This window comes from Betaproteobacteria bacterium (assembly GCA_016720925.1).
GTDB lineage: Bacteria > Pseudomonadota > Gammaproteobacteria > Burkholderiales > Usitatibacteraceae > UKL13-2.
Genome location: JADKJR010000015.1, coordinates 1 through 105,993 on the forward strand (window position 1 = coordinate 1; position 105,993 = coordinate 105,993).

The 105,993-nt window shown below is 58.4% G+C and carries 101 protein-coding genes, 1 tRNA gene and 8 pseudogenes; 39 read left to right on the forward strand and 71 right to left on the reverse strand.

Annotation, left to right across the window (positions count from 1 at the left end; all coding sequences use genetic code 11):
* Positions 1-575 precede the first annotated feature (575 nt).
* From IPP88_17775 to IPP88_17790, 4 genes are all read left to right on the forward strand, one after another.
* A complete protein-coding gene (locus tag IPP88_17775; GenBank protein ID MBL0124493.1) occupies positions 576-779 on the forward strand; it encodes a hypothetical protein in 204 nt (67 codons plus the stop codon).
* A 411-nt stretch (positions 780-1,190) separates the two neighbouring features.
* Positions 1,191-1,349: a hypothetical protein gene (locus tag IPP88_17780; GenBank protein ID MBL0124494.1), complete on the forward strand. Its 159-nt coding sequence runs from the start codon at positions 1,191-1,193 to the stop codon at positions 1,347-1,349.
* 152 nt (positions 1,350-1,501) lie between these two features.
* Positions 1,502-1,966, forward strand: coding sequence for a hypothetical protein (locus IPP88_17785; GenBank protein ID MBL0124495.1), 465 nt, complete (start codon positions 1,502-1,504; stop codon positions 1,964-1,966).
* Positions 1,967-2,134: 168 nt separating this feature from the next.
* Positions 2,135-3,181 carry a hypothetical protein gene (locus tag IPP88_17790; protein MBL0124496.1) on the forward strand — a complete coding sequence of 349 codons (1,047 nt, stop codon included), beginning with the start codon at positions 2,135-2,137 and terminating at the stop codon, positions 3,179-3,181.
* A 46-nt stretch (positions 3,182-3,227) separates the two neighbouring features.
* Here IPP88_17790 and IPP88_17795 read toward each other — a convergent pair whose 3' ends face one another.
* From IPP88_17795 to IPP88_17835, 9 genes are all read right to left on the reverse strand, one after another.
* A complete protein-coding gene (locus IPP88_17795; protein MBL0124497.1) occupies positions 3,228-3,545 on the reverse strand; it encodes a segregation and condensation protein A in 318 nt (105 codons plus the stop codon).
* Between the two features lie 23 nt (positions 3,546-3,568).
* On the reverse strand, positions 3,569-4,141 hold the full coding sequence (locus IPP88_17800; GenBank protein MBL0124498.1) for an ankyrin repeat domain-containing protein: 573 nt from the start codon (positions 4,139-4,141) through the stop codon (positions 3,569-3,571).
* 303 nt (positions 4,142-4,444) lie between these two features.
* Positions 4,445-5,359 (reverse strand): YkgJ family cysteine cluster protein, encoded by a 915-nt coding sequence (locus IPP88_17805; GenBank protein MBL0124499.1) that lies wholly within the window; start codon positions 5,357-5,359, stop codon positions 4,445-4,447.
* Between the two features lie 95 nt (positions 5,360-5,454).
* Entirely contained in the window at positions 5,455-7,491 is a 2,037-nt protein-coding gene (locus tag IPP88_17810; protein ID MBL0124500.1) for an adenylyl-sulfate reductase subunit alpha, read from the reverse strand.
* A gap of 32 nt (positions 7,492-7,523) precedes the next feature.
* Complete coding sequence (gene aprB / locus IPP88_17815) at positions 7,524-8,000, reverse strand: adenylyl-sulfate reductase subunit beta (GenBank protein ID MBL0124501.1); 477 nt, start codon at positions 7,998-8,000, stop codon at positions 7,524-7,526.
* Between the two features lie 42 nt (positions 8,001-8,042).
* Positions 8,043-9,224, reverse strand: a complete 1,182-nt coding sequence (sat, locus tag IPP88_17820; protein MBL0124502.1) for a sulfate adenylyltransferase — start codon at positions 9,222-9,224, stop codon at positions 8,043-8,045.
* Between the two features lie 142 nt (positions 9,225-9,366).
* Positions 9,367-10,347, reverse strand: a complete 981-nt coding sequence (locus IPP88_17825; protein MBL0124503.1) for a dimethyl sulfoxide reductase anchor subunit — start codon at positions 10,345-10,347, stop codon at positions 9,367-9,369.
* Between the two features lie 11 nt (positions 10,348-10,358).
* On the reverse strand, positions 10,359-11,090 hold the full coding sequence (locus IPP88_17830) for a 4Fe-4S dicluster domain-containing protein (GenBank protein MBL0124504.1): 732 nt from the start codon (positions 11,088-11,090) through the stop codon (positions 10,359-10,361).
* Between the two features lie 48 nt (positions 11,091-11,138).
* Positions 11,139-14,042: a molybdopterin oxidoreductase family protein gene (locus IPP88_17835; GenBank protein MBL0124505.1), complete on the reverse strand. Its 2,904-nt coding sequence runs from the start codon at positions 14,040-14,042 to the stop codon at positions 11,139-11,141.
* A gap of 475 nt (positions 14,043-14,517) precedes the next feature.
* On the opposite strand from IPP88_17835, the gene IPP88_17840 reads away from it, so the two are divergent.
* Both IPP88_17840 and IPP88_17845 read left to right on the forward strand, forming a co-directional pair.
* Positions 14,518-15,606 (forward strand): histidine kinase, encoded by a 1,089-nt coding sequence (locus IPP88_17840; protein MBL0124506.1) that lies wholly within the window; start codon positions 14,518-14,520, stop codon positions 15,604-15,606.
* Entirely contained in the window at positions 15,603-16,265 is a 663-nt protein-coding gene (locus IPP88_17845) for a response regulator (protein MBL0124507.1), read from the forward strand. Before IPP88_17840 ends, IPP88_17845 begins: the two co-directional genes overlap by 4 nt.
* Positions 16,266-16,478: 213 nt before the next feature.
* Here IPP88_17845 and cobA read toward each other — a convergent pair whose 3' ends face one another.
* The 16 genes and pseudogenes from cobA to dsrA form a co-directional block, all read right to left on the reverse strand.
* Positions 16,479-17,246: a uroporphyrinogen-III C-methyltransferase gene (gene cobA, locus IPP88_17850; protein ID MBL0124508.1), complete on the reverse strand. Its 768-nt coding sequence runs from the start codon at positions 17,244-17,246 to the stop codon at positions 16,479-16,481.
* Between the two features lie 16 nt (positions 17,247-17,262).
* The gene (locus IPP88_17855) at positions 17,263-17,661 is read right to left on the reverse strand and encodes an iron-sulfur cluster assembly accessory protein (protein MBL0124509.1); all 399 of its coding nucleotides are present in this window, start codon (positions 17,659-17,661) and stop codon (positions 17,263-17,265) included.
* Between the two features lie 40 nt (positions 17,662-17,701).
* A complete protein-coding gene (locus IPP88_17860; GenBank protein ID MBL0124510.1) occupies positions 17,702-18,070 on the reverse strand; it encodes a TusE/DsrC/DsvC family sulfur relay protein in 369 nt (122 codons plus the stop codon).
* On the reverse strand, positions 18,057-19,508 hold the full coding sequence (locus IPP88_17865) for a cobyrinate a,c-diamide synthase (GenBank protein MBL0124511.1): 1,452 nt from the start codon (positions 19,506-19,508) through the stop codon (positions 18,057-18,059). The genes IPP88_17860 and IPP88_17865 overlap by 14 nt, the downstream gene beginning before the upstream one ends.
* A gap of 106 nt (positions 19,509-19,614) precedes the next feature.
* Positions 19,615-20,795 (reverse strand): annotated as a pseudogene (gene nrfD / locus IPP88_17870) (polysulfide reductase NrfD).
* 2 nt (positions 20,796-20,797) lie between these two features.
* A complete protein-coding gene (locus IPP88_17875; GenBank protein MBL0124512.1) occupies positions 20,798-21,517 on the reverse strand; it encodes a 4Fe-4S dicluster domain-containing protein in 720 nt (239 codons plus the stop codon).
* A gap of 80 nt (positions 21,518-21,597) precedes the next feature.
* On the reverse strand, positions 21,598-22,095 hold the full coding sequence (locus IPP88_17880; protein ID MBL0124513.1) for a hypothetical protein: 498 nt from the start codon (positions 22,093-22,095) through the stop codon (positions 21,598-21,600).
* A 10-nt stretch (positions 22,096-22,105) separates the two neighbouring features.
* On the reverse strand, positions 22,106-24,064 hold the full coding sequence (locus IPP88_17885) for an NAD(P)-binding protein (protein ID MBL0124514.1): 1,959 nt from the start codon (positions 24,062-24,064) through the stop codon (positions 22,106-22,108).
* 58 nt (positions 24,065-24,122) lie between these two features.
* The gene (locus IPP88_17890; protein ID MBL0124515.1) at positions 24,123-25,613 is read right to left on the reverse strand and encodes a (Fe-S)-binding protein; all 1,491 of its coding nucleotides are present in this window, start codon (positions 25,611-25,613) and stop codon (positions 24,123-24,125) included.
* A 3-nt stretch (positions 25,614-25,616) separates the two neighbouring features.
* A complete protein-coding gene (locus tag IPP88_17895) occupies positions 25,617-26,351 on the reverse strand; it encodes a respiratory nitrate reductase subunit gamma (protein ID MBL0124516.1) in 735 nt (244 codons plus the stop codon).
* A gap of 56 nt (positions 26,352-26,407) precedes the next feature.
* On the reverse strand, positions 26,408-26,740 hold the full coding sequence (locus IPP88_17900; protein MBL0124517.1) for a TusE/DsrC/DsvC family sulfur relay protein: 333 nt from the start codon (positions 26,738-26,740) through the stop codon (positions 26,408-26,410).
* Between the two features lie 48 nt (positions 26,741-26,788).
* A complete protein-coding gene (dsrH, locus tag IPP88_17905) occupies positions 26,789-27,088 on the reverse strand; it encodes a sulfurtransferase complex subunit TusB (GenBank protein MBL0124518.1) in 300 nt (99 codons plus the stop codon).
* A gap of 38 nt (positions 27,089-27,126) precedes the next feature.
* Positions 27,127-27,513: a sulfurtransferase complex subunit TusC gene (tusC, locus tag IPP88_17910; GenBank protein MBL0124519.1), complete on the reverse strand. Its 387-nt coding sequence runs from the start codon at positions 27,511-27,513 to the stop codon at positions 27,127-27,129.
* 126 nt (positions 27,514-27,639) lie between these two features.
* Complete coding sequence (gene tusD, locus IPP88_17915; protein ID MBL0124520.1) at positions 27,640-27,999, reverse strand: sulfurtransferase complex subunit TusD; 360 nt, start codon at positions 27,997-27,999, stop codon at positions 27,640-27,642.
* 34 nt (positions 28,000-28,033) lie between these two features.
* Positions 28,034-29,101 carry a dissimilatory-type sulfite reductase subunit beta gene (dsrB, locus tag IPP88_17920; protein MBL0124521.1) on the reverse strand — a complete coding sequence of 356 codons (1,068 nt, stop codon included), beginning with the start codon at positions 29,099-29,101 and terminating at the stop codon, positions 28,034-28,036.
* Positions 29,102-29,164: 63 nt separating this feature from the next.
* Positions 29,165-30,445, reverse strand: coding sequence for a dissimilatory-type sulfite reductase subunit alpha (dsrA, locus tag IPP88_17925; protein ID MBL0124522.1), 1,281 nt, complete (start codon positions 30,443-30,445; stop codon positions 29,165-29,167).
* A gap of 384 nt (positions 30,446-30,829) precedes the next feature.
* Between dsrA and IPP88_17930 the strand changes: the two genes are divergently transcribed.
* From IPP88_17930 to IPP88_17970, 9 genes are all read left to right on the forward strand, one after another.
* The gene (locus tag IPP88_17930) at positions 30,830-32,101 is read left to right on the forward strand and encodes an NAD(P)/FAD-dependent oxidoreductase (protein ID MBL0124523.1); all 1,272 of its coding nucleotides are present in this window, start codon (positions 30,830-30,832) and stop codon (positions 32,099-32,101) included.
* 70 nt (positions 32,102-32,171) lie between these two features.
* The gene (locus tag IPP88_17935) at positions 32,172-32,387 is read left to right on the forward strand and encodes a hypothetical protein (protein MBL0124524.1); all 216 of its coding nucleotides are present in this window, start codon (positions 32,172-32,174) and stop codon (positions 32,385-32,387) included.
* Positions 32,360-33,007 (forward strand): type I-MYXAN CRISPR-associated protein Cas6/Cmx6, encoded by a 648-nt coding sequence (gene cas6, locus IPP88_17940; GenBank protein ID MBL0124525.1) that lies wholly within the window; start codon positions 32,360-32,362, stop codon positions 33,005-33,007. Before IPP88_17935 ends, cas6 begins: the two co-directional genes overlap by 28 nt.
* 46 nt (positions 33,008-33,053) lie before the next feature.
* Positions 33,054-33,383 (forward strand): TusE/DsrC/DsvC family sulfur relay protein, encoded by a 330-nt coding sequence (locus tag IPP88_17945; protein MBL0124526.1) that lies wholly within the window; start codon positions 33,054-33,056, stop codon positions 33,381-33,383.
* Between the two features lie 97 nt (positions 33,384-33,480).
* Complete coding sequence (locus IPP88_17950; protein MBL0124527.1) at positions 33,481-34,080, forward strand: hypothetical protein; 600 nt, start codon at positions 33,481-33,483, stop codon at positions 34,078-34,080.
* Positions 34,081-34,096: 16 nt separating this feature from the next.
* Positions 34,097-35,035, forward strand: coding sequence for a TauD/TfdA family dioxygenase (locus tag IPP88_17955; protein MBL0124528.1), 939 nt, complete (start codon positions 34,097-34,099; stop codon positions 35,033-35,035).
* The gene (locus IPP88_17960; protein MBL0124529.1) at positions 35,020-36,507 is read left to right on the forward strand and encodes a 2Fe-2S iron-sulfur cluster binding domain-containing protein; all 1,488 of its coding nucleotides are present in this window, start codon (positions 35,020-35,022) and stop codon (positions 36,505-36,507) included. Before IPP88_17955 ends, IPP88_17960 begins: the two co-directional genes overlap by 16 nt.
* A 31-nt stretch (positions 36,508-36,538) precedes the next feature.
* Positions 36,539-36,877, forward strand: a complete 339-nt coding sequence (locus IPP88_17965; protein ID MBL0124530.1) for a S24 family peptidase — start codon at positions 36,539-36,541, stop codon at positions 36,875-36,877.
* 27 nt (positions 36,878-36,904) lie between these two features.
* A complete protein-coding gene (locus tag IPP88_17970; protein ID MBL0124531.1) occupies positions 36,905-37,132 on the forward strand; it encodes a hypothetical protein in 228 nt (75 codons plus the stop codon).
* Between the two features lie 231 nt (positions 37,133-37,363).
* Here the strand turns inward: IPP88_17970 and IPP88_17975 are convergent, their stop codons facing one another.
* From IPP88_17975 to IPP88_18025, 11 genes are all read right to left on the reverse strand, one after another.
* A complete protein-coding gene (locus IPP88_17975) occupies positions 37,364-37,600 on the reverse strand; it encodes a hypothetical protein (protein ID MBL0124532.1) in 237 nt (78 codons plus the stop codon).
* Between the two features lie 49 nt (positions 37,601-37,649).
* Positions 37,650-38,525: a hypothetical protein gene (locus IPP88_17980; protein ID MBL0124533.1), complete on the reverse strand. Its 876-nt coding sequence runs from the start codon at positions 38,523-38,525 to the stop codon at positions 37,650-37,652.
* A gap of 259 nt (positions 38,526-38,784) precedes the next feature.
* Positions 38,785-39,291: an SCP2 sterol-binding domain-containing protein gene (locus IPP88_17985; protein MBL0124534.1), complete on the reverse strand. Its 507-nt coding sequence runs from the start codon at positions 39,289-39,291 to the stop codon at positions 38,785-38,787.
* 131 nt (positions 39,292-39,422) lie between these two features.
* Entirely contained in the window at positions 39,423-41,444 is a 2,022-nt protein-coding gene (tkt, locus tag IPP88_17990) for a transketolase (GenBank protein MBL0124535.1), read from the reverse strand.
* Between the two features lie 227 nt (positions 41,445-41,671).
* A complete protein-coding gene (locus tag IPP88_17995; protein ID MBL0124536.1) occupies positions 41,672-42,553 on the reverse strand; it encodes a phosphoribulokinase in 882 nt (293 codons plus the stop codon).
* Positions 42,554-42,564: 11 nt separating this feature from the next.
* Positions 42,565-43,641, reverse strand: coding sequence for a class 1 fructose-bisphosphatase (locus IPP88_18000; GenBank protein MBL0124537.1), 1,077 nt, complete (start codon positions 43,639-43,641; stop codon positions 42,565-42,567).
* A gap of 103 nt (positions 43,642-43,744) precedes the next feature.
* Complete coding sequence (gene rpe, locus IPP88_18005) at positions 43,745-44,431, reverse strand: ribulose-phosphate 3-epimerase (GenBank protein ID MBL0124538.1); 687 nt, start codon at positions 44,429-44,431, stop codon at positions 43,745-43,747.
* A gap of 20 nt (positions 44,432-44,451) precedes the next feature.
* Positions 44,452-45,228, reverse strand: a complete 777-nt coding sequence (locus tag IPP88_18010; protein MBL0124539.1) for an HAD family hydrolase — start codon at positions 45,226-45,228, stop codon at positions 44,452-44,454.
* Positions 45,229-45,722: 494 nt separating this feature from the next.
* Complete coding sequence (locus tag IPP88_18015) at positions 45,723-48,080, reverse strand: nitric oxide reductase activation protein NorD (protein MBL0124540.1); 2,358 nt, start codon at positions 48,078-48,080, stop codon at positions 45,723-45,725.
* Positions 48,025-48,828 carry a CbbQ/NirQ/NorQ/GpvN family protein gene (locus tag IPP88_18020; GenBank protein ID MBL0124541.1) on the reverse strand — a complete coding sequence of 268 codons (804 nt, stop codon included), beginning with the start codon at positions 48,826-48,828 and terminating at the stop codon, positions 48,025-48,027. Before IPP88_18020 ends, IPP88_18015 begins: the two co-directional genes overlap by 56 nt.
* 81 nt (positions 48,829-48,909) lie before the next feature.
* Positions 48,910-50,289: a ribulose-bisphosphate carboxylase gene (locus IPP88_18025; GenBank protein MBL0124542.1), complete on the reverse strand. Its 1,380-nt coding sequence runs from the start codon at positions 50,287-50,289 to the stop codon at positions 48,910-48,912.
* 172 nt (positions 50,290-50,461) lie between these two features.
* On the opposite strand from IPP88_18025, the gene IPP88_18030 reads away from it, so the two are divergent.
* Positions 50,462-51,388, forward strand: coding sequence for a LysR family transcriptional regulator (locus tag IPP88_18030; GenBank protein MBL0124543.1), 927 nt, complete (start codon positions 50,462-50,464; stop codon positions 51,386-51,388).
* 158 nt (positions 51,389-51,546) lie between these two features.
* Here the strand turns inward: IPP88_18030 and ltaE are convergent, their stop codons facing one another.
* Positions 51,547-52,599 (reverse strand): low-specificity L-threonine aldolase, encoded by a 1,053-nt coding sequence (gene ltaE / locus IPP88_18035; protein MBL0124544.1) that lies wholly within the window; start codon positions 52,597-52,599, stop codon positions 51,547-51,549.
* Between the two features lie 408 nt (positions 52,600-53,007).
* Between ltaE and soxY the strand changes: the two genes are divergently transcribed.
* The 10 genes and pseudogenes from soxY to IPP88_18085 all read left to right on the forward strand — a co-directional run bounded on the left by soxY (position 53,008) and on the right by IPP88_18085 (position 60,133).
* A complete protein-coding gene (gene soxY / locus IPP88_18040) occupies positions 53,008-53,478 on the forward strand; it encodes a thiosulfate oxidation carrier protein SoxY (protein MBL0124545.1) in 471 nt (156 codons plus the stop codon).
* A gap of 206 nt (positions 53,479-53,684) precedes the next feature.
* Positions 53,685-53,996: a thiosulfate oxidation carrier complex protein SoxZ gene (gene soxZ / locus IPP88_18045; protein ID MBL0124546.1), complete on the forward strand. Its 312-nt coding sequence runs from the start codon at positions 53,685-53,687 to the stop codon at positions 53,994-53,996.
* A gap of 39 nt (positions 53,997-54,035) precedes the next feature.
* The gene (locus IPP88_18050) at positions 54,036-54,452 is read left to right on the forward strand and encodes a DsrE family protein (protein MBL0124547.1); all 417 of its coding nucleotides are present in this window, start codon (positions 54,036-54,038) and stop codon (positions 54,450-54,452) included.
* 84 nt (positions 54,453-54,536) lie between these two features.
* A pseudogene (gene soxA / locus IPP88_18055) lies at positions 54,537-55,377 on the forward strand (sulfur oxidation c-type cytochrome SoxA).
* Between the two features lie 9 nt (positions 55,378-55,386).
* Positions 55,387-56,004, forward strand: a complete 618-nt coding sequence (soxX, locus tag IPP88_18060; protein ID MBL0124548.1) for a sulfur oxidation c-type cytochrome SoxX — start codon at positions 55,387-55,389, stop codon at positions 56,002-56,004.
* Between the two features lie 61 nt (positions 56,005-56,065).
* The gene (locus IPP88_18065) at positions 56,066-56,581 is read left to right on the forward strand and encodes a heme-binding protein (GenBank protein MBL0124549.1); all 516 of its coding nucleotides are present in this window, start codon (positions 56,066-56,068) and stop codon (positions 56,579-56,581) included.
* 14 nt (positions 56,582-56,595) lie between these two features.
* Positions 56,596-58,317, forward strand: a complete 1,722-nt coding sequence (gene soxB / locus IPP88_18070) for a thiosulfohydrolase SoxB (protein MBL0124550.1) — start codon at positions 56,596-56,598, stop codon at positions 58,315-58,317.
* Complete coding sequence (locus IPP88_18075; protein ID MBL0124551.1) at positions 58,314-59,285, forward strand: MBL fold metallo-hydrolase; 972 nt, start codon at positions 58,314-58,316, stop codon at positions 59,283-59,285. Before soxB ends, IPP88_18075 begins: the two co-directional genes overlap by 4 nt.
* Complete coding sequence (locus IPP88_18080; GenBank protein ID MBL0124552.1) at positions 59,282-59,788, forward strand: hypothetical protein; 507 nt, start codon at positions 59,282-59,284, stop codon at positions 59,786-59,788. Before IPP88_18075 ends, IPP88_18080 begins: the two co-directional genes overlap by 4 nt.
* A gap of 269 nt (positions 59,789-60,057) precedes the next feature.
* Positions 60,058-60,133: transfer RNA gene (locus tag IPP88_18085), tRNA-Asn, on the forward strand.
* A gap of 87 nt (positions 60,134-60,220) precedes the next feature.
* Here the strand turns inward: IPP88_18085 and IPP88_18090 are convergent.
* On the reverse strand, positions 60,221-60,502 hold the full coding sequence (locus IPP88_18090) for a hypothetical protein (protein MBL0124553.1): 282 nt from the start codon (positions 60,500-60,502) through the stop codon (positions 60,221-60,223).
* Between IPP88_18090 and IPP88_18095 the strand changes: the two genes are divergently transcribed.
* Genes IPP88_18095 through IPP88_18105 form a run of 3 tightly spaced genes read left to right on the forward strand, consistent with a single transcriptional unit; the run spans position 60,501 to position 64,643 of the window.
* Positions 60,501-62,045: an acetolactate synthase large subunit gene (locus IPP88_18095; GenBank protein ID MBL0124554.1), complete on the forward strand. Its 1,545-nt coding sequence runs from the start codon at positions 60,501-60,503 to the stop codon at positions 62,043-62,045. The genes IPP88_18090 and IPP88_18095 overlap by 2 nt on opposite strands.
* 31 nt (positions 62,046-62,076) lie before the next feature.
* Positions 62,077-63,462 (forward strand): FAD-binding oxidoreductase, encoded by a 1,386-nt coding sequence (locus IPP88_18100; GenBank protein MBL0124555.1) that lies wholly within the window; start codon positions 62,077-62,079, stop codon positions 63,460-63,462.
* A 20-nt stretch (positions 63,463-63,482) separates the two neighbouring features.
* Complete coding sequence (locus IPP88_18105) at positions 63,483-64,643, forward strand: L-lactate dehydrogenase (GenBank protein ID MBL0124556.1); 1,161 nt, start codon at positions 63,483-63,485, stop codon at positions 64,641-64,643.
* 193 nt (positions 64,644-64,836) lie between these two features.
* Here IPP88_18105 and IPP88_18110 read toward each other — a convergent pair whose 3' ends face one another.
* A complete protein-coding gene (locus IPP88_18110) occupies positions 64,837-65,286 on the reverse strand; it encodes a hypothetical protein (protein ID MBL0124557.1) in 450 nt (149 codons plus the stop codon).
* A gap of 308 nt (positions 65,287-65,594) precedes the next feature.
* Between IPP88_18110 and IPP88_18115 the strand changes: the two genes are divergently transcribed.
* The 3 genes from IPP88_18115 to IPP88_18125 all read left to right on the forward strand — a co-directional run bounded on the left by IPP88_18115 (position 65,595) and on the right by IPP88_18125 (position 68,566).
* Positions 65,595-66,293, forward strand: a complete 699-nt coding sequence (locus tag IPP88_18115; protein MBL0124558.1) for a UPF0149 family protein — start codon at positions 65,595-65,597, stop codon at positions 66,291-66,293.
* 368 nt (positions 66,294-66,661) lie between these two features.
* On the forward strand, positions 66,662-67,873 hold the full coding sequence (locus IPP88_18120) for an adenosine deaminase family protein (protein MBL0124559.1): 1,212 nt from the start codon (positions 66,662-66,664) through the stop codon (positions 67,871-67,873).
* A gap of 393 nt (positions 67,874-68,266) precedes the next feature.
* Positions 68,267-68,566, forward strand: a complete 300-nt coding sequence (locus IPP88_18125) for a hypothetical protein (GenBank protein MBL0124560.1) — start codon at positions 68,267-68,269, stop codon at positions 68,564-68,566.
* 179 nt (positions 68,567-68,745) lie between these two features.
* On the opposite strand, the gene IPP88_18130 is transcribed toward IPP88_18125, so the two are convergent.
* The 3 genes from IPP88_18130 to IPP88_18140 all read right to left on the reverse strand — a co-directional run bounded on the left by IPP88_18130 (position 68,746) and on the right by IPP88_18140 (position 72,442).
* Positions 68,746-69,819, reverse strand: coding sequence for an alpha/beta hydrolase (locus IPP88_18130; GenBank protein MBL0124561.1), 1,074 nt, complete (start codon positions 69,817-69,819; stop codon positions 68,746-68,748).
* A gap of 135 nt (positions 69,820-69,954) precedes the next feature.
* Positions 69,955-70,467, reverse strand: a complete 513-nt coding sequence (locus IPP88_18135; protein ID MBL0124562.1) for a GHKL domain-containing protein — start codon at positions 70,465-70,467, stop codon at positions 69,955-69,957.
* 1,132 nt (positions 70,468-71,599) lie between these two features.
* Complete coding sequence (locus IPP88_18140) at positions 71,600-72,442, reverse strand: PAS domain S-box protein (protein MBL0124563.1); 843 nt, start codon at positions 72,440-72,442, stop codon at positions 71,600-71,602.
* A gap of 360 nt (positions 72,443-72,802) precedes the next feature.
* On the opposite strand from IPP88_18140, the gene IPP88_18145 reads away from it, so the two are divergent.
* Entirely contained in the window at positions 72,803-73,954 is a 1,152-nt protein-coding gene (locus tag IPP88_18145; GenBank protein ID MBL0124564.1) for a M50 family metallopeptidase, read from the forward strand.
* 172 nt (positions 73,955-74,126) lie between these two features.
* On the opposite strand, the gene IPP88_18150 is transcribed toward IPP88_18145, so the two are convergent.
* The 9 genes and pseudogenes from IPP88_18150 to IPP88_18190 form a co-directional block, all read right to left on the reverse strand.
* Positions 74,127-74,396 (reverse strand): hypothetical protein, encoded by a 270-nt coding sequence (locus IPP88_18150; GenBank protein MBL0124565.1) that lies wholly within the window; start codon positions 74,394-74,396, stop codon positions 74,127-74,129.
* Between the two features lie 680 nt (positions 74,397-75,076).
* Entirely contained in the window at positions 75,077-75,808 is a 732-nt protein-coding gene (locus IPP88_18155; protein ID MBL0124566.1) for a hypothetical protein, read from the reverse strand.
* A gap of 184 nt (positions 75,809-75,992) precedes the next feature.
* Positions 75,993-77,935, reverse strand: a pseudogene (locus IPP88_18160) (ATP-binding protein).
* Positions 77,928-79,010, reverse strand: a complete 1,083-nt coding sequence (locus IPP88_18165) for an SIR2 family protein (GenBank protein ID MBL0124567.1) — start codon at positions 79,008-79,010, stop codon at positions 77,928-77,930. The pseudogene IPP88_18160 and the gene IPP88_18165 overlap by 8 nt, the downstream one beginning before the upstream one ends.
* A 777-nt stretch (positions 79,011-79,787) precedes the next feature.
* Positions 79,788-80,219 (reverse strand): ester cyclase, encoded by a 432-nt coding sequence (locus IPP88_18170; GenBank protein ID MBL0124568.1) that lies wholly within the window; start codon positions 80,217-80,219, stop codon positions 79,788-79,790.
* Between the two features lie 397 nt (positions 80,220-80,616).
* A pseudogene (locus IPP88_18175) lies at positions 80,617-80,944 on the reverse strand (HigA family addiction module antidote protein).
* Between the two features lie 9 nt (positions 80,945-80,953).
* The gene (locus IPP88_18180; GenBank protein MBL0124569.1) at positions 80,954-81,166 is read right to left on the reverse strand and encodes a type II toxin-antitoxin system HicB family antitoxin; all 213 of its coding nucleotides are present in this window, start codon (positions 81,164-81,166) and stop codon (positions 80,954-80,956) included.
* 94 nt (positions 81,167-81,260) lie between these two features.
* Positions 81,261-81,669, reverse strand: a pseudogene (locus IPP88_18185) (type II toxin-antitoxin system VapC family toxin).
* Positions 81,670-81,681: 12 nt separating this feature from the next.
* On the reverse strand, positions 81,682-81,927 hold the full coding sequence (locus IPP88_18190) for a type II toxin-antitoxin system Phd/YefM family antitoxin (GenBank protein ID MBL0124570.1): 246 nt from the start codon (positions 81,925-81,927) through the stop codon (positions 81,682-81,684).
* 368 nt (positions 81,928-82,295) lie between these two features.
* Between IPP88_18190 and IPP88_18195 the strand changes: the two genes are divergently transcribed.
* Positions 82,296-83,105, forward strand: a complete 810-nt coding sequence (locus IPP88_18195) for an SDR family oxidoreductase (protein MBL0124571.1) — start codon at positions 82,296-82,298, stop codon at positions 83,103-83,105.
* A gap of 736 nt (positions 83,106-83,841) precedes the next feature.
* Positions 83,842-84,081, forward strand: a complete 240-nt coding sequence (locus IPP88_18200; protein MBL0124572.1) for a helix-turn-helix domain-containing protein — start codon at positions 83,842-83,844, stop codon at positions 84,079-84,081.
* Between the two features lie 137 nt (positions 84,082-84,218).
* On the opposite strand, the gene IPP88_18205 is transcribed toward IPP88_18200, so the two are convergent.
* The 18 genes and pseudogenes from IPP88_18205 to IPP88_18290 form a co-directional block, all read right to left on the reverse strand.
* On the reverse strand, positions 84,219-84,509 hold the full coding sequence (locus tag IPP88_18205; GenBank protein ID MBL0124573.1) for a hypothetical protein: 291 nt from the start codon (positions 84,507-84,509) through the stop codon (positions 84,219-84,221).
* Positions 84,502-84,933 carry a phage holin family protein gene (locus IPP88_18210; protein ID MBL0124574.1) on the reverse strand — a complete coding sequence of 144 codons (432 nt, stop codon included), beginning with the start codon at positions 84,931-84,933 and terminating at the stop codon, positions 84,502-84,504. The genes IPP88_18205 and IPP88_18210 overlap by 8 nt, the downstream gene beginning before the upstream one ends.
* Positions 84,934-84,974: 41 nt before the next feature.
* On the reverse strand, positions 84,975-85,289 hold the full coding sequence (locus IPP88_18215; GenBank protein ID MBL0124575.1) for a DUF883 domain-containing protein: 315 nt from the start codon (positions 85,287-85,289) through the stop codon (positions 84,975-84,977).
* Between the two features lie 393 nt (positions 85,290-85,682).
* Complete coding sequence (locus IPP88_18220; GenBank protein MBL0124576.1) at positions 85,683-86,510, reverse strand: universal stress protein; 828 nt, start codon at positions 86,508-86,510, stop codon at positions 85,683-85,685.
* 201 nt (positions 86,511-86,711) lie between these two features.
* Positions 86,712-87,098: a TraR/DksA C4-type zinc finger protein gene (locus IPP88_18225; GenBank protein MBL0124577.1), complete on the reverse strand. Its 387-nt coding sequence runs from the start codon at positions 87,096-87,098 to the stop codon at positions 86,712-86,714.
* Between the two features lie 255 nt (positions 87,099-87,353).
* A complete protein-coding gene (locus IPP88_18230; protein MBL0124578.1) occupies positions 87,354-87,785 on the reverse strand; it encodes an Hsp20/alpha crystallin family protein in 432 nt (143 codons plus the stop codon).
* A gap of 205 nt (positions 87,786-87,990) precedes the next feature.
* Positions 87,991-88,491: a CBS domain-containing protein gene (locus tag IPP88_18235; GenBank protein MBL0124579.1), complete on the reverse strand. Its 501-nt coding sequence runs from the start codon at positions 88,489-88,491 to the stop codon at positions 87,991-87,993.
* 205 nt (positions 88,492-88,696) lie between these two features.
* Complete coding sequence (locus IPP88_18240) at positions 88,697-89,368, reverse strand: protein-L-isoaspartate(D-aspartate) O-methyltransferase (protein ID MBL0124580.1); 672 nt, start codon at positions 89,366-89,368, stop codon at positions 88,697-88,699.
* A gap of 10 nt (positions 89,369-89,378) precedes the next feature.
* Positions 89,379-89,861 carry a universal stress protein gene (locus IPP88_18245; GenBank protein MBL0124581.1) on the reverse strand — a complete coding sequence of 161 codons (483 nt, stop codon included), beginning with the start codon at positions 89,859-89,861 and terminating at the stop codon, positions 89,379-89,381.
* A 334-nt stretch (positions 89,862-90,195) separates the two neighbouring features.
* Positions 90,196-90,450 (reverse strand): acyl carrier protein, encoded by a 255-nt coding sequence (locus IPP88_18250; GenBank protein MBL0124582.1) that lies wholly within the window; start codon positions 90,448-90,450, stop codon positions 90,196-90,198.
* Positions 90,447-91,612 (reverse strand): annotated as a pseudogene (locus IPP88_18255) (2-oxo acid dehydrogenase subunit E2). The gene IPP88_18250 and the pseudogene IPP88_18255 overlap by 4 nt, the downstream one beginning before the upstream one ends.
* A gap of 4 nt (positions 91,613-91,616) precedes the next feature.
* On the reverse strand, positions 91,617-92,591 hold the full coding sequence (locus tag IPP88_18260; GenBank protein MBL0124583.1) for an alpha-ketoacid dehydrogenase subunit beta: 975 nt from the start codon (positions 92,589-92,591) through the stop codon (positions 91,617-91,619).
* A complete protein-coding gene (gene pdhA, locus IPP88_18265; protein ID MBL0124584.1) occupies positions 92,588-93,520 on the reverse strand; it encodes a pyruvate dehydrogenase (acetyl-transferring) E1 component subunit alpha in 933 nt (310 codons plus the stop codon). Before pdhA ends, IPP88_18260 begins: the two co-directional genes overlap by 4 nt.
* A 65-nt stretch (positions 93,521-93,585) precedes the next feature.
* Positions 93,586-95,246: pseudogene (gene acsA, locus IPP88_18270) on the reverse strand (acetate--CoA ligase).
* A 76-nt stretch (positions 95,247-95,322) separates the two neighbouring features.
* Positions 95,323-95,472, reverse strand: a complete 150-nt coding sequence (locus tag IPP88_18275; GenBank protein ID MBL0124585.1) for a hypothetical protein — start codon at positions 95,470-95,472, stop codon at positions 95,323-95,325.
* Between the two features lie 23 nt (positions 95,473-95,495).
* On the reverse strand, positions 95,496-97,175 hold the full coding sequence (locus tag IPP88_18280; protein ID MBL0124586.1) for an iron ABC transporter permease: 1,680 nt from the start codon (positions 97,173-97,175) through the stop codon (positions 95,496-95,498).
* A complete protein-coding gene (locus tag IPP88_18285) occupies positions 97,172-98,260 on the reverse strand; it encodes an ABC transporter ATP-binding protein (protein ID MBL0124587.1) in 1,089 nt (362 codons plus the stop codon). Before IPP88_18285 ends, IPP88_18280 begins: the two co-directional genes overlap by 4 nt.
* A gap of 19 nt (positions 98,261-98,279) precedes the next feature.
* The gene (locus IPP88_18290) at positions 98,280-99,416 is read right to left on the reverse strand and encodes an extracellular solute-binding protein (GenBank protein ID MBL0124588.1); all 1,137 of its coding nucleotides are present in this window, start codon (positions 99,414-99,416) and stop codon (positions 98,280-98,282) included.
* Between the two features lie 109 nt (positions 99,417-99,525).
* On the opposite strand from IPP88_18290, the gene IPP88_18295 reads away from it, so the two are divergent.
* Both IPP88_18295 and uvrB read left to right on the forward strand, forming a co-directional pair.
* Positions 99,526-100,542 (forward strand): NAD(P)-dependent glycerol-3-phosphate dehydrogenase, encoded by a 1,017-nt coding sequence (locus IPP88_18295; protein ID MBL0124589.1) that lies wholly within the window; start codon positions 99,526-99,528, stop codon positions 100,540-100,542.
* Between the two features lie 311 nt (positions 100,543-100,853).
* Entirely contained in the window at positions 100,854-102,893 is a 2,040-nt protein-coding gene (gene uvrB, locus IPP88_18300; GenBank protein ID MBL0124590.1) for an excinuclease ABC subunit UvrB, read from the forward strand.
* Between the two features lie 306 nt (positions 102,894-103,199).
* Here uvrB and IPP88_18305 read toward each other — a convergent pair whose 3' ends face one another.
* The gene (locus IPP88_18305) at positions 103,200-103,496 is read right to left on the reverse strand and encodes a hypothetical protein (protein MBL0124591.1); all 297 of its coding nucleotides are present in this window, start codon (positions 103,494-103,496) and stop codon (positions 103,200-103,202) included.
* Positions 103,497-103,664: 168 nt separating this feature from the next.
* On the opposite strand from IPP88_18305, the gene IPP88_18310 reads away from it, so the two are divergent.
* On the forward strand, positions 103,665-103,814 hold the full coding sequence (locus IPP88_18310) for a hypothetical protein (protein MBL0124592.1): 150 nt from the start codon (positions 103,665-103,667) through the stop codon (positions 103,812-103,814).
* A gap of 611 nt (positions 103,815-104,425) precedes the next feature.
* Here the strand turns inward: IPP88_18310 and IPP88_18315 are convergent.
* Positions 104,426-104,605, reverse strand: a complete 180-nt coding sequence (locus tag IPP88_18315) for a hypothetical protein (GenBank protein ID MBL0124593.1) — start codon at positions 104,603-104,605, stop codon at positions 104,426-104,428.
* Positions 104,606-105,018: 413 nt separating this feature from the next.
* Between IPP88_18315 and IPP88_18320 the strand changes: the two are divergent.
* Positions 105,019-105,993: pseudogene (locus IPP88_18320) on the forward strand (hypothetical protein).

The following is a 105,993-nucleotide window of genomic DNA, read 5'->3' on the forward strand; positions in this document are numbered from 1 at the left end:
GATGGAACAGCGGTTGTCATTTTGGTCCCGGCGTGCAACATCGGATCTCGCCACCAGTTTATGGCTCGCCCTATTTTTTCAATGCATGGCGCGAATTCTGCCCTGATGGAAACGTGGACGACCTACGGTAATTTGGGGTCAGCAAGCCATCCTTTTGGGTTCACCACGCCCCCACTCCGCCGATATTGATGGAAATCAAATGGTCGTCGTGGGGCAATGCGGCTACACGGGCCTTTCTGTTTGCTCCGTTTTTTTGCCAAATGGCATTTTAGACGCCGCTTTCGGGCGACTTCGGGAATGGTCATTCATCACTGGGATGAGCCCAAGCACCAAGCTGACCCATGGCCGCATCTTTGTCACGGTTCGATGCGCCACTTCACCTGCCAGCATTGCCACTACGCGTACATGCAAAATGGACAGATTGATAGATCATTCGGCACGAACGGCATGCTGCAATGCGATCGGCATCGGAGCAACGACGCCAATGGCGAGTCTATTACTCGGCGAGAAACTGCTGACGGCAAGCTCTTGCACGCACCTGGCTCCCCCAATCCAACCAATTTATTTGTCATTCTTTGATCAACCTCGCCGCCGTCGCGCCGCCAGCCACCAGACCTTGCAAAAAGGCCACGCCGGGCGTGGGCATTGCGTTCTTCGATTTTACGCCCTCTATTGATGACGGCAATGAATGTTTCCAGCGTTACGCTCACGTGCAATCCAGGTCCCTGACCGTAGGCGGCGTGATCTCGCCAATTATTCTGTCGGGAATGACTATCTGACCAGATCTACATTGCACGATCCGTGCTGACGAATGCGGCGGGCACAAGTCTGCAATCAAATGCTCTCATGGTCACGCCTAGCATCAGCGCGATCGAACTTTGACGGTGGTTCCCTGGAAATCCGCTATCCCGGGGCAGGTGACGCTTCGTGTTGCCCGTCACTTGCGGTCGGCGGGGGGTCTTGCCGGTGACGATCGAGCCCCCGTGCGGGGATGGATATCCACGATATTCTCTTGTCATTCACGCAGCCTGTAGCGGCTATCGGCGCAATGACTGCGACCGACGCGCATTTAGTCAACTACGACGTGTCGACCTATTCATACGCAGGCACGACGATGGTCGTGCGAATCGCAGGAGTGCCCGACAAAAAACGTGTGACACTGAGGCTGATGGACATAAACGGGACACTCGATGTGGCGGCGCCGATTTGGATTCTTCATTGCCGACGTGAACGGTTCCGGAAAGATTACAGCAGCCGACATTGTCGCCATCAAGCGCAAAGTCGGCGCAAATATCAACGATCAGAATTTCCGTTTTGATATCAATCGGTCTGGGGCGATTAGCGGATGATTTTCGATTGCGAATCGCGTTCCGGACAGTTGCTGGGTCCCTAACAAGAAATATCCAACAACAGGAGGCAGCGGATTATTTTCAGAATGGCTCCTGCTGGTGGCGCCATGTAGAAGGCCATTGGGCAGTTCTTCCAATCAGAAGATGCGGCCATGGACATCAACGAATCCGCTTTCCGCGATGCACGCAAGTCAGTCAACCCACAGCCCTGCGCGTTTGAGAAAGCGTTGCTTGCGCGTTGCTGTCAGTGCGCTCTCGCGCAGCGCATGAACATCGGCGAGCGTGAAGCGGTGGGCTGCACCGATGCCGCGCAGCGGCAAACCTGCCTCGCGTTGCGCGGGCAGTTGCAGCAGAACGCGGCATTTGCGCTGAAATTGACGCATACCCAAGAGCCATTGCCGCACGCCAAGGAAATGAAAATACAATGTGGTGGTCTAAGGGGTTTGCAGAAAGTGTTGTCCGGCGGCGCGGATGGCGGGGAGGCGAGTGACGGGATGGGCGTGAGTGCGCTGGTGCGCCTCGCGCTGGAGCGATACGTTACGTTGGAACGGCTGCCTTATTCCGAGATCATGCAGGCGGTTGCCGCTTTTGAAATCCGTCGGCGTCGGGCGACTTGAGCGACACGGACCGAGGCGGCTGATTCCATGCGCTGCGAGCCCCGGACAGAGCCGCTTCGATCAAGGGCTTTCAGGGAGGGGGCCCCGGCCCCCCCGGGGGCGAACGGCGAATATTTTTGGGCTGGTGAGTTTGTGAGCTGACCGGTCCAGGAGTCCGACTAAATGACCATGCAGAATTTTTCACCGCTGGTGGAAGCAGTGCAGAAAAACTGCCACATTTCCGACGCTCGTCATGCGCGTGACAAGACGCTTTGCACGTACTTGCTCGAAATGCGGGAGTTTTTCCGCTGGGAGTTTGAATATCCGCTCGCCAAGACTCTCTCCAAAGATGAGCTGGGCGACTGGATGACACGCCGCGAAGCATTGTGGGACGAGTTGGAAGAGGCGCCGTTCGAATCGCTGCCGGTAGCCGGCAAGGATTTTGATCCGTTCGATATCGATGCCATTAATTCTGAATTGGTGCCGCAGGGCCTGGTGTATGGCGCCGGCTTCGGGCGTTTTCACAAGCCGCATTTCTTCCTGGGAAAATTGCTGCGCAAGGAACAGCGTGATGGCTTGACCATCGTCGTCAGCGAATGCGAATACGCGCGCGACATCACCGCGTTTCCGGCCGCGATGCAAAATGGGGTCATCTATCTGCGGCAGGAATCACTGCGGCGCTGGCTGCGCGAGAAAATCGAATTGTGGGGGATGAAAAAATCCGGTGGCGCGCTCAAGTCGGCGCTTGATTGCTACGGCCTGCTCGCCGACGAGGAAGCCGCGCTTGACCGAATGCTGGAACACGAAAGCGAGACGGTGATCCTGCACGAAATTGGCGAGGTGGCGGCGGATCGTATTCTGGGAGCGGACTGGCAGGACATGATGACGAGCTTTACCCACAAGCGTGCGGAGATTCTTGCGCGCGCCGTACGGGATAACCTGGCCGATTGCCTGTCCACCTTGCCTGCATTACTGGAGCAGGGGGCCGAGTGTTCGCGGCATTTTTATTTTGCCAATCTGGACGGGATGCGTCGTGCGCTATTTCCTCGCCTGACCGACGCGTATCAGCAATGGCGTGAGGGGGGTGACCTGTCGCTATTGCAGGCGGCGGTCGCCGGCGGGCGTGCACATTGGGCGGCGGTGGGCGGGAAACTGATTGAGGGTTATCGCGCGGCGGGCAGCGACGCGACCAGCATTGACACGATGGAAAGGCTTGAGATCGAGTCAACGCTTTGATTGGATGAGTCGTCGAAATATTCCGAATGAAATGCGGGAGCTGCGTTCATTTCGCCGAATCATCTTTCCCCTTCTTGCGCGTCACCGTACGTGAAATCTTGACCAGCTTGGCGGACGGCGGCTGGTCAGAATAGAAGGGCTTTTGCGGCGTTATGTTCTGGGCCTCGGCCAATTCCTTCTCCCGTATCGAAATCAGGTTGAAACACTCGCGGATATCCTCAATCGTGTCGTCCGAAAGGGGGCTGGCCGTTCCGGGGCGCGGCGCGACTTCGCGCACAATCTTGGCCAATACCTTGCGCATGACGCGCAGGATGCGTTGTTCCATGTTTTGTTGAAGGTCTGAATTTTGCGGGGTCGTGGGCATGATTTTGTCGGCCAATTGATGTATCAGTGGCGGGTGCCAGGCTTGTGAAACGTCACCACGTTCGCGCCCGTCGCGGTCTTTGACCCGCAACCTTGCCCCTCGCCGGCCTGCTGTTCGATCTCGTGCAACAGATTGATCACGTCGACGTAGTGTTTTTCTTTCACCATCATCAAGGCCGTGCGACCGCCGTCATTTTGGGCACGAAAGTCGGCGCCCGCATCCAGCAACACTTGCACCACTCCCGCTTCGCCGTAGCCTGCCGCCAGCATCAGCGGCCGCACGCCATAGGCAATCGGTGCCTCGATATTCGCACCGGCATCGATCAGCGCCTGCACCACATCGGGAAACCCCCGGTCAAGATCGGCGTTGTATACGGCCTTCATCAACGCGCCCCATCCACGCTCGTCAACCGCATTGACGTCCACCCCGGCGGCCAACAGCGCGTTTACCACGTCCAGATTGCCGCTGCCGGCGGCCGTCATCAGTGCGGTGGCGCCGGTGGCGTCACGTGCGTTTCCGTCGGTTCCGCCTTGCAGCAAGCTGGTTACCAGTGCTGCGTTGCCCGCCATGATGGCGTTCATTAGTTGGTCAGTCATATGGTTTCCGTTCAAAGTGATTGGTCTTTCGATCGAAAATATTGCGTGATGCTTATCTCTGGGTTGTTTCAAAAAGGACAAGCGTTTTTGGGCCAAGCCACTGCGGTAACTCGCCGATCACGTCCCGGCATATCGAATCGTAGAACGCCAGTTGGCGGGCTTCTCCGAGCAAAAATGACATGAAAGCCGCGCCAGTTCTAGGGTCTTGGCTGAAAACTCATAAAACTGTCGCCCCGGACTAAATCCGGGGCGACAGAATTGTGGGTTCAAGGTTTCGTGAAGTTCTCGCAAACAAGCGCCATCCTATTCCTCCGGCCCCTGATACATCTCATCCTGTTCCAGCGCACGCCTCGCCGCGGCCTCGGTTTCGATGCGCTGCATACGTTCCATATGCTGCAGGCGCCGCTGCTCCGCGGCTTCCTTTTTCAGCGGGATGGTTTCCTCGCCGAACAGTACTTGCCGCAGAAAGCGGAAACCGAACTGCATCAGTTCATTGTCATCGCACAGGATGTTTTTCATCTCCTCCGCGGGCAGGTCGTAGATCCCGCTGAAGCCCTCGCTCGCGACGAATTGGCTGAAGCGATCGATGTCGTAGCAGACCATGAAGAACAGTTCCAGGCTGCGTTTGGAAGGCTTGCCGATGCTCGGGCCGGATGATTTCTTTTTCAGGATTAACTGGCGCCAGCCGCGCGCAAGATCGTCGTATTCCTCCAGCCCTTGTTCCTTGCGGTAGGCCTCGACGCTGATCTGCCTCGGCTCCTTGTGACCGAGGCAGTGCGATTCTTCAACCAGCGCATAGGACGCGCGATCGGTGGTTTCATCCTGTCTCCGCAGCGACAGCAGCGCGACCGGATAGTAGCGGCAGGCCGTTGGTCGATCTTCGTAAACGCTGCAACCTTCGGGTCGCATGAATTGGCACGCCGTGCCATTTTCGACGGGACGCAGTTTGACGCCGGCGATGCTGCTTTGCTCCATCTCGTACGGCACGGTGTACTTTTTCAGGAATTCGCCGGAGCTGATTTCAAAGCGGCGCTTGAGCCGCAGGATGTCGTAGGGCGTCAAGGAAATGTCGATGTTGCTGCAGCACGCATTCCAGCAGGCAATGCCTTTGCGGCATTGAAACTGGATCACCTTGCTCGCGTCGAAGGTCTGCGGAAGGACCGGGCTGGTGGGGAAGGGCGATTTTTCGGCGAAGTCGCCGTTCGTGGGGGAAGCCATGTTGAATGTCCGTGGTTGGAACGCAGGTTGCCATAAAAAACAGGCCGGACACCTTGCAGTGCCCGGCCCTTGCTACTTTACGCTACCGCGCGTACTCAGTGCGGCGCTGCTGCCTTGAACAGCTTCGACTTGTCGACCAGGTCAACATGCTTGCGCTTGAAGCAGGTCCACTTCTTCGATTTCCGGTCGTAGATCGAGTTGACGAAGCAATGCCAGTTTTTCTCATCGACGAAGTTCTTGTCGGTGCGGTAGTAGAAACCCGGATAACGGGATTCTTCACGGAACTGGATGTGCTTCATGTGGGCTTCCGCCGTGATTATCCGGTGGTAGTTCTCCCACGCGCGCAGCAGTTCGTGCAGGTCCTTGGCACGCATCTTCAACGCGTCTTCCTTGAGCATTTCGAGCTTCTCTTCGGCCACCGCCAACATCTTGTCGTTGGTGTTGTAATACGTGGCGCAGCCCGCGACGTACTCGTCCATGATCTTCTGCAAACGCATTTGCAGCATCTTGGGAACGATGTAGTTCGGGTTCACATCGATTGCGGTGGTGTAGTCCTTGTGCTCCAGGAAGTTACGAACCGGCTTGTAGATTTCCGCGGCGATCTCTTCGACGGGCGTGTCGAATTCCGGCTTCCAGTCCTTGTTGTCGAGCACGTACTGCACCATGGCTTTCGATGCCAGTCGGCCTTCAGCGTGTGAGCCGGACGAGAACTTGTGGCCCGATGCGCCTACCCCGTCGCCGGCGGTGAACAAGCCCTTGACGGTGGTCATCGAGCGATAGCCCCAGTTCCAGCCGCGCGGCAGGTGCGCAGGTACGCCATCGTAATCGCCTTCTTCCGCCGTTGGTGCGCCGAGGTCGGTTGGGCCGGACACCCAGATGCCGCAACAGCCGGAATGCGAGCCGAGCAGATAAGGCTCGGTCGGCATGAGTTCGGACATCTTCTTTTCCGGCTCGATATTTTCACCGACCCAGATGCCGCACTGGCCGATACACATGTCGAGGAAGTCTTCCCACGCTTCGGCTTCGAGATGTTTGACTTCTTTCGGCGACAGCGTTTCGCGCAACTTGGCCAGCGCGGTGACGGTGTCCATGTAGATCGGACCGTGACCATCCTTCATCTCTTTGAGCATGAGGTGGTTGCGCAGGCAGGACGCGGGAACCGCGGCCTGGCCATATGGCGGATAGTCGTTGAGCATTTCCTTGTTCTTGACCATGTAGTCTTCGCCATACGCGTTGACTGCCTTGGCCTTGAACAGCAGGAACCACGCACCGACCGGACCGTAGCCGTCCTTGAAGCGCGCCGGCACGAAGCGGTTTTCCATCATCGTCATTTCCGCGCCGGCCTCGGCGGCCATCGCATAGGTCGAGCCTGCGTTCCATACCGGATACCACGCACGGCCTGCGCCTTCACCCACTGAACGCGGACGGAACAGGTTTACGCAACCACCCGCCGCGAGCATGATGGACTTGGCCTTATACACATGGATCGTGTTGTCGCGCACCGAGAAGCCAACCGCGCCGGCAATGCGTGACGGGTCATTCTTGTCGTTGAGCAGCTTGACGATGAAGATGCGTTCTTCGATGCGCGCAAGCCCCAATGCTTTCTTGGCGGCTTCTGCGACGATCCATTTGTAGGATTCGCCGTTGATCATGATCTGCCACTTGCCCGAACGCACCGGCTTGCCGCCGTCCTTCAGCAGGGGCAGGCCTTCCTTCATCGACTCGGCACCGTCATGACGTACGCCATCGGCATCGGTTTTCCAGATGGGCAGTCCCCACTCTTCGAACAGATGCACCGAATCGTCAACGTTGCGGCCCAGGTCATAGGCCAGGTCGTCGCGCGTGATGCCCATCAGGTCGTTGGAGACCATGCGCGCGTAGTCGGCGGGATCGAGATCCGGGCCGATATAGGTGTTGATGGCCGACAGTCCTTGCGCAACGGCGCCGGAACGGTCCATCGCCGCCTTGTCCACCAGCTTGATTTTAAGTTCCTGGCCGGTCTCGACCTTTACGGCGTCGGCCCAGCGCATGATTTCATACGCGGTGCCGCAGCAGGCCATGCCGCCGCCGATCATCAGAACGTCCAGTTCTTCCTGAACGATTTTGGGATTGCCAAAAGTACCTTCAGACATTTTCTTCTCCAAGTAAAATTTTTCGCGATCGGCTATTTGCGGCGGATCAGTTCTTCAGGCTTGCCGGCACGGTAGCCCCCCATCATCTCCTTGGTGAAGACCCCGGGCGTGCTGAGCTCGGCGACCTTCGGCATGGGCTTGCCGCCGTACGGATCGATCGATCCTTCGGCCGTAGTGCGAATCGGGAATTTGAAGCGCTTCAGCGTGCCGTTGCGGAACTTGATCGTCCACATGATCGAGTCCGAGCCGCGCAGCGGTTGCACCGAGCCGCCCAGCGGCACGATATCGGCGTAGTGGCGTACTTCAATCGCATTTTGCGGACAGATCTTCACGCAGGAATAGCATTCCCAGCATTGCTCGGGTTCCTGGTTCCACGCTTTCATGGGATGACCGGTTTGCGAGCCATCCTTGTCCAACGCCATCAGGTCGTGCGGGCAGATATACATGCAGGCGGTCTTGTCCTGACCCTTGCATCCATCACACTTGTCAGTTCTCACATAGGTGGGCATTTCTCATCTCCTCTTCAGGGGGTTGTCGTTCAGGGTTTCTTGCTAACTTCTTTTTGCATCAAGACCGGCGTAATACTCGCGCAGGATGGCAAGTACTTCTGGCCGGCTGAATTCGGGCGGGACTTCCAGGCCTTCTGAAAGCGATTTTCGCAACTGGGTACCGGAGACCTGCAACCGGTCCGCGTCGGTGTGCGGGCAGGTACGCCCCGAGGCCATTCCGCCACACTTGTAGCACCAGAAGGCGATGTCGATCTTGAGCGGCTGTGTCTGCAACGCGCCAGCAGGTAATTTGTCGAAGATGTAATGCGCATCGAACGGGCCGTAATAACTGCCGACGCCGGCGTGATCGCGTCCGACGATCTGGTGCGAGCAGCCGTAGTTCTGCCGGAACAGGGCATGCAGCAGCGCTTCGCGCGGACCGGCGTAGCGCATGTCGAGCGGGTAGCCGGCTTGCACAACGGTTTTCTTGACGAAGTAGTTTTCGGCCAGCACCGAGATCGCGTGCGTCCGAACTTCGGCGGGAATGTCGCCGGGCTTGAGTGCTCCGAGCAATGAGTGCACCAGCACGCCATCGCACACTTCAATGGCCACCTTGGCGAGGTACTCATGCGAGCGGTGCATGGGGTTCCGCGTCTGGAATGCCGCGATCTTCGACCAACCCAACGAGGTGAACAGGGCCCGGGTTTCCTTCGGTGTCATGAAGAGCGAGCCGTATTTTTCCGGGAAACCGCCGGTGGAAAGCACCTTGACCGGACCGGCGAGATTGACCTCACCTTGCTGCATCACCAGCTTGACGCCGGGATGGTCGAGGTCGGTCGTCAGAAATACCTTTGCGCACTCATGCGCTTTGTCGATGGCATATTTTTCAGTTACGCGCATCGTGGCGAGAATGGTGCCGTCGTCTGGGTCGGTGAGGGCAATCTCGCTACCAACCTTGATTGCCTCCGCGGCCGCTGTGGCCGCCGAGAGGGTGATGGGAATGGGCCAGAACAGACCGTTGGCCATCTTCATGTCATCGCACACGCTTTGCCAGTCGGCATGCGGCATGAATCCCTGTAGCGGCGTGAAACCACCGATACCCAGCATGATGAGATCGCCTTTTTCGCGTGAACTCACGCGTAGCGCGGGCAGCGTGGCGGCGCGTTTGCGTTCGAGCGCGAGTGCGTCACCTTCGAGCAGCAGCGGAAGTACCGCACCGCCACCATGTGGATCAACCAAAGCCATGGCCTTACCCTTTCTTTACTTGTTCGAACCCTTCGCCTGCAGCAATTTGCGGAGATTTCGTATGCGTCAGGAAAATAGCGGACAACTTTGACAAATGAATAAAATCACATCCGTGCGACCGGTTTATTGATGAAGCGCAAACTCATGCGATTGCCTGGTAATAAAGATTTTGCGGATGGTTTGCCTCGGCAAAAAAGAACCATCGTTCGGCAAGCAGCCCAAGGTATTGCACCGCGAACGCAAGCGGCAGCGCGCCAGGCGAATCGGCCCACAACCCGGCTGCCAGCAACAGCACGGGAAGCACAAACACGGTGACGAGAAAAACCCATTTGACCGAGCGCAATACCGCGCGCGACTTGCCGTGGAAAAACTCGCGGGTGTTGAACGATCCTCCCAGGAATCCCATTGATTTCTGGATGATTCGCGGATGCTTGATGCCAATTGCGGTTTGCAGCGTTGACTTGGGCTTGAGGCGATTGTTGCGAATCAGCGAGGCGACACGGCTCGCGAATGCAAGCAGCGTGATGATGAGCGCCCAGGCGGCAAAAAAACGCGTGAGTTCCGGTGCACGCGCTGTCGCGAACGCCGCGGCCAGCGTGAAACCGGAAGCGCCCCCCAGCAGGATGTAATTGGTCACCGTCAGCGGGCTGTGCCATTCGCGCAGGAATGGCAGGCAGGCGTAGATCATGGCGGTGCAGATGAACAACGCAAACGCAAATATCGTACCCGCGACACCCAACAGGACCGTCGCGTCAACCGCAATGTGATCCGGTAGCGTGACCGCGATAGGCTTCCAATCCGTGTAGTGGGCGAGGCCATAAAGGAACACCACGCCCAGGAACGCTGGCAGCACAATGACCTCGCGCGACAGCCATGACGTGCGCCACATCGCCGCTGATCGCCAGGCGCGCTCAGGACGGCCAAGGTGAAGAAATGAACTGCCGAGTCCCAGCACGCCGAGGATCAGCACAATCAGTGCGCCGACGGCGTAGAACGATTGACTGTTCTGCACCGGCAAAAGATTGAACAGCGCATAGGATTGGGCGGTGAACAGCGCCAGAAACAGTCCCTGTGCGGTACCGATCAAGGTGGTGAGAAAAATGACGGAGAAGGCGGGATTCATGGTTGTAGTGCCTACCAGGACGTAATGTCGTCCAGCGACGGTTCGTTCTTTGCCGGCTTCGGCAGCAGGCCGTCAATCTTCAGCGGATTGTCTGTGCGGGCAAGTTCGTCCTCGTGGATCCGCATCGGCGTCTTGCGGCGCGGCAGGTAGTGGTTCGAAGGATGGGTTCCCCATTCCGGCATCAATGCGTAACCGGCGTTCTCGCGGATCGCCAGTGACACGATCGATTCGGGATCGTGGATATCGCCAAACAGGCGCGCGCTGGTCGGGCAGGCCAGTACGCACGCCGGCTTGCGCTCTCGCTCGGGGAGGGCGGTATCGTGGATCCGGTCCACGCATAGCGTGCATTTGGTCATCACCTTGCGCTTTTCATCGACTTCGCGCACGCCATAGGGGCAGGCCCAGGAACAGTACTTGCAGCCGATGCATTTGTCCCCGTCCACCAGCACGATGCCATCTTCCGGTCGCTTGTAGCTCGCGCCCGTCGGGCATACCGGCACGCACGGGGGATCCTCACAGTGAAGGCAGGATTTAGGGAAATGCACTGTCTGTGTATTCGGATACTCACCCACTTCAAATGTCTGCACGCGATTGAAAAACGTGCCGGTCGGGTCGGCATCGTAGGGATTGAAGTCTGCGAGCGGCCCTGCGGTACCGGACGTGTTCCATTGCTTGCAGCTCGTCACGCAGGCGTGGCAGCCTACGCATACGTTCAGATCGATGACCAATGCGAGCTGGGTCATCGCGAGCACTCCAGATCGTCGAGTTGCGTCCCAATGTTTCAGGCTGCGTCATTTTCGTCCACCGCTTCCTGCGAAATAGGCTAGCCAGCTGGGCCGTGTTGCCGGTGTTCCAGGCGGGGCAGGCACGGGCGCAAACTGCGGCCAGGTAACCTTTGCTTCCTCGGCATCCGCTTTGTAGATCCGCACCCGCACGTCGTACCAGGCCGCTTGACCCGTGACCGGATCGGAATTGGACATGGTACCTTCACCGGGCTTGCCGGGAAGTTCTTCGCTGATCAGATGATTGAGCAGGAAGCCGCGTTGCGATTCATTGGCGCCGGGCGCGAGATGCCACGCACCGGCTGCCTTGCCGATAGCATTCCAGGTCCAGACCGTGCCGGGTTCGACCGCTTCGGAATAACTCGCCATGCAACGTACTTTGCCCCACTCTGATTCGATCCACATCCAGCCGCCGTCTTCAATTCCTGCCGAGCGCGCGACACGCGGGTTGACGAACAGATGGTTGTGCGCGTGAATCTGCCGCAACCAGGCATTTTGCGAATCCCACGAGTGGTACATCGCCATTGGGCGTTGGGTTACCGCGTTGAGTGGATATTTCGCGAGGTCGGACTGCTGGGCTTCCAGTGGTTCATAGTAAAACGGCAGCGGATCGAAATAGGTCTCGATGCGTTTCTTCAGATGTTCGGGCGGTTTGCGCGACATGCCCTTGCCTTGCGCGGCCAGGCGAAACTTTTGCAGCACTTCCGAGTAAAGGTGAATCAGAATGGGTTCCGCATAACGCTGGATGCGGTTGCGTTGCGACCATTCGAGATAGCCCTTGTTCCAGTTGCGCATGTACTGGTAGGAAGCAGGAAGCTTGTAGTGATAAACGCAGTTGTTCTGTGCGTACATTTCCCACTGGCGGGGATTGGGTTCGCCGCGCATGAATTTCTCGCCCCCTTTGCCGCGCCAGCCGGCGAGGAAGCCAATGCCCGAACCGGGTTCGGTTTCATAGTTGATGATGAAATCAGGGTAGTCGCGATATTTGCGTTCGCCATTGGGGCGCACGAATGCCGGAAATTTCAGGCGGCTGGCGAGTTCGATCAGCACGTCCTGGAACGGCTTGCACTCGCCGGTGGGTGGCACAACCGGGATGCGTACGGCATCGACCGGTCCGTCAAATTCCGAAATCGGCCGGTCCAGCATCGACATCACGTCGTGGCGTTCGAGATAGGTGGTGTCAGGCAACACCAGATCGGCAAACGCGGTGGTCTCGGACTGGAAGGCGTCGCAGACAACGAGGAACGGGATTTTGTATTCGCCATCCTCGCGCTTGTCGTTGAGCATATCGCGGACGTCGGACGTATTCATCGTCGAATTCCACGCCATGTTCGCCATGAAAAGCATCAGCGTGTCGATCGGGTACGGATCGCCGCGCCAGGCATTGGTGATGACGTTGTGCATCATGCCGTGAACCGAGAGCGGGTATTCCCACGAAAACGCCTTATCGATCCGCACCGGTTTGCCGTCGTCATCCACGAACAGGTCATCCGGCTCGGCCGGCCACCCCATGGCCATGCCATCAAGCGGCGTGTTGGGCTTGATTGCCAGTGGCGTGTTGGGCGTCTTTGCACAGGGTGGGATCGGCCGCGGAAACGGCGCCTTGTGGCGAAATCCGCCTGGGCGGTCGATGGTGCCTAGCAACGTCATCAGTATGGCCAGCGAACGGGTGGTGTGGAAACCGTTCGAATGCGCGGCCAGCCCGCGCATCGCGTGGAACGCGACCGGATTGCCGGTGACGGTGTCGTGCTCCTTGCCCCATGAGTCGGTCCAGGAAATGGGCAACTCGATCTTCTGGTCACGCGCGGTAATCCCCATTTCGTGCGCCAGCCGGCGGATCGCTTCGGCCGGAATGCCGGTGATGCCTGCCGCCCATTCGGGCGTGTAGTCTTCAACGCGTTCCTTGAGGAGTTGGAACGCGGGCTTGACTTCCGTGCCGTCTGATAGCTTGAACTCGCCGAGCAGAAACGGATCGCACCCCTCGGTGTGCGTCACGACCGCGCGGTTGCTCACACGATCCCACCAGAGTTTGTTCTGGGGGTCGAAGCAGCCTTCTTCTTCGGGCACTTCGGTGCGCACGAACATGCCGAATTCGTCGTTGGCGTCGTCCATGTTTACCAACTGCCCGGAGTTTGTGTAACGCACCAGGAATTCGCGGTCGTACAGGCCGAGGGCGATCAGTTCGTGGATCAGTGCAAGCAGCAGGGCGCCGTCGGTGCCGGGCTTGATCGGCAACCATTCATCAGCGATGGCCGAGTAGCCGGTGCGGATTGGATTGATTGAAATGAATCGCCCGCCGTCGCGCTTGAATTTCGAGATCGCGATTTTCATCGGATTGGAATGATGGTCTTCGGCCGTACCCATCATCACGAATAGTTTCGCGCGCTCCAGATCGGGGCCGCCGAACTCCCAGAATGATCCGCCAATGGTGTAGATCATCCCGGCCGCCATATTGACCGAGCAGAAGCCGCCATGCGCGGCGTAATTGGGCGTGCCGAACTGGCGTGCGAACAGCCCCGTCAGCGCCTGCATCTGGTCGCGTCCGGTGAAGAGGGCGAACTTTTTCGGGTCGGTCGCGCGAATTTTGCCTAGACGTTCTTCAAGTGTCTTGAAGGCTTCGTCCCAGCTTATTTCAACGAACTTCCCTTCGCCGCGCTCGCTCCCAGGCGCGCGCTTCAGCGGCTTGGTCAGCCGTGCCGGCGAATATTGCTTCATGATGCCCGACGAACCTTTGGCGCAGATCACTCCCTGGTTGAGGGGATGGTCGGGATTGCCCTCGATATAACGTACTTCGCCGTCGCGCAGGTGCACGCGAATGCCGCAACGGCAGGCACACATATAGCATGTCGTGTTGCGCGTCTGCAGGTCAGGCGCGGTGGCAGTTGTCGCGTCGGTGGAGGATGGCACTGCCATGGTCTTGAATTCCCGGAAGAAAGTGGCGCACGTCCCGGGATTGTCGCCGGAAAATGGCCTGCACTATTAGGCATAAATGCGTCGCCCCGCGTCTATAGCCGGGAGGGAGGATGCTCGAATACCCCATGTGGGTAAGTGGATGTGCGGCAAGGTGTGGCAGGTAATCGTGACCGAGGTAAATCGCGCCCTTTCAGCCATACACAGCCTTTCCACCCATCCGCCCGCCCCGGCACGACTCGCGCCAAACTTGTATCATTGGCGCATTACAATAATTATTGTGTTTGTGCTGCGGAGAAGGCTGAGTCGTGCCTGTTTGGCCTCAGTTTTCCCCCAGAACCGCTGCCCAGGAGGCTGATTGATAGAGGAGCGCGTTGCATCGGTTGGACTTGTCACGCCTGCGGTTGGTGCCGCCCGGGCCGGAATCAGTTCGGGCGCACAATGGGATCAACGGGTTCATTGGGACAATTGGGATAATTTGGATAAGGCGACTGCGGAGAGTGTCGACGAGCAGCTCGAACGCTTCCTGCATGCCATTGTCAAGCTCGCCCATGCGCGTGCCGGCGCGGTGCGCCTCCTGACGGAAGACGAGCAGGCGATGCGGTTGGTCGGTTCAGTCGGCCTTCCGCCTGAATTTGTGGAACGTGAACGCCTGGTACCGGTTGGCTGTGGCGTTTGCGGGTCGGCGCTGCAGCACGCACATGGCGTGGCGGGAGCCGACTCAAAGGAATGCCAGACGCACACCGCCAGTGTTTTCTTTGATGATGACTGTCGAAAGGTATTGGCGCTGCGCCTCGAATACAAAGGCTGGGTGTTCGGTGTGTACAACTTGTTCATGCCCGATGATCGTCCGCTGCCCGCCGATATTCCGGCGCTATTGCGTGTGTTGGGCGAGATGTTCGGCGCGGTCCTGCAAGACGCCCGCCGGCACAATCAGACGGTAGCAAAGAGCGTGATCAGTGAACGCAAGATTATTGCCGGCGAATTGCACGATTCCGTCGTGCAGTCGCTCATGTACATGAAAATGCGCCTGGCCTTGCTGGAAGATGAATTGCAAGCGGTGCCAGCCGGTCGCGCTGCGGGATACCTTGCCGACATTCGCGACGCGCTCGACAATGCCTACACCGATATTCGTGGTCTGCTCACGCATTTCCGCCGCAGCATGGACCCGCGGGGCCTGATGACCACACTGCGCGCGTTGGCGGAATCGCACCAGACCCGCACGGGCGTCGCACTCATTATCGACAATCGCGCTGGCGAACTGTTGCTTGGCGCGGAGCAGGAATTGCAGGTCTTCCTGATCGTGCAGGAGGCGCTCGCAAACGTTGTCCGGCACGCGCACGCCAAAACTGCTTCTATCCTCGTCGAGCGCCACGCGCAGGCGCTGCATATCGCGGTGGATGACGATGGCACGGGAGTCCACACCGACGGCGCGCCGGAACACTATGGCCTGAACATCATGCAGGAACGAGCCGCGCAAATTGGCGGGGAATTGACCCTCTCCGCGCGTGCGGGAGGCGGCACGCGTGTGCTCTTGCAGGTTCCGCTGAAGAGGGGTACGCCATGAGCGACGTCATTCGCGTTGTTCTGGTCGACGATCATGCGCTGTGCCGGTCGGCCCTTTCTGATTTGTTGGAGCGGCGCGGCGGTATGCAGGTGATCGGGCGTACCGGCAATCCCGAGGAAGCGATTCGGCTGGCACGCGATGAAAAACCCGACCTGATGGTGATGGATTTGCGCATGCCGGAATCGGACGGCCTGGTCATCCTTGCCCGCCTGCGCGACCTGGCAATACCAACGCCGGTGATCATTCTCACGGTCAGTGACGCCGAGGAGGATATCTGGGCGGCACTGCGCGCCGGTGCGCGGGGTTACCTGCTCAAGGACATGGAACTTGACGATGTCGTCGAGGCCATCCAGCGTGCCGCGCGCGGCGAACTGGTGGTCGCTCCGGCGATGACGCTCAAACTCGCGCACATGCTGCAGTCAGGGCAGCGGGACTCCGCGCGCGCGGATCCATTTGCTTCGCTGACCGAGCGTGAACGCGAAATCCTGGCCCACCTCTCGCGCGGTGAAACCAACAAGGCCATCGCGCGCGTACTCAATATCAGCCACGATACGGTCAAGCTTCACGTGCGCCATATTCTCTCCAAGCTGAATCTGACATCGCGAGTTGAAGCGGCGGTGTTCGCGATCGAGCATCGCACCACGACACCGGGACGCTAAGCGGGGAGGACGTTTTCCCTGAGGGTTACGCCATGACTGGCCGTTTCTTGCGCCCTTTGTCATTCGAGGCCATCGGGCGAAGGACAATTGCCGGGTAGCCTTCGGTAGTTGAAAACTCTAGCATCGGCGCGGCTTCCATGATATTTTCGGCCTGGAAGCCTCGCCAGTGCTAGACTTTTTCTGGCGCGTACCGGGTCCAGGCAGATATTCACGCTATCCCGCGCTCTCGGGGTGGTACCACGCAAGCCGGTCGTGCAATTGCACCACATCACCGACGATGGTCAGCGTTGGTGCAGTGATCGTCACGGCGGCAGCACGTGCCGGCATGGTGGCAAGTGTTGCGGTGAGCGCTTTCTGGCGTACCGTGGTGCCGCGTTCCACCAGCGCAATCGGTGTCTCCGGCGACATGCCGTGGGCGATCAGTTGCCGGCAAATTTCGTCAATCGCGCCGAGCCCCATGTAGATCACCACCGTTTGGCGGGTGCGCGCCAGCGCCTGCCAGTCGAGATCGGTGCTGCCATCCTTGAGGTGGCCGGTGACGAACATAACGGATTGCGCGTGGTCGCGGTGGGTGAGGGGGATGCCCGCGTAGCAGGAGATGCCGCACGCGGCCGTGATGCCTGGCACCACTTCAAAAGCAATCCCGCGCGCGGCCAGCGCTTCCATTTCCTCGCCGCCGCGGCCAAAGATGAAGGGATCACCGCCCTTGAGGCGCACCACCACGCGATATTCGCGCGCGAGGTCGACCAGCAGCGCGTTGATATCCTGTTGCGGCATGCTGTGATTGGCGCGCTGCTTCCCTGCATAAATGCGCCGGGCGCCGGGTGCCACGCGCGCCATCACTTCCGGCGAGACCAGCGCGTCGTAAACAACGACCTCTGCCTCATTCAACAGTCGCGCGGCGCGCAGCGTCAGTAATTCGGGATCGCCGGGTCCCGCGCCGACCAGATATACGGTTCCAGTTTTTTTCGTGTCCGTCATGGATTCGCCATCACCGTTACGCGTTTGATCGTCCCGAACATCCGCCACCACAGCCACCGCCGCCGCAACCGCCGGTTGATTTGGGTGCAGGCGCAGGTGCAGGTATAGATGTAGCTGAAGCTGCAGGCGCAGATGCGCTTGGCACGAAGATGAAATTGAACTCGCCCGGTGTCAGCTCCACATAATCGAGCTCAATATCGGCGAGCAGCGCCGCGCTGTGCCTGGAAATTACCACGCGCACACCTTCCACGGAAAGCGCGGTGTCGTTCTCGTGTTCATCATCGAATCCCATAACGTATTCGATCTCGCCATCCGATCCCTGTTTGGCGGCGACGCGCAACGCCATCTCTGCCGCGTTGGATGCGAGGGCAGCGCTGTGAATTTGTGTTGCGGCTTGCGGTGTCAGTCTGAACATGTCGGCCTCTTTGTGTCGTTTACGGTGTTGGTGTCGACGATCAATGTTCGCCCTTGGTTTTCATCAGTCCGGCGAGGCGGTTGCCTTGCTTCTGCGGTCCGCCAACGGGAAACATTTGATGCAGATGGTGATTGTTGCCGCGCTCCGGCCCCCAGCGCGCGTTGAACTCGCGAATCATTACACGGACCTGCGCTTGTGCGCCATGCTCGTGCCAGTATTGTCGCAAAAAGCGAATCACTTCCCAGTGCGCGGGGGTCAGCGTCAATCCTTCTTCGCGTGCGAGCGCATCAGCGAACGCCTCCGACCAGGTGTCGAGGTTACGCAAATAACCTTCCGCGTCGGTTTCAATCATTTGGTCGCCGACACGCACCGCGCGGCAAACCCATTCGGCATGACTATGCGCACGCATGCGCGACCTTGCCGCCAATCTCCACGCCTGGTGGCGCGTTCAAATTGGCGCGCATTGTGTCCCGGGAGAGTGTCTTTTGGCGTACAAAAGCAACGAATGGCTGTACCCAGTTATCCACGCCGCGCAAGTGCGCGTACGACGCGACGAGGTTGTCGATGACGATACCGTCGCGCTGGCCGTCAATGCCATGTCCGCGCATTACCTTCCACCCAAAGCATGTGCTGGCCGGGAGGTTTTCCAGGCTGGAATAGTGGAATTCGTGGCCGCGCACGGTTGCCGGCATGGCGGCGCTCCACGGCAGATTTCCGGTCGGCGCAAGTTGCACGTAGCCACGTCCCACCGGGCGATCGTGCATGACGGCATCGCCGGGTATGACGCCAGCCATTTCACAGGTGCGGCCTTTCCAGGTCAGCGTTTTTGCAAGGTACATCAGGCCGCCGCACTCCGCGTACGTCGGCAGACCCGCGTGGATGGCGTCGGCAATCGCCCGACGCAAGTCGATGTTGGCTTCCAGTTCGGCCATGAACACCTCGGGAAAGCCACCGCCAATGACAAGGCCATCGAGCGCCGGCAGCGAGCGTTGGCGCAGCGTGTCGATCGGTACCAGCGTTGCCCCGGCGTCCTCGAGCGCCGCAAGATCTTCCGCGTAGTAAAAGCCGAACGCCTTGTCATGCGCAACACCGATACGCAACGGCCGATCAGCATGGCTGCGCGGTTCTGCGGGCTTGATGTCCGGCAAGTCCAGCGGCGGTGCGGATGCCGCGATGGAGAGGATACGTTCAAGATCAACCTGTGCCGAGATGATCTCACCTATCTGATCAATTTTTCTTGTCGCGTCATCGAGTTCGCCGCTCGGCATCAGGCCCAGGTGACGCTCATCGACCGCAAGCAGCTCGTCGCGCTGTACCGCGCCGACAACAGGTAAGTCCGTGTAGTGCTCGATCACCGCACGCAGCTTGGACTCATGGCGTGCGCCGCCAAGGTTATTGAGAATCACACCGGCAATGTTGAGATTGCGGTCGAACGCCTGATAGCCGAGAAGCAGTGGCGCGATGCCACGCGTCATGCCACGCGCATCAATAACCAATATCACCGGCAATCCCAAGGCGTGCGCGACTGCGGCGTTACTGTTACTGCCGTCGAGGTCGAGTCCGTCGTAGAGCCCCTTGTTGCCCTCGACGATGCACACGTCCGCACCGATCGCGTGTCTCGCGAATGACGCAATCATGGTTGCTTCACCCGACAGGTACGGGTCGAGGTTATGACAGTCGCGTCGGCTCGCGGCTGTCAGCCACATGGGGTCGATGTAGTCCGGCCCCTTTTTGAACGGCTGCACGCGATGCCCGCGCGCGAATAGCGCGGCACATAGGCCTATCGTGACGGTGGTCTTGCCCGACGACTTGTGTGACGCCGAAACCAATATGCGCGGGGTGCTCATTGCGATCGTTGCCCATCAAGCGCGTTTTCGCGCTGCAAGCCCGGAATGCATTTGCATTCTGAAAATGGAATCTTCTGACTCATCAGTGCCAACGGTACAACTTGCGTTATTCAGCCGGCAAGCGGTACGGAGCAAACCTGAACAGGCGAAGGCCGACGGTGAGGATGCTGATAGCGAAGGCAACACCACCCAGGCCGAGCAGCAATTCAAACACGCTGGGTTGGTAGAAGTGAACAACACCATCGAAGAAACTGCTCGACTCGATGTGGCCGGGAAACAGCGGCTGCGGATATGCCTGACCGCCGATGATGGTGACGTACATCTGTGCGAGACCGCCGAGAACCACCAGGGCGGCGGCCACCAGCGTGGCGCGCGCCGATTCGCGCATACGCGGCAGCGTGAGCAGCGCAATCGGGAGCACGCCGCCGAGGATGACCTGGCCCAACCAGAACATTGCGGTTATCACGCCACCATCGAGCAGGATGAAGCGCACCACGCCGTGATGTTTCGTCATGTACAGGTTGGTCAAATGCAGAACCGCAACGAACCAGAGTCCGGCAACGATAAATGTGACCAGCAGGCCGCGCAGACGCGAGAGCATCGCCGGTGGCACCGTTTCCCCCGTGGCGCGCACGACGGCAGCGAGCACGATAAAAATATTGCCGTGCCATACGCCAGCGAAAGCGTGATGAACAGTGGCGCGTACAGCGCGGAATCGTAGGCTTCGCGCGCGACCAGAAAGCCGAAGATGGACCCGGTGCAGGTGGTGAGCATGATCCGCCAGCCGAATGCCAGAAAACCCGCCGGCCTGTTCCACGCCGCGCCCTCGCGCACCAGCGAAGTCCAAAGATAGGCGGCGATTATCGCCATGAATCCGGTATACAGGAACATGTTCCAGGCGAAGATCGACTTGAAATTGAAGTGAGTCATGGCAATGATCATGCGATCCGGCCGGCCCAGGTCGAGAAGCAGAATAATCAGGCCGCCCAGCAGCAGCGCCAACGCCAGCAGCGCGGAGAGCGGCGCGTACGGTTTGTATTCGCTCTTGCCGAATACCGAGCCAATCGATGCCACGTTGAGCGCACCCGAAGCGGCGACGATCAGAAACACCGCGAACACATGCGGAATGCCCCATACAAACTGGTTGTTCATGCCGGTGATAATGTGGCCGTGGTGCTCCATGTTGAAGAACGCCCACGCGCCACCGGCCAGCAGCACGCCGAGAACAGCGAGCAAACCGGTAAGCCGCGGGCCTGTCGACTCAACTTGTTGGAAGGACAGCTTCATGGTCAGAGGCCCTCGTAGCGCACGCCGGTATTGAGGTGCAGGTCAGCGCGCACCTGGTGCGTGGCGACGCTGGCGATTCGGCGGGAAATTTCGCTGTTCGGATCATTGAGGTTGCCGAACAGGATCGCCTCATGCCCCGCCGCCTTGCATGCCTCGACGCATGCCGGCTTCTGATCCCGGTCGATTCGATGCACGCACATGGTGCAGCCCTCAACGCAACCTTTGCCGCGCGGCACATCTGGCTTCTGGTTGGTCAAAGGCTCATGCACGAATGACCGCGCTTTGTACGGACACGCCAATACGCAATAACGGCAACCGATGCAGATGTGCCGATCGACCAGCACGATACCGTCAGCGCGTTTGAATGAGGCGCCGGTTGGACACACATCGACGCACGGCGGGTCGGCGCAGTGCTGGCACATCATCGGCATCGACGTCGTGTGACCGCTTTGCAAATTTTTGATATCGAACTTGCGAATCCACTGCGAATCGGTTTCGCTCTTTCCGCCGGAAAGTCCGTTCTCCGTATTGCACGCGGTCACGCAATCGGTGCAACCACTGGCGCATTTGCGAGTGTCGATCAGCATGCCCCAGCGCACGGACTTGCTAGCCGCCTGGTCAAGCGGTTTGGCGGAGGCGATTTCGATCAGGCGAATGCCAGGCGCGATCATGACGCCGGCGATCGCGCTCGCGGTGATGCCAATGAACCCGCGACGGCTCATGTTCTTTTCGCCGTTCGTGCTGACATCATTGGCGTCAGGCGTGATCAGAATGTTTGGTTCATTGCGCGATTCGGGAGCATTCATTGCTTGCCTCCGTTTGCGGCGGTTGCAGATGATGCAGGGGTGGAAGCTGGCTGCGAACCCCTGGATGCGGCCCCCGGCGTGGCGCTGTGACATTCAAAGCAGTCGAGGGTGACGCCCGCATAGGCGTGACAGCTTTGGCAGAAGTTATCTGCACCGGCGACGACACTGTTGGTCTTCTTGCTGGCGTGGCAATTGATGCAGCCGACAAGGCTAAACCTGGGCGTACGGATGCCGTGGTGCATGGTGTCGTCGCGCTGGTGCTTCAGGAGATCCATGTGGTTCTTGCGCATAAACGCCGGATCCGCCACACAAGCCGTGCCGTCTGCCTTTTCGATCACGGGGCGCGGGATGCGACCGGGCGTATTCGGCACTTCCGTGGCAATCGCCTGACCCGTAAACATTGCAGCGAGCAGCAACGCTGCCAGCGCGGCAACCGCAAAGCGCAAGTCGCGCACCCAGACGCCAGACCGCATCATCGCGCCGTTGTTTGTCACGGGCGTGACCTCACTCACCCAGTCCCATCTGGATGTACCCGGTCGGGCAAACGTCACTGCAGATGTGACAGCCGATACACCGCGAGTAATCGGTATCGACATATCTACCCGTGGTGGATTTCGCCTTGGGTACCTTGAACACGGCGATCTGTGGGCAGTAGACCACGCAGTTATCGCACTCAAAGCACTGCCCGCAGCTCATGCAGCGCTTGCCCTCGGCGACAACTTCCGCCTCCGACAAGGTGTGCAGGCGCTCCTCGAAATTGCCCAGCGCCTGCTCGGCGTTGAGCGTCACGGTGACGCGGCGGTGGCGCGGCGTCCGCGTGAAGTGTCCCAGGAACAGTTCATCGTGAGGAATCACGTATCTATCCGACCGATTGTCGAAATTGTGAATCGCCGCGGTACTTCCATCGGTGCCACGTATCGGCTCGTGGACTTCGCTGAAGGTGTAACCCTTTTCGAGCATCTTGCGCGTCAGGTCGAAAGTGTGGACATCGATCTTTGGACGTTTTTCGAGTGCCTCGCCGGCAAGATGGCGATCGATGCCGTCGGCGGCAATTGCGCCGTGTCCGATGGCGGTGGTGAGCAGGTGGGGCCGAATAATGTCGCCGCCGACAAATATGCCTTGCTTGCCCGTGACTTGATAGTTGCGGTCGGCGGCTACCGCGCCCTTGCCATTGTTGAATTCCTCAAGGCCGGTGAAGTCAACCGCCTGGCCGATGGCCGAAACGATCAGATCGGCGGGTATGTCTTCCTCGGTGCCTTCGATGTTTTTGATTTCAAGACGCGGTCCGACAAATTTCGCCTCGCAGCGGATCACACGCAGGCCAATTGCCCGCCCATCATCCGCACGAAGCACCTTGACCGGCGCCATGCCGCCGCGAATGGCGATGCCTTCGGCAACCGCCTGATCAATCTCATGACGGTTGGCCTGCATCTTGTCAATATTGAAAACCGATGTCAGCGTCACTTCCGCGCCGAACTTTGCCGAAACCTCGGCAACATCGTGCGCGACATGTCCCATGATGGCCAGTTCCGGACGATCGCTCGGGTTGGCCTTGTCGATGTGTCCAAGGCGGCGCGCCACGGTGGCAACGTCGATCGAGGTATCACCGCCGCCGACCACCACTACGCGCTTGCCCACGTGACGCATGCGGCCGTCATTGAACGCGCGCAGAAAGTCGGTCGCGGTCACGCAATTTGGCGCCTCGGTGCCTTCGCAAGGCAGCGCGCGTCCGGATTGCGCGCCCATGCCAAGGAATACGGCATCGAAATCGCGCCGGACCTCTTCCATCTTCACGTCGGTGCCGATTCGGCAGGAGAGCCGCGTGGACACCCCCATGTCGAGGATGCGCTTGATTTCCGCGTCGAGCACAGCGCGCGGCGTACGGAAGCCCGGGATGCCGTAACGCATCATTCCACCCAGTTCCGCGTGATCGTCGAAAACGGTGACGCTATGCCCCTTGCGCGCAAGCTGGTACGCACACGAGAGGCTTGCCGGGCCGCCACCGATCACGGCGACTCTCTTGCCAGTTTTCGTCGCGGGTGGCGTGAACTTGAGGTTGTTGGCTATCGCGTACTCGCCGAGAAAGTGCTCGACCGAATTGATACCGACGAAATCCTCCACCTCGTTGCGGTTGCAGCCGGACTCGCAAGGCGCCGGGCACACGCGGCCCATGACGGATGGAAACGGATTGGCTTCGGTGAGGCGGCGGAATGCGTACTCTTGCCAGGGCATGCCTGCCGGTGGTTTCTCGACACCGCGCACGATGTTGAGATAGCCGCGGATATCCTCGCCGGCGGGACAGCTTCCCTGGCAGGGAGGCGTGCTTTGGATATAGGTCGGGCACTTGTGCGAGTGATCGGCATCGAAGATCTCTTCCTGCCAGTTGACAGTTTGATGATCGCCGTCCTTGTAGCGCCGGAAGGTCAGTGCTTGTGTCTTGGTTTGGTCAACAACGTCTGTCATGACAGACTCTCCTCATGTTTGAACGGCCGCCGCTACCGGCGGATATAGGTCGAACCATTCATTTTTCGAGCCGGATCGCCTTGCTTACCAATTGGTGAACGCCGCCGATCATGCTCATATCGAAACCGTAATAGGGCAATACCTTGCTGAACTGTGCCTTGCAGATCGCGCAGATGGTCGCCATGAAATTTACGCCGTGGTCATCGACGACCGTCTTCAGCGCTTCCATGCGCGGTAGCGCGCCCTTGACGCGCAGTTCCATCAGATCATCGGAAAGCAGTCCGCCGCCCGCGCCGCAGCAGAAGGTGCTCTCGTGAATCGTCTCCCGGGCCATGTCGTGGAAATGGTTGGCGACCGAGGTGATGATCGCGCGCGGAATCACGAATTGTCCCCCGGGCATCGGGCCCATGCGCGACGCGCGCGCGACGTTGCAGGAGTCGTGAAAAGTGATGATGCGATCGTCGTTGGCGTCCTTGTCGAATCGGAGCGCGCCGCGCTGGATCAGATCCCACGTGAATTCACATATGTGCTGCGGCACAGGATAGCGCGAATCGAGAAAATCGAACGGGCCGATCAGTGTATTCCAGTAGCTGTAGGCGACGCGCCACGCGTGACCGCATTCGCCGACGACGATGCGTTTGGTGCCGAGTTCGAGCGCGGCTTCGCGCACCCGCATCGAGATATTCTGCATCTGCTGATAGTTGCCGATGAACAGTCCGAAATTGCCGGCCTCGGAGGCGTGCGAGCTCAGCGTCCAGCTGATGCCGGCGGCGTGAAACACCTTGGCATAGCCGATCAGGCTTTCGACATGCGGTTCGGAGAAAAAGTCCGCCGAAGGCACGATCACCAACACCTCGGCGCCCGCGACGTTAAGCGGGAATTTCACGTCCTGGCCGGTTTCTTCCTTGGTGTCCTCTTCGAGCCCGAGCAGCGTATCTTCCAGTGCGGGTTCCGGGATGCCAAGGTTGTTACCGATGCGGTGCACTTTGCCGATAATTTCGTTCGAGTACTTCTGGCCCATGCCGATCGAATCCATGATCTCCCTGGCGGCCATGGTGACTTCAGCGGTATCGATGCCATAGGGGCAGAACACGGAACAGCGCCGGCATTCGGAGCACTGGTTAAAGTAGCTATACCAATCGTCTAGAATCTCGCGGGTGAAGTCCTCGGCGCCGACCAGTTTGGGAAAGTACTTGCCGGCAAAGGTGAAATATCGCCGGTACACCTTGCGCATCAGGTCCTGGCGCGCCACCGGCATGTTCTTGGCGTCGCCTGTACCGAGGAAATAGTGGCATTTGTCCGAACAGGCCCCACAGTGTACGCAGGAATCCATGTACACCTTGAGCGAGCGATACTTGCCGAGCAACTCGCCCATCTTTCCAACGGCTTTCTCCTGCCAATTCTCGACCAGTTCGCCGGGAAAACCGAGCGCGGTCTGGATCGGCGGTTGCGCGACAAAGGGCTTGAGATGCGCCGTCGTTCCCTTCTGCACCAGCGGGATGACGGGGTAGCCCTTTAGCCGGGGTGTTTCAAATTCCGCGACGGCCATGGCTTATCCCTCCCGCTTCAGGGCCGTGGCCCACGACGTCACATGGCGATTTTCGCGCGGGTCGTCGGACTGGTTGCGAGTCGGGCTGAAAAACAGGCCGGGAGCGTGCAGCAATTTGCTGATGGGAAAAATAACCATCAGTACGACCACGAGGCCCAGATGCACCAGCAATACCGGCTCGGTTGGTAGTGGCTGCGGGTCAAGATAGAGCAGGCCGAGCATGAATACCTTGACCGCGACGATGTCGGTGTGTGCAACAAAGCGCATCGCCAGTCCGCTCGCGCCGATCGCGAGCAGCAGCGCCAGCATCAGGTGATCAGAAGGGGTCGAAATGTAACGCACGCGATCAACCAGAAAGCGTCGTGCCCACAGGCCAAGCAGTCCCGCAACCATCGCGAATCCGGCATACATGCCAAAGGGTTGCACCAGTTTCACCCACACCCATACCGGCTCGGTCACGTATCTCAAATGACGCAGGGTGACGAGCAGCAGCGCGGCATGGAACAGCCAGCCGAACAGCCAGGTCCATTTGTTCGATTTGAACAGGCTCTCGAACAACACCACTTCTCGCGCCATACGCAAGGCGACGCCGCCGTTGTCGAGCGGCGCCGGCGTGGTGGGAATCTTCAGCGGCGCGGGCGTGCGCGCATAGTCGGATATGCGCCAGGCAAGGCCGCCGAAGAAAACCAACGCGGCGAAGTAGAAGGCCGCGACGTAGAGTAGTGTGACAAATGACATGTCGCTCTCGCCCTCGTTCTTTCAGCCGCTTGTGAAGTTGCTAGGGAACTGCTCGATCAAACGCAGCCAGTTGGCTTCGGTAGCCCCGCGATCTTGCACGCCTGTTTGGCGGGGCCGTAGGGGAACAGCTCGTAAAGGTACTTGCTGGTGCCTTTGTCCGCGCCGAGTTGCTTCCCAATTGCCTTGGTCAGGACGCGTACGGCAGGCGCGATCTGAAAATCGTTGTAGTACTGGCGGAGAAAGTTCACCACTTCCCAATGTGCCTCGGTCATTTCCACGTTTTCCGTCGTGGCAATGTATTTGGCAGCTTCTTCGGTCCACTCGGACAGATTGAGGAGATATCCCTCTTCGTCGGTTTCGTAGGTCTTGCCGTTGATTTCAAAGGCCATAACAATCTCCTTAAGCGGTTGGTTTGAAGCGAATGTTGTTCGGCTGGTTCAGAGCCAGCTTTGGTTGGTCGGATGGCTCGTGACCAATTCCACGAAACCCGCGTAGTCCACGAGTGTCACGCCGTCGATCACGCGTTCCTTCATGCCGCGCGCCTCGATATCCGGGGCAAGCGCGTACAATTTGAGCGAGGCGGCCGCTTTTTGCAACTTCTCCGCGGCATTGCCGCCGCGCACGGCGGCATAGACGCCGTCTTCGATCAGCAGAACCGCATTGCCGGCTTGCGCCACGCGCAGGCAGCTATCCAGCGCGTTTTTTTCGTAAGGTGATTTGGTGACGATATGCAGCATTTAATTTCCCCGTGTCTCTTCGTTCAGTGTCGCCAAGCCTAAAAGCTCAAGACGACGTCCTGCTCCGCCATCAACTTTCCTACTTCCGCCGAGGAAAGGACCTCGACCGGCACCAGCAGATCCGCTTCGGTCAGGCCGCGCGCGTCCATTGACTCGCGCTCGACGTAGAGTTTTTCCACGTCATAACCTTCGAGCGCGCGATAGGTCGGCGAAAAATTCTTGGTCTCGATCCCTTTCGTGTTCTGTCCCTTGGCAAGCTGGTAAACGCCATCGTCCATGAACACCAGGCTCACGTCCTGATCGAATGTCGCGGAGATCAATACCACTTCAAGGCTTTCAAGCGCGTACACGGTTCCATACGGAGCCTTGCGATTGAGCATCATGAATTTCTTGACCTTGCCGGCGGATGTCTGTTCTTCTTCCATCGTCTTTGTGTCCGATCAAATCTGTCTGTCTGGATAACGGTAATGCACTACGCTGATACCTGAAACGCTAGCATTGGCGGGTGTTTCATGGCATTTTGTGCCTGCAAGCCGCACCAGTGCTTGACTTTAGTCGCCAAATACCACCAGCCGGTCTGCCTTGATGCCCGCGTCGACCAATTGCCCCAGCCCCGAAATACGAAATCCGGGCGCGAGGTTTTCATCCTTGATGCCGCGCCGCAACGCCGCCGCGACACACACCACCAAGTCGATCTTGTTATCCTGGCCAAGCTTGGTCCAGCGGTTGACGATGTGGCGGTCATCCTGCGGCGGCTCGGTGAGGCGAGACGCCACATTTACGCCGTCATGGTAGAAGAATACCCGCGATATCTGGTGCCCCGCAGCGATCGCCGCGCGCGCGAACAGCCACGCGGTGTCGGCGGCCTGATGCGTATAGGGCCCTTCGTTGATCATCAATGCGATTTTCATGTTGCTTCCCGTGCGTCTATTGAGCGGCGCAAAATCAGAAACGAATGTGCGTCGAGGCGTTCAGGTTGGCACGCGAACCGCGCCAGTCGTCGATCAGGTACTTGGTGAACGGCAGTTCACATTTTTCAAAGAAACGTGGCCAGCCGATGCGTTCGATCCAGTCAGACATGCGCTCCCAGGGGCGTGCATCAGCTTTGTAGGTGTAGAGAATCTTTTTCACCAGCGCGGACACTTCCGGCCAGCGCGGCGCGTTGTTGGGCAGCCCCGAGGCCACCATCTTCATGAACGTCGGCTTGCCGCGCGCATTCGAGTTCTTGCCGCCGACCCAGATGGCGAGTTTGGTGTGCTCGGGGTCGTTGATCTGCATGGGCGGGCAGGGCGGGTAGCAAGCGCCGCAGCACATGCATTTCTTCTCGTCGATTTCCAGCGAGGGTTTGCCATTGACCAGGGCCGGACGGATCGCGGCGACCGGGCAACGCGCCACCACGGTCGGACGCTCGCACGCATTGGCGACCAGGTCGTGATTGATCTTGGGCGGCTTGGTGTGTTGAACAATCACGGCGATGTCCGCCTGTCCGCCGCAATTGATCTCGCAGCATGAGGTTGAGAGGTGGACACGGTTGGGCATGTCTTCCTTGATGAACTCCTCATACAGGTCATCCATCAGTGCTTTGACCGCGCCCGATGCGTCCGTGCCGGGAATATCGCAGTGCAGCCAGCCCTGCGTATGGGCGATCGATGAAACCGAGTTTCCGGTTCCGCCCACAGGGAAACCGGCTGCCGTCAGCGCGGTGATCAGCGCGGCGACCCGGGTCTCGTCCTTGACCATGAATTCGATATTGCTGCGGATCGTGAAACGCACGTAGCCGTCCGCGAACTGGTCGGCGATGTCGCACAGTTTGCGGATGGTGAACAGATCCATCTGCCGTTGAGTGCCTGCGCGTACCGTCCAGATCTGGTCGCCGGAATGCGCGACGTGGTGCAGCACGCCGGGGCGCGGCCGATCATGATATTTCCAGTTGCCGTAATTTTTCAGCATCACCGGATGCAGCCACTGCTTGTTGTCCGGTACGCCGCTCTCAATGGGTTGACGCATCGCCATGTCTTTCTCCTCGCTGAATTCCGATTGCCGTGATTGCCGCTATTCCCGCGCGATTTTCTGCGCTCAGTCCGCGGCCTTTTTTGCATTGATGCGCGCCACTTCGTCATCCCAACCGTCGGTGCGTACATAAGGGTTGGTGCGCGGAGCCGATACCATGTTGGCGTCGATTTCCTGACCGATGCCCTCCAGGAAATTGACCAGGCCAATACGCTCGATCATTTCGCCAGTGCGTTCGTGCTCGAGCGCGTTTTCGGCGAAAAAATCGATCACTTTGCGGCCGAGTTCAACCAGCGCCTCATAGTCTTCATCGGACTTGAGCGGCATGAACGGCACGACCACGGTTCCCATCAGGTCGCCAATCTTCAGCGTACGTTTACCACCCATCAGGATGGTCGCGCCGGTGTCCTTGCCATGGGCGAGCGCGCCAGTCATGACGTTGATGCAGTGCATGCAGCGCACGCAATTGGGATTGTCGATTTCCAGCGACTGCGTATCGTTGATCGCGACCGAGGATATTTTTCCATCCTTTGAAACATCCTTGGTCTCCTTGAGCATGATTGCCTTGGTCGGGCAGCGGGCAATCACATCGTTGACCAGTTCGTTCATGCCGTGTTTGGCAAACCACTTGCGCGCGAGACCTTCGTCGGTGCGCATGTTGTCGCGCCATGTGCCGATCACGGCCATGTCGGCGCGCTGGATGGAATTCATGCAGTCGTTGGCGCAGCCCGAGAACTTGAATTTGAACTTGTAAGGCAGCGCCGGGCGATGGATGTCATCGGTAAACGTGTTCAGTACATCGCGATGCGCCTTGGCCTCGTCATAGCACGATTGCTCGCAACGCGCCGCGCCCACGCAGGACATCGAGGTGCGCACGGCGGGGCCTGCGCCGCCGAGATCGAACCCGAGTTCGTTGATGGCGTCAAAGGCATCCTGAACCTTGGCCGAGGATACGCCCTGGAACATGATGTCGCCGCTCTGACCGTGGAAAGCAATCAGGCCGGAGCCATGTTCCTCCCAGGCGTCGCAGAGCTTGCGCAGGATATTGGTGTCGTAGTGCATGCCTGGCGCGGGTTGGATGCGCAAGGTGTGGAATTCCGACGAGTCCGGGAACATGCTGGCCACTTCGGAGAAGCGAGGGATTACGCCGCCGCCGTAGCCAAACACGCCGACCGTTCCACCCTTCCAGTAGCCCTTGCGGGTTTTGTATGAATGTTCGAGCTGGCCCATGAGATCGACCATGTAGTCGCTCTTGTCAGCGAGGCGCTTGAGACCGGTAACGAAGCTGGGCCACGGGCCGCTTTCGAGTTGGTCGAGCATTGGCGTATCGTGCGGTTTCTTGGCCATTCTGGTCTCTCCTCTTGTTGCGTCTTGATCGGCTTGTCGCGTATTGCGGCTTCATGCGGCTGCATTCGGGTGAAATCAACATTGCGGCGCTGTTGCGAACTGAACGTAACCAGACGCGCACAATTTTCTACCCGATTTTGAGACATGGTATCCCGCGTTCCCGCGCACGGTCGATAGACCGCATAGGGTGGGCGGTACTACCCACATGGGGTATATGCGCCTGCCCGTCCCGGCTATAGACGACAGCCAGCTTGTTTGTGCCCAATAGACGCATCGCAAAAAAGGTCGAATTCCGCCAAACCGTACCGCATGGGTGCGCAGCTTGCGCGTATCACGCAACAGGCCGGAGCTTGCGTCCACAAGCCATTTCTCAGGAGAAGTAGCATGACCCACATCGTCATCATCGGTGCCGGCATTGGCGGCATGCCCATGGCGTATGAAATGCGGGAAAAGCTGCGCGCGGCGGACAAAGTCACGGTGATTTCGAACGCGCCCAAATTTCAGTTCGTGCCGAGCAATCCCTGGGTTGCCGTGAATTGGCGCAAACGCTCCGACATTGAGTTCGACATTGGACCTGCTCTCGCCAAGAAGGGCATCGACTTCATTCCGGTCGGCGCCAAGCGGGTCCATCCGGACAAGAACTCGGTCGAGCTCGACGACGGTCAAAACGTGTCCTACGACTACCTGATCGTCGCCACCGGTCCCAAGCTGGCGTTTGACGAGATCGAGGGTCTCGGTCCGAAAGGGCACACGCAATCGATCTGCCACGTTGACCACGCCATCCAGGCCGAGACCGAGTGGCAGCAATTCGTCAAGGACCCTGGACACATCGTCGTTGGCGCGGTGCAGGGTGCATCGTGCTATGGACCGGCGTATGAGTTCGCAATGATCATGGACACCGACCTTCGCCGCCGCAAAATTCGCGACCGCGTGCCGATGACTTTTGTCACGGCGGAACCCTACATCGGGCACTTGGGCCTTGGTGGCGTCGGTGATTCGAAGAGCCTGCTTGAATCGGCAATGCGCGATCGCCACATCAAGTGGATTTGCAACGCCAAGGTGACCAGGGTCGAGGCCGGCAAGATGTACGTCACCGAACACGACGAGTCCGGCCAGCCGAAAAAGGAACATACCCTCGACTTCAAGTATTCGATGATGCTGCCTGCATTCAAGGGCGTGGACGCGGTTTTTGGCATTGAGGGCGTGACCAACCCGCGTGGCTTCATTCTGATCGATGAATTCCAGCGCAACCCGAAGTACAAGAATCTGTATTCGGTCGGCGTTTGCGTTGCGATACCGCCGGTTGAAGCCACACCCGTTCCCACTGGCGCGCCAAAGACCGGCTATATGATCGAGTCGATGGTTACCGCGACGGCGCACAACATTCGTGACGTGATCGACGGCAAGGAACCGACCCATCGCGCCACCTGGAATGCCGTTTGCCTTGCGGATTTCGGTGATTCGGGGGTCGCTTTCGTCGCGCTACCGCAGATTCCGCCGCGCAATGTCAACTGGTTCTCCGAAGGCAAATGGGTGCATGTCGCCAAGGTCGCATACGAGAAGTACTTCATTGGCAAGATGAAAGTAGGCAATTCCGAGCCCGCCTTCGAACGATTGTTGATGAAAATGATGGGGGTCATGAAGCTCAAGAAATGAGGTGCCGGATCAGCGAGAATGGGCATGGTGCTAAGTGGAAACTGCCCGGCATCCAACATATGGAGGCTTCATGCCTGAAATTGTTTCCCTGAATAAATTCAAAGTTCCACTAGGCGGCCAGGAGATCGAATTGCAGCAGTTGGATCATGACGCGGGAGGTATGAGCCTGATGCGGATACGCATCCGCGAACGCTCGCGTTTCACAGTCTTCGAGATTGATCCCGTGACGGCGCGCGAGTGGGGCGAGGCAATGACACGATGGGCGACACAGCAATTACCGAAGTAGATCGCGGGCCGCGCGTGCAGGAATGCGCGGTGCTGGACCTCGTGTTTGAAGCGCGAGGGGCGACCCTGCCCGCCGACCATCGTCATGCATTGCGCGAAGCCATCGCGCTTGCGCTGCCCTGGTTCGAGGACGAAACCACGGCGGCAATTCATCCGCTCAAGTCGGCCCATTCCGCGACCGGCGCGGTGCTTCTGTCGGCGCGTTCGCGACTGGTGCTGCGTGTCCCCGTGGAACGTCAGGCAGCGGCCGCGCAACTCAGGGGACGCGAGCTGGTGCTGGACGGCGCGACGATCGATATCGGCGAGATGACCGCGCGTCCTTTGCTGGGGCATGGCACCGTGTATGCGCATCTGGTCACGGGTGACATTGACGACGAACTCACCTTTACCGCGGCGATGCGCGACGAACTTGAATCGCTTGGAATTCGCGGCGAGGTCATTTGCGGTCGCCGGCAGACGGTCGGCAGCGGTGACCGTCAACTCAGGGGATTCAGTGTCATGGTGCATGGTCTTCTGCCGGAGAGTTCGCTGCAATTGCAGGCGCGTGGCACTGGCTGCGACATGAAACTGGGCTGCGGCGTCTTCGTGCCGCACAAATCGGCCGCGGCCGTAGGTTCATAGCGGCCTCGGGTAAACGGCTACATTCAACTAACAGCAAGGAGCATAAATGGCATATACCGTCAATGGCGTGGAACTGGAAACCGACGATCAGGGTTATCTGCTCGAAGCCAACACTGGCGAGGGTGTGGCTGAGGCAATCGCGGCAGCGGAGGGCATCACCCTTACACCCGAGCATTGGGAGATAATTCGCTACATGCGCGACGAATACCAAAACAACGGCCACACGCCCAATTTTCGCAACATGCTAAAGGGTGTCAACGAGTTCCGGCCCGAGGCCGACAGCAAGAGCCTCTACAATCTGTTTCCGATTGGTCCGGCAAAGCAGGCGGCCAAGATTGCCGGCCTGCCGCAGCCCCTCGGCAAGGGCGGGTACTGAGGACGTCCACCCGGCCATCGACCTGAAAGCCCGCCAGCCGGTGCGCTCCAGTCAATGGCCGGACCTCCACCGGCCGCGATACCAGAAAGCCAAACTCATGCGCGTCAAAGCCCAATGGTTCAAGGAAGAACGCAGCCGCACACCGGAAGAGGCGGCAAGCGTGATGGCGTTCATTCTCTGGCGCGCGGGTATCAACGCGGTCAAGCAAATGCGGGACGCACACTTCGATATCGACGCAGGTCCGCCGTATTTCGCGTTCATGCGGGAGGTTCTGGTCTTCATGGCGATGGTTGCCGACCGCATTGCCTTTGAACAACTCGACGGCGAGGCGCGCAGCCGCTTCACCACGGAGGTTGCGATGCGCGTGGCGGACATTCTCGTGGAAAACGAGAGTCGCCTGCTCGGCCCGGAGAAAGAGCCTGGATATCGGAAAGAGTTCATCGACCTCTACAACATGCGGGCCTCGGACTACGCAACATTTGCCTTCACCAGCGACGGACCCGATTTTGCGTTCATGCGTTACCTCGGCGCATGCATCACCGCATTGGTACCAGCCAAGGACAAGACGTGGGCGATGGACCAGATCGTCGCAAGCGAGGCGCCGGATGCGGTCGAGTCGATCCGCAAGGGAATGGTTGGCCTGTTCGCCCCGCCGGGAGCGCGCGGCAGCCGTCGTCGCGCTGTCAGTGGCGATTGAGCCGCGAGCCCGGACCATGTCCCCTGATCCTTTCAATCTCGATGACCGCAATTGCCATGGCGCCTATGAGCGCTGGCGTGATGAAAAGCTTGCCAGTCTGCCGGCAAGGGCAAGCGAACTGATTGTCGAAGTTCGCGATCCGCGTGCGCTCTCGCCGACGGAACGCACCGCCATCGTCGCCAGGTTGAAGCGCGCCAACATGGCGATTTATGCCTCGCCTGTTTTCGGTGAGGACAAGTCCATCCCCATGATGCTCGGTCGCCAGTTCGGCCTCGATCGTTTTGACGGCAACTGGCTTGCCGACGAAGACAAGGTGACGCGCATCACTGTCAATGATGATGGCACGCGCAAGCACTACATTCCCTATACCACGCAGCCCATCAAATGGCATACCGACGGATACTACAATGACACGGCGCACGCGGTGCGAGCCATGATTCTGCATTGCGTGCGCCCGGCCGTGCATGGAGGTGAAAACACGCTCCTTGACCACGAGATCGCCTACCTTCGCATGCGCGATCACAACCCGGATTTCGTGCGCGCCATGATGGCACCACAGGCCATGACCATTCCCGCGCGCGAGGATGACGATGGCGTCGCGCGCGCGGCGGTTTCGGGGCCGGTATTTTCCTGTCATCCGGAATCCGGACGGCTGCACATGCGCTATACGGCGCGTACCCGCAGCATCGCCTGGGCCGGGGATGCGACCACACGCGCCGCCGTTGCGTGGCTGGAAGGCCTGCTTGCGTCGGAACTGCCCGGCAAGATACGCGCGCGCCTTGAGCCCGGCATGGGCCTGCTTTGCGCAAACGTATTGCATGACCGTACAGGATTTGAAGATGATGCGGCCGCTCCACGGCTTCTGTATCGCGCGCGCTACCACGATGAAATCAACGGAGAAATCAGCCGTATTTGCGTCGCCCAGGATAGGAAACACACATGTCCGGCTCAGTGACGGTCTGGCGTGCGGCGCAACTTGTGGGCGTCCCCCGCGGCGAATTGCAAGCGCAAGTGCGTGCCGGCGTGCTCGCGCTGTGCGACGGGCAGGTGGCCATCGGTGATTTGTTGCGCCTCTATCCCCAGGCCAATATCGAGGATAGCGGCATGCTCGAGCGGGTGATGCGTATCAAGGATGAGTCGTTCGGCAAGCGAATTCGCGAACGCGTGCTGCCCAGCCAGGAAGTGCTTGCGCAGCGCCTGTTCGGTCAGACCCAGGAACTGGCCGATGTGCGCAGCCATTTGCAGCAGTATCATCGCCTGGTCATCGACTTGCAAACGCGGATCCGCGCACTCGTCGCCGATTCGCCGGATAAGGCGGCTGGCGATCGCTTCCGGGAACTCGATCAACACCTGTCGCAGGGATTATCAGAGGTGCTTGCCATGGAATCTGTCGACCCGCTTTCCGTTATGGATGAAATGCTCAAGGTCGTTTCCGCCCGCGTGACTGTGCGGCCCAGCGGTCGTGAATTTCTCGTCGAGGGCCATGCCACGCTTCTGCAAGCCGGCCTGCTTGCGGGCATCAGCCTTAACTACGGATGTGGAAACGGTGGATGCGGCCTGTGCAAGGCGCGCGTGGTGGCGGGTGAGACCATCAAGGTGCGCAATCACGATTACACGCTCTCCGAAACGGAAAAACGCCAGGGACACGTGCTGCTCTGTGCGCATACTGCGGCCAGCAGTGAGGTGATGATTGAAACCCTTGAGGCGCGCGGGCCGCAGGACATGCCATCGCAGCAAATTGTCACCAAAGTCCGCGCGGTCACGCCTCTCGCGCCCAACACCATGCTCCTGCACCTGCAGACGCCGCGCTCCAACCGTTTGCGATTCCTTGCCGGCCAATCGATCACGCTGGGCCTTGCCGCCAGCGGAGAAGACATACACGCGACCTACCCGGTCGCAAGCTGCCCCTGCGATGACCGTAACCTGCATCTTTACGTCGCGCGCCGCGCTGACGATGCCTGCGCCAACGCGTTGTTCGCGGACGCGGTAAAGCCCGGCGATGATGTGACCGTTTGGGGGCCGAGCGGTAACTTTGTTCTCGACGAGAGCCGGCGGCCGCTGGTGTTTGCGGCTTGCGATACCGCCTTTGCGCCCGTCAAGAGCCTGATCGAACACGCACTTGCCGTGGACGCCGCGCCATCCATCTCGCTCTATTGGCTGGCGACGCGCACGGATGGCCACTTTTTTTCCAACCAGTGCCGCGCATGGTCCGCCGCGCTCGATCAGTTTGAGTATTCGCTGTATACGGACAAGGATGCGGCGGCGGGTGCGCGGCAGATTGCCGCCGCGATGCGCGTCGACCTTTTGGATATCCAGTGCGATTTCTACCTGGCCGGCCCTGACGATTTTGTCACCACCCTGCACGATGAGTTGCGTCTCGCCGGTGTACCCGACAACCAGATTTACTCCTATACGGCGGATGCCTGAAGCCATGAGCCTGCCGTCGCCGCGCCCGCCGATGTCCGCCATGGCGCCTGACCCGGCTGCCGGCGCATGCGGTGGTGGCGAATCCTTTGCGCTCATGGTGCACGGCGAGAGCATGACGCCCGAATTCCAGCATGGCGAAATCATCATCATCGAGCCGGAGGGGCTCGCATCCGATGGCTCGTATGTGCTCGCACAACCCAACGGCGAGTGGATATTTCGCCAGCTCGTCCGGGTGGGCGAACACTGGTGCCTGCACGCGCTCAATGCGGCGTTTCCGGATCAGCCGATTGCCGATCTGTCGATCGTCAAAGGTGTCATCATCCAGAAAGCAAAGCCGGGGCGGCGGCATGGCTCGCGCCGCTACGTCTGAGTTCGTCGCTGATTCGGAGATTCGCCAATGCCTTACTTTGTATATCGCGTCACGCGCGCACCGCTGCTTCAACTCGAAAAGCTTGCCGTCTTCGACAAGTATGCGGAGGCATCGCAGCGCGCGAAGACATTGCGCGCGGATGCCGATCCCGCCCGGGAGGCAATCAAGGTCATTCACGCCGAAACCGAGCTGCACGCCGAGGACCTGCTTTCGCAAGTACGCGAAGCAGCGCCGGGGAGCGGGTCGGAAGAGTAGTCTCCTCCGTCAGTTGCCAGGTGCGGGTTGAAATTGAAAATGAAAGGACGCAGAGATTGCCAGACTCGCGAGGGAGCCGGGCATTGATCACAATTGCGGGAATGGTGGGTGATCAGTCTTTTCATTGCGCAGAACGCCATTTGGCGCGGCTTCCAGAGCAAAAGCGCCCGAAAGTCCGCTCCGGTTAAGGAGTTTGCTTCAAGCCGTTGACAAGAAATGCTGGATAGTCTGTCAGCCAGCAGGCAAGGACACCTGCAGGAATTCAACGGGTCCCATCGCACATAGCGACAACTCATTGCCAGACGGAATAGTCACGCTGTCGCCGGCCCGCATTGTGTGATCGCCAAGCGAATTGCTGCGCAGTTGAAGTGTCCCGCCGAGGACAAACAGGAACAGGAGTTCGCCCTCGTGCGAGGCGACCGGCGTGGTCGAATCGATGTCCGCGCGCGCATTCGTGCGCACAATCATTGCGCCGGCAACGCAAGAGGTTGCGGCAGCGATACCGGTGTCGCGCGCTTCAAAACCGAGGGGGGCGGGCCCCGGCGGGGCCGGCGGGGGCGGGGGGGGCGCCCGCGGCGGGGGGGGGGGGGGGGGGGACGTGTCGCGCGAATCGCTGCCCGCCAAATTCACGTTGCGGCAATACCTGCATCGTTGGCAGTGAAATCTGATGATCCGCAAGCGTCTCGTGGATGGCAGGACAGCCAAGTTCAATCACCTCAAGCCCGGCGGAAGCTTCGAGCACGCGATGGCGAATTCCGGGTGGCTGCAACACGCAATCGCCGGCCCGCAGCAGAAACGGCTCACCCTGATCCTCATACACGACGCGTACCCAGCCGGCCTTGCAGAAAATCATCTGGAAGCGGACTTTGTGAAAGTGCACATAGTCGGGCACCGGCCCGCCGTCGGGGATGCGGATGTGCGAGCCAATAAATCTTCCACCGAACCGGCCCGGAATCAGGTCGCGATACTGCATCCCCGCGCGGCCGGTCACCCAGGCATCGGCATCGTTCATGCGCGTGAGGATATATTCCTGCTTTCCTTCCGGGAGCTCGACAGTGGTCGCGCCCTGTACCCATTCAATCGAAAGGCCGGGCACCGGCACGACCAGCGGAGACTGATCGGTGATCAAGCGCAGCAGTACTTGCGAATCACCCATTGCCCGCGCCGCGACCTCGAGGCGCAGTGTCACGCCGAATCCGGACACGACGGCGGTTGTCGGCGAATCAGCCGGAAAAATCATGTCGACACGAAAACCCAGTTGCGCGGTGAGCGCTTCAAAGGTCGCGTCAAAATCCGAGCAAGGGATCACGATTTGCGCGTGTTGGACTGGCATGATTTTGGAAAGGTATTGAGCGGGAAGTTTGGCCGGCACGACGTGCATGCGAATCGGCATGCCGAATTGCCGAGGGCATTCTGGCACGATTGTGCGATTCCGTTCGCGAATGCCGCCGCCATCCACCGTACGCACAGGCTGGATTTGCGGGACGACCGTTTCAAAGCGTTTACGACGAGGAAGGCGGCGCGAGGTCGCTGCTCACCGTTTTGTTGGCACGCAAATCAACGCCCCCGCATCCAGGCAAGGGGAAATAAAAGCGCTGCGCAGTTGCATGTCTCCGGGCGATCACCAGCGTGGCAATCGCCCGACTACACGTCTATTTTCCTGGACAGGCAGCTTCTCCGGGCACTTTCCCCGGCATCAGCAGGAATTGCTCGAATGGGCCCATGACGCTCATCGCTTCCATCTTTGGTCCCACGAATTTCAGGCGACCGAACATCATGGCGCGCATCGGGCCGTAGTCGCCGGCGCCCATCTCATTCCAGCGCTTGGTTTCCGCATGCATTACATAGTCCGAGCTTGATTTCAGGTCAGTGTGCTCGATCTTGCCTGCATAGGTGCAGAGCGCCTTGCTGTCTTTCGCGGAGATGATCATTTCGACCTTGGTCGCTTCACCGCAATCGGTGCGGTACATGTGAATGATCTTGTAGCCACGCCCCTGGTCATTCTTGATCCAGTCGCCGGCAAGTTCTTCGGTGAGCATCGGGTTGGTATTCCAGGCCTTGCAGGCCAGGTCGGCCCATTCGGCGGACATCAGCGGGGTGGCGTTGGCGCCGGGGGAAAGGCTCGCGAGTACCGCGAGGGAAATTAGCAATTTACGCATTGATGTTCTCCTTTGTATGCGTGGGTGGAAGTTGCAAGTGGCGGCATGTGCAATCGGGAATAGACGGTGGGCAAAGTGGACAAAGGGCAAAGGTCAAACGGTTTGCGGAAGCTGCCCACAGGCGCGGGCAATCATGGCCGTATCAGCTTGATCGTGGAATCGACAATTCGTTCGGTGGTAATGCCGAAGTGGCGATAGAGGTCCCCGGCCGGGGCGGATTCCCCAAATGTGTCGATACCGATCGCGGCGCCGTCCAGTCCCACATATTTTCGCCAGTAGTCGGTGACGCCTGCTTCCACGGAGATGCGCGGAATTCCGGCGGGCAAGACGCTTTCCCGGTAGGCGGCGTCTTGCCTGTCAAACGCTTGCGTGCACGGCATAGCAACCACTCGCGCGGCGATGCCACGCTTGCCAAGTTCGGTTTGCGCCTCAATGGCCATGGGTACTTCGGAGCCGGTGGCGATGATGACGGCCTTGAGTGCACCGCTTTCTGCGGACAGCATGTATCCACCACGCTGGATATTGGCCAAGGTTGCAGGTGTCCTTCTCTGGAACGCAACGTTCTGCCGGCTGAACAAGAGGCAACTCGGCCCGTTGCGGCGCTCGATCGCGTGCGCCCACGCCACGGCCGATTCGACCGTATCGCACGGACGCCAGACATCCATGTTGGGGATCAGGCGCAAGGTAGCGGTTTGCTCGACCGCCTGGTGCGTGGGCCCATCTTCGCCCAGGCCGATTGAATCGTGCGTATAGACGAAGATGTTGCGGATCTTCATCAACGCCGCCATGCGCACCGCATTTCGCGCGTATTCGGAGAACATCAGGAATGTCCCTGTGTACGGAATAAAACCGCCATGCAGCGCGATGCCGTTGGCAATGGCTGACATGCCGAATTCGCGCACGCCGAAATTGATGTAATTGCCGCCTTGTGTTGCGTTGATCTGTTTGGAGCCGGTCCAGTTGGTGAGGTTGGAGCCGGTCAGGTCGGCCGAGCCGCCCAGCAATTCCGGCAACACCGCCGCCAGTCCCTCGATGGTCTGCTGGGACGCTTTGCGCGTCGCGACGGTTTCCGCTTTTTCATTTGTTTTGGCGAGGAAGGCATCGGCCGCGGCTTTCCATTGCGCCGGCAAGTCTCCCGCCATGCGACGACGAAATTCACCGGCCAGTTCAGGATGCTTTTTTTGGTAGGCGTCAAATGCGGCCTGCCATTGCGTTTCGAGGCCGGCACCGGTCGCGCGGGCATTCCAGGCGTCGTACACTGCCTGTGGAATTTCGAACGGTGGGTGATGCCACCCGATGGCTTCGCGCGTCGCGGCGATTTCCTTGTCGCCCAAGGCCGCGCCATGCACGCCTTCTGTGCCCTGCTTGTTGGGTGAGCCTTTGCCGATGACGGTCTTGCAGCAAATGAGCGTTGGCTGGGCATGATTGCCTTTGGCGGCCGTCACGGCACGCTCGATCGCTGCAAAGTCGTGGCCATCGACATCGTCGATCACCTGCCAGCCATAGGCCGCGAATCGCTGCGGTGTGTTATCGGTGAACCAGCCTTCGACTTCACCGTCAATCGAGATGCCGTTATCGTCGTAGAAGGCGATCAGCTTGCCCAGTTTCTGCGTGCCCGCGAGCGAGCAGACCTCGTGTGAAATGCCTTCCATGAGACAGCCATCGCCGAGGAATACGTAGGTGTGGTGATTGACGATTTCGAAGCCGTCGCGATTGAAGCTACGCGCGAGTTCGCGTTCGGCGAGCGCCATGCCGACCGCGTTGGCAAGACCCTGTCCAAGCGGTCCCGTAGTGGTTTCCACTCCCGGCGCGAAGCCGTACTCGGGGTGGCCGGGCGTCTTGGAATGAAGCTGGCGAAATCGCTTGATCTCATCCATCGACAAGTCATAGCCCGTCAGATGCAGGAGCGAATAAAGCAACATGGACCCGTGACCGTTCGACACGATGAACCGGTCGCGATCGGGCCAATGCGGATTGGCGGGGTTGTGGCGAAGATGGTGGCGCCACAGCACTTCGGCGATTTCCGCCATGCCCATCGGCATGCCGGGATGTCCGGAGTTGGCTTTTTGAACGGCGTCCATGGCGAGCGCGCGAATGGCATTGCTGAGTTGTTGCCGGTCTGCCGTGTGCGCGGTTGCTGAATTGAGGGGCATCATGGAGAAGTCCTTGCGAGTAGTGAATTAACTTGCGACGGAAAATGTCATTGCGTCATTGTCTGGATGCGCCACGTCGAACGGACGCATTGGACCGTTCGCATGGGCGGGCGAGAAGTTGTTTGGTGCGGATAGTTAAACTCTATATCTGGTGCGACTTGCTGGGCGAAAGTGGCTGGAAAGGCGCGCGGAATGGCGATCTGCGTTTCGTTTGGCTACGACCGCATTTAGCCGGCGATCGCGCGCTTGCGCCGCTCCATCATTCTCCAGATGAAAGGTGTAAAGATGAGCTGCATGGCCAATTCCATCTTGCCGCCCGGCACCACGATGGTGTTGGCGCGCGACATGAAGGAATCATGAATCATGTTCTGCAGATACGGAAAATCGATGCCCTTGGGATTGGAAAAGCGGATGACCACGAAGCTTTCGTCGGCGGCCGGGATTTCACGCGAGATGAAAGGGTTTGATGTATCCACGCAGGGAACGCGCTGAAAATTCACGTGCGTCTTCGAAAATTGCGGGCAGATGTAATGCACGTAATCGGGCATGCGCCGCAGGATGGTATCGGTGACTGCCTCGGTCGAGTAGCCGCGTTTGGATTTGTCGCGCCACAGCTTCTGGATCCACTCCAGGTTGATCACCGGCACCACGCCAATCAGCAAATCCGGATAGCGGGCGATGTTGACCTCTTCGGAAATGACGCCGCCATGCAGGCCTTCGTAGAACAGCAGATCGGTGTTCGGCGGCAGGTCTTCCCAGGGTGTGAAGGTGCCCGGGTCCTGTTTGTAAGGCGCCGCTTCCTCGAGGTCGTGAAGATACTTGCGGCGTTTGCCGTTGCCGGTGTTGCTGTAATCGCGAAACAATGATTCCAGTTCGGCGAACATGTTGTTCTCGGGCCCGAAGTGGCTGAAGTTTTTGTTGCCGGCCGTCTCCGCTTCGGCCATCTTGACTTTCATTTCCTTCCGATCGAAGCGGTGGAAGCTGTCGCCCTCAATGATGGCAGCAGATACTTTCTCGCGGCGAAAAATATTCTCGAAGGTGCGCGTTACAGAGGTAGTGCCCGCTCCTGATGAACCGGTGATGGCGATGATGGGATGACGTTCAGACATGGTGTATGGCCTCAGGTTTGGAAGCGAAACAGACTGCGTTCATTGAATAGTGGTGGGTAGGTGTCGTCGCTGGCGGGTTCGGCGTGATAGCGCTCGATGCGTTCAACTTCGTTCTTCGAGCCGAATACCAGGCCGATCCGCTGATGAAGCGATGTAGGCTGCACGGTAAGCATCGGCACCGTGCCGGTGCTCGCGCGCCCGCCCGCCTGCTCCATGATGAAACCGATCGGATTGGCTTCGTATAACAATCGCAGGCGCCCGGGTTTGCTAGGGTCCTTGGTGTCGCGCGGGTACATGAACACGCCGCCACGAACCAAGATGCGGTGCGCCTCGGCGACCATGGAGGCGATCCAGCGCATGTTGAAATCGCGTCCGCGCGGTCCGGTCTTGCCGGCGAGGCATTCGTCGACGTAGCGCTTGACCGGCGCCTCCCAGAATCGGCTGTTCGATGCATTGATGGCGAACTCGTGCGTGTCCTCGGGGACTTTGAGTTGCGGGTGAGTCAGCATGAAGTCCCCGAGGCTGGGGTCGAGTGTGAATCCGTACACACCCGTGCCGACCGTGAGGATAAGCATGGTCGTGGGGCCGTAAAGCGCGTAACCCGCCGCGACCTGCTGCGAGCCCGGCTGCAAGAAATCGTCCAGCACCGCGTCGCGGCCCGCGACCGGCGCACGCAGCACGGAGAAAATGCTTCCGACCGAGACGTTTACGTCAATGTTCGACGAGCCATCAAGTGGGTCGAACACCAGCAGGTATTTGCCGCGCGGACAATCCGGCGGCATGCAATACGGGTCTTCCATTTCCTCCGACGCCATTCCCGCGAGGTGGCCGCCCCATTCGGTTTCCTTCAGGAACGTTTCATTGCCGACGACGTCGAGCAATTTTTGTGTTTCGCCCTGCACGTTTATCGCACCTCCCGCTTGCCCGGTGAATTCCGCCTTGTCTTTCGCATCGGTCAATTCACCGAAAGCAACCGCGCGCGCGATGCGCTTGCAGGCTGTCGCAATATCCAGGATCAGGCTGTTGAAATCCCCGCTGGCACCAGGAAAGCGGCGTCGCTCCTCGATCAGGAACTGCGTGAGGGTCATGCGACGTGTATCAACCGAAACGGGTGTCATTGCATTCTCCGGGAGATGGGTGCGCGGGTTGGTTTGATCGATGGCGCGCTTGATCGTGTGTTCGATTCTGCTTTCATCGGGCGGCGGCCGCGGTGCGCAGCGTCCGTATAATCCCGCGATAGCCGCCGTCGGCATCAGGTGCGGCGAATACCGCGCTGCCGGCAACAAACGTGTCTGCCCCGGCGGCGGCGATTGCCGCAATGTTGTCCGCTTTGACTCCGCCATCCACTTCGAGCCAGATCTCTTGTCCGCCGGAAGCCTTGTGCGCATCGATGAGCGCGCGTGCCGCAGTCAGTTTCGGTAGCGTCGAGGGGATAAACTTCTGGCCGCCAAAACCGGGATTCACGCTCATCAGCAAGACGATGTCGAGCTTGTCCATCACGTGCTTGAGATAGTCGAGCGGGGTGGCGGGGTTGAATACCAAGCCTGCCTTGCAACCGTTTTCCCGGATGAGTCCCAGCGTGCGATCGATGTGGTGGCTTGCTTCCGGGTGGAAGGTGATGATGTTCGCGCCCGCCTTGGCAAACATGGGCACAAGGGCGTCAACCGGCTCGACCATCAGGTGAACGTCAATGCCGATCTTTACGTGGGGCCTTATCGCCTCGCATACCAGCGGGCCAATGGTCAGGTTGGGGACAAAATGGTTGTCCATCACATCGAAGTGTACGAGGTCGGCGCCAGCGGCCTCGATGGCGCGCACTTCTTCACCGAGTCGCGAAAAGTCTGCAGACAGGATGCTGGGTGCAAGTCGAATATTCATGTTGCGGTTCCCATCGCGGTCTATGCGCGTGCGTGCGCCGATTGTGTATTCAAGAGCAACGTTTCAATTTGCTTCAGCCCGAGCGCGGTGCCGCCAATCGGCGTGACACTTGCCGTATCGTGTTGATGTGTCTTGTCGTCAAGGCTGGGCAGTACGAGGTCCGCGCCGGTGAAATCGTGATCATGGTTCCACTGCGAGGGGGTGACAATCGTAAACAGGCCCGCTGCCTTCGCGGCGTGCAATCCGTTGACCGAATCCTCGAACGCCACGCATTCCTCGCGCGGCACCCGCAATGTACTGAGTACCAGGTTGTAAATGTCCGGTGCGGGCTTTTTGTGTTCAACGAGGTCGCCCGCGCCGACAGCATCGAACCATTTGGCGCCGCGCGTGCCAAGCGCAGACTCGAGCAGCGCGTGGACATTGTCCAGTGTGGTGGTGGTGGCGATGCCAAGTTTCAGTCCGGCGTCACGTGCCTCCGTCAGCAATCGCTTCACTCCGGGGCGGAAAGAAAGGCCGCCGCTATCGACCAGCTCCTTGTAAATACGCGTCTTGGTGCGATGAACCATCGGAATGCATTCGCGAAGCGCACGCCGTTGCACCGGCGAGACTTGCAGTGACTCGATGTAATGTCCGATGCGCTCCTTGCCTCCCGAAACTTCCAGCAGTTTCTTGTACTGCTCGCGACCCCAATCCCAATCGAGCGCCATTTCCATGAAGGCGGCGTTGAAAGCCTGACGGTGCAGTTCCTCGGTGTCGGCAAGAGTGCCGTCGACGTCGAATATGAGCGCACGCAGCATGTCAGGCCTCGCTCTTTTCCGCGCGTGAAGAAATGTGGCGGGACTGCATGCCGCAAGACTGCTTCTTGAGAATCTGCGTAAGTCGGTGGTTCATGTTGGCCCCATTTGGATCACATTCAGCGTAGTGTAGAAATGTTTGACAATAAGTAATAGTCACAGTTTTTTATATGTACGATAAGCATTGTTTATGCTTTAGCGCTTTGCATCCAAGACGTAAACCAGTCAGTCCCGGCAACCTCAGGCCCACCGCGCAAGCAAGTCGGCACAAGCGCCGTTTCCCGTTGTTCGGCATGCATTTCGTCTGTTTCACAGTCCGGACACCTGTGACATTGCCATCTCGGTTGCTTGTTCTGGTCACGCTGTCAATCGCCTGTGCTATCAAACTCATGGTGAACAAGAAGCAAGCGCGCGAAACCATCTTTCATCCGTCGCCATACGAAATCCCAGTCTATCGAGGCCATTCCTCCAGCGATTTGCGCTGGCGCAACATTCCTTTATTTCGTCAGCGCCATGAATAGCTCTGGCAACTTCTCCGGCAGGCGCTGGATATTGTCGATCACGCTGAAATGGTGCCCAAAAATATCGGCCACATACTCGTCGGCCTTGGGGTCGAGGCTGATGCAATAGGCAAAAATGCCGTCCCGACCAAGTTCTCTGACCGCCTGGCGGGCGTCCTCGATCAAAAGTCGGCCGTCCGGCGCGTCCACGTCCGACGGCTCACCGTCGGTGAGAACCAGCATCAGTTTTTTGTCTGCCCGGCGCGCCCCGAGCGTGTGCGCGGCGTGTCGCATGGCGGCACCCATGCGGGTGGAGAAGCTGGCATTCATCGCCGCCAGGCGCGCCTTGACGTCGTCGCTCCAGCCTTCGGAAAAGCCCTTGATGTGGTAGTAGCGCACATCGTGCCGGGTGTTGGAGTGGAAGCCACCGATTGCGAAAGGGTCGCCCAGTCGGTCGATGGCCCAGGCAAGCAATGACACTGCTTCCTGGCTCAGTTCAAGAATCGTCTGATCCGATCCCGCCGCTTTGGCGCCCAGCGATTCCGAGAGGTCAAGCAGGAGCAGCACGGCCACGTCACGACCGGCCGTCTGGTGGCTCATGTTGATGCGCGGGTCCGGCGTGGCGCCGCTCCTGAAGTCGATGAGCGAACGCAGGGCCACGTCCAGGTCCAGCTCGCTGCCTTCTTCCTGGTAGCGAATGCGAACCTTGTCCTGCGGCTTGAGCAGGTCCAGCAACCGCTTCAGGCGCTTGGCCAATGCCTCGTGCTTCAGCAGCAGCCGGTCGATATCGGCAGCGTTGCCCTTGGGGTGCAGCGATTCGTAGACGCTGACCCAGTCAGGCCGGTAGGTCTGGCTGGTGTAATCCCATTCCGGATAATGGCGCGGCGGAAGACGATCGGCCTCCTGCGTTTTGTGCCTGCGCGCGTGGTCGAAGGATTCTTCTTCGTCTCCCTCCTCGATGAAGGACCACATCTGCCGGTTGTCGTCGCGATAATCGACAACGGAATCGTCGAAGTGGATGTTGGCGTACTGGTCGCTTTGGCGGCGGGTGCGCGCAACGTAATCGATCGCCAGATCGGCGAAGCAGCGGGTCGTCGCTTCGCGATTGGCGAGTGCGACGTGAAATCGATCGACAAACTCCCGTAGGTCCGGGTCGCGATAACCATGCTGCGGGTCCAGCAGCGCGCGCGACAGCATTGCCAGCCGATGGCGAAGACATGATTGCGTTTCCGGGTTGCAGGCATCTTCCTTGGGTTGCGGATGCAGCGCCAGCAAAATGCGCGTTAGCCCCGGATACTCAAGCCCGAGCAGGTTATCGACGCGGCAATCCTCAAAAGTCTCTATGGCCAACCGCTGGAAGGGGCTGTAGTTGTCGGCGATCACGGGTTTCGTCCAGCGCCGGTGACCCACCATGTGCGCGAGCGTCGCCCGGTAGCGGTCGAGGCCGCTCACTGTACCAAGTGGGCCGTGGGCATCGTCGTAGACGTCCGGCACCCGCAATCCCAGCTTGTCACAGTAAGGGACCGGCTTGCGGATATCGTCGAAGGCCGTGGAGTAGGGCACTAGTTGCTCGTGGTCGCGCCACAAGGCCCACATGTATAAATCCAGCCGGCGTTCCGCATCGACAAACAAGGTGCCGTGGCGCTCACGTTGCAGCACGGCACGGCTGTCCGCCAACTTGAGGCTGAAGTACTCTTGTTGCCGCTGGGGGTGGCGAAGGTAATTGCGGATGCCGTATTCGACCCAGTTCTTCAGGCCGGCGATGGCAAGCTGGCCCAGCAGAAACGGCGCTTGCGCGAAGAAGTCCGGCAGGCCGGGGCTCGGAAAGGTCTGGTGATGGCCGTGGATGGAGCCGGTGGTACGCACCATCAGGTCACGCGCAATGTCGAGGTAATGGTCGAATTGATCCGGTGAAGGCAGGCGACGGGCAACCGGCGCCAGCGTCTGCATGAATGGCGCGATGGCCTTGCCGTTGGGCGATTTCTGGATCGCTTGTACGAGGTGCATGGCGGCCGGCAACGCTTCCTCGCCGACCGCAACTGCCGCCGCAGGCCAGGCTTCCAGAAAGGCGAGGATCGGTTCGACGCCGCGGCCGAGCTTGCCAAGGGTGCGCGCGCTGTCCACATAGGCCTCGACTCCCTGGCGCGACAACGTGGCCAACGCCTCATAAAGGCACTCCTCGAACACGTTGGCCACCTGGGCAAAGCCGCAGTCCAGCTGCGACCAGTAGGCGCAGGTCTGAGGGTGCTGGAAACGGCTCGCTGCGTCGTTCCTGGCCGCAGTCACGAGGGCGTTCCTCTCAGGCGAAGACGGCGTCGATGGCGTGATCGAGGGTCTCGCGAATGTCGGCGTCATCCGTGATGGGTCGGATGATGGCCATGCGGCAGGCGCTGCGTGGCGCGACGCCCTGGTTGATCAGCATGGCGGCATGGATCAGCAGACGTGTCGAGGCACCTTCGTCGAGCCCGTGACCTTTCAGATTGCGGGCGGCGGCACCGATCTTGACAAGCTTGGCTGCGATGCCTTCGTCAAGCCCTGTCTCGGTGGCGATGATCCGCATTTCCAGATCGGCTTCCGGATAACCGAAATCGAAGGCGGCGAAGCGCTGTTTGGTGGATTGCTTGAGATCCTTCATCAGGCTCTGGTAGCCGGGATTGTATGAAATCACCAGCTGGAAGTCGGCGTGGGCCATTACCAGTTCGCCCTTCTTGTCAAGCGGTAGCATCCGGCGATGGTCCGCGAGTGGGTGAATGACCACCGTGGTGTCCTGACGTGCCTCGACCACCTCGTCCAGATAGCAGATCGCGCCGATGCGCGCGGCGGTAGTCAGCGGCCCATCGAGCCAGCGCGTGCCGCCGGCATCCAGCAGGTAGCGCCCGACCAGATCGGAAGCCGTCATATCCTCATTGCAGGCGACGGTGATCAGCGGCCGGCCGAGCTTCCACGCCATGTATTCAACGAAGCGCGACTTGCCGCAACCGGTGGGGCCCTTCAACATCACGGGCAGGCGCGCCGCATAGGCCGCCTCGTAGAGCACGACTTCATCGCCTTGGGGCTGGTAGAAAGGCGCGGCTTGGACGAGGTACTGTTCTCGGTCAGTCATGGCCATATCCGATCAGGAAAAATCTGGTAGCGGGGCGGAAAAAGCCCCACCCGCAGGCGGGGTTGTGTCCGTGCAGCCGGACTATTTATGCACGCCCAACTTGTCGCGCCAGCCGGGGTAGAGAGTGTCGGCGTCTTTGGGGAAGGAGACGAAGGCGCGGGCGAATTCCGGGTGCTCCTTGGCCCATTCGATCGGATCGGCCTTGGCCTTCCAGCACTCGTAGGCCTGGCGGAGGCTCTTGGCGCCGTCGGCGGGGGAATCGATGTGACCGTAGGAGCCGCCGCCCGCCGTGTTGATGACGTTGCCGTGACCCAGGTTTTCGAAGAAGCCTGGCAGTCGCAACGCATTCATGCCGCCGGAAATGATTGGCGTGGTGGGCTTCATGCCAAACCACTCCTGGTGATAGGCCGGACCCGTATAGCTGTCGCGCTCAATGATATAGGCGATGGCGCGGTCGTCCTTCTCGCCTTCCATCTTGCCGTAGCCCATGGTGCCGACGTGGATGCCGGACGCCCCTTGCAGCCGGCTCATCTTGGCCAGGACGTAGGCGGTATATCCACGTTTGGCGCTCGGCGAGGTGACGGCGCCGTGGCCCGCGCGGTGGTAATGCAGGTACTGGTTTGGAAAGCAACGCCGCGCAGTGGTGATCATGCCCGGGCCGCCCACATAACCATCCACCAGAAAGGCCACCTTGTCGGCATCCGGGCCGAAAGTTTGAAGGATGTATTCGCCACGGGCGAGCATTTCGTAATGATCGTCGGCGGTGATGTTGGCCGAGAAAATCTTGGCCTCGCCGGTCTCGTCCATGGCGCGCTTCATCGCGTCGTAGACCAGCGGGATGGTCTTCTTCATCGGCGCGAAGACCTGGTTTCCCTGTGGCTCGTCGTTCTTGATGAAATCACCTCCGAGCCAGAACTGGTAGGCGGCCTTGGCGAAGGGCTCCGGACGCAGACCAAGCTTCGGCTTGATGATGGTGCCGGCGATATAGCCGCCGTTGTGTACCGGCCGGCCCAGGACGCGCCACATGTCGCTGATGTCCTTGGCCGGGCCGTCAAACAATTGAATGGCGCGTGGCGGCATCCAGAAATCGTAGATTTTCGCATGTTCGATGTCTCCCATGCCCTGGTTGTTGCCGATCACCAGCGTCAGGAACGAGACGATCATCATTCGGCCGTCGGTGATGTTGCGGTCGAACAGATCGATGGGATAAGCGATGCGCATTTCTTCGGTCGCTTCGTCGATCAGGTACACCAGCGCATCGACACCCTTGGTGAACTCATCGGTGGTGCTCACCTCGACGTTCGTGCCGGTGGAAGACTCAGCGGCAAAGTGTGCCGCTGCTTCGAGGTAGCCGTGGCCGGCCTTCGGCTTCATCTTGTAGGCGACGAGGATATGCCCGCCTCCCTTGATCAAGTCTTCTTCCTTGAGGCTAAGGTCGGCGTAACGGTTCGATTGATCCATGATCTGCTCCTTTGATGAAAGTCTCTGCTGCCGTGCATGCCCGCGAATGCCAAACTGCTTTTTCGCGACACCAAGTTGATGTTGCGATGAAGTTTAGGGACACTTCACGATAAGAGACAGTCACATTTTATTATGTGTACAATAAGCAAATACTTATGCGCAAGGCAATGCCATGAAGAATGCGACATTCCGTCAGTTGAAGACATTCGAGTCGGTTGCCCGCCTGCTGAATTTCACGCGCGCCGCCGAAGAATTGCACCTTTCGCAACCCGCCATTTCGATGCAGATCAAACAACTTGAAGATCACGCCGGCATGGCGCTGTTTGAACAGATCGGCAAGAAAACTTTCCTGACCCAGGCGGGCGAGCAGGTGCGGCGGCTGGCGCTTGAGATGCTGAGCCAGGTCAAGGATTGCGAGGATTCGCTTGCGTCATTGCGTGGCGCGACCGGCGGCCACCTCGAACTGACCGTCGTGAGTACCGCCAAGTATTTTGCGCCACAAGTACTTTCCACGTTCTCCAAGTCGCACGCTGACGTCACGGTCAAATTGTTGGTAAACAACCGCGAACAGGTGATTCAGCAATTAATGGAAAATCGCGTCGATCTCGCCATTATGGGGCGGCCACCGCCTGGCCTTGATGCGGTCGCGTCGGTGTTCGCCAAGCATCCGCACGGCATCATCGCGCCGCCGGACCATCCGATGGCAAAGAAAAAGCGCATTAATCTGAAACTTCTTGCGGGTGAAAATTTCCTGATACGCGAGCCCGGGTCGGGAACGCGGACGTCGATGGAAAGGGTGTTCGCGGAGCGCGGCGTCAAACTCGCGAGCAGCATGGAACTGGCCAGCAACGAGACCATCAAGCAGGGCGTGATGGCCGGACTTGGTCTCAGCTATCTGTCGCTCCACACCGTTGGTCTCGAACTGGCTGCCGGAAAACTGGTGCGTCTTGATGTGATCGGCACACCGGTCGTCCGCGAATGGTATGTCATCCAGCGCAAAGGGAAAATACTCTCGCCACTGGCGGAGAGATTTCGTGAGTTTCTGATCGAGAAGGGTGCCAAACTGATTGAGCAGACCACGGGAGTTTCAACACGGTAACAAACGAACTTGCCTCATTGACAGCAAAAGGTTGCCGCGACGGCGCATGGTTCTGGTGAAGGATCCAAAGCGGATTGATTGCCCGTCGCAACGCAAAACACAAGCATTGGCGGGTATCACAAGCCCAAAGAAGCTGCGGAGGCGCGCCGGTGCTCGACTTAGCCCTGTTTCTTGAAGAAGTCGGCTACCACCGCGACGGTGCGCTCGATGTCTTCAGTTGAAATGTCCAGATGCGTCACCCAGCGTTGTTTACCGTAGGTGCCGGAAACGAGGATGTCATTTGCCCTCAAATGCGCCGCAAGGGCTTCGCCGATTTTGCCTGCGCACCCCGCCCACAGGATATTGGTTTGTGGCGTGTCGACGTTGAGCTGCCCTCGCGAGACCTCCATCAATCCGCTTGCGAGCAGCGCCGCGTTGGTGTGATCCTCCGCGAGCCGGGCGATATTGTGTTCCAGCGCAAACGCGCCCGCTGCTGCGATGATGCCCGCCTGGCGCATGCCGCCACCAATCATCTTGCGCAGCCGGTGCGCCTTGCCGATCAGTTGCTTGCTGCCCAGCAACAGCGAGCCGACTGGCGCACCCAAGCCCTTGGACAAACATACCGAGACCGAATCGAACGAGGCACAGATGCCGCGCGCCGCATCGATTGCACTCGCCGGATTGTGGCCGGAGGGTGCGGCGCTAAACACGGCCGCATTGAACAACCGGGCACCATCTAGATGGGTGTTCAGTCCGCGGCGATTCGCCAGCTGTTTTACCTTTGGCGCGTAGTCGGCTGGCAATACTTTGCCGCCCCAGGTGTTTTCCAGCGCAATCAGGCGGCTGATGGCGAAATGCGCGTCATCTGGCTTGATCGCCTCTTCAATGGCCGCGAGGTCCATCGTGCCATCGGCGCGCTGCGGCAACGGTTGTGGCTGTATCGAACCCAGCACCGCCATACCGCCAGCTTCCCAGCGATAGGTGTGCGCCATCTCGCCGACGATGACCTCGTCGCCACGTTGGCAATGGGACATCAGCGCGAGCAGATTGGTCTGCGTCCCGGATGCCCCGTATAGCGCCGCCTCGAAGCCCAGCATCGCCGCGGCCCGCTCCTGAAGCGCATTGACGGTGGGGTCCTCGCCATAAACGTCGTCGCCGACAGGCGCGGCGCGCATGGCCTCGCGCATCGCGGTAGACGGGCGGGTGACGGTATCGCTGCGGAAATCGAGTATTTTTCTCATATCTGGTGCCCATGAAAGTGTATTGCGATGCGGTGATGCGCAAACTTTTTCGAAACGTAACGCCAGTTTTCGGCTGATACGTCCGCCAGACGAAAGACTACTTCAACCGTCGCGACGTTGCGCAAATGTTGCCTGCGCAAAAATGCCGGCTTTCCAGAAAATCCGGTAAAGTGCGATTTGGAGCCAGTCTGTGTGTCACGCTCGGGGACTGCGTCTAAGCGGCGCAAAGCCGTTGCGAGCGGATGCATGCGTTTGTCGCAACCTTCACCAAGTAGCATAAGTACTTACCTATTGTATGTATAAAAAAAGCTGATTGTCTGTTATTGTCGATTGCCCCTAACCTTGTCGCGGTTGGCACATCAGGATGGTGCCGCATAAAATGAATTTGAGGAGAAAATGATGAATGAAACACGCAGAAACCTGCTCCGGGCATCCGGCAGCGCAACCGTCATGGCGCTGGCCGCGTCCGCGGGTGTTTTCAAATCCGGCCAATTGCATGCTGCCGATTGGAACAAGGCCGCGTTCGACACCAAAAACCTGCAGGACACGGTAAAAGCTCTTGGCGGATCAGGTGCGACAGAAAGCAAGGACATCGTCATCACGTCTCCCGATATCGCCGAAAACGGCGCGGTGGTGCCGGTATCGGTCTCCAGCAAACTGGGCAAGACTGAATCCATCTCCATCCTGGTCGAGAAGAATCCGAATTCCCTGTCGGCCGCCTTTGACATTCCTGGTGGTACCGAGCCTTTTGTTTCCACGCGCGTGAAAATGGGGCAAACCTCAAATGTGCATGCGCTGGTCAAGGCCGACGGAAAGTATTTTTACGCGACCAAGGAAATTAAGGTGACCCTGGGCGGCTGCGGTGGGTGAGCCGAGGGTTTCGCCGGATGCACCTGCGTGCATCCGGCGCTCGGCGAACGGCATTCGCCCTGAAGGGCGAATGGCTGGGTAAAGTCAGCAGGCTGAAGGCTGCAAGCTGAAGTCAGCAAGTTGAAGCGGCTTCACCCTTTGGGGCAAATGCCTGCATGAACATAGTAAGTTGCAACCGCACTCTCAAAAGGACTTAGGAGATTCAAATGGCAGATCCGATGAAAATTCGCGCCAGTGTTCAAGGCGACAAGGTAGTAGTCAAGATTCTGATGGCGCACGAAATGGAAACCGGGCAGCGGAAGGATGCCGCCGGCAAGGCCATTCCTGCCTGGTTTATCCAAAGTGTAACCGCAACGCATAACGGCAAGACGGTCCTGTCCGCACAGTGGGGTACGGCCGTTGCCAAAAATCCGTTCCTGGAATTCCGTTTCTCCGGTGGCAAGGCTGGGGAAAAAGTGATTGTCACCTGGACCGACAACAAGGGTGATAAGCGTACCGACGAAGCAACAATTTCCTGATTGGAGTCCGATATGAGCCTGTTCTCGACAATGACTCGCATGTTGCTGGCGTTCGTGGCCGCCGCATCGATTTCCTTTGCCTATGCAGCCGGCAAGGACGAACCCATCAAGATTGTTTATCACTTTGACGCAGGCTTTGAGCAGGCGACCAAGGGGCTTCGCAATGTCAAGAATCACCTCGATGTTGATCCCACGACAAAGATAGTTGTAGTCGCGCACGCCCAAGGTGTTCAGTTTCTGCTTGATGGTGCGGTGAATGCAACCGGTAATCCATTCAATATTCCGGTCGAGGATCTCGCCGCACGCGGGGTGGAATTCCGTGTGTGCGAAATTACCCTGAAATCAAACAAGATCGATCCCAAGAAACTGCTGCCGCAGACAAAATTGGTGCCATCCGGCGTCGTGGAAATCGGGCGCTTGCAGGCGAAGGAAGGCTTTGCGTACCTGAAGCCGTAGTGCATCGTAGTTTTTCCAGCCGCGCGACAAGAGATGCGGCTCTCAAAAATATAGCAAGCATCATCACATTCCAGGAGGAGTGCAATGCAACATATCAAGCGGGCAGCATTCGCAGTTGCGATGGTCATGGCGACGTTGACGGGCGCACTGGTCGCGTCCAACTCGTTGGCACAAGGCAGTGGTAGCGATGCCACGGTCAAGGAAATAGAGAAATATCGTCAGGCACTGGGCGATGGCAACCCTGCGGAACTTTGGGAAGCGCGTGGTGAAGATCTGTGGAAAAAGAAGCGCGGACCGAAAGACGCGTCGCTGGAACATTGCGATCTAGGTCTGGGCGCCGGCAAGGTCAAGGGGGCCTACGCGATACTGCCGAAGTATTTCTGGCGACACCGACAAAGTTGAGGATTTGGAATCACGCCTGGTCACGTGCATGGTGATGCTGCAAGGCTTCAAATACGCGGATGCAAAAAAAAATCCTTTCGGCAACCCGGAACGAAAATCCGACATGGAGGCGCTTGTGGCATATGTCACATCGGAGTCGCGGGGAATGAAGATGAACGTCGCGGTCCGCCACCCGAAGGAAAGGGAAGCCTATGAAATCGGCAAGACAATGTTCTTCCATCGTGGTGGCCCGCATGACTTTGGATGCGCGACCTGCCATGGCGCGGACAACCAGCGTATTCGTTTGCAAGACCTTCCCAATCTCACCAAAACAGAGCCGGCGCAGCGGGCTTATACGTCGTGGCCCGCCTATCGGGTCTCGCAGGGTGAGTTAAGGTCATTCCAGTGGCGCTTGAACGACTGCTTCCGGCAGCAGCGCTTTCCGGACATCGAATTTATCTCCCAGGGCTCCATTGCCCTGACAACTTACTTGGCCAAGAACGCCAATGGCGGTGTGCTTGCCGCGCCGGCGATCAAACGATAAGGGGTGGGCATGAAAAATATAAAATTCGCTTCTTTGTCGGTGCTGGTGTGCGCATTGTCCGCGCAGTATTGTGTTGCGGCTCCGCCGGAGAAGCTGTCGCATGCTGAAGCCGTCATGCTGGCTTCTTTCAAGGATCGCGGCCAAGCAAAAGTGGAACGCCTGAATCAGGATGAAACGCAGCGGCTGTGTTCTCAATATCCCGTCAAGCGGACCAAGGAAATGGCCGCAAAGATCGAAGCGCTCAACATGAAAACGCTGAAGTATCCCGCGGACGGCAAGTTGCTGGGGGACTGGAAGGAAGGCGAGAAAATCGCGCAATCGGGCGTGGGCAAGCAATTCAGTGACGATCCGGCGAAGCCTTCTGGCGCCAATTGCTACGCTTGCCACCAACTGACGAAGGCGGAAATATCCTTCGGCAATATGGGGCCGAGTCTCTACAATTTTGGCAAATTGCGCGGCTTCACCGAGGCGACGCAGAAGTATGCGTACGGAAAAATATACAACTCGGAAGCTTTTTCAGCTTGCACAAACATGCCGCGCTTTGGACACAACGGCATTCTCACCGAAGAGCAGATGAAGCACATCACCGCGCTGCTGATGGATCCGAGTTCACCCGTAAACAAGTAGTGTCGCATCAGGCCCGGCGTGTCCGGGCTTTTTTTGCATCGACAAACATCTGGAGGCGATCATGAATACTCATCCCGCTAAAGGTATTGCAGCCATTGTGTTCGGCTCACTCGTTTGCGTATCGACGTTTTCGAACGCCGCCGAAGAGCCGACCTTCACGGTCAAGCTGCTGTCGCCGGAAACGGCGCTGAAGGCTGCGCAGGCGGCGCTCGGCAAATGCCGCAAGGATGGTTTTCAGACGGCGGTGGCCGTCGTGGACCGCGCCGGCATCGTGCAGGTGGTGCTGCGCGATCGCTATGCCGGCGCGCATACGCCCGATGTGGCGGTCGCCAAGGCATGGACGGCGGCCAGTTTCAAGCAGTCGACGACCTCACTGGCCATCGAGACACAGCCCGGCAAACCGATGAGCGGCATCCGGCAATTGCCGCGCGCGATGGTGGCGGGCGGCGCGTTGCCGATCGAAGCGGGTGGTAATTTGCTTGGAGCTATTGCGGTATCGGGCGCGCCAGGTGGCGATGCCGACGATGCCTGCGCGAAAGCCGGTATCAAGGCGATTTCCGACGAGATCGAGTTCTAGAAGGATCGGAAAGCATGTCGAACCTGAGCCGTCGCGAATTCCTTCACTTGCTTGCGGTTGCCGGCGCTGGCGGCTTCGCGCTCGATCACGGGACAGCACTCGCGGCGACGGAAAAGGCAGTCTCGTTATACGATTTGCCGCGTTTCGGTAATGTGCATTTGCTGCACATGACTGACTGTCACGCGCAGTTGAAGCCGATCTACTTTCGCGAACCCAACGTGAATCTCGGTATTGCCGGATCAGTCGGTCAGCCGCCACATCTGGTTGGTGAGCATTTGTTGAAGCACTTCAACATCAAAGCCGGTGGCGCCGAGGCCCATGCGTTCACGTACCTGGATTTCGACAAGGCCGCACGCACGTACGGCAAAGTTGGCGGCTTTGCGCATCTCTCGACGCTGGTGAAGCAAATGAAGGCCTCGCGTCCTGGCGCCTTGCTGCTTGACGGTGGCGATACCTGGCAGGGTTCCGCCACGGCACTATGGACCAAGGGGCAAGACATGGTGGATGCGTGTCTTGAACTCGGCGTCAACGTGATGACGGGGCACTGGGAATTCACGCTAGGTGACAAACGCGTCAAGGAAATCATCGAAAAAGATTTCAAAGGCAAGGTCGATTTCATTGCGCAGAATGTGCAGACCACCGATTTCGGCGACCCGGTATTTCCGCCGTACGTCATCAAGGAAATGAATGGCGTGCCGGTGGCGATCATCGGCCAGGCCTTTCCCTACACGCCGATCGCCAATCCACGTTACCTCACGCCCGAATGGAGTTTCGGCATCAAGGAAACGGAGATGCAGAAAGTCGTCGACGAAGTGCGCGCCAAGGGCGCGGCCGTGGTGGTACTGCTTTCGCACAATGGCATGGATGTTGATCTGAAACTGGCATCGCGCGTGACCGGCATCGACGCGATTCTGGGAGGCCATACGCACGATGGCGTACCTGCACCGGTTTCCATCATGAACAGCAAGGGCCGGACGCTGGTGACCAATGCCGGTTCCAACAGCAAGTTTCTCGGTGTGCTCGACTTCGATGTGAAGAACGGCAAGATCGCCGATTTCCGCTATCGCCTGCTGCCGGTTTTTGCCAACCTTTTGCCGGCCGACAAGAACATGGATGCGCTGATCTCCAAAATTCGCGCGCCATACGAAGCGAAGCTCGCCGAGAAACTCGCAGTCACCGAAGGGCTGCTTTATCGTCGCGGCAATTTCAATGGCACCTTCGATCAATTGATTCTGGATGGCCTGATGGAAATGAAGGGCGCGGAGATGGCGTTTTCACCGGGATTCCGCTGGGGCACATCACTGCTGCCGGGGCAGGCCATCACCATGGAACACCTGATGGACCAGACGGCGATTACCTATCCTTACAGCACGCTGAACGAATTCACCGGCGAGATGGTCAAGACCATTCTCGAAGATGTTGCCGACAATTTGTTCAACCCCGATCCGTACTATCAGCAGGGTGGCGATATGGTTCGGGTCGGCGGCCTTTCCTATACTTGTGATCCCAATGCCAGGATGGGCGGGCGGATCAGCAGCATGACGCTCAAGGGCAAACCGATCGACGCAAACAAAAAATACAAAGTCGCGGGTTGGGCCCCGGTGGCGGAAGGCGCGACCGGCGAGCCGATTTGGGACCTGATGGCATCGTATCTGCGCGACAAGAAGACGATCCATCCCAAAAAACTCAATCTGCCCGAACTGGTCGGCATGAAAGGCAATGCGGGGATCGCATGATCGCCTGGCGCCGCCGGTATTTTGTGTCTTGCATGCTATGGGCACTTGCCGGACGACCAGATATTTTGATTGCCGCGACAGGCGAGATCCCGGACCTTAAGCCACAGAAAGTGGCGGCGGACGTTTATCTGTTCCAGGGCAAGGCGGGCACCGCATCGCAAGACAATCGCGGCTTCAATTCCAACGCAGGTTTTGTGATTACGCGGGACGGCGTGGTGGTGATTGACGCGCTTGGGACGCCGTTACTCGGCGAGGCGATGGTCGCCGCCATTCACAGGGTTACGGACAAACCCATCCGCAAAGTGATCGTCACGCACTACCATGCCGATCATTTCTATGGCTTGCAGGCGTTCAAGAACGCCGGTGCGGAAGTGTGGGCCCATCAAACCGCACGCGAATACCTCGATGGCGGGGAGGGGGCCGCCCGGCTCGCGCAGAGGCGCGCCGATCTCGCCCCATGGGTTGACGATGCGACGCGATTGGTGCCGCCAGATGTATGGCTGGACGGCAATCGATCCTTTGCGCTTGGCGGCACCCAGTTCGACCTAATCCATCTTGGTCCGGCACACGCGCCTGACGACACTATCGTTGTGGTCGGCAACTCCGGTGTGATTTTCACCGGCGATATCCTCTTTACCGGGCGTGTGCCGTTCGTCGGCGAAGCCGATAGCAAACGGTGGCTGCAGACAATTTCCAAGTTGCTTGATCTGAAGCCGAAGATCATGATTACCGGTCATGGTGAGCCATCGCGCAATCCGGCCGCCGATCTGGTTTTGACGCGGGACTATCTCATTTACCTTCGGCAGATGATGGGCAAGGCCGTGGACGATTTTGTGTCCTTTGACGAGGCCTATGCCCGCACCGATTGGAGTCGCTATGCCACGCTGCCGGCATTCGAAGCGGCCAATCGTGTCAATGCCTACGGGACATACTTGCTGATGGAAAAAGAATCGCTGGCAAAGAAATGATTTCCCGACATAACGCGTTGCAACGTCTGATCGCGCGGTCGATCGTGATTGCGGTTCTGCTTGCCAGTCCACCGCTATCAGCCGCCGAATCATTGCTGCTGCCGGCAGCCGATCTGTTGGCGGATTCGAAACTGGTGGCGAGCACTGGCGCGCCCTTGATCTTGCTGGTCAGCCTGCCGGGATGTCCACATTGTGAAGTGGTGCGGCGTTCGCACTTGTTGCCACTGCTGCGTGCGGATCAGGCGGCTCGGAAGCCCTTGATCCGCCAAGTCGAACTGCATGGCAAAGAGACACTGCGGGATTTCGATGGGCATACCACCACCCACGCGGAATTTGCGCGCCGGTACAAATTCAAGATTGCACCCGTCGTCATGTTCCTCGACGCGAATGGAGAAATGCTGACTGAGCCGTTGGTGGGTTCGATGATCCCCGATTTTTACGGGGCTTACTTCGATACCGCGTTGGCAGAGGCCACATCAAAGTTAACGGCTACTCGTCCTTGAAGTTGGTATATGTGGCGCTCGCATATGTCGCGGCATCCGCCTGACCTTCTGCGGCGCATGTCCGGATTTGCAGCGTTGTTGCAGCGCGCCGAGACCGAGTTCGGCGGCGGGAACACGGGATAGACGTGTACAAAAGGTGTTTTTTGTGTGAAAAACTAAAACACACCGTTCCGGCACAACATGGAATTGCGAAAAAGGCAGCTTTGCGTTGACCACGCCGGTCAAAAACGGTTAAAATCGCCGTCTCGTTTGGATCAATAAACGACAATTCCCTGATAGCTCAGCTGGTAGAGCGACGGACTGTTAATCCGCAGGTCCCTGGTTCGAGCCCAGGTCGGGGAGCCAGATAAAACAACGGCTTAGACCATGTCTAAGCCGTTCTCATTTGGGGTGAATTCCACCCATTTTCTCGACGAATCCTCGAGTTTCCCTTTAGCGCAGTGGGATTGGCGCGCGTTTGGCGGGCGTCTTCGCCTTTGCGCCTCGGTGCTGACCAACGAAAACGGACAACGGTTGTATTAAGCTGGTATCGTCCGCTTCTTCCGAAAATTGTTGCAGAATCCAGTATTGTTGCGCCGGCATGCGGTACGGATCAAACGCAAGAATTGGAACTGGCAATGATCGTTCCGTCGGTCCCAGTCCAAGGCCAATAATAAAGTCCAAAGAAATATACGGCGGCAAGTTCAGAAACAAATTCTCAGGAGAAACAACCATGAACGGTGCACAGTCACTCGCGCAGACCCTGGTCAATTGTGGCGTGGATATTTGCTTTGCCAATCCAGGCACATCGGAAATGCATTTTGTTGCCGCGCTGGATTCGGTGAGCGGCATTCGCCCGGTGCTTTGCCTGTTCGAGGGTGTCGTCACCGGTGCGGCGGACGGCTACGGCCGCATTGCCGGCAAACCCGCGGCAACGCTTCTGCACCTTGGCCCGGGCCTCGCAAATGGACTGGCGAACCTGCACAACGCACGCCGCGCGGCCACGCCAATCGTCAATGTCGTCGGCGACCACGCCACCTATCACTTGCAATACGATGCCTTGCTCACCTCCGACATTGTCGGATTCGCCCGCCCGGTCTCGTCGTGGATTTGCGAATCGAAGGGCGCCAAAACGGTAGCGGCCGACGCAGCCCGCGCCGTGCAGGCGGCACGCGCGGCGCCCGGTGGCATCGCCACGTTGATTCTTCCCGCCGATGCCGCATGGAACGAAGCCGACCGCGCCGCGCAACCACTGGCGGATATCGCGCCGTCGGTTGTGAGCACGGACGCCATTGAGTGTGTGGCAAAGCTGCTGGCCAATGGCAAGAAATCGGCCATACTCTTGCGAGGCAAAGCGCTGCTCGGAGTTGGACTCGAGGCGGCCGGTCGCGTACAGGCCAAGACCGGCGTGCGCTTGTTCTGCGATACCTTCGCGCCACATACGGAACTTGGTGCCGGCCGGGTGCCGGTGGAGCGTATCCCCTATTTTGCCGAACAGATCACCGCCTTCCTGACCGGAATCGAGCAGATCATTCTGGTGGGCTCGAAGCCACCGGTGACGTTCTTCGCATACCCCGGAAAACCGAGCTGGGGCGCGCCGGACGGATGCGAATTCACCTATCTGGCGCAGGTGCACGAAGACGCCGTGACGGCGTTGCAGAACCTCGCCGATAGCCTGGGTGCCCCGGCAAAATCTCCCGTACGCATCCCGCTGCTGATTCCCCCGCTTCCAACCGGCGCATTGACCGCGCTGAGCGTAGCGCAAATCATCGCCAACCTGACGCCTGAAAATGTCATCTACGCGGAGGAAGCCGCTACCTCCGGACTGCCGCTGTTGATGAACCTCGGTCGCGCCCGCCCGCACACGCACCTGCCGCTGACGGGTGGTTCCATCGGGCAGGGCTTGCCGCTGGCGGTCGGTGCCGCGCTGGCCGCGCCGGATCGCAAGGTGATTTGCCCGCATGGCGATGGCGGTGCCGCGTACACCATGCAGGCCCTGTGGACCATGGCCCGCGAAAAACTCGATGTGGTTGTCGTGATCTACGCCAACCGCTCCTACGCCATTCTCAATATCGAAATGCAGCGCGTGGGTGTGAGCAACGTCGGCGCCAAGGCGCTGTCGATGCTTGATTTGCATAACCCCGAAATGAACTGGGTGCAAATTGCCACCGGCCTGGGCGTCGAGGCGAGCCGCGCAACCACGAACGAAGAGTTCACGGCGCAATACGAGTCGGCGCTGAAACAAAAAGGGCCGCGGCTGATTGAAGCAATGATTTGAGCGCGCCAGCAATACAGAAAGGGATTGCCGGATGAGCAATGGAAACTTGATCACTGAACTGCGCGCGTTGGTGGGAAACGATGGTGTGCTGGAGGCGCCCGATGTGGCGACGCGGTCCGCGGGTGCGTGGCGCCCCGACAACCTCAAGGCGCAAGCGCTGGTGCGGCCAAAGACCACGGAAGAAGTGTCACGCGTACTGCGCTGGTGCCACGACCACGGAATAAGCGTGGTGACGCAAGGCGGATTGACCGGCCTCGTGCATGGCGCGGATGCCGCAGCGAACGAGGTGATCCTGTCGCTGGAAAGAATGCGCAACATTGAGAATATCAACCCGCGCCAGCGGACCGCAACCGTGCAGGCGGGGGTCATCCTCCAGGTACTTCAGGAAGAGGCGGAAAAGCATGATTTAAGTTTCCCGCTTGACCTGGGCGCGCGCGGCACCGCGACCATCGGCGGCAACGCGGCCACCAATGCCGGCGGTAACCGCGTGATTCGCTACGGCATGATGCGCGACATGGTTCTCGGCCTGGAAGTGGTGCTCGCGGACGGCACCATTGTCTCGTCGATGAACCAGTTGATCAAGAACAACGCCGGCTATGACCTCAAGCATCTGTTCATCGGTTCAGAGGGAACACTCGGTGTCATCACGCGGCTGGTGCTCCGCTTGCGGGAGAAACCGCAGAGCAGCAATGTCGCCGTCGTCGCTGTGCCAAGTTTCGATGCGCTTGTGCGCCTCCTCAAGCATATGGACCGCTCGCTCGGCGGTACGCTGTCGGCCTTCGAAGTGATGTGGCAGTCCTTTTATCAGTTGGTCACGACTTCACCGGCCAAGGGCAGGCCGCCGATATCGCAGGAGTATCCGTTTTATGCGTTGATTGAAAGCCTGGGCTCTGATCGGGGGCATGACACCACACGATTCAATGCCGCGCTGGAAGCGGCGATGGAACAGCAACTCATTGTCGACGCGGCGATCTCGCAATCCGATGCCGATTGCCATGCGTTCTGGTCGCTGCGTGACGATGTCGAGCAAGTGATGCATGGCGGCATGCCGGTGATCTTCGATGTTTCGCTGCCAATTGGCGAAATGGAGAACTACGCCGGCAATCTTCGCGCCGCGCTGCGTGCGGCGATCGGCGAACATAAACTATGGATTTTCGGACACATGGGCGACGGCAACCTGCATGTGATCGTGCAGGTCAAGGCGCAGGACCACGCTACATTGAAGCCGAAGATTGAGGCACAGGTTTATGGCGGCTTGCAGTCATTCCGCGGCTCCGTTTCAGCGGAGCATGGCATCGGGCTCGAAAAGAAGCCGTGGCTGCCGGTCAGCCGCAACGAGGCGGAACTGGCGCTCATGCGCACGCTCAAGTCGGCGCTGGACCCGAAGAGCATCTTGAATCCCGGCAAGGTTTTTTGAACGCGCGCGAAAGGTCGATCGTGGGAGCCACTTATAACGTCGTGCCGGCAACCCCGCTCGATTACCGCCGCCTCGCGGAAAAACGTCTGCCGCGATTCCTGTTCGATTACATCGATGGCGGCGCCAATGATGAAGTCACGCTGGCCCGCAATGTCGATGACTTTCGCGGGATCGACGTCAAGCAGCGCGTGCTGCGGGATGTGTCCGGCATCGATACCTCAACGACGCTGCTGGGCGGGAATGCCGCGATGCCATTGATCCTGGCCCCCATCGGGATGGCCGGAATGTTCGCGCGCCGGGGCGAATTGCAGGCGGTAAGAGCGGCCAACGCCGCCAATGTCCCGTTCACGCTGTCGACAGTTGGAATCTGTCCGATCGATGAAGTGCGCGCGGCCTCGGGCAAGCCTTTCTGGTTTCAACTCTATATGATCAAGAACCGCGAGGCCGTGCGCGGATTGCTTGAACGCGCAATGCAGGCAGGCTGCACGACGCTAGTCTTCACTGTCGATTTGCCCATGCCCGGCCTGCGCCATCGGGACACGCGCAACGGCATGTTCGAAAAGACACTCAAGGGAAAGGTGGCGCGCGGCTGGCAATTGGCAACGCGTCCGCGCTGGATTGTCGACGTGGGCGTGCGCGGCAAGCCGCACAGTTTCGGCAACTACGCCGAATTCGTGGACGATCCCAATGAATTGAGTTCCTACAAGAGCTGGATTGACAGCAACTTCGACCGGTCCGTGACCTGGAAAGACATCGAGTGGGTGCGCGGGATCTGGAAGGGGAAGATCCTCGTCAAAGGTATTCTCGAACCGGATGATGCCAGGGCCGCCGTCGGTATTGCCGACGGCGTGATTGTCTCCAATCATGGCGCGCGGCAGTTGGACAGCGTCGCTTCGTCGATCGCCAAACTTCCCGGCGTGGTCGATGCCGTGGGCGACCGGCTCGAAGTGTACATGGATGGCGGCGTGCGCAGCGGCCTGGATGTCTTCAAGGCGTTGGCGCTCGGTGCGCGCGGCGTCCTGATCGGCAGGCCGTGGGCCTGGGCGCTCGCGGCCGGCGGCGAGGTGGCAGTGTCGAATCTGCTTGGCACATTCCAGCGCGAGTTTGAAGTCGCGATGGCGCTGAACGGCGTCACAAAGGTAAGCGACATCCGGCGCGACGCGATCGACAAGGCTACATAATCCCGGCCGCGTACGATGTCTGGAACCAGCACTGGTGCGGCTTGCAGGCCGAAAATGCCAGGAAAGCCGCGCCAGATGGCGATCTGCGTGCCGAAGTGCCGCAAGGTTGTCGCTTGATTGCGTTGTCGAACTTCTACGCTGGCCCGCTCACCGTCCGTTTCTCTCATCGATGACCGAAGAGAAGCGCGCCGGACTACTCCTTCGGAAACCCGTTCTTGAATTCCACACGAATCAGATGCAGCGGAACCGTATCGAGATTGCTCACCGAATGTGCAGCCTCGGGCGGAACACGAAACGTCATCGGCAATTCGCGTTTGCCCGCGGGCGGCATCTTGGACGGCAGCAGCTTGCCATTCGCATCGCGATTTTCACTTTTGACCGGCCGATCATAGACGATGACGCTCGGCCACTGGTGGTGATGCGCGATTTCCACTTCGCCCGGCGCAACCGTGACGGACAGCACGCGAATCTCCTTGTCCTCATAGATGACTTTGTGATTCTTTTCGCCAGCCTTTACTGCATCGAGTTTCGGGTCCCACGTTTTCGGGTCAGTGCCGTCGGTGCTGATAGGCATGCCCTGCGCGAAGGCCGCGCAGGTGACGGCGAAATAAAGTGTGGCCAATCGACGCGTGAATTTAATCAAGGTCTTCTCCCTGTGTGGTTGCTGGAATGGCCGGCCAATATAGCATTGAGTGTCTGACCTCTGTGGCACGTGGCCCGACTCTGCACGCTCTCTCTGCAAAGACAAACCCCCGCACTGGCGCGATGTTTCAGGGCAGGCGGCCGGCCCCCCCCCACGGCGGTTTTGGCTTGCACGGCCCGCCGGTTAGCGTACTCTTCACTGCGACACCATGAAAATACGAGCCCGTGATTCCGCATATTTTCAACTGCCCGCAAATTGCGTTACCCTCACAGGTATCGCACCCGCATCCACTCCTCTGCGCAAACTCAATGTCGAAAAAGAAACCAAAACGCGCTTCTGCCAAGCCCTCACCCGAGTATGAATTGGTCGCGCCACAGCCGCTCAGCGAAGAGGATCTGGATGAGCTGGAAGCCTTTCTGGATTCGGATCAAGTCGGGCCAAACACCATGCGGATCGACGCCTTGCACGGCTTTGCCACCGCGATTCTGATCGGGCCGGAATCCACCTTGCCCAGTTTATGGATACCGCACGTTTGGGGACCGACCGCGGACGACGAACCGGCGTGGAAAGACGATAAGCAGTTCTCGCGAATCATGAGGATGATATTTTCACTATGCAATGAAATAATCGAGCGGTTTGAAATCGCAGGCGAAAAATTTGAGCCGATGCTGATGGAAGGTGAGCACCGTGGCGAGAAATATCTGGCCGGCGAACAATGGGCAAAAGCTTTCATCGACGGAACCAAATTCTGGTCACACCACTATGAAGCGTTGCTGGCTCAGCCCGAAGGCAGGGCCATGGAGCCTATCGTGAAGCTCGCCAAGGCAACTTTTTGGGTAACGCCCGCCGGCTATCTCAAAGGTATCAAAAAACGACAAACGTACGTCGCGCAGCTGCCTGATTCCGTGGCCACGCTACATGAATACTTCATGCCCATTCGCATCAAGATCATGGAAGCAAGGCTGGCACTAGAAGCCGCCCAACCCGGGCCGGAAAAACTGCATTAGTTGCGCCCGTGCGCCGAGCCCGTGGTTCTCAATGACCGCCAGCAATCGAAACGCCATACCGCTCGGGCGTCAAATGGGGGAGTCAAAGGGCCCGTGGACGATATTTCTCGCGCCTGTCGAGAATGTCGACCACGAGCGTTTTGATCTCCGGCTCATGTTGCTGTCGCCCTGGATTTAGTCCGGGGCCCAAGTTGAAGTTACGAAGCTTGCTCCAAGGTACTGCATTGGCTCGGCGTTCGCCGGGCGCAGAGTATGTTCTGCGAACTTCCCGCCTCGCCCCGGACTTAATCCGGGATGACAACCTCAAGGTAGCGCCATGACACGCAGTCTCCTTTAGTCACCCGCCGCCAAAGAAAGTAAAATCAACCATGCCCGCATTCACCGACGAACTCATCCGCAAACTGCCGAAGACGGACCTTCACGTTCACCTGGATGGATCGCTGCGCATCCCGACGCTGATTGATCTCGCGAAACAGCACAACATCAAGCTGCCGTCGTACACCGTGGAGGGCCTGCGCGAGCTGGTGTTCAAGGATACGTACAACAACTTGCCTGAGTATCTCGAGGGATTCCAATACACCACGGCGGTCATGGGCGACGCCGAAGCCATCGAGCGCATCGCATACGAATTCTGTCTCGACAACCAGGCCGAAGGCGTGCGCTATGTTGAGGTACGGTTTGCGCCGCAGCTTTCGGTGCGCGACGGTTTCACCATGACGGAAGTGGTGAAGGCGGTCGATCGCGGCCTGCGGCGCGCCGCGCAGGAATTCAATGCAAGGCCCGAGGTAAAAGACGGTCTGGAACCGAAGTTCATGGCGGGCATGATCCTCTGCGCGATGCGCTACTTCGAAGGCACATGGTCGCAAGGCTTCGGCCGCTTCTTCGATGCCATGCCCGAGGCCGATCGATTCGAGCTGTATTCCACCGCGAGCGTGGAGGTGGCACGCGCCGCCGTGCGCCTGCGCGATGAAGGCTGCCTCGTGGTCGGGATCGACCTGGCAGGTCAGGAAAAAGGCTACCCCGCAGGCGACCACAAGCACGCCTATCAGATCGCCCATGAGGCCTTCCTCGGCAAGACCGTTCATGCCGGCGAAGACTACGGACCGGAATCCATCTTCCAGGCGCTGGGTGATCTGCATGCCGACCGCATCGGCCATGGCACCTGGCTTTTCAGCGAAGACAAGATTCAGGCGCACATCCCCGACAAAAAAGCCTACGTCGAGTCACTGGTGGAATACATCGCCGACAAACGCATCACGCTGGAAGTGTGCCTCACCTCGAATCAGCAAACGGTCCCGGAGCTTGCGGATCTGTCCAAACACCCTTTCGCCGAGATGCGCAAACGAAAGCTCTCGACAACGTTCTGCACCGACAACCGCCTGGTGTCGAACACGACGGTGTCGAATGAAATCGGCCGCGCGGTCAAGGCATTCGATCTCACCACGCGCGAAGTCCGCGATTCGCTCATCTACGGCTTCAAGCGCAGCTTCTTCCCGGGCACCTATCTGGAGAAGCGGCAATATGTGCGCCAGGTGATCGATTACGCGGATCGGATTCTCGGCAGGACTGAGAGCAGTTAGGGGGCGTTAGTCCGGGTCGCATGTGAAAGGGTTCGTGCATTTTTTCGCCTCGAATATATGCAACACGGCACCATTAATTTCACGAAATAGTGGCGGCCGATGATGGCCCCCCGATTCGCTGCTGCTGCACCATAAGCGCGCGAAAAGTGCACGTACGGGCCGCTTTGGTGCGCGCGCCCCGGTTCATTGCGACCTTCCCGTCGCGCCAAGTCGAAGCAGTCACTTGGGAGAAGCCGATTTACCGCCTTAAGAGAACAAAGAACAACGTACTTTTTCTTGTGACTTCATTCTTGCGCATTCAGGCGGCGGCACACGAATTGCTTTAATTGCTTTAATCCACTATTCATCACGCGCTACGCTGCACATAAGGCGCGAACAACAAGGAGGAGATAAATGGATCAGGCCTTACTCAGGCAGTTGGCGCAGTTCAAGTTGTTGCTGCGAAAGGCGAGCAATCATTCCGTTGATATCGAAAAACTCATCAGCGACCGCGCCTATGCCAAACAGGTACTCTCGCTGGCGGAGGAATCTGACAATGAAGTTCTGATATTGCTTGCTCTGGAACTCAAGGACAAACTGGGCATGCTGCCCAAAGCTGCACCTGCCGAAACTAAGCCTGCGACCGAAAAAGCGAAAGACGAAGCTACCGACGCAGCGACCAAAGGGAAGTACGTTTTCGGCGCGCGCGGCTAGGCGAAAGAATGCGAACGCATTTCGGCTTTCCGCCCATTTGACCGTCATCCATTGACGTGTGGCGCTAAATGGCAGGCGTGGCGAGTCGCGAGCCATCCGGGGCGCGCCACGGGTGACTCTCACTCATGCCAGTTTCACAAGAGAACTACCGTCGACTTTCCCCAATACTGCTCGCCAAATCAGGAATGCGCCCGCAAAAACTTTCCGATCTCCGCAAGCGCATCGCGTCCCTCGGCAAGCTGGGGATGGTAGATTTGCCAGACATGAACCATGTGGCTCCAGGTTTGCAGGGTCACCGGCGAGCCTTGCGAGACGGCGCGATTGACGTAGCGTACGCAATCGTCGCGAAGCATTTCGTCGTCAGAGGCGTGAATCAATACCGGCGGCAAGCCGGCAAGGTTGCCATATACGGGTGAAATGGCCGGGTCGTTTGGGCGCATGCGGTTTTGAAACCAGCCAAACCATAACAGGATCGACTTTGGAGTCTTTGTCAGCGCCTTGAACAGCGGGCCGAGCATCGGGTCCGTGGCCAAATTGGATTGCAGGCTGGGGCTGCTGAATGTCCAATCGGTCGCCGGAGACAGGGCGACGGCCGCGTTCGGCGCGCGCAATCCGTTATCGCGCACCCAGGCAATGAGAGAAAGCGTCAAGTTGCCACCCGCCGAATCGCCGGCCACAAAAACCGCGCTGGCGGGAGAGCTTTGCTGTGGCCCGGCCGGTCCGTTTTCCAGCATCCACCGATAGGCACTGCGGCAATCCTCAATGCCGGCCATCCGCGGATGTTCCGGCATCAGCCGGTAGTCGATCGCCAGCACCGCCACATTGGCCAGCTCGGACAGTTTGCTGGTGAGACGGCGGTGACTGGTGGGACTGCCCATGGTGAATGCCCCGCCATGGATATAAAGCAAGCGGCGTTGCGACTCCACGCCAGGCGCCAGCACCCATTCGGCCGGAACGCCGGCGGCCGACACGGGCGTAATCTGCACGCCACTATCGTCGCTGGCGAACAGGGTGTCCATGTACTTTCGCAGCAACGGAATTTGCTCGCGACGCGGGACGCCCTTGAGTAGCGCCGAGATGCCGCCGAGCGAGGCAACGACAGCATTATGTTCATCGCTTGCAATGGGACCCGACGACCGCGGGGTCGGTTTGGGTGAATCAAATTGCGCGAGATTCTCGCCACGCAAATAAAAAAACTCAATAGCCCAGACAACGGCCACCAATGCCAACGCCCACCAGATCATTTCGCTCATGCGGCCTTCAAAAATTATGAATCAAAGGGAATCAAAGGGGCCGTGGTCGATATTGTGGAGACTGACAATAATCGACCACAGCCCATAATCGGGCCCTTTTTTTAATGCTTTATCCGGCAACGTTTACCTGTACTATCAATTCAAGCCGGGACGCGGCAGTGCGAAGTAGAACGTCGCCCCCTCATTGACCTTGCCCTCGGCCCAGACCCTGCCTCCGTGCCGGGTGACGATGCGTTTGACGAAAGCCAGCCCGATGCCGACGCCTTCGAATTCAGTCGCGCTGTGCAAGCGCTGAAACACGGCGAACATCTTGTCCGCACGCTGCATGTCGAATCCAACGCCGTTGTCTTTCACGAAATAGATGGTTTCATCCCTCGTGCTGGAATTGCCGACCTTGATGATCGGTTTCTCCTTGGTGCGGCTGTACTTGATTGCGTTGGAGAGTAGATTGACGAATACCTGACGCATCATTGTCCTGTCGCCCCTGGACGGGGGAATATGCTCAATTTCAAATTGCAGCCTATTGCCGTCCGCAACCATATTTCGCAGTTCATCATGCTTGCGTTCGGTGACATCATGCGCGATGCTGAGCACACTGATGACATTCCCCTCGGCGTCTTTCTCTGGCATGTGGTGAATCTCAACCATCCACTCACCCGTCGGCAGCGTCCAGTTTGTCTCGGATTCGCTGATGACACCCTCCGCAAATGCGCGGCGGATCAGTGCCATAAATGCATCGTTCTGTTCCTGGGTACGCACGCCCGGAAGTTCGTACGGTGTCTTGCCGATGATGGTGCAGGCGGGCAGACCATACGCCTGTTCAACAGCGGCATTGACGTAAATGTGCCGTCCTTCGCAGTCGAAGCGGGCAACGAAGTCGGGGAAATCCTCTGCCAGCATCCGGAAACGCAGCTCGTTTTCCTTGATCTCATGAATGTCGCGCCCGATGGCGAGCACCGTCGCTACCGCGCCCTCAGGTCCGAATTCCGGTACGAACCGCATATGCGCCCAATGCATTTCGCCCTTGGCTGTGCGGAATGGTAATTCGGTGACACACTCGGCGCCAGTATCGATTACACGCTTCAATTGTTCGAGGTAATCTTGTCGGGCGTTTACAGGCGACCAATCGGTCGGCGTCTTCGCCAGAGCGTCATCCGGCACGCCTCCGAAGAGCTTAAGTATGGCCGGGTTAACGTAGATGCGACGGAATTTCCTATCGTAGCGCGCGATGTAATCGGGAGAGTTTTCGACCAGAGCGCGAAAGAGCTGCTCGCTTGCCTTCAAGTCGCGATAAGACAACAAGCTAGTCAGTCCATCCGACAGGCGTCTGCCGATTTCTTGCAAAAGCCTTTCTTCATCGGCAGTCCATACCCGTGCGCGTGAACATTGATGAATTCCGAATTGCCACGGGCTGCCGCTCTTGGGGCGGATGACCGTGGACAGCAAACTTCTGAAGCCGAAACGCTCCGCGGCATCTGCTGGCAAGGGGTGCTTTGCGCCTGGACCGAAACTGACCGGGCCATCTGCATCCAGCAAGAACCTGAATGTCTGGGCAACGTCGTTGCTCGTGGTTACATCGATGCCGAGCTCAAGGACGCCCGGGTACTCCGGCCTGCAACGTTCCACCGGAACGCTCCAGAAGGCTGCCTCGGGATCACATGGATATAGCAGGAATGCGCGATCGCAATCGAAGATAGATAGCACAACATCGAGCGCGTCATTCATCATCTGCACAAGATCGCTCGTTCCCTGTATTGCGCGGTTGACCCTGTCCATGCACTCAAAGAAATGCAGATTTGTGAGGCGCTCCTGTTCGGCCCGCTTGAGCGCCGTGATGTCTTGGCCGATGGCCATTACGCCGACAATGCCCCTCGGCATCCCGCTCCGCGACAAAACGGATGAGGTGGTTACTAACACCTCCACGAGGATTTTGGAGAGTCAATTCCATGCTACTGGGTTCACCGCTTTCCAGCACGTGCCGGGCATGCATTTCGTATTCAGTGTCGGTTTTCGGGCCGCCGGCCCCTAGCTCCAACGGCGTCATGCCGAGTATTTTCTCGGGATTGATACCAAGGGTCTGCACCATCCTGAGGTTGTAGTATCTTGCGCGGCACTGCCGGTCGTAACGAATGACATTGTCCGGGGAGTTTTCCACCAGGCTGCGGAACTGCTGTTCGCTCGCTGCAAGTGCCGCTTCTGCTCGCTTGCGCTCGGAGAGATCGTAGGCCAGACCGATGAAGCCTGTGATCAGGCCACTTTCATCCCGCAGCGAGGTCACGGAAAGATGCACCGGCACTCGCGCCCCGTCTTTGCGAATGAAAGTCCATTCGCCTTCATCGGACAGGTTGCCCCGGGGGTGGTCCGCAAATACATCGAACGTCGGCGCCACCGGTTCACCCAGTAATTCGGACAACTGCGTCGCGCGGCGCGCGATCTCCACAGAATCGTGCCAGAGTATCGGCGTGTGTTTGCCGATAACTTCGTCGGCCGTGTAACCCAGCATGCGCTCCGCAGCAGGATTGAAGCTGGTGACAATTCCATCTGGCGTTGTGGAGATAATGCCGTAAGCCACATTGTCCAGAATCGCGCGCTGCAAGCGTTGTAGCTGATTCGTATCGGTCATCTGTGTACGTCCAATCCAGCCATACCCGGACGCGGAAGCGAAAAATAAAATGCGGCCCCTTTGTTGAGCTTGCCTTCCGCCCACACCCGCCCGCCAAGCTTAATTATTATAGACACAATGGACAAAAGGGGGTCAGCGCTAATTGCTTTCCAGAATAATTCACGCTGGCCACTTTGAATTTCACCAAATCGCATGCGTGCTGCCCCTATTCGGTCCTGTTCATTCGACTTCTCATTCGCGCTTTCCATCGGCTCCAGTCGCCGTCCGTCACATCGTCGTCAATGGCGGTACGAATTCGCGTTAAGGTGCGCACATCTCACAACGCATCACGCCAATTAACATCGGACACCTGAGCGCAACTTGAAAAAGAAGAAGAGCTTCATCATCGCAATCGTGATCGGCTGCCTTGTCGGCGTGGCGGGCGCGCTCGTCGGGGCCGCGCTACCGCGCACCTTCGGCGCAGCGTTCTCGGCATTCACGGGTTTCAACGCACACACATGGTTGCCCGCACCGGTCACCTTCTTTTTGGCGCTTGTGTCGGCGATCACGATTCACGAGCTTGGTCACCTTGCCGCAGCGCTATCGGCCGGGTTTCGCTTTCGCGTCCTCACGCTGGGGCCGTGGTCGATCATCGCAACACCAGCCGGCCTCCGGCATCGTATTAGCTTTAAAATTCTCGGCTTGATCCAGGGACAGCAGATCAGCACACCGGTGGCAGGCGAAGGAACGGATCGACAGTTTGTGCGCTATCTTGCGGGCGGAGGGTTTGCCAACCTTTTCACCGCGGTGGTGGCAGTTTTGGCGCTGATGATTCCCGGCATCCCTGCCGATCTGCGCGCCTTCCTGTCTCCATTAGGCGCCGTGAGCATACTTCTCGCCATCGTGAATCTGCTGCCATGGCGGACGGCGCAAGGCGTGACCACCGATGGCTACAATATTCGCGCGATCTTGCGCAACAGCGATGAAGCGCTGCGCTTTCGTGCGCTATTTGATTTGATGGGTAACATCTATTCGGGTGTGCGCCCCCGCGACTGGTCACGCGAATCCGTCGCATGCCTGCAAGGGAGCGCGAGCACAAACTACGAAAAGGCAATGGGCACTTTGCTTTCCTGCCAATACGCGCTTGATCAAGGTGACCTCGTCGCCGCAGGCGAAGCCGCACTTGCATCAGAAGGTTTGTTGGACAGCGTGCCCAAGGCCTTCAAAAGCCATTTTGCCGTTGACCTCGCCTACTACTTTGGCGCATTCGGCGGCGATGCGATCAAAGCGCGGCGGCATGCAGATACCGCGCGAAACGGCGGCTATTTGCTTTCTGCCTCATCGGTGCAGCGCGCGCTCGCGGCGGCGGCGTTTGCCGAGGGGCGCTATGAAGAGGCGATTGCCGCATGCGATCGCGGAATCGCCGCTGCCGCAGACGGCAATAACGAAATGGATCGCATACTTGAGCCCGAGCTGATCAACGCCTTGCGCGCGCGCGCCGTAGCGGAACAGAAGAATCTGACCGTGCGATGAATCGGCCAACGGCGTCGCCGCGACGCTCACGCCCCTTGAGCCGATGGGGGCTTCATAGGGGAAAAATGCTGAACGCTAGTATTGGCGCGGGTTTCAGGGCATTTTTGCTTGGAAAAGCGCGTGGATACTGGGGTTTGTGTTTTTCCTGCTCTGAAGTGGCAAAGGCTGCGTCTCAGTAGTATCGCCCCATCCGCACCAGCAATACCCACCCGACGACGAGAACCAACAGCATCGCGGCGATTCTCACGGTACTTGCTTTCGTCTTGCGCGTAGCATGGTCACGAAGGAGAAGCGGCCATACAGTGAGTAGATCCAACCATGAGATTTCGGCCTGGGCAGAAGCATCCTTCCTCGCGCGGTAGAGGATGAAAATAGTCGCAGCCCAAACGCCGAGTAGGACGATGCCAACTATCAGGAATGCGTACTTCTCGATAAGGTTCATGAGCATACTCAACTCCGCTTCGAGGCGTCAGCGTCATTTCTTTCCAAACAATTCACGCTGACCCCTTTGATTGTTCGACCCCTTTGATTGTTCACGGCATGGCAACCATGAGCACAAAACTCAGTGGCAGCAACGGACGAAACATGGATGGACCCAGTACGCCCATTGCGCGCATGGCGGCAAAGATTACGGCTAGCACAATGACCAGGAAGAAAGGGACGGCAGGGCTGGCGGCGAATCTCCAGATGGGAGCTTGTGTTGGCACTGTGCGTGAGGTCCAGGGTTACTTTAGAGGCAGTGTGTCTAAAGGGGGCAGCGTTATGTGTTTTGAAAACTATTCTCGCTGAGCCCTTTGATTCTATTTATTCACTATTTTTTTTCAAAACAATTCACGCTGACCCGTTTGATTCCAGGGTTTCATTTCCTCAGCGGATTAAGTGGCGCTGACCCCTTTATTCCCTTCCGATTACCCGTTCCGGCTGTAATCCTTTAACTCTCTTGTTGAACGCCATCAGCCAGCATCCGATTGACAATGCGCTGCTTTTGCTCCTGTGTCAGCCGCTCTTGCAGGTACGATGGCATAGCGGACAGGAATCTCTGGCGACGCTCTCGCTGGTGAGGTTTGACTTGTGACGAATCGCAAAGGAGGCAAAGATCTATCAAGCGAACATACAATAGCTTCACTCGTATGAGGCGGAAATCCTTCTTGGCTGCTGGGCCGATATCCAAGAGGAAATTGCCCGCTTTCGATAGCCACTCGTGCGTCTTGTTTTCTGGATTTTCTTGATTTCAAGCCTCCAGAAAACCTTGTAACCGATCACAGTCCGAATACCTCCCCTTTCAACGAGCATTGCTTCGCCAATTGCCCTAAGTTCCTCTCTAAACAGCATAAGGTCATGCCAAGCGCTCCAGTCCTCCGCACCATTGAGCCCCCCGTCTGCAAAGACTTCACGTATAGCATCAACTGCAGCTTCAAATCGTTCTGTTCTTTGGGTTCTTGCTCCACCAAGAAAAACAATTTCCTGTCGATACAGCTCCAGCCAGCCGAGAAATGAACATAACCGATACACGGTGCTGCGAAGCTTATGCTGTTGATAGTGCGGGTCCGATGGCCACGCTCTACTTAGGGTAGCCGGCTCAAGAAGCAGAATTTCCCTCCTCATATATAGCAATCCATCGCTTTCGCAAATTTCCTTGAAGCGGATTGCGAGCTCATACGCGGCCTTGTTCAGGGGGTCACGGTACCGTTTGTAAACTTGTTCCAATAGTTTTCTTTGTTTCCAGCTTTCGAATGAGCGAGCAAACAGATGCTCTTTGAGGAAAAGTCCGAAGAGAGTTCCAAACGTTGTGACTAAAGCACCGAGGACAGTTAAACCTAAGAAGTCTTTGATTGGGAATCCAAGTATTAACATGATCGCTTTCTAGCCGTGATCAGATCGCCTTGCACTTCATTGCAAGAAAACAAGGAGCGACAAGAATTCAACGGAAATTTTAAAGTGGCTCGGCAAATTTTGTGATGACACAATCATTGGAAATCAAGCAGAGCCAGGCTCCGTTTAGTTCGATCCAAGTTGACCGCTCACATTCCCAAAACTACTATTTTGAAAGCTTGATCGAAGCTGGCCGGTCTTCCTCGTGAAACCAGAGCGCTCTGATCTGAGAATCGTCGCTATGAGGCTTTGGATTAGCCTTTCGCACTTTGAAAGTTGTAGGCAGTCGGACCGCATTCCCGAATACCAGTGCATGCTGTTTCGGAAGGGAAGGCAGTCGCTTCAGCACGCCTTCCGAAATGAAAGGCGTCATTTGGCGTATTTGCTGCAAATCGTCTGGGTTCTGAATGCGATGAACAACAAAATTTGAGCATTGCGAAAGCACGGATTTCGAGAGCTCCGAAGGACGTTGAGACGCCACAATTAGGAACATTCCATACTTTCGGCCCTCTTTAGCGATGCGTTCAAAAATACGAACGGCATCAATCGCATGTTTTTCAGGTCGCTCAGGGATATAGCGATGCGCCTCCTCAAGTACGCAATGGACCGGAAAGTTGTTGCGCGGGTCAGCCCTTCTCAGTTGGCGAAATATTATTCCGGCGACCACCGCCGAAACCAATTCCACCACTTCGTCTTCAACCTCGTTCATATCAAGCACAACGATCTGGCTCTGTTTGAAGTATCGCTTCGTTTTCTTCGTGAGTCCAAGGAGTGTTTGTAAGTACGTCTCGATCGATGGGGATGGGCTCCCATTGTTAAGCTCGTATCGCAAGAACGAGTAGTCTTCACGCGCACTCATCGACTGGAAACGGGTCAGCATTTGTGCGCAGTAGACGCGGATTTGGCTGTTGCCTTGGGACTCTTCGTACAAGAGCGCTATCTCAAGACACTCCTCCAAAATACCAAAGGAGAATGGCTCATTCGCATACGCGGGCAGTTCAAACTCTTCGAGTATATGGTCCTTCACTTCAGCCAGAAATTTATCTTCATTTTGAGTCGAAAAATTTGCATATTTTGCGTCGTACCCGTATTTGGTTATGAGGTCCGTCGTCAGTTCATCGCACCCGTATTTTCCAAGAAGTCCCATAATCCGTTGGCGTTTGCCGACCGCACCATCCTGTGATGTGAATGCCGCGAGAACACATTTAGCAAGCACGTGTTTTCTTACACTTTTTGCCTTGGCATCCATCTTAGTAATTAGCGCTGTAAGGCCTAGCGCCGCTCGGAGTATTGGAACCTGAGTTTTTTCACTCGCTTGCAAAAGCAACTCCCATTCCGCGATGTCGAGAAACCAGTGAGGCAGTCTAAACGCCCCATTATTGGCTGTGCCGTCTAGCTTTAACTTGGTGACGTTAATTCCATTTTTGCTAAGCGACTTGAAAGCTGCATCATATTCACCGTTTACGTCGAAGACAAGGAATGTCGCCCCTCTAGCCCGGAATTCATCCGGCTTCTCGAAGAGCGATTGAAGGATTGCTGCGACCGTGCAAGACTTTCCACTTCCAGTATTTCCTAGAACCGCGGCGTGACCACCAAAGAATTCATTCACAAGTACTTTTACGTCGTAACCTTCGAAAACTACTGACGATCCAATTGAAAGCGCCTTGTAATCAGTGTTGGGGTCGAAGTTGGGAACTGGTTCGCTCGGATTTGCAGTTTCAAATATTCGGTCTAACTCGCTATCCAAAACATACATCGCGTCCGCGTAAAGAGATGGGAAGGTGGACACGCCGAAGCGAAATTCGCCGTCAGCTTTTTGCGGAAGCATGCCCACAGGTATTACGTCGAGATACTTCGCGGACGACGCTTTTTCCATCCCACCGTCTTTTTCCCTTTGTGAATTGTCTTTTTCGCGCAGTCCTACAACTTCTGCAATCACATAATCTGTCTGGACCGAAATTGCGACAAAAGTCCCGAGCCGCGCAACATAGTGAATGTCATCGAAACCAACCACGGTAAAGTTGTCAGTTCCCGCATTCATCTCAACCACGAAAATGTCGCAGCAACTGACACCAATTTACCGATCGACCGTCTCTTGTCATCATGCATTTTGAGGGCCTTCATCAGGCAGCTTGGGACGAATGAGTTGTTCAACAACTTTGGCTATTGCCCGATCAACTCTGTCTGATGGCAAGGCGGGAAGAAGTTGTTCGACGACAGCATCAAAGTAGTGGGCGGGCTTTCCCTGTGGCGTTGTTCCGCTAATGATCCAAATACGAGGGTCTTGAAGATCGCTAAGTTTCTTGATCTCCGGGCTTGCGTCGGGCGATGCAAAGATCACTAGTCGGAAAGTCGGGATGGTTAGGGATTGGTAAATTATGTTGTTCACGTGCTCATCACCAAAACTGTATCCAATCGTCACCAACACGCTTTGTTCGCGGGTAATTCGGCTTTGAAACTCGCGAAAAAGATCCGAGTAAGGTGCACCGAAACTTGAGTTTTGCTTTGCCGGTGTGGGATAAATCATTACTTTTCCATCAAGCGAAGCCTCTTGCAGCTCGCGGATTGGATATAGGCCGTGGCCATCCTCTACCCAATTGATGGACCCGTGAAGCTTGCACAGATACACAAAACCATCAACAGCTATCCACCTTCGCTCCGAGAGATCTATTTGTTCCGCTAAGGCATATCTGTATGTCGCGGGATTAAAACGGCGCTCAATCGCCCCACTGAAACCGTTGCAATACTGCATGCCCAATTGGTCGAGCGCACTTTCGTTGAATAGGTCGTAGTTAGTTGTAAAGACCCACTGTCGCGGCAAGGAGCGGTCTCGCACTAAAAGTTTTCGATAAAAATGTTTATAGAGATTCAGTACACTTTCGTCGCCCATCAGCGGATTAAATGCACCGTTGGTGCATTTCTGAAGCACAAACGTTTTGATCTTTTTATTGCGTTCAAAAACCAAATCCAGCCCTGGATCGCCGACCACCTTGCCACTACTCGCGAGAACAAATCGTTGGCTGAATAGAACCTCCATCAGCTTTTCCAGGTTTGAGTTGTATGGTGGCTTTTCGACGGAAATACTAAAGGTGGAGGCAAGAGCCGCTCGCTCTTCAGTCGTTAGGAGACCCTTATCCGTGGCTTTTCCAACAGTTTCGGCAAACTCCTTGGCGAGCGGTCCCATTGTCGGAATGCCGAGCTGACTGCCATCGCGAACAAGGGACGACGAACCTGACCCAAGCAAGAACGCCACATGACGTGCACCAAAGCCTCAGCCAACTGCTGCGAGGTGGCGCCGACTGCCGCATCCCGGGACTGGGCGTTGCCTGCTTTATCGTTCAGAAATTCTGCGCCTCCTTTAGAAACGATAGGTGCCCTTGTGCAGAGTCCGGCGGATTTGCATTCGTAGACATATCCAAGCAACCTTCCTCTATTGAGCTTCATTGAACGCGCGTAGGCTCGGATCACGATACTTTCGACAATTAGATTATAGAAATTGCCGTTCTTGGCCAGACACAATTTTCAAAGTGAGAACTTCCAAAATGCTTATTACGCGATTAGCGTCCGCAACTCAAACTACCGGACTCTATCGATATATATCCAAATGTGATCGAGCTCCGCATGCGGCCCCGCACTACTAACTTTTGATTGTGGATTTGCCAGTACCTTGAATACTTTCGAAAGTTGGGTCGCGGCGGCATTCGGATCTGCATGAGGGACTCTTGATTCCCATGTTTCCTGTCCGGCGCCGTTTGATCCCGCATGATTCGAGCAAAGGCGCAAGGTGATTTCGCACGGCGGAATTCTTGTCGTAGTCGAGCGAAAACCGCACAATCACGCGCCAGTTCCCGGGAATTTTCTTGGTATATGTCACAGACATTCTTCTGATCTCCTTAGATTCTCAGCATCAAAGTTGCCGGGCACACAAAATTAATAAAAGGGGTCAGGCACGCAATATGTTTCACTGCGCCCCCATCCTCACCACCCCCATCTGCTGAAACAACTTCAAGAAATCAAAGCTGTTCCAAGCCTCCACCGCCTTCCCATCGCGCACGCGGAACATCAGCGTGCCTTCGAACGCGATCGGCTTGCCCGTGGCTTGCATGCCGAAGGCTTCGCCCTTGTGCGTCGCGGTGATGCGGCAATAGGCGACGACGAGGTCATCTTCGGAAACCGTTTCCTGCACGGCGATGTGGATATCCGGGAAGGCGCGGCGAAAGCCGAGAAAGAATTTCTTGAATTCTTCCGGCCCGCGGACGGGATTGCCGCTCGGGTCTTCGAGGCCGTGGGCGATGCATTCGGGCGCGATCATCTCGTCGATGAGTTCGGCGCGGCCTTTGTTCCAAACCTCTTCAAACCAGCGATCAAGAATCGTTACTTTTTCTTTTGCCATGGCCGCCTCCCTTGGTTGCCTTGTGCGAGTAGTTTAGGCGGGAAGTTAACGAATTGCTAGGGGTGGGATGCGGTCTTTCTTGCGCTGTCATTTGGCGGAGAAACTTGGGCCAATCCACTGCATTGGATTGGCGCTCGTCAGGCGCAGAGCATGCTCTGCGAATTCCCCGCCTCTCTCCCGGACTTCGCTGCGCGATCCACGGAAAGCCCTGCATGGCTTTCCGGTTCAACAGGCGCAAAGCGGGGCTTTGCGAAACCCCTGTTTCACCCAGGACAAAAATGTTTTTGGAGTTGCGTGGATCAACGCTAGCATTGGCGCGGCTTGCAGGCCGTTTGTGCTCGAAGAGCCGCGTGGATGCTTGGGTTTGGTGAAACTTCCAGCGAAAGCGCTGTGGCAGCTACGCTGCAATCTGCAGCGGCTTTATTTTGTTGTACTTGCCGCTGCCTTCCAGATCCCAGACATCGACCGCTTGTTGCATCCTCAGCCAAAGCCCCGGTCCGTTACCGATCAGTTTGCCGATGCGAATGGCCATGTCCACGCTGACAGAGCGTTTTTCATGCAGTACCTCGGAGACGGTGAGGCGCGATACGCCGAGGCGCCACAGGGTGAGGTGCGAGCTCGGCCTGCGTCATCCGCAATTCTGGCAATACGTCATCGCGCAACACGGCGCCGGGATGCGTCGGCCGGCGATTCGGGTCGCGCTTTATCGTGGTGGTCTTTTTCATTAGTGGTAATTACGCAGCAATTTCAACGTACTCGACTTGGCTTGAAGGGGGCGGCACGGATTCGCCATCCTCTATCATTCCCTCTATGTGAAACTGGATCGCTTCTCGAATCTCATTTTCGACCTCGGCAACGGTGTGCCCGGTCGCAATACATCCCGGCAAATCCGGAACGTACGCGAAGAAGTTTGATTGTGCTTTTTCGATTACGACGGCATATCGCATATTGCCCTCACTTTTTTAATCCAGATTGTTGCGCAAGAAAGATCCGCGAGTCGCGTGAGGAAAATCCAAGGACAATGCACTCGGCCAAGCAAAGTCACTTCTTCTGCTCAAACGGATTGAGAGTCTTCACCCCCAGCGCCTTGAAGTCGCGCACGTTGCGCGCGCGACGGTTAAGCGATGCACGATCGCTGTCGCGGCAATGAACGCATCTTCGGCGAGGGTATTCGATCTGCCGTGCATCAGCCGCGCCCATTCGCGACATACCGCCGCGTCCATCGGCAGCACCTGCCCGCTGACGATGACTTGCTCGAGCCAGGCTTCGATTTCATCGGCGCGGGCCGCATCTTGCGCACGGGTCAATTCGATACCTCGTTGAAGCTCGCCGATCGTCATGGCCGAAATATGGAGCGAGGCCGATTCCTGCGCGGCCAACCAGCCATGACGCCGCCGTGAGGCTTTGGCTTGCGCGATTCGGAAACGATGTTGGTGTCGAGCAGAAACATCGAACATGCCCCCTACAATTTGCGCAGCTTCAATCCGCCGCGCGGCGGGACGGGAATATCGGCAACGACGCTGCGATCGAGCAGCAGTTGCTTGAGCGTGCGTTTGCTCGATGATTGCAGTGCGTTCCACTGCCGAATCGGCACCAGCACGGCTGTCGCTTTACCGTGTTTGGTCACCACCTGCGGGCCTTCGGCGAGGCTGGTATCGAGCATTTCACTGAAGCGCGCTTTCGCATCCTGTACGGGCCACGTATGCATTTTCAACTCCCAAAATACTGATCAGAATACTGACTAGTTTAGCACGACCCAAATGCATCTGCGCCGCGCATGAATTGGTCTTTGGTGTGATTCAGCAACCCGGCTGCTCCGAGTGGTTTCCGCAGCCCGCGTAGGGTGGGCAAAGCGCAGCGTGCCCACGATCGAACATACGCGTGGGCACGCTGCGCGTCGCCTGTCCTGAGGCAGTCGAAGGACCCACCCTACAATCGTTAAGGTAGTGCGATAGTCGCCAAACCCATTTGTTCCGAATAAGGGCCGCATCGACATACCTACAATTGGGCGTAGCATCTGCTGTGCTCAGATATCGAGCGCAACTTCACCTTCACCCAAACCATCAGGAGATTGTCATGGCGAAGCAAAAGCACGGCGCGAACCAGACGGCACTGATCACCGGCGCGTCCTCCGGCATCGGTGAAGCGCTGGCGGCATGCTTTGCGCGCGACGGATTCAACCTGGTGTTGGTTGCGCGCAGTGCCGACAAACTCAAAACGCTGGCGGCGCATCTGGCGGCGGAACACGGCATCAAGGCGTGGGTGGCGCCGAGTGATTTATCGAAGGCGGGCAGCGCCGCCGCGCTGGCGGCGAAAATGAAGAAGGGTAAGCACGCAATCGACGTGCTGGTGAATTGTGCGGGCGTGCTGGAACACGGCCAGTTCATCAAGATGCCGCCGAGCCGGCATCAGGAGTTGATTGATCTGAATGTCTCCGCGTTGACCGCGATGCTCAGCGAATTCGTGCCGCCGATGGTGGCGCGCGGCAAGGGCCGCGTATTGAATGTGGCGTCTGTCGCCGCGTTCCAGCCGATCCCCTCGCTCGCGACCTATGCCGCCACGAAGGCCTTTGTGCTTTCGCTCACCGAGTCATTGGCGGAAGAACTCAAGGGCACCGGCGTCACGGTTTCTGCGTTGTGCCCCGGCATTACCGCGACGAACATGGTCAGCATGGCAACCGAATCTTCGGGCCTGGAACTTCCCGGCATCCTCATTGGTGACGTGGTCAAGGTGGCGGAGGAGGGTTACAGGGCCTGCATGAAGGGCGAGGTGATCAAGGTGCCGGGCATTATCAATTTGGCAACCATCCTCGCGGGGCGTGCCACACCGAAATGGTTGCTGCGAAAGCTGACGGGATCGGTCGGCAGGGCGACGGTTAAGGGATAGCGTCGTGCTTCACGCTATTTGGAATTTACGCGAGTAATCTCAGAATGGTCGCTATTTGCGGCTCTTTCCCCCATGAAAATGGGGGAAGGTTGGGGTGGGGGACTGTTCGCAACCATCGTCCCCACCCAACCTCCCCCCGTTGCCGGGGGGCGCTAAAACCCTAGCACTGGCGCGGCTCTCATGGCAAAAATGCCCGGAAAAGCTCGCCAAATGGCGATCCGCGTGACGACATGCGCACTGTTTGTTGCGGCTCGGTTGAGCTTGTCCTGCCTTGGGGGAGTCGGACTACCTAGCCAGAGCCTGCCTAACGCATTGGTTTTAAATGAAAATAGGGATTTGTTCCCGAGTACCCGAATGCGTGCGTAACAACCGTTGAAAGGGATTTTCCCTTGGCAGATAGCGGGACTTGGAGTAGAATTCGCTTCGCTGAAAGTCAACAAAATTTTCTCCAAACCGGTTGGTTTCCTGATGTGCTTTAGTGCGGTGTTATTCGCAAAAGATCATTAAGAATCAATCGCTTAATTGAAGTTTGTTGGCAGACCCGAGGGCCGAAAGCGGCAATTGATCCGCAGGTCCCTGGTTGGAGCCCATGTCGGGGAGCCATTAATTTCAATGACTTAGCCCGCTGCTCACGGTGGGCTTTTTCACTCTTGTCGGCCTCGTGGGCAGGGTGCAGGTTTTTACCGGTCAAAGTGGGGCAGATTTTCTGCCTCGCCCATCAAGTGGAGCATTTGTCATGAACGAAATCATGCAGTACCTGAAGAAAAACGGCCAGCGCTTTGACTCCGAAATCGCCGCAGCGACGGGGATGCCCCTGGCGAAAGTTCGCGGAATGTTGTCCGATCTGTCCGCGCAAGGCGAGATTTCCCGGTGCAGCGTCACCCGGTTCAATGACGGCAAGAAAATCGAAGGCATGCTTTGTCGCGTCGCGGGATACATTCCGCCGAAGAGCCCCGGCCGGAAGCCTGGCGCCTGAATCCTGTTGCCTGAAACGAGGGACCTGCACCGATCCGGTGCCGGTCATCGTTGAGCCTGAAGTAAGAGAAAGCGCGGATCAAATCCGCGCCGCAATGGGCGCCACGGCACCGCGCCTGGTCAGCGTGCCGCGCCGGATCAGCGCGCGAGGAAGTGTCCGCCAAGCCTTAACGCCAGCTGGGCCAATGCGAGCATTCCGATACGCCGACGCAGGACCATGCCCGCCAGCGCAAATACAGTTCCCGTTAACGCCCAATGTTCGCGCGCATAGCGCAACATCGAAACAGCCATGTCAACCTTCGCGGCATGCGGACCCAGTGTCTCCATGGTGTTGAACGCCCGCAAGCGATATACCGCAGCCTCGCTGACCAACCGGAATTGCTCCTGTTCAAGCTGATCAAGCCGGTTGGCAAGCCGGGCGTCAATCATGTCCACCGCCGTTAAATGCAGCGAGCACCGCGCGATCCTTGCGTAATTCTTCCCGTGTCTTGCTGAACGCCGGCGACTTCGCCGCACTCAATGCAAGCGACGAACGCCAAAGCGCCACGCCAATCAATGCGAATATCGCGCACGGCGTCAGGACGGCCAGGGAGTGATTCCAGTCCCACAGCATCAACACCAGCCATCCCGCGGCAAACAGGCTCGCGAGCATGAAAGCCAGCATCGCGATGATCAGCCGCAACGAAATGCGCAGCAGCCAGATGCGCTCAATCTCCCATTCGTTGGCGAACAGGGCGCATTTATTTTCGGCGAGCGAGAGAATCGTGACGCCCAGCCGGGAAACGGACGCGAGCAGTCCCCGGGGTTCGCTATCGCTGGAGGGTGTGGTCATGTCGCGGGTAAGGGCCTGCATTCGCCTGACAGCGCCAGACTCAATGCCGCCCCTTCGTCCAGCTAACGGCGAGTGACCACGACACCAATCAGGAAGCCGATGCCTGCGGCAATTCCAACGGCTTGCCATGGATTCTCATGCGCATAGTGATCCACTTCGGCCGCGGCGTGTTTCGCCTTGGCGATCGCTGCGCGCTCGGCACTTTCCAGTTCCATGCGCATTTGTTTCAACGATTCGGCAACGCGATCACGCGCGCCTGAAAGCTGACCACCGGTTTGTCCGGCAGTAGCCTTGAGCAATTCTTCAACATCCGTCACTACGCTGCGAAAATCGCCAGCCAGTTTTTGGCGGCTGCTATCAATGGACGTCGTGTTCATATTGGCTCCTCATGGGATTGAATCAGCGAGGTGAATGATGCCGCGCAAGTTGCGCGCAAATCTCATCATTCGATTCAATGTTCCGCCGATGGGAAATCTGCGTCTTGACGGTTGTCAATCGCGGCGCAAATTGGTTGTATTTATTTGAATCAGCACCGGGCAAGATTCGCAATTCCGGGGCACGCAAGTGCCACGCATCTTCATGCCGCGCCGAGAAAGCACCCGCACCGGCTTTTGCTTTTTTGTCTGCGGATCCGTGGCGGATATTTCACGCAGATTCACGCAATGACCACCAAGCCTCGCGACCCGCAAGGATTTATCAGAGCATGTGGCCTTGAGCGCACCAGTGTTTGAGTTTACTGGCGTCGAATTGGCTGGCGTTAGCGTCGCTGACTAATGGGACATCAGCACCGGTACGGTCATGCTCTGGAACAGTGTCTTGGTGACGCCGCCGAGCACGAATTGGAATGTGCGTGAATGGCCGTATGCGCCCATCACGATGAGATCGCTGCCCAGGTCGGACGCCAATGACAGAATTTGATTACCGACATCCACTTCACTGGATTTTTGCTGGCGCACATTTACCCGCAGGCCATGACGCGTCAGCCATAGCCCGACATCCGCGCCGGGAATGTCGCCCCAGTCTGAATCACCCTTGGGATTGAATGAGACGATATTGATCTCGCGTGCCTTCCTCATCAGTGGCAGCGCATCCGCAATCGCGCGCGCCGATTCGCGCGTGCCACTCCATGCGATCAGGACCGACGCCCCGCACGAGGGGAATTCGCCGGCATAAGGAACCATCAGCACCGGGCGACCGGCGCCAACGACGACGCTGGCTGCAAATGATGGATCAAAACCCATCTTCTCCCCGCGGTCTTCCTGGGTCATGACGAGCAGATCGGCATGACGCGCATGGAGGATCACGTTATTGACGGTATTGCCGCTGATCGCGCGCCACTCAATCTTGCGCCCGGAATTTTGTTCGGCGGCCTTCACCATTTCCTGCGCCTTCGCCTGCATTTGCGTATCCAATTCAACCTGAAATGTCAGCGCAGCGGTGGCGCCGGGATCCATTGCCGCCGCGAACAGTTGCTGCTCGAGTGCGTAAACGGCGGCCAGATGCGCATCGAATCGACCGGCAAGATCGGAAGCGAGCCGCAAGGTGTGTTCATTGCGGGCACGCCCATCCAGGTGTACGAGTATTGTTTTGTAGGACATGTTCGATCTTTCCGTTGGTTGAATGCGTCAGCCGGGCTCATGGAATGCGGATGCCGATGCAGTCCACGCCTGGCAATATCTACCGCAAACAATAGTCCAGTTGCGGTAAAGCACTTTGATTGCAGTCAAGGATTGGCGATATTCGCGCAATGCCTTGATAGTTTCGGCATTGTGACGCCTTTCGCCCGCATGGTACATCCATCATATTTCCGGATTCGACTGACTCCCCGTCGTACGCTCGTGCCGCTCCTGGCATGGCAGGCAACGTGTGGCGGTCGGCATCGCGATCAGGCGTTTGAATTCAATCGGATCATGACACATCGCACACGTGCCATACGTCCCTTCTTTTATCGCGATGCGTGCCGCCTCAATGGCCATCAGTTCGTCGACATCGCGCATCATCATTCCGATATCGATGTCGCTCAACAGATCGGCCACCGAACTGCCTGAGTCTTGCCTCAATGATTCAAGTTCGGGAATGTCTTGTCCATACTTCTCATGAATGGACTTGCGTACTTCGCTGCGCAACAAGCGGTCGCGCTCATCAAGCTCGGATTCCAGTTTGTCAATTTGACGTTTGGTCAACATTGCCCAGCTCCTGTGTCAATACTCTTCGCCACCCTGGTCACCAACACGCATCCGCGATCGCTGCCGGGCTGGCGCGACAGCAGAGTTTGTTGCCGGCCATGGGCGAATGCCGAACCGGCACCAATACTGCGGCTTGTCACTCAAGCCCGGCATTGCAACCCGCACGCACGCGAGTCAGGTTGAGCGCGGCGAATTCACGTGACGGACCACGGACTTCCGCGGGTGCGCTATCCAGCGCACCGGCGGAATGGTTCCTCATTGCACCGCGATTTGCTTGGATACTGAACCGGCCTTCTTGGGTAGCACAAGATTCAGCACGCCCTGGTCATACTTTGCCTTCACGCCGGCAGAATCGATATCCTGCGCCAGCGAAAATGAACGCTGCACCTTGCCATAGTGACGTTCCGTGCGCAGCCATTTTTCATCTTTCTGTTCGGTTTCGCGCTTCGATTCGGCGCTGATCGAAACGATGTTGCCGTCCACGGCGACATTGATATCTTCCTTCTTCACGCCAGGAATGTTTGCCTTCACTTTGTATTCGCCATCGGTCTCGCTGACGTCGACCTTGATATCGAAATCAGGTTCAAGGGCGCGAAGCGGGCGAGCCCAGCCGCGGAACACATCGGGCAGTGTGGACATTGTCGGAAACGTGTCAGTAAACGGATCAAAGCGGATCAAATCGTTCATGTGAAATCTCCTGGGGACGTGCGAATGTTTAGTGGGCGCATTCGCGTTGGCGCCAGCGGCATCTGCTCTGTCGAGCGACGGGAACAACAACGCTGAAATGATGCTAGGCCACTATCGCGCTCGCGTTTTGACGATCGTCAAAAATATCGACGGATGTGGCGGCGGCCAGTGGATATTGGCTGTCGATCGGTTGCCGAGCGACAGACTATTTTTTGCGGGCCTTCACCGTGTTTGCCTTGCGGGCCCGTATGCGCGCGGGACGCAGCTCCAGCTCTTTGGTGATTTCGCGTTCTATGACGTCGGCGACCTGTTTCAGGTCTCTGGCGATTTCGGCGATCAGATCGTCCAGCGCCACAATGCCGATCAGCGCGCCCGTCTTGCCAATCACCGGCAGCCTTCTGATGCCTTTGGCGTTCATGAGGGCGAGGCCTTCGCGGATGCTCTGATCGCCCTTGGCGACTACCAGTGAGCGGCTCAACAGGTCGTCCAGCAGAAAGACATTCGGATCCAGATCGAGGGCAACGATCGCGACAACAATGTCGCGGTCGGTCACGATGCCTATCGGTTTCGGCGGCCTGGCACTCTCGTCGACGACGACCAATGCACCGGCGTGTCCTTCACGCATCATCCGCGCCGCGCCAACAATCGTCGTGCTTCGGGTCGCGACCTGAACCGGGAACTTGCACATTGCGGATAGCTTGGTCATGGTGGTCTCCTCAGGACAAGAATTCTCACCTGATCATAACGAGCGTTGGCCGGACAGACTTGACCATTCTCAAGCAAGCCGCAAATGCCGCCCTCCGAGTGGAAAGTGTCATGCGTTGCGTTGCCTTTCTTTTCCTTTACGCTGCAACAGCGGCCCGGGATCAGCCGAGGCAACCGCGCCGAATTCCACGCAGGAAGTCACGACACTAGGAATCTCCCGCCTGTATTGCCCAACCCTCGGTGCCCACCAGCGGTACGAAGCGCACATCGGCGATATCCTCAGTCTGGTACTGAAGCTCCGTGAGGCGCGTGACACGCACCAGTTGCTGCACCCGCCGGTCGGCGCCGACCGGAATTACCAAGCGTCCACCGATCTTCAGCTGGGCCTTCAGCGACTCCGGCACCTCGGGGCCACCCGCTGCGACGATGATCGCGTCGTATGGCGCATGATCCGCCCAGCCGCGGGTACCGTCTGCATGTCGCACATGAACATTGCGGTAGCCGAGGGCGGACAACGCGGTCGCCGCCTTCTCGGCAAGTTGGCCGATGCGCTCGACCGTATAAACATCCTTGGCGATATGTGCAAGCACGGCAGCCGCGTAGCCGGAGCCGGTGCCTATCTCCAGTACTTTCTCGCCGCCCTTGAGCGACAGTGCCTCCGTCATCAACGCGACGATATAGGGCTGTGAGATCGTCTGCCCCTCGGCGATGGGCAATGGTGCGTCCTGATAGGCGTATTCGTGCAGGTGCTCGGGAATGAACGCTTCACGGGGGACGGCTTGCATCGCTTCAAGTACCAACTGCGACTGGATCCCACGACCAGCAATGTGGCTTTCCACCATGGCCTTGCGCCGCTGCGAAAAATTGAATTTATTCATCTGTATGCCTTCACGAGGTTGGTCGTTTCGCGGACTTGGGTTTTCCCGGTCGGAACACCATCACCGGTAGCGACGATAACGCGAGCACTTTGGTTGTTACGCCGCCGAGAAAGATCTGGGCAATATTGCTGCGCCCATGCGAGCCCATGAAAATCAGATCGCATGCGTTTCGGTCCGCGGCATCAATAATGGCGACAGCCGGTTGTTCGTTTGTCATCGATACGCCGTTGAACGCGACGCTGGCCACCCGCGCCATCGCCTCGATCTCACCAAGAAATTTCTTTGTATTGCGTTTCACCGCTTTTGTGAAGTCGGCCTCCGAGAGTGTTCCCGGCGCAAATACCGCATCTTCGATGATGCGCATTTTGTACGCCGGTGTCGCAACAAAACCGATTACCTCGGCATGCAAGCAGCGGGCGAGATCAACCGCGGCCTGCGCGGATTGCAGGGCTAGTCTGGAGCCGTCGGTCGGGACAAGAATTTTCTTGAACATGGAGTTCTCCTTTGCTGTCCTCTTGTGGAAGTATTGACCTGTGGCGGCAGGCAGTTTTGACGAGCGTCAAGCAATGCGCGCGACATGCCTTCATATTCGCGGCGCAGACTGCGCCCCTCGGCGCCTGGGATCACTGCGTGGTGGCGAATGGCGGGGAAGCAAGTGCAAACAGTTACCGGGCTTGCAGCGCCAACAGGTAAAAGTCTATGCGGGACGCCATTCGCAGGCCGAAAATGCTCCAGACGCCGCGCCAGTGCTTGAATTTGCCGTTCAAGTCGTGGCGACCGGCAGTACCGGCATGCTGGTGCAGCGACAGCTCATGTGCGGAGTGGAATCAGGGCAGCGCGGCAAGTTTCATCTCAATGTACGCGACCAGATCGTTCAACGTGCCCAGTTTGCCGTAATCCGTTTCCGGAATATTGACGTGGAGTTTTTCGTGAATGGCCATGAGGACATTGAGCCAATCCATCGAGTCGAGGTCAATTTGCCTGCGCAGCGATTGATCGGGGCGTAGCGTGCTGGCATCAAGTTCCGGCGCGATCGATTTGATGATGGCGAGCACGCGTGATTTTGTATCCGCGTCATTCATAAGTCCTCCGGATGTTGCAGGCGTTCGCGCAACTCGGTCAGGAAACGCGCGCCACTGTGGCCATCGCTGGCGCGGTGGTCGGCGGCGAGACTGGCGGTTACCAATGGTGATACGCACGGCAGACCGTTTTCAACCCATGGCCTTGCTTCGATGCGACCGAAGCCCACGAGTGCAACCTGCGGAGGATAGATCACGCCAAATACCGCGTCCGCACCCCGGTCACCCAGATTGGTCACCGTGATGGTGGGATCGGACATTTCCGAGCTGCGCAACGAGCCGGCGCGTGTGCGCGTTACCAGATCGGCAAGTTCGCGCATGAGCTGATCGATGTCTTTCGTTGCCACGTCATGCAGCGCCGGTGCGATCAGTCCGCCTTGCCGCAACGCAATCGCAACGCCGATGTGAATGCCGCCTGCCTCCTGGAATGTGCCATCGCGCCAGAAGCCGTTCAGTTGCGGCGCGCTTGACAGCGCGAGTGCCACCGCCTTCAGTTGCAGGACGCCCATCAGCAAACGCTCATTGATCGGCCGCTGTTCGTTCGCGCGCAGAAGCCATTCGGTGGCGCGAGCCAAGGGGATGGTCTCGGATAAATAGTAGTGCGGGATGTCGCGTTTGGAGCGGCTCATCGCGGCCGCGATAGCCTTGCGCATTTCCACGGCGCGGTCGTCAGGTGCCGGGGTGGGGCGCTTCGCGACGCGCAGCACATCTTCAAGCGTCACCGCGCCATGCGGTCCGCTGCCCTCAATGGTATTGGCATCGATGCCGAGTTCGCTTGCCCGGGCGCGCGCCGCGGGCGATACCGCCTTTCGCTGCCCTTGCGATGCTTGGGGTGCAGGTGCGATCGCCGCCACAGTGGATGGGACCGGCGGCACACTGCCGTGGGCACGGGGGCCTCAGCGTGCCGCGAAACGGTCTGCGCGTTTTCCCCCGGTTCCAGCAGGGTCGCGAGTACGGTTCCAACGGGCACGGTGGCGCCAATGGGGACGAGTTGCTCGAATATCGTCCCGTCTTGCCAGATCTCCACCTCGACGGCGGCCTTTGACGTATCGACCACGGCCACGACCTGGCCGCGTTTGACGGCATCGCCGGGCTTGACCAACCACTCGAGGAGTTTGCCTTCGTCCATGTCGGCGCCTAGCGACGGCAGTTTGAATTCGATCATCGGATTACCTGCCCATCATGGTCTTGACTGCCGATACGATGCCGGCTGTCTGCGGCAGCGCGGCGTCCTCAAGGTGTTTGGCGTACGGAATAGGCACCTCCGCGCTGCATACGCGCGCCAGTGGTGCATCGAGATCATAGAACGCTTCTTCAACGATGCGCGCCATGATCTCCGCCGCCAGGCTGCCGGTGCGCCAGCCCTCATCGACGATGACCGCGCGGCGGCATTTGCGTACCGAGGCGACGATGGTATCCGTGTCGAGCGGGCGCAACACCCGCAGATCGATCACCTCCGCATCGATGCCTTCCCGCGCCAACTGTTCGGCGGCAGCCAGCACCTTGGGCAGCGAGCCTCCGTAGGTGATGAGGCTGACGGCGCTTCCACTGCGGCGCACCGAGGCAGTGCGGATATCGGCCTCGCGAACCGCGGACAATTCATCCTCCGTGTTATAGAGCTGGGCATGTTCGAAGATGATGACGGGATCGGGGTCCGCCAGCGCCGGCGCGAGCATGTCATGCGCATCCTGCACGGTCGCGGGCGCCAACACCTTGATGCCCGGAATGTGCGCGTACCAGTTCTCAAAACTGTGCGAATGTTGCGCGGCGACCTGACGGCCGGCGCCCGTTGCCATGCGGATCACCAGTGGCACCGAAAACTGGCCGCCGGACATGTGGTGATAAAGCGCGGCGGTGTTCACGATCTGATCGAGGGCGAGGAGACTGAAGTTGACGGTCATGACTTCAACGATCGGCCGCATCCCGCCGAGCGCCGCACCGATACCGGCACCGACAAATCCGAGCTCCGAAAGCGGCGTGTCGCGCACGCGTTGCGGGCCGAATTCGTCAAGCAACCCCTTGGTCACCGCGTAAGTCCCGCCGTAACGGCCGACGTCCTCGCCCATGAGAAAGACGTGCGGATCGCCCAATAAAGCCTCACGCAGGGCGGAGCGCATTGCTTCCCGGTAGGTCGTTTTGGTCATGTGTTGGCCTCGCGCGTGTGCACATCCCGTGTCAGATCCTCGATCGGCTCCCAGCTGCCCGCTTCTGCAAACGCCACCGCGCGTTCGACTTCGGCGCACACGTCGCTGTCGAGCGCCAGGAAAGCCTCCTCGGTGAGCTTGTTTTCCGATTTGAGCCGCGCGGAGAATGTGTGCAGCGGCCCGCGCGTTTTCCAGTCTTCCACCTCCTGCTTGTCGCGATAGAGTTCCGCGTCGAACATGGAGTGCGCGCGAAAACGGTACGTCTGGAATTCGATGAAAAACGGCCCGCCACTTTCGCGCATGGCGCGCACCGCCTGTTTGGTTGCTTCATGCACGGCGACCACGTCCTGGCCGTCCACCTTCAACGTCGGCACGTTGTAGGCGGCTGCCTTGATGCATAGATCGGTCTGTGACTCGGAGCGATCCAGCGCGGTGCCCATCGCATAGAGATTGTTTTCGCAGCAGAACAGCACCGGCAGCCGCCACAGCGCGGCGAGATTGATGGATTCGTGGAATGCCCCCTCGGCCATGGCGCCCTCGCCGAAAAAGCAGGCGGTAATGCGTGCCGCGTTCTGCATCTGGTCGGCGAGCGCGAGCCCGACGGCTATTGGCAAACCCCCGCCGACGATGGCGTTTCCACCGAACAGCCTGGCCCCGGCATCGAACAGATGCATCGAGCCGCCGCGCCCGCGCGAACAGCCCTCGCGTTTGCCGTACATCTCGGCCATGATCGAATTCATTGAAACGCCTCGCACCAGCGCGTGGCCGTGCTCGCGGTAGGTGGCGACAATGTTGTCCTCGGGCTGCAAGGCATGCAACGCGCCGACCGCGACCGCTTCTTCGCCGATATAGAGATGCAGAAAGCCACGAATCTTGCCTTCGCCATACGCCTGCGCGCATCTTTCCTCAAAGCGCCGGATGCGCAGCATGTCGCGCAGCAGCGCCAGCGCAAAATTCGGCGGATAGGGCACCGGTCCGGAAGGTGGAGGCGCGATCACATAGCCTCCAGTGTCGAGATGTCGCCTTCCGGCAAGCCCAGTTCGCGGGCCTTCAGCAGGCGGCGCATGATCTTGCCGCTGCGCGTTTTGGGCAGCGAATCCACGAAGGCGATCTCCTTTGGAGCGATCGCCGCGCCGAGGCGTTTGCGTGCATGGCCGAGCAATTCCATGCGGAGGGACTCGGTGGGTGCGTAGTCCTTTTTCAACGCAACGAATGCTTTGATCGTTTCACCCAGCAGTGGATCGGGCTTGCCAATCACGCCCGCTTCCGCGACCGCCGGATGTTCCATCAACGCGCTTTCGACCTCAAAGGGGCCGACCAGGTGCCCGGCCGACTTGATCACGTCGTCGGCACGGCCAATAAACCAGTAGTAGCCATCCGCGTCTCGCCGCGCCAGGTCGCCGCTCTGGTAAAGGCCATCGGCAAAGCACTTGCTGTAACGTTCATCCTGGTTCAGGTAGGCGCGGAACATGCCAGGCCAGCCGCTCCGGAATGCAAGTTCGCCTTCGACGCCTGGCGCCTCGATGACCTGTAAGCCGCCATCCGCAGTCCGTCTGACGATACAGGCTTCGATGCCGGGAAGAGGTTTGCCCATCGAGCCGGGTTTGATATCCATGCCAATCGTATTGGCGATCATGATTCCGCCCGTCTCGGTCTGCCACCAGTTGTCGTGGATGGGCAGGCCAAGGACCTCCTGGCCCCACCACACCGCCTCCGGATTGAGCGGTTCGCCGACACTGGCGATGAAACGAAGATCAGGAAAGCGAAATTTGTGCGCCATTTCCGCGCCGGCTTTCATCAGCATGCGAATGGCCGTCGGCGCGGTGTACCACACCGTCACAGCCTGCTCCTGCAAGATGCGGTACCAGCGCTCGGCATCGAACTCAGCTTCGTCGACGATGCTCGTCACGCCGTGCATAAGCGGGGCCACGATTCCATATGACGTGCCGGTCACCCAACCGGGATCGGCGGTGCACCAGAATATGTCGTTGGCATGCAAGTCAAGCGCATACCGGCTGGTGGCGTAGTGCATGAGCGCGGCGCCGTGAACGTGCAGGGCACCCTTCGGTGTTCCGGTGGTGCCGCTGGTGAAATGCAGGAACGACGGATCGTCGGCACGGGTTGGCACAACGGCGAATTCATCCGCTGCCTGGGCATGAGTTCGCGCAGATCGAGCGTGCCGGGAATGCCGGTCTCCGCGTCGGGCTCTTCGGCCAGAAGCACGTGACGCAGGTCCGGCAACGAAGCCCTGTTCTGCTCAAGCTTGCGTCGGTAGAGCGATGCCGTCGTCAATACGACGTTGCCACGCCCAAGTGCCAGCCGCATGCGCACGGGATCGGGCCCGAAAGCCGAGAACAACGGGCAGACGATCACACCAACCTTGAGCGCGCCCAGAATGCCGATGTAGAGCTCCGGAATTCGCCCGCACAACACGAACAGCCGATCGCCCTTGCTGAGGCCAAGTTTTTTCAGCACGTTGGCAAAGCGATTGGTGAGGCGCTTCAGTTGACCATACGAAAACGTCTGTTCGCCACCGCTGCGATCCAGCCAGCGCAGCGCGACGTGATCGGCGCGCATGCCATCGGCATGACGATCAACGGCTTCGTACGCGATGTTCAGCGCCCCGCCGGGAAGGCCAGCAAGTTCCTGCACCATTGCCTGCCAGGAAAAAGGCGGGCCTGCCCGCCAAGCTTGTGGCACTGCGTTTTTGACAATGATGGATGGTCTCACGTCAACTTCCCCATACCCTTATATCCATGCCTGCTTCGCGACAGCCCTGCTTTACACCTGATGCCTGATTCGCGCGGTCTTCACAGCCATTCTGAAAGTCCGGCAGCTCAACCAGGGCCAATCGCGCGATGAGTAGGGCGAGAAGCGTCATCGCAAGCGCCGCCGCGCCGCGCGCTAGCCGAACAAGCCGCCGACACGGGTGCCGGCGATGCGGTTCACGATATAGAGGGCCAGCGCGCAGAGCACGATGAGGATCACGCCGAGCGCCGCCGCCTGGCTTTGCGAGCCGGCAATATAAAAGGTGAAGATGCCGAACGGGATCATTTCCCATCCACCGAGCGTCAGGAAGATCGTCGCCGACGCTTCCTGTATCGAGGTGATGAAAGAGAACAATCCGCCGACAAAAATGCCCTTCCATACCAGTGGAACCGTAATGTCGCGGAATGTCCGCAACTTCGAGGCGCCGACGTTTGCCGCCGCTTCTTCCATCGATTGATGGACCAGCAGCAGCGACGAGTAACTTGCGCGCACCGTGTAGGGCAGGCGCCGCACTACCAGCACCAGCGGCAGGATGATCCACATGCCGGTCAGCGGAATATCGATGAACGGCAGCGGGAAGTTGAACGCTCGCACATAGGCGATGCCGATGGCGGTGCCGGGGATGGCCAGGATCAGCGTGGTGAGTGCGTCCATGGTGTTGCGCCCGGGCGCATGCGTGCGCGCCATGATCCACGCCATCGGCACGCCGATGACCAGGCACATGATCACGGCGAGGCCGCAGAATACAAATGAGTTGATAATGAACTTGGGCGTTTCAATGCTCACCTGACGGAAGAACTCCAGGGTGTAGTGTTCCGGGAACGGCGTAAGCGCCCAACCCCTGCCGACGGCTGCCAGCAGCACGCCGACCTGCGGGATGAAGCACACGAACATGAGGAAGGCCAAAAAGCCGACTGCCACCCAGCGCTTCACCGGGCCCAACTGGCGGCGTTCCACCTTCGAGTAAGCGAGCGAACTGTAGTCCTTGATCGCGACGTACTGCCGCGCGGCGATCACGAAGAAGATGGCCAGCATGACCAGCAGCGCGGAAATGACAATTCCCATGCGGAAAATGCGCCGATCAACGAACTGCACGATATTTAGATACGCCTGCGCGGCCAGCAGATCCTGAACGCCCAATACCAGCGGCGTCAGAAAGTCGGCGAAGGTCCAGATGAACACCAGCAGCGCCCCTGAAACATAGCCGGGCGTGGTCAGTGGCAGGGTAATGTCCCAGAATCGGCGCCATCCGCCGGCGCCAATTCCCTGCGCGGCTTCTTCCAATGACGGGTCGACCTTGGCGAGCGCATCCAGAATGCTCAATGTCATGAGCGGAAACAAATGCACGGTTTCCACCAGCAGCACGCCTTGCATGCCATACATGAAGTTGACCGGTTCCTTCAGTCCGAACCAATCCATGAGGATCACGTTGACCGTGCCGGCGCGACCGAGGATGAAGACGAAGCCGAGCACGCCGACCAGCGGCGGCAGAATCAGCGGCAGCATCGTGAGATAGGAAAACAGGTTCCGATAGGGGAATTCGTAGCGCACGATCAGGAACGCCACGGCGATGCCGATCACCGAGGTCGTGAAAACGGTCGCGATACCCAGGGCCATCGATTTCCAGAAAGAACGCAGGTAAAACTTGTCGGTGAAGAAATCCCAGAAATTGATCAGCGTGAAACTGCCGGTGTCATTGGTAAATGCGTCGTAAAAAATGCGCGTGAGCGGGAACAGCACGAAGACAATCAGGAATGTCCAGATCAGGCCGAAGCCCAACGCGGCAGGCGTCATGGAAAGTCGCAGCCTGTTCATTTGTCACCCGCGATGGCCACGGTGCTGGTGATTGGGAAGCTCACGCTTACGGCGTTGCCGAGCGGCACCTGCTCGTGGTGCCACGGATCGCGGATGTCTGTCTTGAAAATCTGGCCGGGTGCAAGTTCCACGTCGTAGCGCAGCGCATTGCCGAGGTAGGCGGCAAACGCGATGCGACCATTGATGTGGTTGTTGCCGTCCGCTGTCGTGCCGAGGGCGGCATTGAGGATGGAATTCTCGGGACGAATACACAGCACGCAGCGATCGCCAGCGTGAAAACGTTCGTCCCACAACGCCGTCAGTTCGCCGTATGCGGTTTTCACCGTGAGTTTGCGTTGCGCGGGATCAGCCGTCTGTACCGTGCCGTCAATCAAATTGTTGATGCCGATGAAATCCGCCACGAATCGGCTCCCGGGCCGCTCGTACAACTCCTTGGGTGGGCCGATCTGCAGTACCTTGCCCAGGTTGAACACGGCGATACGGTCCGACAGGGTTAGCGCTTCTTCCTGATCGTGCGTGACATAAACCGTGGTAATGCCAAGTTCTTTCTGCAGCTTGCGAATTTCGGCGCGCACCTGGATGCGAATCTTGGCATCCAGATTTGACAGCGGCTCGTCGAGCAACAGTATTTTCGGATTGAGCACCAACGCGCGGGCGAGTGCCACGCGCTGTTGCTGGCCGCCGGAGAGTTGGCCCGGGTAGCGATCCCCCAAGCCGCCTAGCTTGACTTTTTCCAGCACGCTTTCGACGCGTTTGCCGATGGTCGCGGCTTCAATTTTTTGCAGCTTCAGCCCGTAGGCGATATTGTCGGATACCGTCATGTGCGGCCAGAGCGCGTAGTTCTGGAACACCATGCCGATGCCGCGCTCGTGGGGCGGCATTTCGTTGACCCTGCGGTCGTCGAAACGGATTTCACCCTCATCCGGCGCATAGAAGCCGGCGATCAAGCGCAGGAGCGTGGTCTTGCCGCATCCGGACGGACCGAGGAGGGTGAACAGCTCACCCTCTCCGATGTCGAAGCTGATGTTGCTGACAACTTCGTTCTTGCCGAAGCGCTTGGTCAGACCTTGAACCGAGATACGCATGATACGACTCGCATGCTGCCTAGTATTTTTTCTTCAACTCTTCCGCGACCGCCTCGATTTCCTTGCGGAAGGTCTGGTTGACCTGTTCATATCGCCCTTGTGCCTTGTCGTCCTCGTAAATGTTGGTCACTTCGCGATCGAAATAGGAACGCATGCCACCGGTAAATTCAACCGCTCTCTCGGCGGTCGATCCCGGCGCGCCCTGAACTTTGTATTTGGGTGTGATCGGAAATACGCCGCGCTCCATCGCAACCCGCTGGCCGCGCTCGGAAAGCAGGTACTCAATGAATGCGCGCGCTGCCTTGGGGTGCTTGGCGCCGGCCAGCACGCCAATGGGTTCCGGTGTGATATAGGCGGTTTTCGGCGCGACGAACTTGAGGTCGAAGCCCGCCAGACGATCTTCGAAGGCCATGTAGCTCGGTACCGCGAAGCCGACCGCGAATTCGCCTTTCGCCACCACCGACGGCACGTCGCGGCTGCGCGCGGTGAACAAGCCGGTATTGCCTGCCAGATGTCTTAACCACTCCCAGCCCTTGTCATCGCCGTCGCGCTGCAGAATGATCTCGTAGCTGGCGTGGCTGCTGGAGGAGCGCGTCGGCGCGCATTGCGCGACATGTCCTTTCAGTTTCGGATTGAGCAAATCGTCCCAGTCCTTGGGTTCGGCAACGCCCAGACGCTGCAGCACCTTGGGGTGAAAGACCATGCCATACGGCTCCAGCACGGTGCCGGTCCAGAATCCTTTTGGATCCTTGAGCGCGATGGGCTTGGGCTTGCCAATGCTGATTGGCACTTCATCCATCACGCTCTTCGGCAGGTCCAGCGTTGCCAGCAGCTTCTGCTCGGCCAGCTTGTCGAACAGGGCGCTCTCACCGCCCCAAAAAATGTCAACCTGTGGCCGACCTTTCCATTCAACGATCTGGCCGTACGCGACGGGGGTGCCGGCAGCCAATGCGCTGGTCTTCAAGGTGATGTTCCAGCGCTCTTTCGCAAACTTTGCAAAGTCGGCCAGCGTCGGATCGGTTAGTGTTTTGGCCACCGGTGTAATGAGGTTGAGTTCGTCCTCGATGGCGGGTGCCGGTGCCTGCGCGCTTGCGTGATACGCCGGTATCAGGGTGCAGGCGAGTGCGACGCTTAACGTCGTGAAATGGCGATGCATGACGTCCTCCTGTGAGATGTTGGTTGGCAAAACAATGCTATTTGCAATTTCTATCGGCAACTTGACAATCGTCAAAGTCGCAATCGATCGTGCCTATAGAATTTTCGACATGGCAAACGTAGGCATCATCGGCAGCGGCGCGTTCGGCACCGCCATGGCGTGCGTGGTCCGCAGATCGGGACACGACGTATTGCTGTGGGCGCGCGAGCCGGAAGTCGCGACCGCGATAAACGAGGCAGGGATCAATACCATCTTTCTTCCCGATGCCGCGCTGCTGGACGGCATCCGCGCCACGAACGATCTCGCCGCGGCAACGCAGGACAAGGACTTCATCCTGATGGCGGTGCCCGCGCAACATGTGCGCGCGATTGCCGGCGACATGCGCCGCTCGCTCCGGCGCCTGACACCGGTGGTAAGTTGCTCCAAAGGCATTGAGTGCGGCAGCAGCGCGCTCATGTCAGAAGTGCTCGCCGCGATGCTGCCTGAAGCGGTGGTTGCTGTCCTGTCCGGGCCCTCGTTTGCGCGTGAAATAGCCGCCGATCAGCCATGCGGCGTCACGCTGGCGTGCGAGGACTGGTCGGTTGGCGAATCGCTGGGGCGGCAGATATCAAACCCGCGTTTCTGCGTTCAACTATGCGATGACGTGATTGGCACCACGCTGGGCGGCGTGATGAAGAACGTCATCTCCATCGCGAGCGGAATCGTGGCCGGCCGCAAGTATGGCGAAAACGCGCGCGCGTCACTGATTACACTGGGGCTGGCGGAGACGATCCGGCTTGGCCTGGTGAAAGGCGCCAAGGTGGCGACATTTACGGGGCTGTCCGGCATTGGCGATTTCATGCTCACGGCCAACAGTCTCCAGTCCCGCAACACATCGCTCGGCGTCCAGTTGGGCCAAGGCCGGCTGCTGGCCGATATCATGGCCGAACGCAAGGAAGTGACCGAAGGATTTCACTCGGTCGAGGCGGTAGCCGCGCTCGCCAGGCAGCTTCATGTCGACATGCCGGTCACGCAGGCGCTCGATGCGATACTCAATCATGGCGTCGCGTTGGACGACGCGATCGGACAATTCATGTCGCATCTGCCACCGCTTTGCCGCACTGGCAGGGTGCGACCGCCACAGTGAATCGACGATTCCCGTCGTCGCGCCCCGAATGCTGGCGTGAATGCATTTTGCGTACTGCATAACGCATGTGGCGCGTGTGGCGCTCTCGGCACTCGAATGTCCTTGACCCGATCATCATTCGCCATGCGGTGAATTGAAAGTCTAGTATCGGCGCGGCTTTTCGAGCATTTTGGGCGTGGGAGCCGCTCCAGTGCTTGAGTTTTATGTTGATGTCTGGCGCCGTGCGGGTTTCATTCTTGCTTGGCCGTGTATTGCCAGAAGTTCAGTCGCTCCAGACAGGTCCTGTCAGGAGCGACTGATAAAATGCCGCCATGCCCATCCTCACCTATCCCAACTCCCCCTACAAACTCAACCAGCCCTTTCCGCCCGCCGGCGACCAACCCAAGGCGATCGAGAAACTGATCGAGGGCGTGAATGACGGACTCGCGTTCCAGACGCTGCTGGGCGTGACGGGATCCGGCAAGACTTACACGATGGCCAACGTCATCGCGCAACTGGGCCGGCCGGCGCTGATCATGGCGCCGAACAAGACGCTCGCCGCGCAGCTCTATGCCGAGATGAAGGAATTTTTCCCCGAGAACGCGGTTGAATACTTCGTCTCGTATTACGACTATTACCAGCCCGAGGCGTACGTGCCGTCACGCGATCTGTTCATCGAAAAGGATTCATCGATCAACGAACACATCGAGCAGATGCGGCTCTCGGCCACCAAGTCGCTGCTGGAGCGCCAGGATGCGATCATCATTGCGTCGGTCTCGTGCATCTACGGTATCGGCGATCCGAGCGACTACTATTCGATGCGCATGCTGGTGCGGCCGGGCGACAAGGTCGCGCAGCAGGACATGATCCGCCAGTTGTCGTCGATGCAGTATGCGCGGGCCGAACTCGATTTCAAGCGCGGCACGTTTCGCGTGCGCGGCGACACGCTCGATGTTTATCCGGCGGAAAGTGCCGATGCCGCGTTGCGGATTTCGATGTTCGACGACGAAGTGGATTCGCTGACCCTGTTCGATCCGCTGACCGGGCACACCCTGCAGAAAGTGCCGCGTTTTACCGTGTATGCAAAGAGCCATTACGTGACGCCGCGCAGCACCGTGCTGAACGCGCTGGAAGGCATCAAGACCGAACTGCGTGATCGCATCGAGTTCTTCACGACGGAAAACAAGCTGATCGAAGCGCAGCGCATCCAGCAGCGCACCACGTTCGACCTGGAAATGCTCAACGAAATCGGCTTCTGCAAAGGCATCGAAAACTATTCGCGGCACCTGAGCGGAAGAAAGGCGGGCGAGCCGCCGCCGACTCTGGTGGACTATCTGCCGAAGAATGCGCTGATGGTCATCGACGAAAGTCACGTGACCATTCCGCAGGTTGGCGGCATGTACAAGGGCGACCGCGCCCGCAAGGAAAATCTGGTCGATTACGGCTTCCGTCTGCCTTCGGCCATGGATAACCGCCCGCTGCGATTCGATGAGTTCGAAGCCATGATGCGGCAGACGGTTTTTGTCTCCGCGACGCCGGCCGACTACGAGGCCGCGCATACCGCGCAGGTCGTCGAACAGCTGGTACGTCCGACCGGGCTGGTGGATCCGATCCTGCACGTGCGACCGGCATCGACGCAGGTCGACGATTTGCTCTCGGAAGTGAACAAGCGTGTCGCCGTGAAAGAGCGCGTGCTCGTGACCACGCTCACCAAGCGCATGGCCGAGGACCTGACGGATTATCTGGCCGAGCACGGCATCAAGGTGCGATACCTGCACTCGGACATCGATACCGTGGAGCGCGTGGAGATCATCCGCGATCTGCGCGCCGGGCTATTCGACGTGCTGGTCGGCATCAACCTGCTGCGCGAAGGCCTGGATATTCCGGAGGTGTCGCTGGTGGCGATCCTCGATGCGGACAAAGAAGGCTTCCTGCGCGGCGCGCGTTCACTGATCCAGACCATCGGTCGCGCCGCGCGCCATGTCCATGGCACCGCGATTCTGTACGCGGATCGGGAAACGGAATCCATGCGCAAAGCGATCGGCGAGACCGAGCGGCGTCGCGCCAAGCAGATTGCCTTCAACCTCGAGCATGGCATCGTGCCGACGTCCATATCGAAACAGATCAAGGGCATGATCGACGGCATCTATGACATGGACGAAAAACGCGACGAGCGCAAGGCCGCGCAGGATCGCAAGAAATACGATGTGCTGTCGGAAAAGCAGATGGAAACCGCGCTGAAACGGCTCGAACGCGAGATGATGGATGCCGCGCGTAACCTTGAATTCGAGAAGGCGGCCGCGTTGCGTGATGAACTGAAGGCGCTGCGTAACCGGCTGCTGGTATTGGGCGGATCGGCGGTCAGCGATTAGTAAATCGTCACGTGTGGCAGTTCAGTCTTGATCTGACATTGACCCGTTTTGGACGGTGCCGGGCGGATAGATCAAGTCTGAACTTCTACACATTGTTCTTTTCTGCAAGGACCTAAGCAATGCGTCGCGAGTTTTCCAACGTAACGCACGTTCATGCTCGTTGCAACGAGTACGCATGCTGCCGCAGATAACTCTGCACCCACAACACACCCGCAACGAGCGTTTCATTCAAACGCGAAAGACCTTCGACCCTTTCTGGTCGTTCGGTCCAAAGTGGATACTCGATATCTAAATTGCGTGGTGCCGTTATCGAGTTGTTCCAGGCAGCGGAGCGAGCGTCGAAGACTTCACGCATGGCGGATATACGATTGGTCCAAACTGTTTGACGAATTTCTTGAGGTGTTCGCAGATCGGACCCAGCTCCATCGTTGCGCGGCGCTTATCGAGATTGCCGGGGTCTTCAACCGGAAGCAGCCCGACGCCGTCTCGAATTTCCACTTGCGAGCCATAACGCTGAGGCTTGCCCTGAAATACCAACACGCGATCCTCAAGCAGTGCCAACTGCTGTTTCGCCGCTTCGCCCACGTCGACGGCTCCACGCATCCTATCGATGTACCTTCAGGTGGTAGTCCAAGTCCGCATGTTGTACGACGAGAAACACTGTGGTCGCCGCCGTTGAGCCGACTTTCGACCGGGCGGGCCAGCCGTAGGTGTCGAGAATGATAGACATCCGTTTTTGGTTTTCGCGATCCTGTTCGCGAATTTTTCCAGATGGCTTTGCGCTTCCTTGTCGACCTCAACGCCCTTCGCGCGCGCCTCAGCGAGCATGACGGTGAACTCGTTGCGCAGGGACTGGTCGGTCTTTGCACGTTCTTCAGTTCCGCCTGGATGGCGGACCAGTCGGCTGCAGGCATTACTTGAAGTTTCGGTTGCGACTGCGCTTGCAGCGTTGGTTGCGCGATGGCCAGCGTTGCGAGCAATGTCAGCATTGGCAGCATTGCGGGAATCTTCATGGTCAGATTCACTTATCTTCCCTAGGAATCGCGTTCCGACTGGCGAAATTCGATCGAATTAAGTAGGTTCGGCAAATTTGAGCGATTCGAGTAACGCGCTTTCATCACCACGGAAAAACGTCGGCGATCATCAGTTCTAACGATGCCCTGGGAATAGTCTGGCGTTAGTGATTCGTGCAGCCATTCAATCTTAGGATTAAGTGAAAGCACTGCTCTTGACCGAAATCTCTCAGTCCCTAGCTAGTGCTTTGTAGCGATTCGCGCGTAACGCAGACGGGCTTGTGAAACCAAAGCTCTATCTGGTCGATCAACTCCGGAATTCCATTCGCACCACCTCGTGGACCGAAGCCTTGCTTGGAGTTAGCCCCGCCCCACGTGTTGCTCAGAAGCTTGGGCTCAGCGCCTGACATATCATAAATCTGTATGCGCACCATCTCGTCAATTGCGGGACTGGACGGGAATCTGTCGAGCATTTTTCGGTAGACTTCCGCTGCGGCTGGGTCTATCTGGATACCCACTTCAAACCCTGCCGGCAGCTTCACGGTGGATATCTGCTTCCTTGGTTTCCCAGCGGGCAATCTGCTTACCCGAGACGGACACGGCGACTGATTGGGCCGACTTTCCGTCACTTGCGCAGTAGGCAGATGCGAACGTGCTTACTGTTGCGAGTAAGACCGTCAGGAATACGTTTTGATTCATGGAATGTCCTCTCCTATAGCCACTCGTAATCTTCCATGCTTGGAAGGCGGGCAGAAATACCCGATTTACATATGATCGAAATTACTTGCAAATGTTCGCAATTCTTTGAAAACCGCCAAATTCTCTAGCGAGTGGCAAAAAGTCATACCGAAAGTATTGGCGAAGTACCCTCGAAAGTCGCGTGCCGCCACGCGCTCGCAGAAAGTCGCTCGTATTTCGTAAGCGAGATTGGTATTGCCATCGGGAGATAAGTAGATTTGAGCGTGGAAGCAGACGACCGTCAGGGATTAATACTCCCACACTTGGGAGGCGTAAGTGATTGATTGTATTATGACGAGATGGGACGTTTTCACACCTGTCCTGCGTCAGAAATGTCACAAAAGACGCGGGGCCAAAAAACTCTTCACCTCTGAATGTACACGATAAAAACCAGCGTCATCTTCATTTGCCCAGGCAACATCTGCCGCTCTCCACTGCCGAAGGGGTGTTCCGCAAACTGGTTGGCGAAAGTCCGCTTGCCGGCAAGATGGAAATCGATTCCGCTGGCACGCTCGGCGCGCACGCCGGTGCAAAAAGCCGGATCCGCGCGCCATCGCTCTTGCCGCGAGTCGAGGCTACGAATTGGAAAAGCTGCGCGCCAGACAGGTGTCAGAGGCGGATTTTTTTGGGTTTGATTACGTGATCGCGATGGATGTACAGAACTTCCGGCTGTCACAAGCGGTGTGCCCGCCGGAGCTGGCGCACAAGATCGAGTTGCTGCTGGATTTTCGCCGGATGCCGGCGCGCTGGAGGTGTTCCTGGGCCTTATTACGGGGAGCGCGGCGGATTTTGAGCATGCGCTCGAGTTGATCGAGCACGGCTGCAAAGGCCTGCTTCGGCATATCACCCATCCGCACGCCGCCCGGCCGAAACCACCACGGAAGCACCGCAGGCTGATCATGGAAGGACTGTTGTCGCTCGCCGAGTACGTCAAGATTTTTGTGGCGATGATCGTCATCGTCAATCCGCTCGGCATCATGCCGGTGTTCGTGGCGATGACGGCTTTGCCAGATCGATTTCCAGCGCAAGACCATCGCGCGTATCGCCGCGATCACCGTCGCCGCGACGCTGTTGATCTCTCCGCGCTGCTGGGCGAAACGCGTGCTGGCAGGTTTCGGTATTTCCTGGCGAGCTTCAGGTCGGGGGGGCCATCCTCATCCTGCGGAATGCGGTGGCGTGTTCTGCAGGCAATGCCGGCGCGCGACAAGCAAACACCCGAGGAAGCACGAGGCCGAGGACAAGGCCAGCATTGCCGTGGTGCCGCTGGGGAATTCCGCTGCTCGCCGGGACCGGGTGCGATGTCGACCATCATCATTTACGCCAGCGAAAAGAAATCGGCATTGCACTTG

Coding starts and splice junctions, on each gene's coding strand:
- IPP88_18000 (MBL0124537.1), bottom strand. CDS start 43,641: ATGACCCTCACGCAGTTCCTGATCGAGGAGCGACGCCGCTTTCCTGGT.
- IPP88_17810 (MBL0124500.1), bottom strand. CDS start 7,491: ATGTCTGAAGGTACTTTTGGCAATCCCAAAATCGTTCAGGAAGAACTG.
- IPP88_18080 (MBL0124552.1), top strand. CDS start 59,282: ATGATTTCCCGACATAACGCGTTGCAACGTCTGATCGCGCGGTCGATC.
- IPP88_17845 (MBL0124507.1), top strand. CDS start 15,603: ATGAGCGACGTCATTCGCGTTGTTCTGGTCGACGATCATGCGCTGTGC.
- IPP88_17780 (MBL0124494.1), top strand. CDS start 1,191: ATGTGGCGGCGCCGATTTGGATTCTTCATTGCCGACGTGAACGGTTCC.
- IPP88_17830 (MBL0124504.1), bottom strand. CDS start 11,090: ATGACCCAGCTCGCATTGGTCATCGATCTGAACGTATGCGTAGGCTGC.
- IPP88_18290 (MBL0124588.1), bottom strand. CDS start 99,416: ATGCATCGCCATTTCACGACGTTAAGCGTCGCACTCGCCTGCACCCTG.
- IPP88_17785 (MBL0124495.1), top strand. CDS start 1,502: ATGGACATCAACGAATCCGCTTTCCGCGATGCACGCAAGTCAGTCAAC.
- IPP88_17930 (MBL0124523.1), top strand. CDS start 30,830: ATGACCCACATCGTCATCATCGGTGCCGGCATTGGCGGCATGCCCATG.
- dsrB (MBL0124521.1), bottom strand. CDS start 29,101: ATGGCGATGCGTCAACCCATTGAGAGCGGCGTACCGGACAACAAGCAG.
- soxB (MBL0124550.1), top strand. CDS start 56,596: ATGTCGAACCTGAGCCGTCGCGAATTCCTTCACTTGCTTGCGGTTGCC.
- pdhA (MBL0124584.1), bottom strand. CDS start 93,520: ATGCTGCGCATCCGGCGCTTTGAGGAAAGATGCGCGCAGGCGTATGGC.
- IPP88_17960 (MBL0124529.1), top strand. CDS start 35,020: ATGTCCGGCTCAGTGACGGTCTGGCGTGCGGCGCAACTTGTGGGCGTC.
- IPP88_17790 (MBL0124496.1), top strand. CDS start 2,135: ATGCAGAATTTTTCACCGCTGGTGGAAGCAGTGCAGAAAAACTGCCAC.
- IPP88_18125 (MBL0124560.1), top strand. CDS start 68,267: ATGGATCAGGCCTTACTCAGGCAGTTGGCGCAGTTCAAGTTGTTGCTG.
- IPP88_17955 (MBL0124528.1), top strand. CDS start 34,097: ATGTCCCCTGATCCTTTCAATCTCGATGACCGCAATTGCCATGGCGCC.
- IPP88_18155 (MBL0124566.1), bottom strand. CDS start 75,808: ATGTTAATACTTGGATTCCCAATCAAAGACTTCTTAGGTTTAACTGTC.
- IPP88_18280 (MBL0124586.1), bottom strand. CDS start 97,175: ATGAACAGGCTGCGACTTTCCATGACGCCTGCCGCGTTGGGCTTCGGC.
- IPP88_18260 (MBL0124583.1), bottom strand. CDS start 92,591: ATGACCAAAACGACCTACCGGGAAGCAATGCGCTCCGCCCTGCGTGAG.
- IPP88_17975 (MBL0124532.1), bottom strand. CDS start 37,600: ATGATTGTGCGCACGAATGCGCGCGCGGACATCGATTCGACCACGCCG.
- IPP88_17970 (MBL0124531.1), top strand. CDS start 36,905: ATGCCTTACTTTGTATATCGCGTCACGCGCGCACCGCTGCTTCAACTC.
- IPP88_17965 (MBL0124530.1), top strand. CDS start 36,539: ATGTCCGCCATGGCGCCTGACCCGGCTGCCGGCGCATGCGGTGGTGGC.
- IPP88_17950 (MBL0124527.1), top strand. CDS start 33,481: ATGCGCGTCAAAGCCCAATGGTTCAAGGAAGAACGCAGCCGCACACCG.
- IPP88_18090 (MBL0124553.1), bottom strand. CDS start 60,502: ATGGTTGTTTCTCCTGAGAATTTGTTTCTGAACTTGCCGCCGTATATT.
- IPP88_17895 (MBL0124516.1), bottom strand. CDS start 26,351: ATGTCATTTGTCACACTACTCTACGTCGCGGCCTTCTACTTCGCCGCG.
- IPP88_18205 (MBL0124573.1), bottom strand. CDS start 84,509: ATGATTGACGCCCGGCTTGCCAACCGGCTTGATCAGCTTGAACAGGAG.
- IPP88_18200 (MBL0124572.1), top strand. CDS start 83,842: ATGAACGAAATCATGCAGTACCTGAAGAAAAACGGCCAGCGCTTTGAC.
- dsrA (MBL0124522.1), bottom strand. CDS start 30,445: ATGGCCAAGAAACCGCACGATACGCCAATGCTCGACCAACTCGAAAGC.
- soxZ (MBL0124546.1), top strand. CDS start 53,685: ATGGCAGATCCGATGAAAATTCGCGCCAGTGTTCAAGGCGACAAGGTA.
- IPP88_17890 (MBL0124515.1), bottom strand. CDS start 25,613: ATGGCCGTCGCGGAATTTGAAACACCCCGGCTAAAGGGCTACCCCGTC.
- IPP88_18165 (MBL0124567.1), bottom strand. CDS start 79,010: ATGGGACCGCTCGCCAAGGAGTTTGCCGAAACTGTTGGAAAAGCCACG.
- IPP88_18140 (MBL0124563.1), bottom strand. CDS start 72,442: ATGACCGATACGAATCAGCTACAACGCTTGCAGCGCGCGATTCTGGAC.
- IPP88_18215 (MBL0124575.1), bottom strand. CDS start 85,289: ATGAACACGACGTCCATTGATAGCAGCCGCCAAAAACTGGCTGGCGAT.
- IPP88_18015 (MBL0124540.1), bottom strand. CDS start 48,080: ATGACGCCGACATTCGCGAGACCCTCGATCACGCCATCGACGCCGTCT.
- tusD (MBL0124520.1), bottom strand. CDS start 27,999: ATGAAAATCGCATTGATGATCAACGAAGGGCCCTATACGCATCAGGCC.
- IPP88_18135 (MBL0124562.1), bottom strand. CDS start 70,467: ATGGTTGAGATTCACCACATGCCAGAGAAAGACGCCGAGGGGAATGTC.
- IPP88_18305 (MBL0124591.1), bottom strand. CDS start 103,496: ATGCGTGGAGCCGTCGACGTGGGCGAAGCGGCGAAACAGCAGTTGGCA.
- IPP88_17935 (MBL0124524.1), top strand. CDS start 32,172: ATGCCTGAAATTGTTTCCCTGAATAAATTCAAAGTTCCACTAGGCGGC.
- IPP88_18095 (MBL0124554.1), top strand. CDS start 60,501: ATGAACGGTGCACAGTCACTCGCGCAGACCCTGGTCAATTGTGGCGTG.
- IPP88_17900 (MBL0124517.1), bottom strand. CDS start 26,740: ATGGCCTTTGAAATCAACGGCAAGACCTACGAAACCGACGAAGAGGGA.
- dsrH (MBL0124518.1), bottom strand. CDS start 27,088: ATGCTGCATATCGTCACCAAATCACCTTACGAAAAAAACGCGCTGGAT.
- IPP88_18115 (MBL0124558.1), top strand. CDS start 65,595: ATGTCGAAAAAGAAACCAAAACGCGCTTCTGCCAAGCCCTCACCCGAG.
- aprB (MBL0124501.1), bottom strand. CDS start 8,000: ATGCCCACCTATGTGAGAACTGACAAGTGTGATGGATGCAAGGGTCAG.
- IPP88_18130 (MBL0124561.1), bottom strand. CDS start 69,819: ATGAGCGAAATGATCTGGTGGGCGTTGGCATTGGTGGCCGTTGTCTGG.
- IPP88_17805 (MBL0124499.1), bottom strand. CDS start 5,359: ATGGCTTCCCCCACGAACGGCGACTTCGCCGAAAAATCGCCCTTCCCC.
- tusC (MBL0124519.1), bottom strand. CDS start 27,513: ATGGAAGAAGAACAGACATCCGCCGGCAAGGTCAAGAAATTCATGATG.
- IPP88_18065 (MBL0124549.1), top strand. CDS start 56,066: ATGAATACTCATCCCGCTAAAGGTATTGCAGCCATTGTGTTCGGCTCA.
- IPP88_18100 (MBL0124555.1), top strand. CDS start 62,077: ATGAGCAATGGAAACTTGATCACTGAACTGCGCGCGTTGGTGGGAAAC.
- cobA (MBL0124508.1), bottom strand. CDS start 17,246: ATGACGGACACGAAAAAAACTGGAACCGTATATCTGGTCGGCGCGGGA.
- sat (MBL0124502.1), bottom strand. CDS start 9,224: ATGGCTTTGGTTGATCCACATGGTGGCGGTGCGGTACTTCCGCTGCTG.
- IPP88_18275 (MBL0124585.1), bottom strand. CDS start 95,472: ATGACGCTTCTCGCCCTACTCATCGCGCGATTGGCCCTGGTTGAGCTG.
- IPP88_18240 (MBL0124580.1), bottom strand. CDS start 89,368: ATGAATAAATTCAATTTTTCGCAGCGGCGCAAGGCCATGGTGGAAAGC.
- IPP88_17995 (MBL0124536.1), bottom strand. CDS start 42,553: ATGTCTGAACGTCATCCCATCATCGCCATCACCGGTTCATCAGGAGCG.
- IPP88_18245 (MBL0124581.1), bottom strand. CDS start 89,861: ATGTTCAAGAAAATTCTTGTCCCGACCGACGGCTCCAGACTAGCCCTG.
- IPP88_18030 (MBL0124543.1), top strand. CDS start 50,462: ATGAAGAATGCGACATTCCGTCAGTTGAAGACATTCGAGTCGGTTGCC.
- cas6 (MBL0124525.1), top strand. CDS start 32,360: ATGGGCGACACAGCAATTACCGAAGTAGATCGCGGGCCGCGCGTGCAG.
- IPP88_18230 (MBL0124578.1), bottom strand. CDS start 87,785: ATGAACGATTTGATCCGCTTTGATCCGTTTACTGACACGTTTCCGACA.
- IPP88_18050 (MBL0124547.1), top strand. CDS start 54,036: ATGTTGCTGGCGTTCGTGGCCGCCGCATCGATTTCCTTTGCCTATGCA.
- IPP88_18225 (MBL0124577.1), bottom strand. CDS start 87,098: ATGTTGACCAAACGTCAAATTGACAAACTGGAATCCGAGCTTGATGAG.
- tkt (MBL0124535.1), bottom strand. CDS start 41,444: ATGCCCCTCAATTCAGCAACCGCGCACACGGCAGACCGGCAACAACTC.
- uvrB (MBL0124590.1), top strand. CDS start 100,854: ATGCCCATCCTCACCTATCCCAACTCCCCCTACAAACTCAACCAGCCC.
- IPP88_18180 (MBL0124569.1), bottom strand. CDS start 81,166: ATGCGATATGCCGTCGTAATCGAAAAAGCACAATCAAACTTCTTCGCG.
- IPP88_18170 (MBL0124568.1), bottom strand. CDS start 80,219: ATGGCAAAAGAAAAAGTAACGATTCTTGATCGCTGGTTTGAAGAGGTT.
- soxX (MBL0124548.1), top strand. CDS start 55,387: ATGAAAAATATAAAATTCGCTTCTTTGTCGGTGCTGGTGTGCGCATTG.
- IPP88_18195 (MBL0124571.1), top strand. CDS start 82,296: ATGGCGAAGCAAAAGCACGGCGCGAACCAGACGGCACTGATCACCGGC.
- IPP88_17985 (MBL0124534.1), bottom strand. CDS start 39,291: ATGCGTAAATTGCTAATTTCCCTCGCGGTACTCGCGAGCCTTTCCCCC.
- IPP88_18310 (MBL0124592.1), top strand. CDS start 103,665: ATGGCTTTGCGCTTCCTTGTCGACCTCAACGCCCTTCGCGCGCGCCTC.
- IPP88_17875 (MBL0124512.1), bottom strand. CDS start 21,517: ATGAGCCGTCGCGGGTTCATTGGCATCACCGCGAGCGCGATCGCCGGC.
- IPP88_18295 (MBL0124589.1), top strand. CDS start 99,526: ATGGCAAACGTAGGCATCATCGGCAGCGGCGCGTTCGGCACCGCCATG.
- IPP88_17855 (MBL0124509.1), bottom strand. CDS start 17,661: ATGTTCAGACTGACACCGCAAGCCGCAACACAAATTCACAGCGCTGCC.
- IPP88_17860 (MBL0124510.1), bottom strand. CDS start 18,070: ATGCGTGCGCATAGTCATGCCGAATGGGTTTGCCGCGCGGTGCGTGTC.
- IPP88_18020 (MBL0124541.1), bottom strand. CDS start 48,828: ATGACTGACCGAGAACAGTACCTCGTCCAAGCCGCGCCTTTCTACCAG.
- rpe (MBL0124538.1), bottom strand. CDS start 44,431: ATGAATATTCGACTTGCACCCAGCATCCTGTCTGCAGACTTTTCGCGA.
- IPP88_17945 (MBL0124526.1), top strand. CDS start 33,054: ATGGCATATACCGTCAATGGCGTGGAACTGGAAACCGACGATCAGGGT.
- IPP88_18250 (MBL0124582.1), bottom strand. CDS start 90,450: ATGAATGACGCGGATACAAAATCACGCGTGCTCGCCATCATCAAATCG.
- IPP88_18075 (MBL0124551.1), top strand. CDS start 58,314: ATGATCGCCTGGCGCCGCCGGTATTTTGTGTCTTGCATGCTATGGGCA.
- soxY (MBL0124545.1), top strand. CDS start 53,008: ATGAATGAAACACGCAGAAACCTGCTCCGGGCATCCGGCAGCGCAACC.
- IPP88_17980 (MBL0124533.1), bottom strand. CDS start 38,525: ATGCCGATTCGCATGCACGTCGTGCCGGCCAAACTTCCCGCTCAATAC.
- IPP88_17825 (MBL0124503.1), bottom strand. CDS start 10,347: ATGAATCCCGCCTTCTCCGTCATTTTTCTCACCACCTTGATCGGTACC.
- IPP88_17885 (MBL0124514.1), bottom strand. CDS start 24,064: ATGACAGACGTTGTTGACCAAACCAAGACACAAGCACTGACCTTCCGG.
- IPP88_17795 (MBL0124497.1), bottom strand. CDS start 3,545: ATGCCCACGACCCCGCAAAATTCAGACCTTCAACAAAACATGGAACAA.
- IPP88_18220 (MBL0124576.1), bottom strand. CDS start 86,510: ATGTCCTACAAAACAATACTCGTACACCTGGATGGGCGTGCCCGCAAT.
- IPP88_18210 (MBL0124574.1), bottom strand. CDS start 84,933: ATGCAGGCCCTTACCCGCGACATGACCACACCCTCCAGCGATAGCGAA.
- IPP88_18120 (MBL0124559.1), top strand. CDS start 66,662: ATGCCCGCATTCACCGACGAACTCATCCGCAAACTGCCGAAGACGGAC.
- IPP88_18235 (MBL0124579.1), bottom strand. CDS start 88,491: ATGACCAAGCTATCCGCAATGTGCAAGTTCCCGGTTCAGGTCGCGACC.
- IPP88_18315 (MBL0124593.1), bottom strand. CDS start 104,605: ATGAATCAAAACGTATTCCTGACGGTCTTACTCGCAACAGTAAGCACG.
- IPP88_18285 (MBL0124587.1), bottom strand. CDS start 98,260: ATGCGTATCTCGGTTCAAGGTCTGACCAAGCGCTTCGGCAAGAACGAA.
- IPP88_18025 (MBL0124542.1), bottom strand. CDS start 50,289: ATGGATCAATCGAACCGTTACGCCGACCTTAGCCTCAAGGAAGAAGAC.
- IPP88_17835 (MBL0124505.1), bottom strand. CDS start 14,042: ATGGCAGTGCCATCCTCCACCGACGCGACAACTGCCACCGCGCCTGAC.
- IPP88_18190 (MBL0124570.1), bottom strand. CDS start 81,927: ATGCATACGTGGCCCGTACAGGATGCGAAAGCGCGCTTCAGTGAAATG.
- IPP88_17800 (MBL0124498.1), bottom strand. CDS start 4,141: ATGACTGACCAACTAATGAACGCCATCATGGCGGGCAACGCAGCACTG.
- IPP88_18010 (MBL0124539.1), bottom strand. CDS start 45,228: ATGCTGCGTGCGCTCATATTCGACGTCGACGGCACTCTTGCCGACACC.
- IPP88_18150 (MBL0124565.1), bottom strand. CDS start 74,396: ATGAACCTTATCGAGAAGTACGCATTCCTGATAGTTGGCATCGTCCTA.
- IPP88_17865 (MBL0124511.1), bottom strand. CDS start 19,508: ATGAGCACCCCGCGCATATTGGTTTCGGCGTCACACAAGTCGTCGGGC.